The sequence below is a fragment of the Plantibacter lichenum genome (assembly GCF_050587525.1).
Lineage (GTDB): Bacteria > Actinomycetota > Actinomycetes > Actinomycetales > Microbacteriaceae > Plantibacter.
The window spans coordinates 1-81123 of the sequence record NZ_JBOBFT010000018.1 but is presented as its reverse complement, the minus strand read 5'-3'; the positions used below and the strand labels follow the sequence as shown (position 1 = coordinate 81123).

77 protein-coding genes are annotated in these 81123 nt (G+C 67.6%); 31 read left to right on the top strand and 46 right to left on the bottom strand.

Features of this window, described 5'->3' with window-relative positions; all coding sequences use genetic code 11:
* Positions 1–50: 50 nt before the first annotated feature.
* From ACQ3HB_RS19385 to ACQ3HB_RS19365, 5 genes are all read right to left on the bottom strand, one after another.
* Positions 51–809: a response regulator gene (locus ACQ3HB_RS19385; RefSeq protein ID WP_430922383.1), complete on the bottom strand. Its 759-nt coding sequence runs from the start codon at positions 807–809 to the stop codon at positions 51–53.
* Positions 810–885: 76 nt separating this feature from the next.
* Positions 886–1950 carry a hypothetical protein gene (locus tag ACQ3HB_RS19380; protein ID WP_430922381.1) on the bottom strand — a complete coding sequence of 355 codons (1065 nt, stop codon included), beginning with the start codon at positions 1948–1950 and terminating at the stop codon, positions 886–888.
* The gene (locus tag ACQ3HB_RS19375; RefSeq protein WP_430922379.1) at positions 1947–2579 is read right to left on the bottom strand and encodes an ATP-binding cassette domain-containing protein; all 633 of its coding nucleotides are present in this window, start codon (positions 2577–2579) and stop codon (positions 1947–1949) included. Before ACQ3HB_RS19375 ends, ACQ3HB_RS19380 begins: the two co-directional genes overlap by 4 nt.
* Positions 2580–2610: 31 nt before the next feature.
* Positions 2611–3582 carry a peptidoglycan-binding protein gene (locus ACQ3HB_RS19370; RefSeq protein ID WP_430922377.1) on the bottom strand — a complete coding sequence of 324 codons (972 nt, stop codon included), beginning with the start codon at positions 3580–3582 and terminating at the stop codon, positions 2611–2613.
* Between the two features lie 59 nt (positions 3583–3641).
* Entirely contained in the window at positions 3642–4289 is a 648-nt protein-coding gene (locus ACQ3HB_RS19365) for a hypothetical protein (protein WP_430922375.1), read from the bottom strand.
* Between the two features lie 152 nt (positions 4290–4441).
* Here ACQ3HB_RS19365 and ACQ3HB_RS19360 point away from each other — a divergent pair, with 152 nt between their 5' ends.
* Together ACQ3HB_RS19360 and ACQ3HB_RS19355 are read left to right on the top strand one after the other, a co-directional pair.
* Positions 4442–5101 (top strand): response regulator transcription factor, encoded by a 660-nt coding sequence (locus ACQ3HB_RS19360; RefSeq protein ID WP_430922373.1) that lies wholly within the window; start codon positions 4442–4444, stop codon positions 5099–5101.
* Positions 5098–6333: a sensor histidine kinase gene (locus ACQ3HB_RS19355; protein WP_430922371.1), complete on the top strand. Its 1236-nt coding sequence runs from the start codon at positions 5098–5100 to the stop codon at positions 6331–6333. Before ACQ3HB_RS19360 ends, ACQ3HB_RS19355 begins: the two co-directional genes overlap by 4 nt.
* A 419-nt stretch (positions 6334–6752) precedes the next feature.
* Here ACQ3HB_RS19355 and ACQ3HB_RS19350 read toward each other — a convergent pair whose 3' ends face one another.
* Positions 6753–7391: a riboflavin kinase gene (locus ACQ3HB_RS19350; protein WP_430922369.1), complete on the bottom strand. Its 639-nt coding sequence runs from the start codon at positions 7389–7391 to the stop codon at positions 6753–6755.
* A complete protein-coding gene (locus ACQ3HB_RS19345) occupies positions 7388–7894 on the bottom strand; it encodes a flavin reductase family protein (protein ID WP_430922367.1) in 507 nt (168 codons plus the stop codon). The genes ACQ3HB_RS19350 and ACQ3HB_RS19345 overlap by 4 nt, the downstream gene beginning before the upstream one ends.
* Before the next feature lie 158 nt (positions 7895–8052).
* Here ACQ3HB_RS19345 and ACQ3HB_RS19340 point away from each other — a divergent pair, with 158 nt between their 5' ends.
* Positions 8053–8700, top strand: coding sequence for a PadR family transcriptional regulator (locus ACQ3HB_RS19340; RefSeq protein WP_430922366.1), 648 nt, complete (start codon positions 8053–8055; stop codon positions 8698–8700).
* A gap of 225 nt (positions 8701–8925) precedes the next feature.
* Here the strand turns inward: ACQ3HB_RS19340 and ACQ3HB_RS19335 are convergent, their stop codons facing one another.
* From ACQ3HB_RS19335 to ACQ3HB_RS19320, 4 genes are all read right to left on the bottom strand, one after another.
* Positions 8926–10290 carry an NtaA/DmoA family FMN-dependent monooxygenase gene (locus ACQ3HB_RS19335; RefSeq protein WP_430922364.1) on the bottom strand — a complete coding sequence of 455 codons (1365 nt, stop codon included), beginning with the start codon at positions 10288–10290 and terminating at the stop codon, positions 8926–8928.
* Between the two features lie 101 nt (positions 10291–10391).
* Entirely contained in the window at positions 10392–11282 is an 891-nt protein-coding gene (locus tag ACQ3HB_RS19330; protein WP_430922362.1) for an ABC transporter permease, read from the bottom strand.
* The gene (locus ACQ3HB_RS19325) at positions 11275–12129 is read right to left on the bottom strand and encodes an ABC transporter ATP-binding protein (protein WP_430922360.1); all 855 of its coding nucleotides are present in this window, start codon (positions 12127–12129) and stop codon (positions 11275–11277) included. The genes ACQ3HB_RS19330 and ACQ3HB_RS19325 overlap by 8 nt, the downstream gene beginning before the upstream one ends.
* On the bottom strand, positions 12126–13241 hold the full coding sequence (locus tag ACQ3HB_RS19320; RefSeq protein ID WP_430922358.1) for an ABC transporter substrate-binding protein: 1116 nt from the start codon (positions 13239–13241) through the stop codon (positions 12126–12128). Before ACQ3HB_RS19320 ends, ACQ3HB_RS19325 begins: the two co-directional genes overlap by 4 nt.
* A 234-nt stretch (positions 13242–13475) precedes the next feature.
* Between ACQ3HB_RS19320 and ACQ3HB_RS19315 the strand changes: the two genes are divergently transcribed.
* Positions 13476–14153, top strand: a complete 678-nt coding sequence (locus ACQ3HB_RS19315) for a GAP family protein (protein ID WP_430922356.1) — start codon at positions 13476–13478, stop codon at positions 14151–14153.
* A 130-nt stretch (positions 14154–14283) separates the two neighbouring features.
* Here the strand turns inward: ACQ3HB_RS19315 and ACQ3HB_RS19310 are convergent, their stop codons facing one another.
* From ACQ3HB_RS19310 to ACQ3HB_RS19270, 9 genes are all read right to left on the bottom strand, one after another.
* Positions 14284–14655, bottom strand: a complete 372-nt coding sequence (locus ACQ3HB_RS19310) for a PH domain-containing protein (RefSeq protein WP_430922354.1) — start codon at positions 14653–14655, stop codon at positions 14284–14286.
* Positions 14656–14752: 97 nt separating this feature from the next.
* A complete protein-coding gene (locus ACQ3HB_RS19305) occupies positions 14753–15031 on the bottom strand; it encodes a hypothetical protein (RefSeq protein ID WP_430922352.1) in 279 nt (92 codons plus the stop codon).
* Between the two features lie 4 nt (positions 15032–15035).
* Positions 15036–15485, bottom strand: coding sequence for a VOC family protein (locus ACQ3HB_RS19300; RefSeq protein ID WP_430922350.1), 450 nt, complete (start codon positions 15483–15485; stop codon positions 15036–15038).
* 232 nt (positions 15486–15717) lie between these two features.
* A complete protein-coding gene (locus ACQ3HB_RS19295) occupies positions 15718–16962 on the bottom strand; it encodes an acyl-CoA dehydrogenase family protein (RefSeq protein ID WP_430922348.1) in 1245 nt (414 codons plus the stop codon).
* A 103-nt stretch (positions 16963–17065) separates the two neighbouring features.
* The gene (locus ACQ3HB_RS19290; protein ID WP_430922346.1) at positions 17066–17398 is read right to left on the bottom strand and encodes a putative quinol monooxygenase; all 333 of its coding nucleotides are present in this window, start codon (positions 17396–17398) and stop codon (positions 17066–17068) included.
* Positions 17395–18348 carry an ABC transporter permease gene (locus tag ACQ3HB_RS19285; protein ID WP_430922344.1) on the bottom strand — a complete coding sequence of 318 codons (954 nt, stop codon included), beginning with the start codon at positions 18346–18348 and terminating at the stop codon, positions 17395–17397. The genes ACQ3HB_RS19290 and ACQ3HB_RS19285 overlap by 4 nt, the downstream gene beginning before the upstream one ends.
* Positions 18348–19502, bottom strand: a complete 1155-nt coding sequence (locus ACQ3HB_RS19280) for an ABC transporter permease (protein ID WP_430922342.1) — start codon at positions 19500–19502, stop codon at positions 18348–18350. The genes ACQ3HB_RS19285 and ACQ3HB_RS19280 overlap by 1 nt, the downstream gene beginning before the upstream one ends.
* The gene (locus ACQ3HB_RS19275) at positions 19499–21055 is read right to left on the bottom strand and encodes an ABC transporter ATP-binding protein (RefSeq protein WP_430922340.1); all 1557 of its coding nucleotides are present in this window, start codon (positions 21053–21055) and stop codon (positions 19499–19501) included. Before ACQ3HB_RS19275 ends, ACQ3HB_RS19280 begins: the two co-directional genes overlap by 4 nt.
* Positions 21052–22098, bottom strand: coding sequence for a BMP family ABC transporter substrate-binding protein (locus tag ACQ3HB_RS19270; RefSeq protein WP_430922338.1), 1047 nt, complete (start codon positions 22096–22098; stop codon positions 21052–21054). The genes ACQ3HB_RS19275 and ACQ3HB_RS19270 overlap by 4 nt, the downstream gene beginning before the upstream one ends.
* A gap of 344 nt (positions 22099–22442) precedes the next feature.
* On the opposite strand from ACQ3HB_RS19270, the gene ACQ3HB_RS19265 reads away from it, so the two are divergent.
* From ACQ3HB_RS19265 to ACQ3HB_RS19255, 3 genes are all read left to right on the top strand, one after another.
* The gene (locus tag ACQ3HB_RS19265; RefSeq protein ID WP_430922336.1) at positions 22443–23870 is read left to right on the top strand and encodes an NtaA/DmoA family FMN-dependent monooxygenase; all 1428 of its coding nucleotides are present in this window, start codon (positions 22443–22445) and stop codon (positions 23868–23870) included.
* Complete coding sequence (locus ACQ3HB_RS19260; protein ID WP_430922334.1) at positions 23863–25245, top strand: acyl-CoA dehydrogenase family protein; 1383 nt, start codon at positions 23863–23865, stop codon at positions 25243–25245. Before ACQ3HB_RS19265 ends, ACQ3HB_RS19260 begins: the two co-directional genes overlap by 8 nt.
* Before the next feature lie 79 nt (positions 25246–25324).
* Positions 25325–26203 (top strand): aldo/keto reductase, encoded by an 879-nt coding sequence (locus ACQ3HB_RS19255; RefSeq protein ID WP_430922333.1) that lies wholly within the window; start codon positions 25325–25327, stop codon positions 26201–26203.
* Positions 26204–26761: 558 nt separating this feature from the next.
* Here ACQ3HB_RS19255 and ACQ3HB_RS19250 read toward each other — a convergent pair.
* Entirely contained in the window at positions 26762–27334 is a 573-nt protein-coding gene (locus tag ACQ3HB_RS19250; RefSeq protein ID WP_430922332.1) for a TetR/AcrR family transcriptional regulator, read from the bottom strand.
* Between the two features lie 114 nt (positions 27335–27448).
* Here ACQ3HB_RS19250 and ACQ3HB_RS19245 point away from each other — a divergent pair, with 114 nt between their 5' ends.
* Entirely contained in the window at positions 27449–28999 is a 1551-nt protein-coding gene (locus ACQ3HB_RS19245; RefSeq protein ID WP_430922330.1) for an MFS transporter, read from the top strand.
* A gap of 94 nt (positions 29000–29093) precedes the next feature.
* Here the strand turns inward: ACQ3HB_RS19245 and ACQ3HB_RS19240 are convergent, their stop codons facing one another.
* Complete coding sequence (locus ACQ3HB_RS19240; protein WP_430922328.1) at positions 29094–29819, bottom strand: helix-turn-helix transcriptional regulator; 726 nt, start codon at positions 29817–29819, stop codon at positions 29094–29096.
* 179 nt (positions 29820–29998) lie between these two features.
* Between ACQ3HB_RS19240 and ACQ3HB_RS19235 the strand changes: the two genes are divergently transcribed.
* The 5 genes from ACQ3HB_RS19235 to ACQ3HB_RS19215 are packed head-to-tail and all read left to right on the top strand — an operon-like array spanning position 29999 to position 34269.
* Positions 29999–30964: an ABC transporter substrate-binding protein gene (locus ACQ3HB_RS19235; protein ID WP_430922326.1), complete on the top strand. Its 966-nt coding sequence runs from the start codon at positions 29999–30001 to the stop codon at positions 30962–30964.
* Entirely contained in the window at positions 30961–31935 is a 975-nt protein-coding gene (locus ACQ3HB_RS19230; protein WP_430922324.1) for an amino acid ABC transporter permease, read from the top strand. The genes ACQ3HB_RS19235 and ACQ3HB_RS19230 overlap by 4 nt, the downstream gene beginning before the upstream one ends.
* The gene (locus ACQ3HB_RS19225) at positions 31932–32741 is read left to right on the top strand and encodes an amino acid ABC transporter ATP-binding protein (RefSeq protein ID WP_430922323.1); all 810 of its coding nucleotides are present in this window, start codon (positions 31932–31934) and stop codon (positions 32739–32741) included. Before ACQ3HB_RS19230 ends, ACQ3HB_RS19225 begins: the two co-directional genes overlap by 4 nt.
* Entirely contained in the window at positions 32738–33871 is a 1134-nt protein-coding gene (locus tag ACQ3HB_RS19220) for an aminotransferase class V-fold PLP-dependent enzyme (protein ID WP_430922321.1), read from the top strand. The genes ACQ3HB_RS19225 and ACQ3HB_RS19220 overlap by 4 nt, the downstream gene beginning before the upstream one ends.
* On the top strand, positions 33868–34269 hold the full coding sequence (locus ACQ3HB_RS19215; RefSeq protein ID WP_430922320.1) for a Rid family detoxifying hydrolase: 402 nt from the start codon (positions 33868–33870) through the stop codon (positions 34267–34269). Before ACQ3HB_RS19220 ends, ACQ3HB_RS19215 begins: the two co-directional genes overlap by 4 nt.
* Positions 34270–34718: 449 nt before the next feature.
* On the opposite strand, the gene ACQ3HB_RS19210 is transcribed toward ACQ3HB_RS19215, so the two are convergent.
* Both ACQ3HB_RS19210 and ACQ3HB_RS19205 read right to left on the bottom strand, forming a co-directional pair.
* Positions 34719–35390 (bottom strand): YdeI/OmpD-associated family protein, encoded by a 672-nt coding sequence (locus ACQ3HB_RS19210; protein ID WP_430922318.1) that lies wholly within the window; start codon positions 35388–35390, stop codon positions 34719–34721.
* 170 nt (positions 35391–35560) lie between these two features.
* On the bottom strand, positions 35561–36460 hold the full coding sequence (locus ACQ3HB_RS19205; protein ID WP_430922317.1) for an SDR family oxidoreductase: 900 nt from the start codon (positions 36458–36460) through the stop codon (positions 35561–35563).
* Between the two features lie 89 nt (positions 36461–36549).
* Here ACQ3HB_RS19205 and ACQ3HB_RS19200 point away from each other — a divergent pair, with 89 nt between their 5' ends.
* A complete protein-coding gene (locus tag ACQ3HB_RS19200; protein WP_430922315.1) occupies positions 36550–37140 on the top strand; it encodes a TetR family transcriptional regulator in 591 nt (196 codons plus the stop codon).
* An 88-nt stretch (positions 37141–37228) separates the two neighbouring features.
* Here ACQ3HB_RS19200 and ACQ3HB_RS19195 read toward each other — a convergent pair whose 3' ends face one another.
* Complete coding sequence (locus tag ACQ3HB_RS19195; RefSeq protein ID WP_430922313.1) at positions 37229–37846, bottom strand: NAD(P)H-dependent oxidoreductase; 618 nt, start codon at positions 37844–37846, stop codon at positions 37229–37231.
* A gap of 79 nt (positions 37847–37925) precedes the next feature.
* Here ACQ3HB_RS19195 and ACQ3HB_RS19190 point away from each other — a divergent pair, with 79 nt between their 5' ends.
* From ACQ3HB_RS19190 to ACQ3HB_RS19180, 3 genes are read left to right on the top strand one after another with little or no spacing between them, the layout of a single operon-like run.
* Complete coding sequence (locus tag ACQ3HB_RS19190) at positions 37926–38525, top strand: TetR/AcrR family transcriptional regulator (RefSeq protein WP_430922311.1); 600 nt, start codon at positions 37926–37928, stop codon at positions 38523–38525.
* Positions 38526–38533: 8 nt separating this feature from the next.
* Positions 38534–39211: a transmembrane-type terpene cyclase gene (locus ACQ3HB_RS19185; RefSeq protein ID WP_430922309.1), complete on the top strand. Its 678-nt coding sequence runs from the start codon at positions 38534–38536 to the stop codon at positions 39209–39211.
* 21 nt (positions 39212–39232) lie between these two features.
* Positions 39233–40312 carry a lipocalin-like domain-containing protein gene (locus ACQ3HB_RS19180; protein ID WP_430922307.1) on the top strand — a complete coding sequence of 360 codons (1080 nt, stop codon included), beginning with the start codon at positions 39233–39235 and terminating at the stop codon, positions 40310–40312.
* A gap of 42 nt (positions 40313–40354) precedes the next feature.
* Here the strand turns inward: ACQ3HB_RS19180 and ACQ3HB_RS19175 are convergent, their stop codons facing one another.
* Positions 40355–41251 carry an NADP-dependent oxidoreductase gene (locus ACQ3HB_RS19175; RefSeq protein ID WP_430922306.1) on the bottom strand — a complete coding sequence of 299 codons (897 nt, stop codon included), beginning with the start codon at positions 41249–41251 and terminating at the stop codon, positions 40355–40357.
* A gap of 174 nt (positions 41252–41425) precedes the next feature.
* Positions 41426–41770 (bottom strand): DoxX family protein, encoded by a 345-nt coding sequence (locus ACQ3HB_RS19170; protein ID WP_430922304.1) that lies wholly within the window; start codon positions 41768–41770, stop codon positions 41426–41428.
* 107 nt (positions 41771–41877) lie between these two features.
* Here ACQ3HB_RS19170 and ACQ3HB_RS19165 point away from each other — a divergent pair, with 107 nt between their 5' ends.
* On the top strand, positions 41878–42369 hold the full coding sequence (locus tag ACQ3HB_RS19165; protein WP_430922303.1) for a winged helix-turn-helix transcriptional regulator: 492 nt from the start codon (positions 41878–41880) through the stop codon (positions 42367–42369).
* Between the two features lie 85 nt (positions 42370–42454).
* Here ACQ3HB_RS19165 and ACQ3HB_RS19160 read toward each other — a convergent pair whose 3' ends face one another.
* From ACQ3HB_RS19160 to ACQ3HB_RS19105, 12 genes are all read right to left on the bottom strand, one after another.
* Positions 42455–43408, bottom strand: a complete 954-nt coding sequence (locus tag ACQ3HB_RS19160; RefSeq protein ID WP_430922301.1) for an N-acetylglucosamine kinase — start codon at positions 43406–43408, stop codon at positions 42455–42457.
* A gap of 36 nt (positions 43409–43444) precedes the next feature.
* Positions 43445–44422: a DUF4432 family protein gene (locus tag ACQ3HB_RS19155; protein ID WP_430922300.1), complete on the bottom strand. Its 978-nt coding sequence runs from the start codon at positions 44420–44422 to the stop codon at positions 43445–43447.
* A 2-nt stretch (positions 44423–44424) separates the two neighbouring features.
* Positions 44425–45993 (bottom strand): beta-N-acetylhexosaminidase, encoded by a 1569-nt coding sequence (locus ACQ3HB_RS19150; RefSeq protein ID WP_430922298.1) that lies wholly within the window; start codon positions 45991–45993, stop codon positions 44425–44427.
* Positions 45990–46778: a creatininase family protein gene (locus ACQ3HB_RS19145; RefSeq protein ID WP_430922296.1), complete on the bottom strand. Its 789-nt coding sequence runs from the start codon at positions 46776–46778 to the stop codon at positions 45990–45992. The genes ACQ3HB_RS19150 and ACQ3HB_RS19145 overlap by 4 nt, the downstream gene beginning before the upstream one ends.
* Positions 46775–48796 (bottom strand): hypothetical protein, encoded by a 2022-nt coding sequence (locus tag ACQ3HB_RS19140; RefSeq protein WP_430922294.1) that lies wholly within the window; start codon positions 48794–48796, stop codon positions 46775–46777. Before ACQ3HB_RS19140 ends, ACQ3HB_RS19145 begins: the two co-directional genes overlap by 4 nt.
* Entirely contained in the window at positions 48793–49710 is a 918-nt protein-coding gene (locus ACQ3HB_RS19135; RefSeq protein WP_430922293.1) for a carbohydrate ABC transporter permease, read from the bottom strand. Before ACQ3HB_RS19135 ends, ACQ3HB_RS19140 begins: the two co-directional genes overlap by 4 nt.
* Positions 49707–50693 (bottom strand): carbohydrate ABC transporter permease, encoded by a 987-nt coding sequence (locus ACQ3HB_RS19130; RefSeq protein WP_430922292.1) that lies wholly within the window; start codon positions 50691–50693, stop codon positions 49707–49709. The genes ACQ3HB_RS19135 and ACQ3HB_RS19130 overlap by 4 nt, the downstream gene beginning before the upstream one ends.
* Positions 50690–51952 (bottom strand): ABC transporter substrate-binding protein, encoded by a 1263-nt coding sequence (locus ACQ3HB_RS19125; protein WP_430922290.1) that lies wholly within the window; start codon positions 51950–51952, stop codon positions 50690–50692. The genes ACQ3HB_RS19130 and ACQ3HB_RS19125 overlap by 4 nt, the downstream gene beginning before the upstream one ends.
* Positions 51953–52147: 195 nt before the next feature.
* Entirely contained in the window at positions 52148–52888 is a 741-nt protein-coding gene (locus tag ACQ3HB_RS19120) for an NAD-dependent epimerase/dehydratase family protein (protein ID WP_430922289.1), read from the bottom strand.
* 23 nt (positions 52889–52911) lie between these two features.
* The gene (locus ACQ3HB_RS19115) at positions 52912–54171 is read right to left on the bottom strand and encodes an enolase C-terminal domain-like protein (RefSeq protein ID WP_430922287.1); all 1260 of its coding nucleotides are present in this window, start codon (positions 54169–54171) and stop codon (positions 52912–52914) included.
* Positions 54172–54221: 50 nt separating this feature from the next.
* Positions 54222–57266: a FlgD immunoglobulin-like domain containing protein gene (locus ACQ3HB_RS19110; protein ID WP_430922285.1), complete on the bottom strand. Its 3045-nt coding sequence runs from the start codon at positions 57264–57266 to the stop codon at positions 54222–54224.
* 93 nt (positions 57267–57359) lie between these two features.
* Entirely contained in the window at positions 57360–58400 is a 1041-nt protein-coding gene (locus tag ACQ3HB_RS19105; protein WP_430922283.1) for a zinc-dependent alcohol dehydrogenase, read from the bottom strand.
* A 205-nt stretch (positions 58401–58605) separates the two neighbouring features.
* Here ACQ3HB_RS19105 and ACQ3HB_RS19100 point away from each other — a divergent pair, with 205 nt between their 5' ends.
* Genes ACQ3HB_RS19100 through ACQ3HB_RS19090 form a run of 3 tightly spaced genes read left to right on the top strand, consistent with a single transcriptional unit; the run spans position 58606 to position 61384 of the window.
* Positions 58606–59751, top strand: a complete 1146-nt coding sequence (locus ACQ3HB_RS19100; protein ID WP_430922281.1) for an amidohydrolase/deacetylase family metallohydrolase — start codon at positions 58606–58608, stop codon at positions 59749–59751.
* Between the two features lie 14 nt (positions 59752–59765).
* Positions 59766–61016 carry an aminotransferase class V-fold PLP-dependent enzyme gene (locus ACQ3HB_RS19095; RefSeq protein ID WP_430922279.1) on the top strand — a complete coding sequence of 417 codons (1251 nt, stop codon included), beginning with the start codon at positions 59766–59768 and terminating at the stop codon, positions 61014–61016.
* A complete protein-coding gene (locus tag ACQ3HB_RS19090; RefSeq protein ID WP_430922278.1) occupies positions 61013–61384 on the top strand; it encodes a RidA family protein in 372 nt (123 codons plus the stop codon). Before ACQ3HB_RS19095 ends, ACQ3HB_RS19090 begins: the two co-directional genes overlap by 4 nt.
* A 52-nt stretch (positions 61385–61436) precedes the next feature.
* Here ACQ3HB_RS19090 and ACQ3HB_RS19085 read toward each other — a convergent pair whose 3' ends face one another.
* Complete coding sequence (locus tag ACQ3HB_RS19085) at positions 61437–62243, bottom strand: IclR family transcriptional regulator (protein ID WP_430922276.1); 807 nt, start codon at positions 62241–62243, stop codon at positions 61437–61439.
* A gap of 76 nt (positions 62244–62319) precedes the next feature.
* Complete coding sequence (locus ACQ3HB_RS19080; RefSeq protein WP_430922275.1) at positions 62320–63111, bottom strand: MBL fold metallo-hydrolase; 792 nt, start codon at positions 63109–63111, stop codon at positions 62320–62322.
* A gap of 196 nt (positions 63112–63307) precedes the next feature.
* On the opposite strand from ACQ3HB_RS19080, the gene ACQ3HB_RS19075 reads away from it, so the two are divergent.
* From ACQ3HB_RS19075 to ACQ3HB_RS19065, 3 genes are all read left to right on the top strand, one after another.
* Positions 63308–64480 (top strand): GDSL-type esterase/lipase family protein, encoded by a 1173-nt coding sequence (locus tag ACQ3HB_RS19075; RefSeq protein ID WP_430922273.1) that lies wholly within the window; start codon positions 63308–63310, stop codon positions 64478–64480.
* Positions 64481–64561: 81 nt separating this feature from the next.
* Complete coding sequence (locus tag ACQ3HB_RS19070) at positions 64562–65626, top strand: Gfo/Idh/MocA family protein (RefSeq protein WP_430922271.1); 1065 nt, start codon at positions 64562–64564, stop codon at positions 65624–65626.
* 82 nt (positions 65627–65708) lie between these two features.
* Positions 65709–66602 (top strand): phosphotriesterase family protein, encoded by an 894-nt coding sequence (locus ACQ3HB_RS19065; RefSeq protein WP_430922269.1) that lies wholly within the window; start codon positions 65709–65711, stop codon positions 66600–66602.
* Between the two features lie 68 nt (positions 66603–66670).
* Here the strand turns inward: ACQ3HB_RS19065 and ACQ3HB_RS19060 are convergent, their stop codons facing one another.
* Entirely contained in the window at positions 66671–68227 is a 1557-nt protein-coding gene (locus tag ACQ3HB_RS19060; protein WP_430922267.1) for an Ig-like domain-containing protein, read from the bottom strand.
* A gap of 235 nt (positions 68228–68462) precedes the next feature.
* Between ACQ3HB_RS19060 and ACQ3HB_RS19055 the strand changes: the two genes are divergently transcribed.
* The 4 genes from ACQ3HB_RS19055 to ACQ3HB_RS19040 all read left to right on the top strand — a co-directional run bounded on the left by ACQ3HB_RS19055 (position 68463) and on the right by ACQ3HB_RS19040 (position 73178).
* Complete coding sequence (locus ACQ3HB_RS19055; RefSeq protein WP_430922265.1) at positions 68463–69737, top strand: mandelate racemase/muconate lactonizing enzyme family protein; 1275 nt, start codon at positions 68463–68465, stop codon at positions 69735–69737.
* On the top strand, positions 69734–71452 hold the full coding sequence (locus ACQ3HB_RS19050; RefSeq protein WP_430922264.1) for an IlvD/Edd family dehydratase: 1719 nt from the start codon (positions 69734–69736) through the stop codon (positions 71450–71452). Before ACQ3HB_RS19055 ends, ACQ3HB_RS19050 begins: the two co-directional genes overlap by 4 nt.
* A gap of 45 nt (positions 71453–71497) precedes the next feature.
* On the top strand, positions 71498–72520 hold the full coding sequence (locus ACQ3HB_RS19045) for a zinc-dependent alcohol dehydrogenase (protein WP_430922262.1): 1023 nt from the start codon (positions 71498–71500) through the stop codon (positions 72518–72520).
* A 124-nt stretch (positions 72521–72644) separates the two neighbouring features.
* Positions 72645–73178: a helix-turn-helix domain-containing protein gene (locus tag ACQ3HB_RS19040; RefSeq protein ID WP_430922260.1), complete on the top strand. Its 534-nt coding sequence runs from the start codon at positions 72645–72647 to the stop codon at positions 73176–73178.
* Positions 73179–73218: 40 nt separating this feature from the next.
* On the opposite strand, the gene ACQ3HB_RS19035 is transcribed toward ACQ3HB_RS19040, so the two are convergent.
* Positions 73219–73725 (bottom strand): MarR family winged helix-turn-helix transcriptional regulator, encoded by a 507-nt coding sequence (locus ACQ3HB_RS19035; RefSeq protein WP_430922258.1) that lies wholly within the window; start codon positions 73723–73725, stop codon positions 73219–73221.
* Between the two features lie 75 nt (positions 73726–73800).
* On the opposite strand from ACQ3HB_RS19035, the gene ACQ3HB_RS19030 reads away from it, so the two are divergent.
* Together ACQ3HB_RS19030 and ACQ3HB_RS19025 are read left to right on the top strand one after the other, a co-directional pair.
* Positions 73801–75453 carry an MFS transporter gene (locus tag ACQ3HB_RS19030; RefSeq protein WP_430922256.1) on the top strand — a complete coding sequence of 551 codons (1653 nt, stop codon included), beginning with the start codon at positions 73801–73803 and terminating at the stop codon, positions 75451–75453.
* Positions 75454–75694: 241 nt separating this feature from the next.
* On the top strand, positions 75695–77293 hold the full coding sequence (locus ACQ3HB_RS19025; protein ID WP_430922254.1) for a DUF4832 domain-containing protein: 1599 nt from the start codon (positions 75695–75697) through the stop codon (positions 77291–77293).
* A gap of 52 nt (positions 77294–77345) precedes the next feature.
* Here the strand turns inward: ACQ3HB_RS19025 and ACQ3HB_RS19020 are convergent, their stop codons facing one another.
* Entirely contained in the window at positions 77346–78056 is a 711-nt protein-coding gene (locus ACQ3HB_RS19020) for an IclR family transcriptional regulator (protein ID WP_430922253.1), read from the bottom strand.
* 14 nt (positions 78057–78070) lie between these two features.
* Entirely contained in the window at positions 78071–79255 is a 1185-nt protein-coding gene (locus ACQ3HB_RS19015) for an adenosylhomocysteinase (protein WP_430922252.1), read from the bottom strand.
* A 100-nt stretch (positions 79256–79355) separates the two neighbouring features.
* On the opposite strand from ACQ3HB_RS19015, the gene ACQ3HB_RS19010 reads away from it, so the two are divergent.
* Positions 79356–80837 carry a Gfo/Idh/MocA family oxidoreductase gene (locus tag ACQ3HB_RS19010; RefSeq protein WP_430922251.1) on the top strand — a complete coding sequence of 494 codons (1482 nt, stop codon included), beginning with the start codon at positions 79356–79358 and terminating at the stop codon, positions 80835–80837.
* A gap of 8 nt (positions 80838–80845) precedes the next feature.
* Here ACQ3HB_RS19010 and ACQ3HB_RS19005 read toward each other — a convergent pair.
* Positions 80846–81123 (bottom strand): putative immunity protein (locus tag ACQ3HB_RS19005; protein WP_430922249.1); only part of this gene is annotated, 278 nt, incomplete at its 5' end.

Below are 81123 nucleotides of genomic sequence, written 5' to 3'. Positions count from 1 at the left end.
CGCGTGCGGCCCGCTCGGCGCGCTCGGCGCGCTCGGTGCGCTGGGTGCGCTCATCCCGCCCGTCCCGCCGAGCCCCGTCCGGCGTGCTCGGTCGACGGGGTCACGCCGAACACGCTCATGTAGATCGCCGCCGCCACGACTCTCGGCGTCGTAGCGGTATCGCTCGCGATCCCGAGCGACGCGAAGATCCGTCCGACGGACTTCTCGACCGCCCGGAGGGAGATCGACCGGCGGTTCGCGATCTCCGCGTTGGACCAGCCGGCGGCGATGTCGCCCAGAACGTCGAGCTGGTGGGCGGTCAGCGCAGCGATGCGCGGGTCCGCCCCGCCGCTCCGTTCCTGTTCGAGGCCGCCCGTCAGGCGCCCGTGCAGCGCACCCTCAACGGCGTCGACCAGTTCCGCCGCCGTATCGAGGGAGGCCTTGTTGAGGTAGACGGCGCCGTCGGGCAGCCCGCGTGCGCCCTGACCGCCGACGGTCCCTCCCGCACCGGACCCCGCACCCAAGCCCTGGCCCGCATCAGCACCAGCCGGGAAGACCCCGCCGGGGAAGTTGCTCAGCACGACGATCGCGACGTCCGGGCCGTCGGCATGGACCAGGTGGGCGAGTTCGATGCCGTTCGGCCTCACGCCGAGATCGATGTCGGTGATGAGGACGTCGGGGTCGAACGACGCGAAGGCCGCGAGCGCCTCAGGCGACGTCCCGACGGCGCGAACGGTGAATCCCGCGTGCTCGAGCGTGTCCGTGACGAGCGCGCGCATGAGCGGATGGTCCTCGACCACGAGCGCTCTGCGCTTCCACCCTTCCGGCACGCCTCAACAGTACTGGTCGATATGGATTGGACATGTGGCGCACGGCCCCACAAATCCATCCGCGTCCGTCCGCACATCACGTCCGCGTTCTGAAGTAGCGGAACAAGTGCCGTTCTCGACTGGATGACGCACCGATCACCGCCCCGAGCATCGCGCTCGAGATCGCGCTGAGGAGGCCGGGCCAGGCCACCGATACCACTTCCCATCGAATGTCGAGTGGGAGGCGATGCGTCGCCAGGACGAGCATCCCACACCCGATCGCACCACCGAGCACCGCCCAGGCACAGGTCTCCAACGAACTAGCGAGCAGTTGCGCACCTCGCTGTTGTCGCGCGTGCAAGGCCGCCGCGTACTCGAGGCGCCGCCGACGCGTCGATAGCCAACCGAGTACGCCGCCGACGATGACACAGACCATCGGCGCGAATCGAGTGAGTCTGGCTGCGAACCGTACTTCCCCGTCGAAGGTCGTCCCCAATCGATTGTTCACTTGACCGATGGTGTGCGCGGTCGTCGAGTCGACCGTGAGTGCGGTTGAGCGCAGCAGAACATCCGTCGAGTCGGAGGACGGCCACGCCTGCGCCCAACACTCGTCGAAGTCCTGATCGTTCGCTACCGGAGTGAGAATTGCCCCACCCAGCCTGCTGTCACGGCCGTCGTCAGGGAACGCGAACACGGCCGCGATGACGAGTTCGTCACCATCGGTCTGAAGCACATCACCCGGCTCGACTCGTAAGATCGACGCCAACTCTTCGGACACCCATGCCCCTGCCTCCCTCCCTGCGCCGCCGAGCACCTGAAGCAGCCCCGGAGAAACGGCGAACACCGGAACCGCCATTCCCGGCACAGCTGGAAACGTCATCGCGTCGGCTGCGGCGACGGCCCCGGCGGCTCCGATCGTGCCATGGCCGGGAAGACCATCACAGGCGCCGCCGTCGACGGCACCCTCCGCTTGCAGGACCCTGATCGAGGCTCCGCTCGCGACGAATGCGGTCGCCTCATCGTGCAGTACACCGATCGTGATGCCGTCTGCTGCGACCAAGGTTCCAGCGGACAGGCCGAGTGCGAGCGCGAACGAAGCGGCGTGCGTCGTCCCGCTGAAAAGGTTCCGCCACGATTCACTGACGATCTCAGGCAGCCTCATTCGACCCTCCGCACCTGAGCGGGCCCCGTGCGCGCCTGGAACCCAGCAAGCTCGATGACGTCCGTGCACGCGTCTCTGGTCCCCGAGTCGTGCGTGGCCACGAAGACGATGGCTCCGCTCTCCGCCACTGCGCCGAGCGTCGCGTTGACACCGATGGCGGTCAGCCGATCGAGCTGGGCGGTGGGTTCGTCGACGAGGAGCAGATCCGGAGCGGATGCGACAGCGCGAGCGAGCATGAGCCGCTGCGCCTCACCACCGGACAACGCGCGGAACGGTTTCGACCCCAATTCGCTGAGGCCGAATTCAGCGAGGAGATCAATCGCTCTCCGCTCCGCCTCCCGTCGACGAAACCGTCGCGCGAGGAACGGGAACACGACATGGTCCCGGGCGGTCCGACCAGGCACGCCATGAGGGTTCTGGAACACCCAGCTCACCGAACGGATGCCGGCCCGGACGATCGAACCGGATGACGGTTGTTCCCAGCCGGCGAGGATCGAGAGCAACGTCGACTTGCCGCTTCCGGAGGGACCGCACACGGCGACGACGGCCCCCGGCCCGTGCTCGAACCCGATATCGGTGAACACGGGCCGTCCGTCGGCGAACCCGTGGCCGAGGCCCTCTGCTCTCACCGACGGCTTCCGCGGCGCGTCGCCGCCACCGTCAGCAGCTGCGCGCGGTGATACCCGTACCAATCCGCACCTCCTTCGGCACCGGCGTGCCCGTCGGCACCTGCACGACGGCCGCCCCCAGGCTCGACCCGATCACCTCGACGGGCAGCCCGACGTCGGTCACCTGGATACAACCGCGACCTGCGACGACCGCGAAGACGGCGGAGACGGGCACCCTCATTGCTTCTCGCGGCTCGGCCAGGACGAACACGGCGCCTGCGGTTCCAGTCGGGTCTCCGAGGGCGAGTGCCCTGGCTTCGGGAGTCGCGCTCACCGCGGCCAACACCTCAGGAGCGGCGACCGACAGCGACTCGTCGACCACTCCCTCGATTCCGAAGACGGTCAGGACCCGTTGACCGCTCACCGGGGAGACGGGCATCGCGTCCAGTTCGATGCGCTCTAACGTCCCCGCTGCGACGGCGAAGACCGTTCCAGGTGTTACGGCATCGCCGAGCCCGACCGAGCACGAGGAAACGGTGATGCTCGGCGCAGCGAGCCAGACGAAGCCGGCAGCCTCGAAACGTCCTGTCGGGTCCTCCACACCAATGCGTTCCTGCACAGCTTCAATCGCCGAGGCGGTGGCCCGTCCGAAGGAACCATCGGCTGCCACATCGAAGCCAAGCCGCTGCAGCTCGAGCTGAACGGCGACGACGTCGCGACCCTCATCGCCGCGTCCGAGGTCGCGATACAGCGGCAGGGTGGAGTGGAACGCAAGCACGGGCACGTCGTCCACTCGTCCGATCGACGCTCCAGAGGTGAGCTCCGCCCCTACGACGCATGCGGTCTCCGTCAGGGTGCCGCCACGGCCGAGCACCACTCGCCGGTCTGCCCCTCGCACGAGTTGCACCTGCACGGAACGCGCGTCGTCGAATCGGATGGGCACCGCCGGCGCGCTCGTCGTCTCCGGCGCCGAACTGAGTGATTCGGGCCGCTCCGTCGAGCCGAGCAGACTTACCGCACCCATGGATGCGATCGTCAGCGTGAGCACACACACCGCTCCGAGAGCGATCCCTCCGCGCGACATCAGCGCTCGAGCTTGATGGCGTACCCGGCACCTGAGAAGCAGGTCTGCGCAGCATCTGACGACGGATCGAACGATGCACCGGCGAACGCCTGGTCCAAATCCACCCTGAAGTCGTCCGCGGCGTATCCGGTGTCGACGAGTCCGGCCTTCACGAGACAGCGCGCCACCACCTCCTCTGGTTCAGCGAGGAGGTCCGGGTTGCCTTGCTGCACCACGAACAGCGATTCGATCGGGGCGAGCTCGTCCGAGCACTCCGATCCGACCCGCATGTACTTCTTCACCGCGTCTTCACCGCTCAGTTTCGGCGGAGTGATCTGTACCACACCGTTCGCCTGCTGTTCGAAGGTCTCCTGGTAGCCCGCGTCCTCCATGCACTGGCGGTACAACCGGTGCGCCTCGTCGTAATCCGCCTGCTCGATTGCCCCCGACCCGATGGCTCGTTCCAGCACAGCTATGACGAAGGTGTTGGTCTGCGTTTCCAATTTCTGTTCGAACATCTCGACCAGGCTGCCCGCGAGACGCTCGCCCGACGTGTTCAGATCGGCCGAACCGCTCGTTTGCTGACAGCCGGTCAGCACCAGCACGCCGGACGCCGCCAGCGCACCGGCCAACATCGCCAGCCCTCTTCTCTTCGCGGTCTTCCCCATTGCAGATCTCCGTTCGCTCGCATCGTCGTCGACTTCCAGGTCTAGTCGGAGCACGGTCAACCCACGGTTAATGTGTTCCTTACCGAGACCTCACCCCTCTTGGACGAGACTGGGGCCGACTGCGACCTCCGCCGGATGGAAGGGAACGAGGCATGCGAATACTCGTCGTTGAAGATGATCGAGACCTCGCCGAGACGCTCCGGGAAGCGCTTCGGGCGGAAGGGATGACCGTGGACGTCGCGCTCGACGGCGCCGCCGCGCTTGAACGACTCGGCGAGATCGACATCGACGTGCTCGTCCTCGACCGTGACTTGCCTCGGGTGTCGGGAGATGTCGTCTGTCGAACCCTTCGGTCACTCAACGACGACACACGCGTCCTGATGCTCACCGCCGCGGCAGGAGTGTCGGACCGAGTCGACGGGCTCGACCTGGGGGCGGACGACTACCTCGCAAAACCGTCCGCGTTCGTCGAGCTCGTGGCACGCATTCGGGCCCTGGGACGACGTGCGCGTCCCCGGGTAGGTCCCATCCTCGTCCATGGACCGTTGCGCTTGGATACCGTCAGACGCAGAGCTTTCATTCACGAGCAGGCGATTCGGCTTTCTCCGAAGGAGCTCGAAGTCCTTGAGGCGCTTCTCCGAGCCGACGGGCGTGCGCTCAGTTCCGAGCAACTCCTCGACATCGCTTGGGAGACGCCGGACACCATCAGCCGTGGCGTCGTGAAAGTGCTGATGCACTCGCTGAGGCGCAAGCTCGCGCTCGACCTCATCGAACACGATGCAGGCCACGGCTACCGCATGGTCGACCAATGACGTCCAGCGATTCCGCAGCGCACTCGAGCCGCCCGTTTCGGAGCCCGCTCGCACGCAGACTCGCACTCAGCTCGGTCGCAGTCTTCGCTTCGGCCGCCACCATCCTTCTCATCCTGGAGTACGCGATTCTCCAACACGTCGTCGCGGTCTCCGTCGATGTGACGCGGGGGAGGTCAGACCTGCCCGCGACGATCAACGGGACCACTGCGGTCTTCGCGGTCGCAGAAGAACTCCTCAAGACCGTCATGATCTCGTCAGTGGTGATCGCCGCGATCCTCGTCGCGCTGGCGGGAATCATCACCTGGCGCATCGCGAGTCGCTCACTCAGGCGGGTGGCAGAAGTCACCGAGTTGACTCGACGAATCACCACGGCGAACCTCGATGAGCGTCTCGGTCTCCTCGGGCCGTCGGACGAGATCGGAGAGCTCGCCGACACGATCGATGACATGCTCACACGCTTGGCCGAATCGTTCGAGCGGCAGGACCGCTTCGTGGCGAACGCGTCGCACGAGCTCCGGACCCCGCTGACAGTCATGCGAGCTTCCCTGGAGGCCACACTGTTGCATGACACTGTTCCCGACGCTACTCGCATCTCGATCGAACGTGCTCTGGATGCGGCCGGTACGTCGGCCGCGCTGCTCACTTCTTTACTGCAACTCGCTCGGGCTCGCGGCATCACTGCGGACCACACCGCAGAGGTAGATCTCGAGCACCTTCTCACGGTCGTCATCGAGCTCGCCTCAGAGGCGGCCGAGGCAATGAGCGTCGAGATCTCGGTGGACTCCGCGCCAGCCGTCATCGTCGGAGATCCCGTGCTCGTCGTGCAGGCTCTGTTCAATCTGGTCGACAACGCGATTCGATACAACATGGCAGGTGGGACGGTGTCCATCGCCGCATTCGACGTCGAAAGCGCTGGAGCTAGAGATGGCGGTCCCAGGATCGAAGTCAGGAACAGCGGTCGCGTCATCGCTCCGGATGTCGCCACCCGTCTGCGGGAACCATTCAATCGCGGCCACGAAACGAGGCACGCCAACGACGAGACCGGATTCGGTCTCGGGCTGTCTATCGTCGACACCATCATGCAGCAGCACGGTGGCGCGCTGTCGCTCGACGCATTGCCCGCTGGGGGGCTCTGCGCCGTTCTCGCCTTCCCACCTGCAGTCCACTCGAACCGCGGCATCCGCGACGACCTCCAACCGGTGGGGAATCCGTCGCGGATGCCGGGCCGCTAGCTCGTCATGCGCCCTAACGGAACTCGTACCAAGCTGTACCGCCAGCCAGTCCGCAACTTGCCCAGGCATTCGTGGATACATTGCCCCACGACGAGAGGAAGCTGGCACAGCCGTGTTGAGCGTACGACCTTCCTTCGGTTCCGCCTGACGTCCACGTCCAGGCTTCCGCCCGGACGGACGATATCTCGATCTTGCCGCTGCCTCCCGCGAACGCCGGGGCGGAAGACCCCACCGCCCCGCCGAGAGCGAGCGCTCCCGCCACCAACGCGGTCGACACTCGAGTTGCATGCCTCGTTGAACGCATCATTGACTTCACTTTCCCTTCGGGATGTAGGACGTCGACGGCGGGTGCCGCCGGATGCCCGTGCACCACATCTCATATTATTTATAATGAGGTGGGTACCCGACTGAATCAACGACTAAGCATCAGGAGCACTAGGCCCCCATGCCCCACAGGACCGATCCGAGCGACGTCCCTCCTGTGGAACGTTGGCCGCCTGACCAGATGAGCCGAGGTCAGGCTGGCCGAGGCCACTGGCACTCGCCAGGAGCCGGCGCGAGTCGTCGACGTCCGCCGCCGTCTGGTGGATGAGGGCGTCGAGCGTCTCGAAGCGCACCATGGCGCGGAGATAGCCGACGACCCAGACGGAGACCGTCCGACCGTAGAGGTCGGCGCTCAGGTCGTGGACGTAGGCCTCGACCCGCCGGTCGGGCACATCATCGAAGGTGGGGTTGTTACCGATGCTGACCGTCGCACCGAAGAGGTCGGCGCCGTCGCCTGCAGCATCGGTCCCAGCCGCTGCCGCTGCATCCACCGCACCCGCACGCTTCGCACCCGCATCCACGGCAGGCGCGAAGCGGACGACGCACGCGTACACGCCGTCGGCCGGGACCGGGTTCCCGACCGCGACGTCGATGTTGGCGGTCGGGAACCCGAGGAGCCGGCCGCGTCGATCACCGCCCACGATCACACCGCCGAAGTGCGCGGGGCCATGCTGCGGCGATCCCACAGCCGGGGCGACGTCGGAGCGGGAGGCGATGACGCGGCCGGAGCTCATTTGTCGGTCAGCAACCCACGGAACTGGCTCTGGTGGAAGACGAGCGGGGTGACGTCCGGGAAGAGGTCCGACTGCAGCACTTCCAGCACCACGATCTCGTGGTCTCCGCCGTCGTAGGACGCCCGCACCTCGCACTCGAGCCAGAGCGCGGCGCCGTCCATGAGCACCGCCCCACCCTCGGTCGCGTGCCAGTCCTCGTCCTCGAAGCGGTCGAGGTTGCGGGAGGCGAGCTTCCGACAGAGCACTTCGTGGTGCGAACCGAGGATGCTCATGCCCAGCCGCGTCCGCCCGGCGAGGATCGGCCAGGTGTTGGACGTCCGCGCGACGCAGACCGCGACGAGCGGCGGATCGAGCGAGACCGAGGTGAACGAGTTCACGGCGATGCCGACGGGCGCGTCATCGACGAGGGCGCAGACCGCGACCACGCCCGTTGGGAACAGGGAGAATGCTCGGCGCAGCGCCAGTTGCGGTGGCGCATCCCCCAGGTTTGTCTGACCGGACATCACGTGACTCCTTCTTCATCCTGCATCGTCATTGATCGGGACGGCTGACTCGACCAACTTAGTCAACTTTGATCATGCGACTATGTTATTCAACTTTGGTTATACAAACAAGCTCGGAATGTGCGGATCGGGGCGATCGCCTGCTTTAGGCTGGGGCCATGTCGACCACCACTCGCCTCGTCGTCCTCGGTGCCGTGCACCAGTTCCAGCCGGTCCACGGCTACTTCCTCCGACGCGAGCTCATGACCTGGCACGTCGACGAGTGGGCGAACATCCAGCCCGGCTCCATCTACAACGCGCTGCGGTCCCTCGAGAAGGACGGCTACGTGGAGGAGAGCGGCACGGAATCCGCCGGGAAACGGCCTGAGCGGACGACGTACCGCCTCACGACGGAGGGGGAGGTCGAATTCTTCCGCCTTCTCCGACACACGCTCTGGAACGTCGAGACCTTCGACACGAAACCCGTGATGGTCCTGACGTCGTTCATGTACGCGCTCAGCCGCAAGGAGGTCATCGCCGCCCTCGAACACCGGGTGACGGAGATCGACTCGCGTATCCTCAGCAACACGTACCAGATCGACGACGTCGCCCGGTCGACCTCCACTCCCCCGTACGTCCGCGAGATCTTCGAGCTGTCGATCGCTCGCCTCCGCGGTGAACAGCAGTGGGCGCGGGAACTGTGCGAGCGGATCCGAACCGGCGAGTACGTCTTCGCGGGCGAGCCGCCCCTCGTTCGGAACAGCGCCGGAGCGGATGCCGCAGAGGCGACCGACTCCGCGGCATCGGTCGACGCGCCCGGCGCCTGAGCAGCCGCCCTGGCGCCAAACATCCGGAGCCGCCGCGCCGGTCCGCCCCCTCCCGGGCACCCGACCAGTCGGGAAACGACGACGGCCGGCGCCGCGGTGACCCGTCACCACGATGCCGGCCGACGCTGCACCCATGAGCCCGGACCCGTTGCCGAGAGGCCCGGAACCGTTGCCGATCAGCTCGGGACCCGAACCGTTGCCTTCAGCGCGGGACCCGAGCCCGACTCATCGCGCCAGCGAGGGCACCCGGTACCGGAATCCGGCGCCCGGGTGGTCGTCCCGCAGGACTGGCGTCTCCGTGCCGAGCAGTCGCTCACGCAGCGTCGGCGCCTCGTACTCGGACGCCGCCACGCCGCGCTTCCGGAGGATCGGCAGCACCTGCTCGACGAAGTCGATCGTCGACCCCGGCTGGATCACCGGCGTGAGCAGGAAGCCGTCGAGGTCCGCCCCTTCGGCGAGCGCGCAGATCTCGTCCGCGATCTCCTCAGGCGTCCCGACGACGGGTGTGCTGCGGACACCGTGCGCGTGCCAGTCCTTCAGCACGTCGCCAACGGTCTGATCGCCGAAGCGGGCGATCTGCGTCTGCGACATCTCCGTGTGGAGCTCCGACATCTTCGTGTTCGGGTCGTAGGAGGAGAGGTCGAGGCCCGTGAACCACGCGTAGGAGGCGACGGCGACCTCGGGCGTCTGCGCGTCCAGGATCTCCTGGTACTTCCGCTGCGCCTCATCGCGAGTCGCGCCGACGACGCACGAGAACGCCGCCATGATCTTCACCGAATCGGCGGCGCGACCGACGGCCACGGCCTCCGCACGGATGCCGCGGACATGCTCCGCGAGCTTCGCCACCGACGAACCGCCGAGGAAGATGCACTCGCCATGGCGGCCGCCGAACTCCTTGCCGCGAGCCGAGGAACCGGCCTGGAAGAGCACGGGCGTGCCCTGCGGCGAATACGAGGTGTTGCCGTAGCCGTGCGACCGGAAGTACGGACCGTCGTGATCGATGCGGTGCACCTTCGCCGGATCCGCGTACCGTCCCGCCTTGTCACGTTCGAGCGCATCGGGCTCCCACGCGCCCTCCCACAGCTTGTAGACCACCTCCATGAAGTCGTCCGCCATGTCATACCGCTCGTCATGGGCGACCATCGGCACCCCGAACGCCTCAGACGCCGTCTCCGCAGTGCCGGTCGTCACGACGTTCCAGCCGATCCGCCCCTGCGAGAGGTGGTCGAGCGTCGCGATGCGGCGTGCGAACGAGTACGGCTGCTCGAGGAGCGTCGAGCCGGTCAGGACGAGACCGAGGTGATCGGTCGTCGGGATGAGCGATGCGGCGACCGTCGCGGGATCGAGACGCGGCAGATCCAGACCCTCGATCGAGCAGATGTCCGGACGTGTGCCGTTCACATCGGCCCAGCCCCACGCATCGGCGAGGAACATGAAGTCGAGGCTCGCGTCCTCGCAGATCTCAGCGACGTTCTTCCAGTACCCGAGCGTGTCGAACAGGTGCCTCTGGTTCTCCGGATGGCGCCAGGTGGCGGTGCCGGAGTCGTTGGTCTGGGCGTTCTCGAACAGACCGAACCGGAGCTGTTTCATGGTGGTGCCTTTCTTGCAGAGGTGTACTGCCCCACCGCGCGGGACGCCGTGATGGGACCGATGAGCTGCTGGACGTCGAGGGGCCGAAGCCGGTCGACGAGTCAGCGGCTCACCACGGTGTCCTCGCTCCACCACAGGACCCGCTTGCGAACGAGCGCGAGGATGGAGACGAGGATCACACCGAGGAGGCAGAGCAGGGCGATGCTGGCCCAGGTGACGGGCAGGTTCGCCTGCGCTGCGGAGATCGTGACGAGGGAGCCGAGACCGGCCTGCTGACCGGCCGCGACGAACTCCGCCACGGCGGCTCCGACGATCGCGAGCGGGAGGGCGATGCGGAGACCCGCGAACACGAACGGCATGCAGCCGGGGAAGCGGAGGTCGCGGAAGATCTCCCATCGGCTCGCGTGGAGCGTTCGCATGACGTCGAGCGCTCGCACGTCCACATCGCGGAGACCCGCGAGCGAGTTGACGAGCATCGGGAAGAACACGACGAGACCCGTGACGATGTACTTCGGCATCATCCCGAACCCGAACGCGACCACGAGGGCCGGTGCGATCGCGACGACCGGCGTCACCATCACCACGACGATGAGTGGCATGACGGCGCGTTCCATGATCTGGAACTCGGCCATCACGACCGCCAGGAGGAACCCGGCGAGGATACCGGCGCTCGCCCCGACCACGACCTCCTGCGCCGTGACGAGGAGGTTCGACCAGTACATCGCCGGCTCGCCGACGAGGCTCCCCCAGATCGCGTCGAGCGTCGGGATCACATACGGGTTGGTGATGGCGAGCACCTGCCAGAGCACACCGACGATGACGAAGGTGATGGCCGGCGGGCCCCAGGAACGCCACTGCGTCCACTTCGTGAGGCGGGACGCTCCGGCGGTCGCTGTGCTCCTGCGGGGATCGCCCGGCTGCACGCCGTCGACCGCAGTCGCGAGGCTCGTCGTCGCCGACAGGCGGGTCTCGATCGTTCTGACATCAGACATGCTTGGGCTCCATGACGCTTCGGAGGGAGGAACGGACGGCGCCCTCGAGATCGCGGAACGCATCGGTCGCGTAGACGTCGGCGTCACGGGGACGGGGCAGATCGACGTCGATGATCTCGGCGATGCGGCCGGGGTGCGCCGCCATCACGATGATCCGGTCGGAGAGCATGATCGCCTCCGGCACCGAGTGGGTGACGAAGAGGACGGCCTTCCGGTTCGACTGCCAGAACTCGAGCAGGCCGAGGCGCTGCTGGTCGCGGTTCATCTCGTCGAGCGCGGAGAACGGCTCGTCCATGAGCAGGACGCTCGGGTCGAAGACGAACGCCCGGGCGATCGCGGCTCGCTGCTGCATGCCGCCCGAAAGCTGCGACGGGTACTTGTCGAGCGCGTGACCGAGGCCGAACGACGCGAGGATCTCCTTCGGGTCGCGAAGCGAACGACCGGCGTTCGCCTTGCGGTTGACGGTGATCGGGAGGGTCACGTTGTCGAGCACCGTCCGCCACGGCAGGAGCGCCGGGGACTGCGGGACGAGACCGATCATCTTGTGCTTCGTCGCCGCCTTGACCGTCTTGCCGTCGACCGTGACGGTGCCGGAATCGACGTCGTTGAGACCGGCGATCGCTTTCAGGAGCGTCGACTTGCCGCAACCGCTCGGACCGATGACGGAGACGAACTCCCCCATCTTGATGTCGAGCGACACGTCGTCGAGCACGAGGGTCCTCGCGCCTTCCGGGCCGAAGCTCTTCGACACGTTCGTGACCTGCACGCCGCCGTGGACCGCTTGCGCGTCACCCTGGCGGGGCCGTCTGCCGGCGCCGGGTGCGCGATCGAGGATGTCCCGGCTCACTTGCTCGGCCAGATCAACGTGTCGCCGTCGTACAGATCGGCGACGAGATCGACGTCCATCATGTCCTTCAGCGGCGGCAGCTCCTTGACGCCCCCGAAGCGCTTCACGAGCTCGTACTCGGCCTCCCACTCGGCGATCGTCTGCACGCCGGGCTTGCCGACGGCATCGCCCTCGACCCAGCCGGACTCGACCTTCCAGGTGCGCTCCTGCTGATCCTTGGGGAACGCGGAACCCTGGTTGTTGGCCTCGGCGAGCTTGCTGATCATGTCGATGCACTCCGCATCGTTGTCCAGGCAGTACTGCAGCGCCTTGAGACTGGCGCGCATGAAATCGGAGACGACCTCGCGGTTGTCCTTCAGGAACTTCGAGTTCACCTCCATGACGTTGTACGTGCCCTGGATGTCGAGGTCCTGCGGGAGGAACTGGTTGAACGGCAGGTTCAACGACTTGAGCTTCTCGGGCTGGTTCGAGGCGTAGCCGACGATGGCGTCGACCTGGCCGCGTGTGACGACCGTCGGGTCGTAGTTGGTCATCTTGATGAGCTCGACCTTGGACACGTCGACGCCTGCTGCGTCGAGCATCGCGAGGGCGATCGGGGTCATGTTGATGAAGTAGCCGAGCTTCTTGCCCTCGAGGTCCTTGAGGGACGTGATGTTCTCGTTCGTGAAGATCGAGAACGGTGACACGTCGCCGTACGTGGCGATCGCGGTCAGGTTGTGGCTGTTGGCCGCCGCGAGCATCACGTCGGACGCGGAGCCGAGGGCGGTGAACTGCCCCTGCCCCGAGGAGACGAGCTGCTGACCGTTGGCGCCGGACGCGTTGATCTCGACGTCGAGGCACAGGTCGTTGAAGTAGCCGAGCTCCTTGGCGAGGAACACGTCCATCTGGCCGGCGCTGGCCGAGTAGCCGTAGCCGGAGATGTACGTGATGGGCCCGACGGCCTGGTTGCGATCGCACGCAGCCTGGTCGATGATGCCGCCGGCGTTCGCGGCGGCGGAGCCCGGCGTCGATGCCGGGCTTCCCGCGCACGCGCTTGCGGTCAGGGCGATGGCGATCAGTCCGGCGATGGAGAGGCTCCGGCGTCGCGCCCTGGGTACACGAAGAATAGTCACTTGGATGCAAATCCCTTCTGTGGCCGTATCCGTCATTGGATGGCTTCCACAAAGTAACATATTCAAGATTGACTGAGCAAACTTTTTTATGTTGGTTTTGCATGCCTGTCGCTGATGGACTTCCAGGGATCAGCGCGAGTGGTTGTTGGCGTGCTCGTTCGAGTGGGCGTGGGGGGGGTCGCACCGGCGCCCGCGCGATTCCGGCGACGGCTGCGATCGCGGTAGTGTCTGGGAATGTACGACGTCATCGGCAGCCTCCTCCCGCTCGGCCTGGCGATCTCCTTCAGTCCGTTCCCGATGATCGCGATCGTGCTCCTCCTGCTCACGCCACGCCCTCGCGCGAACGGCGCAGCCTTCCTCACCGGATGGCTCCTCGCAATCCTCGTCGCGACCATCGCGTTCACGGCCGTCGCGAAACTCGTCGAACAACCTGATCCGAGCGACCCGAACGCGGTCGCCGGCGTGCTGCGACTCCTGCTGGGCCTCTCGCTCCTCGTCCTCGCGGTGCGGAAGTTCATCGGCGGACCGAAACAGGACGCCGAAGGGGCCCCTGTCCTGCCCGGCTGGATCTCGATGATGACGAGCTCGACGCCAGGGCGCAGCTTCACGACCGGACTCCTCCTCGCGGGCGCGAACCCGAAGAACCTCGCCTTCACGGCCGCCGCAGCGCTGAGCATCGGCACGGGCGGGCTGGACGCATCGGGCGTCGTCTGGACGATCGTGCTCTACGTGATCGTCGCCGCTATCACGATCATCCTTCCGCTCCTCGGTCACCTCGCGTTCTCTGCGCGGCTGATGGGCCCGCTCGAAGCGATGGAGCGCTGGCTGCTCGCCAATCACACGACGGTCATGGCGATGCTGCTCGTCGTGTTCGGCGTCGTCCTCATCGGCAACGGCGTCGCGAGCTTCTAGGCACGCCGAGTCGTCAGCGCGGCGCAAGGAGAACCGCCCGAGACGAGGACCGCGCTGCGGATTCGGTCCCCCTGTCGAGCTGTTCCCCTCCTGCCGTGCCGGCGATGCGGGATGCGTAGCCGGATGCGCACTAGTGCGACTGCAGGACCGCCCAAGCGATCAGACTGTCGAGGCGACGCACATCGGCACCCTTCGCGAGCTTGACCTTGATGTGACCGGCGCGCGTCCAGAGCTCGATCTCAGAGTTCCAGTCGAGCTTCCCCGCGTTCTCCGATGACCACATGTTGATGGAGCTGTACGGCAGCGAGTAGATCTCGACCTTCTTGCCGGAGATGCCTTGTGCATCCCGGACGATCAGCCGCTTCGTCGTGAACACCGCGGAGTCGCGGAAGGTCTTGAAGGCGGCGACCGCCTGCTCCCCCTGCACGAGCAGTGGTGTCACATCCTCTGGGATGGGGATTTCGTTCTGCAGTGTCCAAGCCATGATCGGCGCGCTTTCCATCCCAGCATCCTGACACACGGAACGATTGAAATCGGGCATTCGCACGACTTCGCCGAACGCGCGCGTCGGACCGGCCGCCACGCGGCATCCATCGCCATCACACGGCGCCGTGCGAATCCGATGCCGGCCCCCTTCCCGAGCGGACGAGGCGATAGCCGCCCGCAGTGAGCGAACGGACCAGGTGATCGGTGCACCAGGCGGGCCACGCGTCATCGCGGACCCCGCCCAGCTCGTTCTCCTCGGAGACGCCGTGCGCTGCCGCCGCTTCGTTCACGAGCTCGAGGATGACCGCACGCGTGGCCTCGTCAGTCAGAGGTCGTCGCCATGCTCCGTCCCCCTCCCGCCCCGCCACGTCCGGCGTCGGCGCCAGGCCCATCGGCTCACCGCCCCGGAGCTCGTGTGACGACCTCCTGCAGGATCCAACCGTTGCCGTCGGGATCCTCGAAGGAGGCGAAGGAGGCGTAGTCGGCGCGCTCGGGGTGCGGGCCGGGGACGCGATTGGCGGATCCTGCGTGATGGAAGACGCCATCGGCATCGTGCCAGACGTCGCTGATGTCGACGCCGCGCGCAGCCAGCTCCTCGCGCGCGGCCACGATGTCGGAGACGATGAGGTGCAGACCCTGGGTTGAGCCCGGCGCCGCAGCCGAGACGCCGTCGCCGAAGATGATGGACGCCTCGGATCCGGGAGGCGTGAGCTGGACGACGCGGAACGAGTCGCCCGCCGGGAAGTCGGCGTCGAGTCGGAACCCGATGCGTTCGTAGAACGCTTTCGCGCGATCGACGTCCGAGACGGGGATGACGAGGACTTCGAGCTTGAGGGTCAGGTTCATGGTGGTGCGCTCCTTCTGCGTGTCATGACCGGACATCGTCACCGGTCGAACAAGTGACGACTCTGCCAGACCGCGCGTCACCAGTCAAGCCGGTGACGCAAACCTCCGTGCGCACAACCGCCGAGGTGAGGCTTCCGGTAGTTTCTGGCGCTCAGGAAGAACCGGAAGCCTCACCTCGGCGGAAGGGGCGGGGCGGGGAGGGAGGGGAGGGAGGGAGGGAGGGAGGGGCGGGTCAGGTGTAGAGGGAGACGGGCTGGAAGGCACCGGTCAGGTGATGGGCACCGACCTCGAGCTTCTTGAAATCGACCGGATCGTGCAGGGAGTGCGTCCGCACGTTCCGCCAGAACAGGTCGAGACCGACGGCAGTCGTCGCAGAACTCGAACCGGTCACTTCGAAGATGCGGTTCGCGACCTCGACACCGACCTCGGTCGACACGACCTTGACCTTCGCGACCTCGATCGCGACGACACCGCGATCCTCCGCCGTCACCGCGAACCCACGGGAGACGGCCGAGGCGAACTGGCGACCGACACGATCGGCGAGCGCCTCGACAGCAGCGATGCGAGACGCGAACTCACCGACGACCCGCTGCACGAACGGGTCGTCGCGGTACAGCTCCGCACTGCTCAGGAACCACGCGTTCCGACGGGCTCTGGTCAACTCGACGCCCTTCGCGAGAGCGCCTTCCGCGACACCGAGGTAGAGGTTGCTGAACGCGAGTTGGATGCCGGGCGTGATGAGGTCGGAGAAGCTGCTCCCACCGATCGCGCCGAGCACGTCCTCGGGAGCGACCGCGACATCAACGAACCGGACGGTTCCGCTCGCGGACAACCGCTGGCCGAGCGCATCCCAGTCACCGAGGAACTCGACACCCGCGGCATCGTGATCGACGACGAATGAGAGGATCTGCCCGTCACGGTCGCCACCGCGCACGAGCGCGTTCACGAGGATGACATCGCCGGCCGATGCACCGGTCGAGAAGCGCTTCGTCCCGTTCAGTCGGTACCCGGCGCCGTCCGGCACGAGCTCGTGCGACGGATCGACAGGGTTGACCGAGTCGCCCCACACCAAGCGGCCCTCGATCGTTCGCCGATACCAGGCCTCCTGCCCCTCGAACGGGACGGCGAAGCCGATCGCAGCCACATTGAAGTAGTGGTAGGCGAGGACCTGGGCGATCGACGCGTCGACCCTGGACAGGACACGGATCGCGAGGAACGCGCTCTCCCAGTGTCCGCCGCCTCCCCCGAACTCCGCCGGGTCGAGCAGGCTCACGAGGCCGGAATCGCGCAGCAGCTCGAGCTCCGCCGTCGGGTCGAGGTTGGCGCGGTCCCGTTCGAGGACGTCGACGGCGAGCGCCTCGGCGACCCGCTCAGCGACCGCGCCCCAGTGCGCCAACTCCTCCTCGCTCGCATTGCCCTGCCAGTGGCTGGCCCTGGTCGGCGATGCGGTGCTGGGATCTGAAGTGGTCTCGGTCATGTCGGTGGTCCTTTCGGCGGTGTGGAACAGTGCGGCGATGGGCGGGATGAAGCACGTGATGTGGGGAAGCGACGACGACATGGCGCCGCGGAGAACGCCCGTCTCAGACGAGCCCGAGCTCGCCGCCGAGAGGGACGGGCGTGAGTCGAACGATCTCGCGATCGACGGCCAGCAGTCCTTCGATCTCGCGGTTGAGCGCGTGCACCGACGGCGCATCCCCGTGGGCCCTCCAGTGCGCGAGGGACTCCCACTTGCCGATCTGGACGAGCTGCCCGCCATCGGTCGCGTGGAGGGCGAGCAGCAGGCAGCCCGGTTCGGCATGTGTCGCGATCGTCACCCGTTCGAGCGCGGCGAGCACCCGGTCGTACGCCTCCGGGAGGGGTGTGAATCGGGCGATCGCGACGAGGTGCACGGGGGCATCGGGGATGCCGGTCATGCGCTGATCCGCTCACGCCGACGCCGAGGCCGACCGACGACCGGTGCACCGCCGGAGCCGTCCGTCGCGTCCCGCCTGCGCCCGACCCGGCTGAGGACGATCACGATGAGCGTGATCGCGTACGGCGCGGCATCGGTCAGCTGTTGCGGGGCGCCGGCACCCTGGAGATGGAAGCCGATCGCCTCAGCCGCTCCGAAGCCGAGGCAGGCCAGTGGCAGCCAGAGGGGCCGGCTGGACACGAGGATGACGGCCGCGACCGCGATCCAGCCGCGCCCGGCGGACATGTTCTCGCCGAACATCGTGACGTTCCCGAGCGACAGTTGGGCCCCGGCGATCCCGCACAGCGCCCCGCCGACGAGCACAACGATCGTCCGGTACCGACGCACGTTCACGCCGAGGCTCGACGCCGCCTCCGGGTGCAGGCCGACCCCGCGCACGCGCAGCCCCACGGGTGTGTAGAGCAGCCACAGGCCGACGGCGACGATGAGGACGAGCGACAGCGGAACGAGGATCGTCTGCGAGCCGAGGACCTCGCCGAGCACCGGCACGCCTTTCAGCCCGGACAGTTTCGGCAGCCCCTGCAGTCCGGTGGGCGCGAACGTCCCGGCCGCGTTGAACCACGCACCGAGCAGGAAGCTCGTCAACCCGAGTGCGAGGAGATTCGTCCCGATCGCGATGATGATGGGGTCCGCACGCAGCCAGGCGGCGCCGATCGCGAGGATTCCGGAGAACACGGCGGTCGTCACGATCGCGGCGAGGACGCCGATCCACGGGTTCCCGCTGAGGTGGCTCGCGACGACCGCGGCGAACGCGCCCCACAGCATCTGTCCTTCGAGCGCGATGTTGAACACTCCGGCCTGAGCACTGAGCGCACCGGCGAGTGCCGCGTACATGATGGGCGTTGCCGCCAGGAGGACGGCGGCGACGAAGCTCCAGGTGAGGTTCTGCATCAGCTCTCCCTTCGTCCGGCCTGGACGCGCGCAATGACGGTCCGCAGCGCGAGCACGATGATGACGACGCCCTGGATGACCTCGGACAGCTGCCCCGGGATGCCGGCGTCGCGCTGCATCGCCGGCCCGCCGACCTGGAGGATCGTGAACAGGGCTACCGTGACCGGCAGGAGCGCGGGTCGTCCGCCGGCGAGGAATGCGGCGGCCATCCCGGCGGTCGTGTAGCCAGGGCTGATGAGGGCGCCGTCGATGAAGCGGTACGGCGGGGACAGCACGATGACGGCGCCGACGAGTCCTGCCGCGGCTCCTGCGAAGGCCATCGATCCGAGCGTGAGCCGCCCCGCTCGCAGGCCGCCGTACGCGGCGAAGGTGCGGTTGACCCCTGCCACTCGGAGTTCGAATCCGACCGACGTCCTCGTGTCGACGAGCCAGAAGACGACGAGCGCGGCGATGAGGATCAGCAGTCCGACGTTCGTGTACCGGAGATCGCCGAGCGGGAGCAGCTGGGCGCCGGCAGGCACGGCCGGCGTCTGCGCGACCGGTGAACCGGGATCGGCCAACGGGTAGCGGACGAGGAACGAGGCGATCGCGACGCCGACGGGCGCGAGCATGAGCGTCGAGATGATGACGGGCACGCCGAATCGCGTCGCGAGCGGTGCCGCGATGGCGGAGAACAGGGCGCCGATGACGATCGCGGCGAGGAGGGCCGCGACGACCGCGAGCGGCCCGGGCAGCCCCGGTTGGCCGGCGACGACGGCGGCGACGATTCCGCCGAGCGCCAGTTGGCCGTTCCCGCCCAGGTTGAACTCCCCCATGCGCAGCGGGATCGCGGCGGCGAGCGCCATGCCGAGGATGTAGCCCCAGGTGGAGATCGTGTAGTCGAGGTTGCCCGGGTCGAGGGCGCCCGTGAGGATCGCGGAGTAGGCGGTGATCGGGCTGTAGCCGGCCGCAGCGATGATCCCGGCACCGATGAGGAGGGCGAGGACGACGGCCGCGACGGGCACGGTCGACGGATGCCTCGCCACGCGGGCGAGGAGGCTCTGGCGCGGCTTGGCTGGAATGGGCGGACGCGGATCCGAGCCGGCGCCGCCACCTGGAGCTGCCGCTTCGATGCCTGTCTCCGGTCGTGCCGCGCGCCCGACGTCGGCGCTCACAACGCGACCCCCGACATCGCGGCGCCGAGTCGTTCGTTGCTCGCCTCATCGCGGTCGAGGACGGCGACGATCCGACCGTCGAGCATCACGGCGATACGATCGGCGAGCGCTTGCAGTTCGGAGATCTCGTGGGAGACGAGCAGCACGGCGTGCTCCTTCGAGCGGTAGGCGAGGAGGCGCTGGTGGATCGCCTCGATGGCACCGACGTCCACCCCCTGGGTGGGTTGTTCGGCGATGAGGAGCGGCGCGTTGTGGGTCAGCTCCCTGGCGAGGACGACCTTCTGGGCGTTGCCCCCGGACAGCGATCCGGCCGGGGCGGAGGTCGTCGAGGTGCGCACGTCGTAGGCGGCCGCGAGTTCGTTCGACCAGGCCCGGACGGCGCGGGGTGACAACCAACCGCGGCGGAGGCCGGATCGGGCGCCGAGCGGCGGCGTCCGGTGGTGCCCGAGCGACAGGTTCTCGGCGATCGTCATGGTCACCGCGAGCCCTTCTCCCCGGCGGTCCTCCGGGATGACCGCGAGTCCGAGGGCACGACGCTGGAAGACCGGCAGGGCCTCGACCTCCGTCCCGAGCAGTCGGATGCTCCCGGACGTGATCCGCTGCGTGCCGAGGATCGCGGCGACGAGTTCGTGCTGGCCGTTGCCGGACACTCCGGCGATGCCGAGGATCTCACCGCCGCGGATCTGCAGCGATACGTCGCGCACACGATCGGTCCGGCCGTCGCCGACGACGAGGTCGTCGACCTGCAGGATCACATCGCCGAGCTCGGCTGAGCCGGTGTTGCGCACCTCGAGGACCTCGCGGCCCGTCATGGCGTGCACGAGTTCCGTCGCCGTCGTGTCCGCGGTGCGGAACCGCCCGGTCACCCGTCCGCCGCGGAGCACGGTGACGGCGTCGGAGATCGCGAGGACCTCCTGGATCTTGTGGGTGACGAGCAGGACGGTCGTCCCCTCGTCGACCGCGCGGCGGATGACCGCGAAGAGCGCGCTGACCTCGTTGGGCGTGAGGACGGCCGTCGGTTCGTCGAGGATGAGGATGCGGGCGTCCCGATGCAGCGCTTTGAGGATCTCCACCCGCTGCCTGACACCGGCGGACAGCGAATCCACGCGGGCGTCCGGATCGATGTCGAGGCCGAAGCGAGCGGCGAGCTCGCGGACCCGGCGGGCGGCGGCTCGGCGATCGATGAGCCCGAACCGTCGCGGCTCGGCCCCGAAGACGACGTTCTCGGCGACCGTGAACTCGTCGACCAGGCGGAAGTGCTGGTGCACCATCCCGAGTCCGACGGCGATGGCGCCCGCCGCATCGGAGAACTCGACGTCGGCGCCCTCGACGCGGATCCCGCCGGAGTCCGGCCGGGTCAGCCCGAAGAGGATCGACATGAGCGTCGACTTGCCGGCGCCGTTCTCGCCCATGACCGCGTGCACGGTGCCCGCCGGCACCACGAGGTCGATGCCGTCGTTCGCGACGACGGCACCGTACCTCTTGGTGATCCCGGAGAGCGCGACTGCCTCCCGTGCGTGAGCACGCGGGGCCACGGTCTCCGGAGCGGTCATCCGGCTGCCAGCGGGTCCGGCACGACGATCTTGCCGGAGACGATCTCGTCCCTGATCTCCTTGACCTTCGCGATCACGTCCGGGTGATCGGCGATGAGGCACTTGGAGGTCGCGACGTCGGGTTCGAGCGCCGAGACGCTCACCCCGCCCTCGGCGAGGCCGTAGACCTTGGCACCGCCGGTCTTGCCGGCGAAGATCTGCTCGACGGCGTCGACGATGCCGACGTCCACCCGCTTGAGGTTGTTGTCGATGACCGTACCCGGCGCATCGGGGCACTGGTTCGTCGTGACGCCGAACGCCCCGATGCTGTTCTCCTTGGCCGCTTCGAACGTGCCGCCGTTCCCGCCGGACGAAGCCGCCTGGATGAGGTCGACACCGTTGCCGGCGAGGATCTGGGCCTGCGCCTTGGAACGGACGACGTCACCGAAGGGATTGTCGCCGCCGACGTACTGGGCGCTCGTCTCGACCGCCGGGTTGACGCTCTTGGCGCCAGCGAAGTACGGGTCGATCCACCGGTGGATGAACGGGGAGTCGACCGCGCCGACGACGCCGATCTTGTTCGTCTTCGTGAGGAGTCCTGCTTCGACGCCGACGAGGTAGGCGGCTTCGTACTCCTTGAAGACGACGCTCGTCAGGTTCGGCAGCTCGACGGAGGCGGCCTGGTCGACGAGGAGGAACTGCTGCTTCGCGTCCGCCTTCGCCGCCGCTTCGAACTGCTCCTGCACCGAGTAGCTCACGCCGATGATGAGGTCGGGCTTCGTCCGGACAGCCGCATCGATGTTCTGCTGGATGAGCTGGGGGTCGTTGTTCGACTCGTAGACCTTGACGGAGGCGCCGGACTTCTTGCCGGCCTCCTTCGCGCCGTCCGCGGCGAGCGCGATGAAGTTGTCGCCCGCGACGGTCGTGGGGACGATGATGATGATCGACTTGGCATCGGAGCCTGCTGCACCGCTGTCGCCTGCCGGAGTTGCACAAGCGGCCAAGCCCAAGGAGAGGCTCAGTACAGAAGCGCCGACGACAAGCCTGCGAAGAGATGCGGACATGTGTTCCTTTCGGCGCGTCGAGGCGCGCCAATGTCAGTGCTCGGGGGATCGGGTCATGGCGGCGGAGGGGTGATGCCGCGATGTGGTTGGGGAACCGCGGCAACCATAACCACGTCCCGGAAATCGCCGCTGACGCCGTCGACATCTGCCGTAACGATGCTCTCGGGCGCGTCGAGCAGGGATGCTCGGCCGGGTCCCGTCGGCTCGTCGGGCGCGCATCGGCCCTCGTATGCTGTCAGCGCCCGTCAGGGCACAGCCGATCTCAGCACCGCCCGTCCGGGCGGAGCCGATCTCGGTACCGCCCGTCCGGGCACGCAGCGGGGGCAGCACAGAAAGCGAGCACAGTGACTCGGCAGATCCACCTCAACGGGTTCGAGATGAACACCGTCAGCCACATCAGTCACGGACTGTGGACCCATCCGGAGAACGAACGGGAGCGCTACCTCGACATCGAGTACTGGCTGGAGACCGCCAGACTCCTCGAACGCGGACTGTTCGATGCGATCTTCCTCGCCGACGTCCTCGGCACGTCGAACGTGTACGGCGGGAGCCGCGACGCCGCCGTGGAACGCGGCATCCAGATCCCGAACAACGACCCGTTCCTCGTCATCCCGGCGATGCTCGCGGTCACCGAGCACCTCGGCATGGCGGTGACGGTCTCGACCACGTACGAGCAGCCGTACGCGAACGCCCGCCGGCTCTCGACCCTCGACCACCTGAGCAAGGGCCGTCTGGCCTGGAACGTCGTCACCGGGTACCTCCCTGACGCCGCACTGAACGCCGGAGCCGCCGAGCGCGGTGCGAGCGCCGACCGCTACGGCATCGCCGACGAGTTCCTCGACGTCTCCTACCAGTTGTGGGAGGGCTCCTGGGAGGACGACGCCGTGGTGCGCGACCGCGAGCGCCGTGTCTACGCCGAGCCGTCCAAGGTGCACGAGGTGCGCCACGACGGCACGTACTTCCAGGTGGCCGGACCGCACCTGTCCGAGCCGAGCCGCCAACGCACGCCCGTCATCTTCCAGGCGGGCACGTCCGCGGCGGGCAAGGACTTCGCGGCGAGGCACGCCGAAGCCGTGTTCGTCGCATCGCAGACCGAACGGGACGTCGCCGACTATGTGAGCGATCTCCGCGGACGCGCCGAGGCGGCGGGACGAGGGCGCGACGCCCATCGCGTGTTCCTGCAGGTGAATCTCATCATCGGCGAGTCCGAGGAGGACGCCGCGCGGAAGAAGGCCGATCTGCTCTCGCACCGGGACGTCGTCGGGTATCTCGTGCACCACTCCGGGATCGCGGGTGTGGACCTGTCGGCCGCCGCCGCGGGGACCATCGACCTCGAGAACGTCGCCGGGCACTCCCAGGGCTACCTCGCCCAGATCACCGACCGCGGACGGCTCCACGCATCCCAGGTGCTCGACGTGCTCTCCGACCCGGAACAGGACGAGTTCCTCATCGTCGGCACGGCCGCCCAGGTCGCGGACCGGTTGCAGGAGATCCAGGAGCACACGGACGTCGACGGCTTCAACGTCGTGCAGTACGTCTCCCCAGGCAGTTTCCGCGACGTCGTCGAGCTGCTCGTGCCCGAGCTGCAGGCGCGCGGCGCCTACCGGACCGCGTACGAACCGGGCGAGACGCTGCGCGAGCGCTTGTTCCCGGGCGGCGGCCCACGACTGCCGGAGACGCACCCTGCGGCGGCGCATCGGCGGATCACGACCACAGCGGTCGAAGCCGTTGAAGCAGCCGACGCCGGAGCGGCCGGAGCAGCCGATGTCTGAGCCGACCCGCCTCGAATCCGCGCTCGACCGCCTGCGCCCCGTGTTCGCGCGCATCGCCGGGGACGCGGTCGGGCGCGAGCAACGGCACGAGCTCCCCCACGAGGCCGTGCGCCTCCTCGTCGACGCGGGATTCGCATCGCTCAGGCTCCCCGTCGCGGACGGCGGCGCCGGGCTCACGATCGAGGAGTTCGCGACCGTCCTCATCGAACTGGGAGCGGCCGATGCGAACCTCCCGCAGATCTTCCGCGGGCACATCGCGTTCGTCGAGGACCAGCTCGTGGCGGAGCCCTCGCCCGCGCGCAGCATCTGGCTCGAACGCTTCGCCACCGGCGAGACCGTCGGGAACGCGTGGAGCGAGGTCGGGTCCACGGCCCTCTGGTCGTCTCAGACGCAGCTCGTGCGGACCGAGGCCGGCTGGGTGCTCTCCGGCCGCAAGTTCTACACGACCGGCAGCATCTACGCCGACTGGATCGACGTCATCGCCCACAACGCCACCGACGGGACCGAGGTCTCGGTGCTCGTCCGGGCGACGACTGAGGGGATCACGATCTCCGACGACTGGGACGGTTTCGGCCAACAGCTGACCGCCACCGGCAGCATCGTCTTCGAGGACGTCGCCGTCGACGAGACCGAGATCCGCCTCCTCGACGCCCGCTTCCCGTACCAGACCTCGCTCTTCCAGCTCGTCCTGCTCACCGTGCTCGCGGGGATCGCGACAGCCGTCGAACGCGATGCGGGAGCCCACATCCGCGCGCGCAAACGGGTGTACAGCCACGGCAACTCCCCGGTCACGAGCGAAGACCCGCAGATCCTCGCGGTCGCCGGCGAGATCGCATCGACCGCGTTCGTCACCGAGGCGACCGTACTGGCCGTCGCCGCGCGGGTGCAGGCCGCGCACCTCGCAGCACTCGAGGGCCTGACGCACGACCAGAGCGGGCTCTACACGGCCGCGGAGATCGCATCGGCCGCCGCGCAGGTCTCGCTGTCGACCCTCGTGCCGGCAGCGGCCACCCAGCTCTTCGACACGCTCGGCGCGTCCGCCGTCAGCCGATCGCAGGGCCTCGACCGGCACTGGCGGAACGCGCGGACCGTCATCTCGCACAACCCCTGGATCTACAAGGCCCGCACGGTGGGCGACTGGTCCGTCAACGGGACGCCGCCGCCGTTCAGCTGGACGGTCGGTCGCGCGGTGCAGGATGGGCAGGCTGCGCAAGCCGGGCAGGCTTCGCAAGCCGCGCAGGCTGCGCAAGCCGGGCAGGCTTCGCAAGCCGCGCAGGCTTCGCAAGCCGGGCAGGCTTCGCAAGCGAACCTGGCAGCGCAGACGGAGCAGGCCGCATCCGCAGTCCACGCCCCGGATCCAACCAGAACCGCGTAACCTTTCGTCACATTCCACCGGACACGAACATCGTCGGATCGAACCGGAGACGTCATCCGGCCCAGGAGGAGAACTGATCATGACCGCATTCCCCACACGCACGCTCAACACCGGAGCCGAGATCCCCGCGATCGGCCTGGGCGTCTGGCAGCTCTCCGAGGAGGAGGCGCGGTCCACCGTCCGCTTCGCCCTCGGAACCGCCGGATATCCGATGATCGATACGGCGGCCGGCTACGAGAACGAACGCGGTGTCGGCCGTGGCATCGCCGAATCCGGTCGGGCGCGCGACGACGTCTTCATCGTGACGAAGCTCAACAACCCCGATCACGGGTACGACCGTGCTCTGCGGGCGATCGATCAGAGCCTCGAGAACCTGCAGTTGGACGCCGTGGACCTGTTCCTCATCCACTGGCCGCTCCTCGACGACGACCGTCTGCTCGACACCTGGCGCGCGTTCGAACGCATCCAGGCTGACGGGCGCGCGAAGGCGATCGGCGTGAGCAACTTCGAGGAGCGGCACCTGCGACTGCTCGCCGATGCCGGGCTGACGACTCCCGCAGTCGATCAGGTGGAATTGCATCCCGGGTTCCCGCAGACGTCGCTCCGTCGGGCGGCGTCCGAGGCCGGCATCGTCGTGACCTCGTGGAGCCCGCTCGGCGGGACGAGCGGTTCGGGCTGGGGGCCGCGCAGCAAACCGAACACGGTGCTGACCGACCCCGTGATCGGTGCGATCGCGAAAGCCCACGGCAAGTCGCCCGCCCAGGTCGTCATCCGGTGGCACCTGCAGAACGGGCTCGTCGTCATCCCCAAGTCCACCTCCGAAGCTCGCATCGCCGAGAACATCGACGTGTTCGACTTCGAGCTGAGCGATGTCGAACTCGCGTCGATCTCGGCGCTCACGGAGCCCGGTCGCATCGGTGCGGATCCCAACACCGCCAACTTCGGTGCCCCCGCCTGACGTCTGTCTGCCGCCTGCCTGCCGCCTATCTGACCCCTGCCTCCCTCCCCTCGCCCGCCCAGGCCGCTCGTCGGTGCGCAGATGCTGTTCCCTCGTGCGCCAGACGACACCTGGCCACCGATGAGCGCTTGAGGTGGGGCTAGGCGTAGGGGACGAAGACCAAGGCGCCCGAGTCATCGATCAGGATGATGCCCACGCCGACGAGGCGGCCCCGAGGTCCCGCGATCGGGGTGCGGGATCGGATAGTGGGGGCCGGGAGCATGAGGGAGCTGCTGCTGCGTCGGCTGCGAAACCGGCTGGTACGGTTCCGGTTTCACCGGACTCTGCTGCGGCCCATCGGGCGCCGGTCCGCCCGGGCTGCTCCAGCCCGTCGTGTCGTCCGACATCGTCCACCCGTTCCCGCGAAGCACGCGCTGCTCACGCGCACAGGAATGGTGCGATCCGATTCGCCCAGCGATGCGGGCGCATGCTTCCGCGGACCGCGGCGCACAGATCCGAGACGAGTGGGTCGGTGGCCCGAATTCGTCACCGTTCGGCCCTGTGACGCCCTGCGGCGGTTCACGCAGGAGGTGCGACACCGTTCCGCAGGGCTTCGAAGAACCGTTCGAAGCGGACCCGATGGTCCATGAGCACGTCGGCGGACGACTCTCCCGCGATGAGGCGCCCGGCACTCTCGGTCAATACGCTGCCGTAGCCGGCGATGAAGAACGCCGCGAACAGCGTCGCGTCGCCGTCGAATGAGGCATCGCGGTCGAGTTCGTCCGCGAGGGTCCGCTGGAGGTCGGCGGCGATCTCACGTGCCCGTGCGACGAGGGCCGGCGATGCCGCGACGGTGCGGAAGAAGGGGACCGAGCGCTCGTCGGCCCCGGAGAGAGGCTGCCGCTCGTCCAAGAGGCGGAAGGTCAGCTCCCGCAACGATGCCAGTGGGTCGATACCGGAGGGTCGATCGCGGACGGCCGCGCGCAGGAACTCCTCCGCATCGACGGAGCGGTCGAGATAGAGGTCCTCCTTCCGCGGGAAGTGGTTGAAGACCGTGACACTCGAGACGCCGGCTTCGCGCGCCACGTCCGCGACGGTGACGGCGTCGAACCCACGCTCGAGGAACATCTTCGCTGCCACCGAAGCGATCATCGCACGTGTCTGCGGACCGCCTCGCGCTGCCGTTCTGGGCATCCGATCTCACTTTCTTGTGTGCATAAAGCTACATTACTTGCGTGACTACATTTAGTGACTTAACCTAATGCTATGATCACCATTCAGCCCAGCGAGCCTCGTGACCCGACCACGAGCGACCCGTCCATCACCCCGGCCCCGCACGGCCCCCAGCCCCCGCATTCCCTGCGTGAGGCCTGGATCGCCCTGGCCGGCTTGTCCGCCGTGTTCCTGTTCGAGATGCTCGACAACTCGATCCTCAACGTCGCCCTCCCCACGATCGGTCGCGAACTGCAGGCCTCCACCACCGGTCTGCAATGGGTGACGGGCGCCTACTCGGTCGTCTTCGGCGGCTTGATGCTGGCGTTCGGCGCGCTCGCGGACCGATTCGGGCGCAGGCGGATCATGCTCATCGGGCTCGTACTCCTCGCCGTCGCGAGTCTCGCCACCGCATTCGTCACGACATCGGAGCAGCTCATCGCTGTCCGAGTCGCGATGGGCGTCGCAGCAGCGATGACGACCCCGGGGTCGATGTCGCTCGCCTTCCGCCTCTTCGCCGACGACGGCCTTCGCGTCAGGGCGATCACGCTCATCTCGACGGCCGGGCTCGTCGGGCTGGCGATCGGCCCGACCATCGGCGGCCTCGTACTCGCGGTCGCTCCATGGCAGGTCCTCCTCCTCGTGAACGTCCCGATCGCCGTGCTCGCCTTCATCGGCATCCGGTTCGGCGTCGCGAAGGACGTCGCCGAGGAACTGCATCGCGATCCCGTGGACGTCGGCGGCGCGATCCTCGGCACGGCGACCATCGTTGCCGCCCTCGTCGCACCGACCCTCTTCGTGCACGATGGCGTCGGATCCTGGGCCCCGTGGACGGCGACCGCGATCGCCGTCCTGGCGGCCGTCCTCTTCGTCGTCCGCGAGCGCACCGCGCGCCATCCGCTCCTCGACCTCTCCCTCATCGCCCGTCCGCTCGTGTCCAGCGGCCTGGCCTTCAAGGCCGCAACAGGCCTCGCCACGGCGGGCCTCGGCTACCTCGTGACCCTGCAACTGCAGCTCGCCTGGGGGTGGCCGCCGGCACTCGCGGCGCTCGGGATGCTGCCGCAGGTCATCGTCCTCCTCGCTGGCGGGGTCTTCGTCAGCCCCTTCGTGCAGCGTGTCGGCTTCGAGCGGGCGGCCTGGATCAGCGCTGCGACGGTCGTCGCCGGCCTCGCCGTCTACGCAACGCTCGGTGGATTCGGCTACGGCTGGGTCGCGCTCTCCCTCGTACTCGTCGCCGCCGGGATGCGTGTCGTCGGCGTCGTCGCCGGCACCAACGTGCTGCGCGGCCTGCCCGAGAATCGGACGTCGATCGGCTCGGCGCTCGTCGACACATCCACAGAGGTCGCGTCAGCCATCGGCATCGCCGTCACCGGCACGATCCTCGCGGCCCTCTTCACGGGCAGCATCACGGCATCGGCATGGACGGCCCAGCAGGCGGCGGAGTTCCACGACACCGTGACGATCGCGGGCCTCACGCTCACGGCGCTTGCGGCGGCCCTGGTCGGCTGGGGCTTCGCCCGCGCGTCCGGGACCATCCCCTCCTCCCCCGCATCCCCTGCCTCCCCCGCCGCCGACGCGCCAGCCACCGCCGACGCGCCGAGGTGAGGCTTCCGGTCGTTTCTGGGCGCCGAAAACGACCGGAAGCCTCACCTCGGCAGGAGGGCCGGGCGGGCAGGGGCAAGGGCAGGCAGGGGCAGGCTCAGTCGGCCCGACGCACCTGCTTGACGTAGCGGTAGACCGTCGGCTCCGACACGTGCAGCGCCTCAGCGACCTGGGTCACAGCCCCCTTGAGGAGGAAGACGCCGGCCCGCTCGAGCTCGCGCACGGCCGAGATCTTCTCATCCGGTGTCATGCGCTGCGGCTCGACGCCTTGGACGGAGACGATGCGCGCGATGCCGTCGAGCGCCAGCTCGTCGACGTTCGTACTGAGTCGCTCCGTCACGCCGGAGGATGCGCGTGAGCCGTCGACATCGATTCCCTGCTGACCCTTCACGATGCCGGTGGTCTCGGTGATCGCTTCGAGCAGGTCGCGTGCGCGGGTGAGCGGTTCGTCGTCGATGTTCAGGCAGAGCATGCCCGTGACGGCGCCGTCGTCGTCGCGGATGAAGTAGGTCGAGGAGCGGAACGTGCCGCCGGTCCGCGATTCCGCGAGGTAGTTGGCGAGGAAGTCACGGTCGTCGTGTTCGTGGTTCTGGAGGACTTTGAGGACGAGGTCCGTGGCCGGCCCCCCGACCGCCCGGCCGCTTACGTGCCCGTTGGTGAGGGCGACGATCGAGCGACTGAGATCGCTCGTGTCGTGCAGGACGATCTCCGTCCGCGGGCCGAGGATCTCGGCGAGGAAGTCCATCATCGGCAGGTACGGGGCGAACTCCGGACGCAGCACGCGACTCTCGTCGACGACCGTCGTTGCGGGGGCTCTCGTCATGGCCGCTCCTGTTGTTCGTGTGGATTCCGATGCTACCGAGGGACGAGCGGATGCCCTCCAACATGGCGTCCACATTACCGCCGTGTAACAGATTCCTCGCATTGTGATAATTTTCTCTCATCACGCTAAGGAATCGACTAGATTCCGATGACCGACGAAGTTCACCGAAAGGCGCCACCATGACCCGCACCCGATCCCGCTCCGCGCTCTGGACCACCGCCACCGCCGGCGTTGCCCTCGCACTGACCCTCACCGCCTGCGGTGGACCGACCGTCTCCCAGCCCGGCGACGCATCGACCGGCTCCGCATCCTCCTCCACCGTCCCCGACACGAGCGCACTGCTCGAAGCGGTCACGAAGGACGACGCACTCGCCGCGAAGGTCCCCGCAGCCATCGCTTCCTCCGGCAAGCTCACCGTCGGCTCCTTCGTCCAGTCCGCCCCGAACAACTTCTACGCGGCAGACGGCTCAACCGTGATCGGCTCCGACCACGACCTCATCACCGCCATCGCGAAGAAGCTGGGCCTCGACGCCGACTACCAGAACCAGGACTTCGGTTCGCTCATCACGAGCCTCCAGTCCGGCCGCGTCGACGTCACGATCGCCGCGATGAACGACACCGCCGAGCGTCAGGCCGCCATCGACTTCGTCGACTACCTCACCTCCGGGATCACGATCATGGTGAAGAAGGGCAACCCGGAGAAGATCACCGGACCGGACACGCTCTGCGGCCACAAGATCGCCGTCGTGACCGGCACGAGCCAGCAGGCGTTCGCCGAGTCGACGAGCACCACGTGCACGACCGACGGCAAGAAGCCGCTCGAGATCACCGTGACCGACAGCGACAGCCAGAACCAGACGCAGCTCCGAACCGGCCGCATCGACGCGATCGTCAACGACCTCCCGAGCGCCGTCTACATCTCGAAGACCACGCAGGACGGCAAGGCGTTCGAGGTCGTCCCTGGCGACGTCATCGACGGCGCACCGTACGGCATCGGCGTCAACAAGAGCGCCCCTGAACTGCGCGACGCGATCGCCGCGGCCCTCGACTCCCTCATCGCGGACGGCACCTACGCATCCATCCTCAAGGCCTGGGGCATCACCTCCGGCAGCGTCGACGCGGCAACCGTCAACGGGGGCAAGTGAGCGTGACCTCCCCCACCCCCACCACCGCTGACGGAAGCGCTCGCGCCTCCTCGGCGACCCGCACCCTGCTGCCCCAGGTGCGCCTGAAGCACTGGGGGCGGTGGGTCAGCGCGGTCGTCATCGTGCTGCTCCTCGCCGCCCTCGTCTACGGCGCCGCGCAAGGCGACATCTCGTACCAGGACATCCCCTACTACGTGATCTCGCCGATCATCCTGCAGGGACTCGTCGGCACGATCGTGCTCGCGGTCGTCGCGCAGGTGAGCGCCGTCATCATCGGCGTCGTGATCGCACTCATGCGCATCTCGAAGAACCCCGTGGCGCAGGCGTTCGCAGCCGGCTACACCTGGCTGTTCCGCGGCCTGCCCGTGCTCCTGCAGATCCTCCTCTGGTACAACCTCGCGTTGATCTTCCCCCGCCTGGAGATCGGCATCCCCTTCACCGACATCTCGTTCATCGATGTCAGCACAAACGATGTCATGACGACCTTCGTCGCCGCCTTCCTCGGTCTGGCGCTCAACGAGAGCGCCTACATGGCGGAGATCGTGCGCGCCGGTCTGAAGAGCGTCGACCGCGGGCAGATCGAGGCCGCTCAGTCGATCGGTGAGACGCCCATGCAACGGATGAGCCGTATCGTCCTCCCCCAGGCGATGCGCGTCATCATCCCGCCGACCGGCAACGACTTCATCAACATGCTCAAGGGCACGGCGATGGCGTCGGTCATCGGCTACCTCGAACTGATCAAGGCCGCGAACAACATCTCCTCCTTCAACCTGCAGGTGATGGAGACGCTCATCGCGGCGGCGATCTGGTACATGGTCATCGTGAGCGTCGCGAGCGTTGGCCAGTACTACCTGGAGCGCAGTTTCGACCGGCAGGACCGTCGCCCGGGCGGGCCACCGAACGCGCGCGCCCTCCGTCGCAAGATCGCAGCGGACCTCGGCCGCGCACCTCTCATCAGGAGCACCCCATGACCATCTCGGACACATCAACGCGTTCGGCGTCCGCCGGGCAGGCGGCTCCCGTCCTGGAAGCCATCGGCATCGGCAAGTCGTACGGGAGCCACGAAGTGCTGCGCGACGTGTCGTTGACCGTCCGAAGCGGCGAGGTCGTCTGCATCATCGGTCCCTCCGGTGCGGGCAAGTCGACGTTCCTGCGCACCCTCAACCGGCTCGAAGAGCCAGACACCGGCGAGGTGTGGGTGGGCGGCGAGCCGATGGGCTTCGAGCAGCGCGGCGGCAAGCTGTACGAGCTGAGCGAACGGAAGCTGTCCGCCCAGCGCGCGAAGACCGGCATGGTCTTCCAGCACTTCAATCTCTTCCCGCACCTCACGGTCCTCGGGAACATCATGGAGGGGCCGGTGCAGGTGCAGCGGCGTCCAGCCAAGCAGGTGCGCGCCGAAGCCGTGGAGATCCTGGAGCGGGTGGGACTCGGCGACAAGGTCGACGCCTACCCAGGCCAGCTGTCCGGCGGGCAGCGGCAGCGGGTGGCGATCGCTCGGGCGGTTGCGATGAAGCCGTTGTTCCTGCTGTTCGACGAGCCGACGTCCGCGCTCGACCCAGAGCTCGTCGGCGAAGTCCTCCGGGTGATGGGCGACCTGGCGCGCGACGGGATGACGATGCTCGTCGTCACCCACGAGATCGCGTTCGCTCGCGAGGTCGCCGACCGCGTGGTCTTCATGGCCGATGCGGGGATCGTCGAGGAGGGTCCCGTCGAGCAGGTGCTCGGGTCGCCCCGCGAGGCACGCACGAAGCAGTTCCTGCAGCGGGTGCTCTCGTGAGCGGGGGCCACGACGCACACGCCGACGCGTATCTCGGCTCGTTCAGCGAACCGGTCGGCTACCTCAACTTCGGCAGCTACGGTCCTCCGTCGAAGCCCGTCGTCGAGACGATCTCGCGACTCGCGGCTTCGGCCGGCGAGGGCGTTCCGTCCTCGGGGCTGCACGCGGAGGACGAACGCGCGCTCGCCGCGGTCAGTCGGCTCACCGGGTTCGACCGAAGTGCGGTCGCGTTGACGTCGAGCACGTCGATGGGACTCCTGCAGTTCGCGTTCGGCGTGCCCGGCGGCGAGGTGCTCGTGAGCGCCGCCGAGTTCCCCTCGAACCTGTACCCCTGGTGGCGGGCGGAGGAGGCCGGCATCCTCACGGTTCGCACGCTCCCCCCGGCCGGCGGGAACGCGCTCGCGCCGGTGACGCCGGAACGCGTGGCCGATGCCCTCACCCCGGACACCGTCGCCGTCTCCGTCAGCGCCGTCGACTTCCGGACGGGATTCCGCGCCGATCTGGCCGGCATCCGTTCCGTGATCGGCGATCGCCTGCTCATCGTGGACGGGATCCAGGGATTCGGCGTCGTCGCCACCGACTGGACCGTTGCGGACGCGCTCGTCGTCGGCGGCCAGAAGTGGCTGCGGGCGGGCTGGGGAACGGGCTTCACGGCCCTCTCCGCTCGGGCGCTCGACCGTCTCCGGCCGCTCGTCAGCAGTTGGACGGCCGTCGAAGGGCCGAGTCGCTACGACGGCGTGCCGCACGAGCTCCTGCCCGGTGCGCAACGCTTCTCGGTCACGAACGGTTCGCCGTTCGCATCCGGCGCGCTCGCCACCGCGCTCACGCAGCTCGAGACCGTCGGCGTCTCCGCTGTTCAGAGCCGCATCGAGTCCTCGGCGTCCGCGTTCATCGATCGTCTGCAGGCCGCCGGAGTTCCCGTGCTGTCGCCGACCGCGCCGGAACAGCGCGCGGGCATCGTCGTCGCGGGACTCCCCGACGGCGACGCGGCCTCCGTCCACCAGACGCTCGAGGCGGTCGGCGTGACGGCGACCCTGCACGGTCCCGACCGCATCCGGTTCAGCGTCCACGCCACCACCACACCTGCCGCGCTCGACGCGGCCATCGCCGTTCTGGGAGGAACCTCATGACCCGCTCGACCATCGACATCAGCTCCGTCCACACCGATGACGCGCCCGCCGCGATCGGTGCGTACTCGCAGGCCGTCCGCGCCGGCGACCTCGTGTTCGTGTCCGGACAACTGCCCATCGACCCGGCCACGGGCGTCTTCGCCGGACCCGGCGTGCGCGAGGAGGCGGCTCAGTCGCTCCGCAACGGCGCCGCGATCCTCACCGCTGCCGGATCGGACATCACGCGCGTGGTGAAGACCACGGTGCTGCTGACCGACATCAACGACTTCGCGGTCGTCAACGAGGCCTACGGCGAGGTCTTCTCCGGTGGCGTGCTCCCGGCGCGTGCCGCGTACCAGGTCGCCGCGCTGCCGAAGGGTGCTCGGGTCGAGATCGAGTTCGTCGCCGCCCTCGCCTGACGTACCTGGTCCCCGAGCCTGTCGAAGGGCACCGTTCTCGATCCCTCCGCCAGCCACTCCGGTCCCTGAGCCTGTCGAAGGGCACCGTTCTCGATCCCTGAGCCAACCGCTCCTGTCCCTGGGCCAACCACTCCGGACCCTGGGCCAATCACTCCGGTCCCTGAGCCTGTCGAAGGGCACCGTTCTCGATCCCTCCGCCGGCCACTCCTGTCCCTGGGCCAACCGCTCCGGTCCCTGAGCCTGTCGAAGGGCCACACTCCCAGACACCGCCCTCGTCACACACCGACCCCATCGACCACAACTCCTTCGATTCCGACATCACCGATCGGCGCTGCCCCGGAATTCCGGGGAAGTTGGGCCGCACCGTGGTCGAATCGAAGGAGTTATGGTCGATCGAGGCACTTCGACAGGCTCAGTGACCGACAGCTGGGCCGCGACCGGAGGCCGACTCAGCCGGCGTCGCGGACGGCCTTCGCAGCCTCGGCCGCACGCTCCGCCCACTTCGGCACCTCGCCGTAGCGCTGGAACGGGACGAGCACGCCTGCGGCGCTGTCCTCGATGAGTTGCACGAGTCGTCTCTCCCGTGTCGCCTCCTGCTTCGCGGTCAACACCCAGTGGACGACCTGTCTGCGGTACGTCGGCGTCGCGAGATCCCAGAACGCGGTCGCGGCAGCATTGGCTGCCAGACGTGCCGCGCTCTCCGGCGGCAGTTCCTGCGCTTCGGTCTCATGCGAGTAGATCCCGGAGCGATCCGTCTTCCGTCGTTCGTACGCCGCGATGCCCGCGGGGAGCATCCGTCCAGCTGCGGTGAGCTGTTCGACGAGGTTGATGTTGACCGTCGACCAGGTGCTCGACGACTTCCGTGGCGTCCAACGCTGGCGGGCGGAGTCCTCGTCGATGCGCTGCTTCACGGAGTCGATCCAGCCGAAGCACAGCGCTTCCGGGACCGCTTGTTCCCAGGTGAGCCCCTGATCCGGCACGTGCTTGCGGTAGAGCCCCATCCACAGTTCCGTCGCCGTCTCGTGATTGGCCTCGAGCCATTGCCGGAACTCTTGCGGACCGCTGAAGAAGATCGCGGGCCGTTCCTCCGTGCCTCCGGGCGTGCCGATCTGCCTGCTCATGCCCCGATGATCGCACACCCCTCCGACGCTGTCCCCGCTCCCTTGCCGCCCTCTCCTCTGCTTCCCCGCCGAGGTGAGGCTTCCGGTCGTTTCGGGCGTCCGAAAACGACCGGAAGCCTCACCTCGGCGGGTGGTGCGCGCGAGTGGTGCGCACGGAGGGGCAAGGAGCGTCAGAGGGCTGAGTAGGCGCCGCTCGCGATGTCGGCGAAGAGCGTCGGCCCCGTCGGCGTCCAGTCGAGGAGGGTGCGCGTCGCGATGGCCGTGGCCGGGAGGTTGAGACCGAAGAACCGACCGACCGGACCGAACTGCTGAGCGGCGGCCTCCTGCGGGATCGAGGCCACGGGAAGCGAGAACGCAGCCCCGATCGCCTCAGCGATGGCACGGGTCGAGACACCCTCCTCGGCGACCGCGTGGAGACGCGATCCGGCGGGGGCGCGCTCGACCGCCAGACGGATCAGTCGCGCGGCATCGCTCGCATGGACGGCCGCCCAGACGTTCTCGCCGTCACCGATGTACGCGGATGTCCCGTCCTGCTCCGCCGCACGGACGATGCCGGGGATGAACCCGCGCCGATCCCCGAGACCGTGGACGCTCGGCGCCAGTCGTACCACGGACGCACGCACGTCGCGGTCGGCGTACTCGAGGGTGAGGTTCTCGCTCCCGCCCCGCATGGAGTCGAGGCCGACGGCGGGCGAGACGTCCGCTTCGGTCGCCGGTCGACCCTGGATGATGCCGGCGAGCGCCGACGCCACGACGAACGCCCGCCCGGAGCCGGCGAGCGCGTCTCCGAGCGTCTGGACGGCGGTTCGTTCGGCCAGGTTGGTCGCCGCGGGGTTCGCCCAGTCGTGCTTGTTGGCGAGGTGGACGACGGCATCGGCGTCGGCCGCCCCGCGCCGGAGGCTGTCGAGGTCGTCGAGGTCGCCGCGCAAGGCCGTCGCACCCTTCGCGGATACTGCGTCGGCCGACTCGGCGGAACGGACCAGCCCGGTGACGGTGTACCCGGCGGCGATGAACTCGTCGACCGCCGTCGATCCGACCCAGCCGCTCGCTCCCGTGATGAAGACGTGCATGATGTTTCCTTCCGTCCGGCGCCGCCGGATAATGTCAGCTTCTGACAATATAGGTGAATGTCAGAGCCTGACACAAGTAGGATCGAGACATGTCCAGGCCACCGACCGACGCACGCGAACGATTGAAACGCGCCGCCCTCACCCAGTTCGCCGCGCGGGGATTCGATGGCACGACCGTCGCGGACATCGCAGCCGAAGCCGGCCTCACCGAGCGGACCTTCTACCGCTATTTCGCCGACAAGCGAGAGGCCCTGTTCACCCCGCAGAGCGAGTTCAACGCGCTGTTCCTCGCGGACTTCGCGACGTCGTCCGACTCCCCGGATGCGACTGGCCGGGATCCGCGGACCGCCGTCGAACGCGCCATCCTCGCAGCGACCGTCGCGTTCCCGAATGAACGCCGCGAACAGTCTCGGGCACGCCAGCGAGTCCTCGAGGCGGAAGTGCGCTTCCAGGAGCGGGAGTTGCTGAAACTCGCCACGCTCACGTCGGCACTCGCCGCAGCACTCGTCGAGCGTGACATCGAACCCCTCATCGCCCGCCTCGCCGCAGAACGCGGCGCAGCCGTCTTCCGTGTCGCATTCGACGTCTGGGTGGATCGTGACGATGCGACGACCTTCACGGACACCGCACGAACCGTCTTCGCCGATTTCGACCGCCTGAGCGGGTCACGCGACGCATAGCGAACAGCACCGCCGACCGGTTGCATCATCCGTGTCACACCGACATCGAACCCCGCGCCCTGCAGCGCTCGATCGCCGCTCGAAACCCTCACATTCCGGCGAAGCGATCCTCGACGCCCTGCAGAATGCGCTGCCGTTCGTGCAACGTTCTCGATGACGGGTTGGTGAAGTTCAGCCAGCGGAGTCGCCTCACGCCGATCTTCCGGAATGTTCCGCGGAAGAGGATCTTCGTGATCGGGTTCCCGAACAGCCATCGGTAGATCAGGTCCGGGGTCGTCATGACGGTCATCAGCGTCACCCCCTGCAGGTTCTTCACACCGTTGACGAACGGCCGGCCGGGTTTCGACTCCGAGTAGACGATCCCTTTCGTCATGACCTTGTCGAGGAAGCCTTTGGTGCTCGCCGGCATCGCCTCCCACCAGATGGGGAAGACGAAGACGAGGTGATCCGCGAGCTTGAGCCTGGACTGGTAGTCCGCGGCCTGGTCGTCGACGACGGATTTCTGGCGCCACGCCGCGAGGTCGATCTCGTGCATCACGGGATCGAAGCGATCACGGTGCAGATCGATGAGGTCGACGTCGTGGCCCGCTCGTTCGAGTCCTCGGCGTGCCGCCGCGGCGATGGCTGCGGAGAAGCTGCGGCGGTGCGGGATGTTCTCGGACGCCTCGGCGCCGTAGGGGTGGTCGAAGACCATGAGTACTCTCATGCGGTTCCTGTTCACAAGCGGTTCAGTAGCGGACGCTGCAACATTACGGTACATTTGTACCGGAAGTTAGGAGTTCGCAGTGAACACGAAGCCGGATGGACGTCTCGAACGGGGCCGCGCACGCCGAGAGCTCCTCCTCGATGCGGCGGTCGCCGTCATCGCGACGAACGGCTCCGGGCTCCTCACCCACCGTGCGGTCGCCGCGGAAGCGGGCGTTTCACTGGCCTCCGTCACCTATCACTTCTCCGGCATCGCCGAACTGCGGCAGGCGAGCTTCGATCATGCGGGTTCGCGCATCGGCCTCGCCTTCCGCGCGCTCGTGGAAGCGCATCGCGACGAGCCGCACCGCCTGCCGGAACTCACCGGCGGGCACGCGAGGACACTCGTCGGCCAGAGCCGCCAGGACACCCTCGCCGTCTACGAGATGATCCTCGCGTCGAGCCACGACGAGTCGCTCCGCCCGGTCATCCGGGAGCTCGACGGGCACCTGGCCGACCTCCTGACCGGGTACGTCGGCGGACGTGAGACCGGACTCGTGGTCGCCTCCGCCATCCAAGGCCTCATCCTCAGCCACCTCGCCAGGGGCGATTCCGCCGACGCCGACGCCGACTCCGACGCCACCGCCCTCGCGCACGCCATCGCCGATCTCGTCCACCGCTTCGCCGCACCAACCCTCTAGGAGCCATCGTGCAACTCTTGCTCACCGCCCTCAGCGGCCTCGCCTGGACGATCGTCTACATCGAGGCCATCCGTCTCGGCTTCCGCCACAAGACCTACGCGATGCCCGTCGCCGCGCTCGGCCTCAACATCGCCTGGGAGTGGACCTACGCCGTGCACGACCTCGTGTACGACCCGCAGATCCAGGCGTACGTGAACCTCGTCTGGGCGCTCGCCGACGTCGTGATCCTCTTCACCTTCTTCCGATTCGGGCGTCGCGAGTTCCCGAAGCTGGTCTCCAAGCCGCTCTTCATCGGATGGGGCGTCGCGATCGTCGCGAGCTCGTTCGTCATCCAGTGGCTGTTCATCGCCGAGTTCGGCATGGAGGGCATGAAGGCCGCGCAGTACAGCGCATTCCTGCAGAACCTGCTCATGTCGGGTCTGTTCATCGCGATGTTCGTCGCTCGCCGGGGTGCACGCGGTCAGAGCCTCGTGATCGCGGTCGCGAAGTGGATCGGCACGCTCGCGCCGACGATCCTGTTCGGCTTCATCAACGGCTCACTCTTCGTGATCGGGATCGGCCTGCTCTGCAGCGTCTTCGATCTCGCCTACATCGGGCTGCTCCTCTGGGCGAAACGTCGCCCTGAGCGGTTCGACCCCGCGGCTGCGATCGCCGCACCGATCGGCGACCAGCCACGACTCGGCTGACCGTCACAGAAAGGAACGACCATGTCGAACCAACCACTCGCCGTCACCGCCGGCACACCCGCCGATTACCAGCGCCTCGGCCTCGCGCCGGATCACATCGGGGCATGGGAGGACGGCGCCCGGACCGACAACCGGAAGGGCACCTACGAGTGGTGGTACTTCGATGCGCACCTGGAAGACGGGGCGAAGCTGGTCGTGGTGTTCATGAACAAGGACCTCACCTCCCCGAACCACCCCCTCGACCCGATCATCCGCGTGAACCTCGATCTCGCCGACGGCCGCAGTTTCACGAAGATCGTCCATTTCGATCCAGATCAGTGGTCAGCCTCGACCGATGGTGCGGACGTGCGCATCGGCGACAACCGGTTCTCGGGCGACCTGCACACGTATCGCATCACGGCGAACGTGGAAGGCCTCGCCGTCGATGTCACGCTCACCGGCACCGTTCCCTCCTGGCGACCGGAAACCGGATACATGCTGTTCGGCGAGGATCGCGCGAAGGAGTTCTCCTGGCTGCCGTCGGTCCCGCAGGGGCGGGTGGAGGCCACGTACTCGATCGACGGCGAGTCGCACACGACGAGCGGTGTCGGCTACCACGACCACAACTGGGGCAACGTCGGCCTCATGGACATCGTCCACGACTGGTACTGGGCGCGCGGCGAAGCGGGGCCGTACACGGTCATCGCGTCGTACATCACCGCCCATGAGCGCTACGGCTACGAGGCCATCCCGATCTTCATGCTCGCGAAGGACGGCGTGATCATCGCCGACGACTCGCACGAGGTCACCTTCGCGACCGATGGCGTGTACACGGATGAGCACACGGGCAAGCCCGTCGCACGCGTGACGAGCTACACCTACGACGACGGCACGGATCGCTACGTCGTGAGCTTCACGCGGGAGCGGGATCTGGCCAGGGACCGCATGATCGACGGCGTCACGGGCCTCAAGCGCCTCGCGGCAAAAGCGGTCCGATTCGACGGCGCGTACCTTCGGTTCACGGGTCCGTGCAGCGTGCAGCACTTCCGTGGGGACGCGCTCGTCGACGAGTACAGCCAGCCGGCCATCTGGGAGCTGATGTACTTCGGGCACGCCCGCTGAGGATCGCGATGCGTTCCGGGGCCACGTGGCCGACGAGGTCGTTCAGAGGACGACGGCGATCTTCCCCTGCACATGACGCGACCGTTGACGCTCGATGGCCGCGCCGTACTGCTCCAGCGGGAAGGTGGCCGCGACGGGCACGCTGATCCTTCCGTCGCCGACGAGCCGCACGAGTTCCTCCAGCGCTCCGACACGCGCATCGGAGCCGTTGATCGGCCGTACGCCGGCCGGCGGGTCGTCGGCTTCGATGGTCACGACCCGGTCGGCGCCGAGCTCGAGCGCGGCGAGCGCCGTATCGATGCCGAAGAGGTCCGCGGCGGCCGTGACGCCGTTCGGGGACACTGCCCTGACGCGGTCGGCGAGGCCTGCCCCGTACTCGACCGGTTCCGCTCCGAGCGAGCGGAGATACGGGGCGGATGCGGCCGAGCCGGTTCCGAGGACCCGCGCGCCCGTCGCCACCGCACGTTGCGTCACGATCGTGCCGACGCCGCCCCCGGCGGCGCCGATGAGGACGACGTCCGACCGGTCGAGGGCGAGCGCGTCGATCACAGCACTCGCCGTTCGACCCGCGATGTCGATGACTCCGGCGACCAGGTCGGGGGTCTCCGCCGGGGTGCGGTGCAGGTGCCGGTCATCCGCAGCGACGACGGCGAAGTCCGCCAGCGCAGAGCCGCGGAGACCCCCGAACACCCGTTCTCCGACCGACCATCCGCTGACGTCGCGCCCGACCGCATCGATGATTCCCGCGAAGTCGTTGCCGAACCCTGACGGGAGCACCACTCCGAACGCGCCGGCCAGTTCCTCCGAAGCGAGGATCTGCCAGTCGACGGGGTTGAGCCCCGCAACGGTGATCCTGATCCGGATCTCCCCGTCGCCCGGCTCCGGGATCACGCCCCGCTCGAGGCGGAGCACCTCCACGCCGCCGAAGGAATCATGCACCAGGAATCTGTTCACCATGCACCTCGCAACCACGACGGAGCGGCGGGTCTTCCTCCGCGTCGAAGTGTGACGCACTCCGGATGTCACCGTCTCCCGGTCGCGCAACACGGCCGCGCAGCGTCGGCGCATCGCTCCGACGAGGGCTCACCGCTCCGCACGTCAGAACGCGAACGGTCAGAACCGCGCACAGGCGACCACGATCGTGAGGATCAGGAACACCGCCGGTACTGCGAGGGAAGCGAACTCCTTGCGCCGCACGTGGACGGCGAGTGCACCGACCATCACGATGGCGAGGCCCGTGGCAGCGAGCGGGGTGAGGAACGGGGCGATGCCGGTGAGCCCCGGCAGGATGAGGCCGATGGCCCCGAGGACCTCAGCGGTTCCGAGCAAGCGGATGAGCCACGGCGCTGTTCCGTAGGTGGTGCGAATCTTGCCGCCGGACATCACGATTTTCATCGATCCGATCGCGACGAAGCCGACGGCGAGCAGGATCTGGACGACCCAGAGGACGATGTTCATACGGAATCCATTTCATTAGTTACGGTTAGTGTGTAACTGATCATGAGTGACTTTCAGATCGGTTACAAAAGGCACACGCGTGTGCGCAAGGCGCAGGAAGGTGCACCATGACCCAGCCGATCGCTCTCGAAGGCTCCGCCCGAGCGACCACCGACGATCCTGACGTCGTCGACCATCCATCCGATGCGGAGACCGCCGTCTCAGACTACGAACACGCGTGCGACCTCGCAGGGCGCGGTGAAGAGATCCGAAGCATCCTGAGTCATGTGGGAGACAAGTGGGCACTCCTGGTCGTCGGCGCCCTCGACGCCGGTACCCGCTTGCGGTTCGGTGAGCTGCAGCGCCACACCCCCGGCATTTCGCAACGGATGCTCACGGTCACCCTCCGGCGCCTCGAGCGCGACGGCCTCGTGATCCGCACAGCACACGCCGAAGTGCCGCCTCGCGTCGAGTACGAGCTCACCCCCACCGGCTCGACGTTGATCGGGCCGGCTGTCGCTCTCGCGCGGTGGGCGATGAGCAGCTACGACTCCGTGATCGAGAGCCGCGAGCAGTTCGATGCGTCCGCTCAGAGGAAACGGAAGCCGCGAGGCAGCTGAGGAGTTCCCCGGAGCTCCGACGTCGCCCCACCCGGCTCCCGCCGCCGCCCGACGAATATGGGCGGAAGGCAGGCAGTCCGGCCGATCAGGCCTCGGCGAGATTCGGTGAGCGCAACGACCGCGTCACGTGACCCCCGAACGTGATCGTCTCATCGATCGCGATGAGACGCGCGCCGTCGAGAGCATCCCCGAGCGGGCGGACACGATCCACACCGACCGACCGCATCGCGGTCGTGAGTCTTGCGGAGAAGAATGGATGCTCTGTCAGGCCTCCGACCACGCACGCGGATCCAGTGCCGGCCGCCTTCGCGCTCGTCGCGAGGCGTCGACAGGCACGATCCACGACCGAGACGGCGACCGCGTCCCCCTGCTCGGCTCTGGCAATGACGGTGGGTGCGAACATGCCCAGCCGGCGCGCGGGCGATCCGCCTCGACCGACCCACATCGGAAGGGCGGCGGTGCCGCCCGCGACCGCTGCCGCGTCCTGCGCCAATGCCGTCGCCGGCCCGCGCCCGTCCACCGCGCGAAGCGCAGCTTCGAGTCCCTGCTGACCAATCCACCGCCCGCTCCCCTCATCGCCGAGCCACGGCCCCCATCCGTCGATCTGTCGCACGACGCCATCGGCCGCTACATCGAAGACGACTGCCCCGGTCCCCGCGATGAGCACCGTTCCCGCGCCACCTGCGAACGCACCGGCGTGGGCTGCGAGCGCATCGTTCACAACGGTGACGGGGGCCTGGAAGATCTCGGTCAATCTGCTCACCAGCTCATGCACCTCGTGCGGAGCGGCCTCGACTCCTGCGGCGCCCACGCCCACGCCGGAGAGGAGTGCAAGCACGTCATCGTCGAAGGATGCGATCGTGTCCGCGATGGCCGAGACGGACCACGCGATACCGTCTTCGTCCGCGACTCCGGGGGCCCCATCGCCGCGAGCTTCGGCGATCACTTTGAGTCGCCCGTCCACCCGGGTGGTGGCCCTGGCACGACACGAGGTCTTTCCGAGGTCGATGGCGAGGATCGTGCGTTCATCGTTCGACATGGTGTGCTTTCTGATTCGGGGTCAGCGTGAAGGGGTTCACTCGTCCGCGATGCCGGGCGAGGAGTCTACGGAGAGCGTGAGTTCGATCCACGAGGACCGTTCGCCGCCGCGAGCGAGCACCGGCGCACGTCCGTCGGTGTGTGCGTCCGCGAGACTGGGGATGTCCGACGCCTGCGGTTCGATCGCGCACGCGGTGAGCCCGTCGACGTCCGCGGACCGGGTTCCCCAGAACCAGAGGTACGGGTACGCATCGATGTCCCAGGTGAGGCGGGCGGCGATGCCGAGCCGCGGATTCCGCACTGTCGCGGCGCCGGACGCGAGGCGATCGCTGAACAGCATCGCGTCGAACGGCCCGGTGGGGAAGCGCGTGAGATCCATCGAAGTCCCGTCACTCACCGGGAATGCTCCGAGCGGGCCCCGCGTCTCAGTGCGAGCATCGCCGGACCCGCTGTCGTCCACGGACCCGTGCAGCTCTCCCCCAGGCAGTTCGAACACAGCACCCTCGAGGAACGGCAAGCCGAAGGTGACGTGCTGCCCCCACAGGTAGGGCAGCTCGTCGGCGGTGTCTGCGGCACCGTCCTGGTGGCGCGCGATCCGCTCATCGAGACGGATCCGACCCGACGAGGCTCGGACGGCGACCCGTTTCTCGATCGAGAACGGCAGGTCGCGGCTCGTCGTGCGCAATCGGATGACGACCTCGTTCCCGTCATCGGCTTCGACGTCGACCGTCCACGGCCGATGCTGCACGTCGCCGTGCCGGGTGATGGACGACCCGCCGAAGTCGCAGGCAGGTCCGGCGTTCGGGAAGAGCTCGTACCAGCCGCCGACCGCGTAGTCGCGCGAACCAGCGGGGTCCGTGTAGAGCAGTTGGGTCCCCGAGCGCACATCTTCCAGATGGAAGAGGTGGGCGCCGTGGTCGACGTTGATGCGGAGCCGGACGCAGTCGTCGACGATCTCCAGGATGCGGTCTCCATCGACCGTCGAATCCACGATGCTGAGCGGTATGCCCACCATGGTCAGCGTCGTGCCGTCGCCGGCTCGACGGTCTCCCCGGCGAACGGATGCGTGTTGACGCGGAGCAGATCGAGTCTCACGATATGGGCGGGGAGCGTGGAACGGTGGAATTCGTCGCCATCGACCGGCGAGCCCCACACGACGTCCGCGAACGCGCACGCTCGTGGGAACGCCATGTACTCGACGTGTTCCGGCGTCGACATGTACTCCGTCCACAGCTGGAACTGTGCGCCGATGACGTGGGCGCGCGCCGTCGGATCGAGCGAGACGGGCACCGGACGGTAACGGTGGACGGAGGCCACGTCGATGATCGTGCCGTGGGCGAGCGGTTCGTTCGCCGGATCGCCCTGGTAGTAGTCGAAGTACGTCTGATCGAACGGGGCCATCACGACGTCGTGTCCGAGTTCAGCCGCGGCGATGCCTCCGCTCTCGCCTCGCCAGGACATGACGGCCGCGCCCGCAGGCAAACCTCCGTCGAGGATCTCGTCCCATCCGATGGCGCGTCGGCCACGGCTGTGGACGAACTCCGTCATCCGACGCATGAACCAGCTCTGCAGTTCGTCTTCGGTCCGGAGGCCGTGTTCGCGCATCCTCGCCTGTGCGAGCTCGCTCGAGCGCCACTCGTCCTTCGGCACCTCGTCGGCGCCCAGGTGGACGAATTCGGACGGGAAGACGTCGAACACCTCGTCGAGCACGTCCCGGCAGAAGTCGAGTGTCCGATCGGCGACGGACAGGATGTGCGGTGACACTCCCCAGCCGGTGCCGACACCGATCTCGATGCCGTTGCCGAGCGATGGATACGCAGCGATGGCGGCTTGCGAGTGGCCGGGCATCTCGATTTCGGGGACGACCTCGATGCCGAGTCGTCTGGCATGTTCGATGACGCCGGTCATGTCCGCGCGCGTGTAGAACCCTCCGTGTGGGATGCCGTCGTGCGGCCCGTCGTCCTGCCAGGGCGGCACGTGCACGCCGACGACGGTCCCCGGACGCCAGGCGCCGATCTCGGTGAGCAGCGGATACGCGGTCACCTCGAATCGCCAGCCTTGATCGTCGGTGAGGTGGAGGTGCAGGCGGTTCAGCTTGTGCAGCGCGAGCAGATCGATGAACCGGTGCACGAACTCAATCGGCATCATGTGCCTCACGACGTCGAGGTGGGCCCCGCGCCACCGGTGTTCCGGGTGGTCGTCGATGTGCACCGCAGGAGCGTTCCACTCGACACCGTTGACCGGTTCACGCGAGAAGACCTCCGGAGGCAGCAGCTGACGGAACGTCTGGACGGCGCGCAAGGCACCGAGCCGGTCTGAGGCCACGATCCGGACCCGGTCGTGCCGCACCGTCAGCTCGTACGCTTCCGGCCCGGTCCCGGCGACGGGTCCCTGATGGAACTCGATGTCGCCGCGTCGGCTCGCGTGCAGCGGGAGTCCTGTGGCCGGGCGGAGGAGCTCCGCGAGCACTTCGGCCGCTTCCGCCAGTTGCGGTGCGGCCGATATCGTCGTCCCGGCGTGGAGGACGAACGGCCCGTCCGGGAGTTCCGCGACCGAGCGCGGCGTGGGCACGAGTGCGAACGTCATGATCGGACCTCGTTCCGCGTGAGCGGGCTGCTCTGCGTGTCTGCCGTGAACTGATCGACGAAGCGCAGGGTGCGTTCGAGGAACCGGTCGACGAGCTCCGTCCCGATCTCCACACGCGCCCTGCGCGGATCGCCCAAGGTCCCGTTGGAGGTCCAGAGCGAGAACGGTTGGGGCAGATCGACTCGCGGGGCCGGCGAATCCGTCGAACCGTCGAGCGGCAACAGCTCCGCAGGTCCTTCGATCGCCTCCGTGCGGACGAGCGACGGATCCAGTTCGAGTGCGAGCGAGGTCTCGATCTCACAGGCGTGGTGATACCGGTGGCCCGCCTCGAAATGCGCCGGAGTCAGGTCGCCGACGGTCTGACCCCACATGACGTGCGCGACCTCACAACCGAGGTCCCGGCCGATCTCCCGCGCGGCGAGCCTGGTCGCATCGGTGTTCCCGCCGTGTCCGTTGATGACGAGGACCTTCGTGATGCCGTTGGCGACGAGGGATTCGCAGAGGTCGCGGAGGAACGCCATGAGGGTTGCAGGGCGAAGGGTCAGGGTGCCGGGGTAGCCGAGGTGGTGCTCCGACAGCCCGTACGGCATGGGCGGGCACAGGACGGACCGCTCGCCGAGGGCGGCGTCGACCCTGGCGGCGAGTTCGGTGGCGATGGCGATGTCGGTCCGCAACTCCAGGTGCGGACCATGCTGCTCGGTCGCTCCGATCGGGACGATGGCGACCACGGCCGACTGGAGGAGCGTTCCTGCTTCGACGGTGGTCAGGCCGGACAACTCGGTCACGGGAGTTCCTCACTGGGCGTGGACGGGCGGGTGGATGCGGTGGATGTGACGGCGGCGCCCGTGAGACGGAGCGCGGAGACGCCCTTCGGCGGAACGCGGACGACGACGGCTCCGTCGACGAACCTGACCGCCAGAGATGCGGAACCGGAGAGCAGTTCCGCACCGGTGACCGGCTCGGCGGGTCGGAACGTCCCGTCACGGAAGACGTGGTCCGAATTGTGCAGCAGGACACGCGTCGTCGTCGGAGACTCACGAGACACCATCAGTTGGACCGAGGAGCTCGCTCCCGGGGCCGTGAACGGCCCGCCTTCGCCCAGTGCCGGGGCGCGGAGCACGGCGGCGACGCGCTCGACGAGGTCGGCCGGAGGGAGGTTCATGGCGAGCTCGAACAGCCACGAGTCCTGCGCCTCCGGTTCGCCGTCGTCGATGCGCCTCCCCGCCGCTTCCTCCCGCCACACGTCGACCATCCCGCCGGACTCGCGGCGGACGACCGACCACGAACCATCGAAGCCGCCGTCGGTATCGAGAGTCGGCCCGAACGTCACGAATTCGTCGTGCGACGCGGCGACGTCGTCGAGCAGGTCGCTCGGGTACACGTCGGGCCGGAGGACCAGAACTGCCCCCGGGACGAGTCGGTGGTCTCCGATCGGGGCGATCGCGGAGATGATCGCGCCTGCCCGGAGCAGGGCGGCGAGGAGCGTGTGGGTGTGCGCCACACGGTTCCGTCGGAATGAGGCGAGTTCCTTCCTGAGCGCGGCCGGGTCGTAGAGCAGGGTGAAGCCTGCTCCGGCGCCCGCGGACGGGGACGTCCCGCTTTCACAACTGCGGCGGAGCACATCGAGCCTGTTCCAGCTCGCGGCATCGAGTCCGTCGGCCAGGCAGAACAGCGCCGCGTCGAGGCAGGGCGCCGTCGTCGCGCCACCGGGGCGCTGCGCGCGGACGGAGGTGAGCGTGCGGATGTCCCGCTCGAGCATCGCCGGCGCGGTGTGGACGACATCCCACTGTTCGAAGGTGTCGTGGACGGCGACGAGGCCGGACAGCGGCAGCTCGGGCACGTGCGCCCGAATGAGCAGCACGGTGGCCAGCTGGCCGTGGATCGGCGGCAGCGTGGGTTCCTCCAGCAGTTCGACCGCAGAGGAGGAGGTCTCGAGCACCATCCGGTCGATGCCGATGCGGGCGAGCGCCGCGTAGTCGACGCCGTAGCGGTACAGCGCTTCGAAGGGATCACGGGTCCAGGCGTTGTTCAGCATCGTCTTCGCCCCCACGGCGTGCAGACGGTCGACCACCGCGGACCAGAAGTCGGTCCAGCGCGCCGCGATGAACTCGATCCACTCGAGTCGCGCCTCGGCCCAGATCCAGGCGGACCTGTCGGCGGTCGGCCCGGCCGGAACCGTGCATGCCGTCGCGTCCTCGAACTGGTGGATGAGGTCGTCGGAGAAATCGGCGCGCCACACCGGCAGGCGCGGGCTCGTGTATCCATCGGCGCCGTGCAGGCCGTCGAATCCGTAGTAGTCGAAGACGGCGACGAGCCCGTCCGCGAACACGTCCTGATAGAACCGTCCGTCTGCGAGCCGTTTCAGCGGGTTCAGCAGCCCGGGAACGGGCTCGCCCGAGCTGTCGGTGACCGTCATCTCCGGGTGCGCCAGGTTCCACGCGCTATGCCGGACCTCGCCGTCGAGCGGGTACTGGTGCAGGTCGAACACGGCGAAGTAGACGGCGATGCCGGACACCTGCAGTGCGGTGACGAGCTGACGCAGCCGAGCGCGAGTCCAGTCCTGCCGGGGACCCCGAACACTGTCGGGGCGCGCGGCGTACGATGTGCACTCCGTCGGGATCAGACCATCGTCGTCAGTGCCGTGGGCGTGCACGAACTCGGCGCTGAAGAGGAGCAACGACAGGATCGTCGGCCGATCCCCCATGTCTGCCAACACCTGCTCCACGCCCAGGTCGTCTCGCGTGACGTCGAATGCGATCAGCTCGATCCACACATGCTTCGCCGGCCCGGTCAAGCGCGTCACTTGAGCCCCGTCACGACGACGCCCTGCATGAACCACTTCTGGGCGACCGCGAACAGGACGATGCAGGGAAGCATCGAGAACAGTGTCGCCGCCATCATGAGCGGGAAGTTCTGGCTCTGCGCGCCGACGAAGTTGCTGATGCCGAGCGAGAGCGGGAACTTGTCCTGCGATTGCAGGAAGATGAGGGGTCCGAGATAGTCGTTCCAGTACTGGAGGAACGCGAACAGGCCGACGATCATGAGCGCCGGCTTCGACAGCGGCAGGATGATCGTGAACAGGATGCGGATCGACCCCGCGCCGTCGAGGCGAGCCGCCTCATCGAGTTCCAAGGGGATGTTCATGAAGAACTGCCGGAGCAGGAACGTGTTGAACGGCGCCGCGAAGAACGCAGGCACGAGGATCGGCAGGTAGGTGTCGATCCAGCCGATGTTGCTGAAGATGATGTACGACGGAACGACCGTCACCCAGATCGGCACCATCATCGTGCTCAGCATGAGGATGAAGAGCGGTTCACGGCCCCGGAAACGGAACCGGGCGAAGCCGTAGGCGGCGAACGCGCTGCTGATGATGCTCCCCGCGACGCCGACGACGGTCAGGAAGATCGTGTTGAGCGTGTAGGTGAGGAACGGCGCCTCCGTGAAGATGTCCGCGAAGTTCGCCCAGTCGACCGGGTTCGGGAACCATTTGATCGGGTACTGGTACACCTGGTCTGGCGTCTTCAGGCTCGTGCTCAGCATCCAGAAGAACGGCACCATATACATGATGCAGCCCACGGCCAGCACCGCGTAGGTGATGAGCATGATCATGCGGCGGCGAGCGGATCGGGTCTGTCCGGGTCGCGGTGTCGGTTCGACCGGCTGAGGACGGCCTGGCACAACCGACTTCGGGGGCAGCGGGCGGGTGGTGACGGTCATCGGTTCTTCCCTCGGTCGGCGGCGTAGAAGACCCATTTGCCTGAGGTCCCGTAGAAGATGGCCGTGATGATCAGGATGATGGCGAACAGGATCATCGAGAGGGCGCAGGCGTAGCCGAGTCGGAGGTCCTTGAAGGCGGTGTCGTAGATGTAGAGCGAGAAGAAGTACGAACCGTAGTCCGGGCCGCCCTTCGTCATGACGAACGCCTGGGTGAAGATCTGGAACGTGCCGATGAGACCGAGGATCAGCTGGAGCAGGATCACCGGCGACATCATGGGCAGGGTGACGGCCCGGAAGGTCGCCCACCAGCCGGCTCCGTCGAGGCCGGCGGCTTCGTAGAGCTCCGTGGGAATGCCCTGCAGACCGCCCAGGTAGATGATGATCGACGAGCCGACCGCCCACAACTGCATGATGACAATGGCCGGGATCACCCAGGTCTGACTGGTGAGCCACGGGATGGGTTCGACCCCGACGAGGGCGAGAGCGCCGTTGATGACACCGAAGTCGCGGTGGAAGACGAAGCCCCACAGGACGGTCACGGCGACGCCAGAGAGGACCGACGGCAGATAGTAGATGGTACGGAAGACGCCCATGCCGACGAACTTCTGATTCATGAGCATCGCTATGCCGAGCCCCAGGACGAGGCTGAGCGGCAGGTACAGGGCGACGAAGATGAAGGTCACCTTGAGCGACTGCCAGAAGAGCGGGTCGTCGGTGAAGATCTTCACGTAGTTGTCGAGGCCGATCCAGAGGGGTGCGCCGCCGCCCGACCAGTCGGTGAAGGACAGATAGATCGCGATGCCGATGGGGATCGCGGAGAACAGGAGGAAGCCGATGAGCCACGGCTGGATCCAGAGGAATCCGGCCCTGGCCTCACGCCTGGCGTGCGGGCTCGGCTTCTTCCTGCCGGGGCGGGCGGGTCCCGCCGCCACCTGCGGAGACCTGGCTGCGCTCTCGACGAGTGGCGACAGGACCGTGCTCACCGGTTGGTCTCTTCCTGGATCTTGGCGAGGGTGTCCTTGGCGTCTCCCGCGTTGCCGTTCATCAGCGTCGCGACGCGGTTGCCGTAGGCGATCTCGTACTTCGCCCACAGGGGCGGGTAGGAGATCCTCGCGGCGTCGTCACCGATCTCCGGGAACAGGGTCTCGGTCTTCGGATCCGTCGATCGGGTCGTGAGCGGCACTCCGACCATGTACGGGATGGTCGCCTGGACGTCGGCCGAGGCGAGGTACTCGAGGAACTTCCACGTCTCGTCCGCGTTCTTCGCGTCCCGGCTGAGTCCCCAACCGCCGCCGGCCGTGGCGATCTCCCGGTTGCCCGTCGTCCCCTTCGGCAATGGCACGATCTCCCATTCGAAGCGGTCGGCGATGGCCTCCTTCGCGCCGCCCGCGTACCAGGACCCGTTCATGAACATGCCGACGAGGCCGCCTGCGAACGGGTCGACTCCGGTCGGGAGTCCGTCGGAGCTCGGAACGGCTCCTGCGGTGATCGCACGGTTGATCTGTTCGAAGGTGGCGATGTTCGCGTCGTTGTCCAGGATCGATTTGGTACCGTCCTCGCTGAAGACTTCTCCACCGTTCGCTTTCATCACACCGCGCATACCCCACGAACTGCCGTTGACGAAACCGCCCCAGCGTGTCTGCTTGCCGCCTTCCTTCACCGTGAAGGCCTCGGCGAGCGTGTAGAACTCCTCCCACGTCCATGAGCCGTCCGGGATCGGGATGCCGAGCGAGTCGAACATGGTCTTGTTGATGTAGATGCCGTAGGCGGAGAGGCCTTCGGGAAGGCCGTAGAGCTTGCCGTCCACCGCAAACTGTTCCTCGACCGCAGGGTAGAAGTCCTTGCGGTCCACGAGGTCGCCGGTCTTGATGAACGGGTCGAGCGGCTGGAGCCACCCCTGCTTGGCGTGGGCGGAGAGTTCGAGGGTCCGGACGTAGTAGATGTCCGGCAGCGTCTTCGCGAGCGCCTGCGTCTTGACCCTCGTGTTGTACTGCTCGCCGTCGGCGATGTTGAGCAGGTTGATCTTGGCGCCCGGCGTGAGCGACTGGTAGGCCTTGATGACGTCGCGGAGCTGCTTCTCCCAGTCCGCCGAGTCGTTTGCGAGCAGTGAGATGGTGCCTGTGCCGGCCCCGCCACCGGTGGAGCAGGCGGCGAGCGCCAGCAGCGCAGCGGTGGAGACCGCTCCGCTCAGAAAGGTGCGACGGGTTGCTTCGTGCGTGAACAGACCTGATGATTTCGCCATGGGGCTCTCCTCGTGTTTCGCCAATGAATGTGATGAGACTGTTCCCGCTCGTGCTGCTGCGGGAGGGCGTTGCGCGTGCTCGAACTATCGGTGCGGTGGGAAGCTGGGGGGGGTACCTGCTTCTCGGTTCTAGTTCACATATTCGAACTAGAGGTCGGCTACCTGGACCGATCGTATCGACCGGGGTAACCGGTGTCAATGATCCGAATCCCCCTTCGCGACCGAGGCCGGGGGATGTCTCCGCGAGCGCGGCGACCACCCGAGCAGCCGCTGCGTGCGCGACCAGTCGAGATGTCGCCGCTCGTGGTCCCCTGTGACCGTGAGGGTCGTGAATCCGGGGATCGGGGTTGCGATGGCCGCAAGGAACGCGGCCGCCGTGTCGCTCGCGGAGGTCATGACGTCCGCGTGCTTGTCGTCGAGAGCGTCCCGCCATTCCGCGTCGGACAGCGGCAGGACCAAGCGGAGGACGGTGACGTCGAGCCCGTGCTCGACGCATGCGGCGGCGCACAGCTCCTCGCCGAGGCGTTTCGACAGCCCGTACGCGTCGAACGCATCGGGGACCGTCTCGTCCTCGGCTTCGAGGAACCGCTCGAATACGGACATCGAGCCCGCGACGAGCACCCGGGGAACGCCTGAGCGAGCCGATGCCTGCACCGCGTTGTAGAGTCCGGTGACATTCACATCGAACTGGCTGCGAGCCCACACCGGGGTCCCCCAGCCCTCCTTCGTCCCCATCGCCATGTACAGGACGAGGTCCATGTCCTTCGACACCTCAGCCAAGCGGTCCTGGTCGAGGACGTCGATCAGGACCGTCGCGACCCCGTCGGGAACCGGGCCGCCCACCCGATCCGCGACGGTGACCGAATGCATCTCGGCCAGGGCCGGCACGATGAGCCGACCCAGATGCCCGGCCCCTCCGATCACCAGGATTCGCATGGGCAGTCCTCTCTCGCGCGGCGTCACAGCCACACCGGGTGTTGCATCGCGTTCCGATGCATGGCGTCGAATTCAAGACTGTGGTCGTCCTCGCGGATCGACAACGATGCGCCGGAACCCTGCACCGGCATCGTCGCGTTCACCGTGCTGTCGTCCCAGAGCTGAGCGGCACTCACATACTGCCTGGCACTCCCGTCGCCGAGAGCGAAGGTGAGCAGCCGTCGGAGGGGCGGAGGCGCCGTGCCCCTCGGCACGCGGAGCCGTTCCAGGAGGTCCTCATCGACCGCGATGCCGAGGCCGGGGGCATCCGGCACGCGCACGTGCCCGTCCGCGATCTCGAGCGAATCCACGAGCAGATCCTCGCGGTAGATGTTCATCGCCGTGACCGCGGGCAGGCGAGCGGCAGGAACGACGGAACCGAGATGCGCGACCCAAGCGGTGGTGATCCCCGTTCCGCAGAGCTGGAGGAACACCTCCTTGTGGAAGGCCTGCGCTGCATCGGCCTGACCGAAGACCGTCGCGGGCTCGGGGCCGCTCACGACGAATCCGTCGAGCGTGTCCGCAGAGAGCCATCCCGGAACCAGGTGCGGGTCGTAGTGCTCGACGAGGGGCGTCGAGATCGCAGCACGCAGCCGGGCCTGACCCGCCGTGTCGGTCCGATCGATCGGACTCTCGAAGAGCCCGATCTTCTCCTGCTGCTGCAGCCGCGCGAGCACCGGCAACGCGCGCCCGGCGCTCACGAGCATCGAGTTCCAGTCGAGATCGATCCGGTAGTCCTCCGGCGTCACCGCCGCGACCGCGTCGACCTGCTCGTGGATGTCGAACCATGGCCGGGCTTTGATCTTGTGCGAACGGTACCCGGCGGCGACAGCGTCGGCAGCCTGACTGGCGAGGAGTCCCGCCGGCATCTTGGTGTTCCACCAGGAGATCGGACAGCGGTCCCGGACGACCGGACGGGCGAAGAGCCGATTGACGGGCACACCCATCGATTGGCCGAGGACGTCGTACAACGCCATCCTCAGACTCACGCCGACGCCCGGCGAGGCGAGCACCTCGAGGGGTGTCCTCCCGACGGCGAACGCGGCGAGCTCGTCCTCGACGGTCTCGCCCGTGTAGTAGACGAGGGTCTCCCCGAATCCGACGACGTGGGGACTGTCGGTACGCACGCGCACCACTTCGAGGTACTCCCACCCGTGATTGTTCAGCCTCGTCCAGGACTCGATGGAGGGCAGGAACGGGCTCCTCACGAAGATCGATTCCACGTCGGTGATGATCGGTTGCATCGATATCCTCCTCAGCGATTCGAGCGGATCCTGCCGTGTGGTCGCCGGCGTCACGGCGTCTTCACGAATGTAAAGCGGTCGAGGTAGATCGTGGCGTAGTCGGTCGCGTCCCCGGTCGAAGCGAGGTACACGAACTCGGTCGCCGTCTGCGACGGAGTGAAGGTCCCCACTTTCACGGTCCGCCACAGCTGGTTCTCCAGCTGCGACCCGTTCACGGTCACTGCGGTCGTCACGGGCGCACCCGCCGTCCCGTCGTACACACCGATGGTGAACGCATCCGACGTCGGGCGGGACATCGTCGGGTAGTCGTTCGCGTCGTAGAGCACGTCTTTCGCGAACCGAACCTTGACCGTGGCGTAGAGGTCGTATGAGACGCCGGGTTCGAGCTGCTGCGCGTCCCAATCCCAGCTCAGATTCCAGCCGGTCCCGCCGCTCTGAACCGTCTCAACGCCGGTCGACCCGTCAGAAGCGCTCGTGTCGACATTCGCCTTGGTCGCGTCGTTGTGCAGGGTGAACGCACCGTCCTGGCCCACCAGTTCCGGCACGGTCGTCGACTTCGCGAGCTTGAGGATCCGTCCCTCACCGGGAGTGAACGGCAGATCCGTGACGACGATGTCCGAGCCGCTCGTCACGAAGGGGATCGCTGCGCCAGATGCGACGTCCGTGATTCCGCTGGTGACCGATCCGAGCGCGTCCCGGTCGATGGTGATGGTCACGTTCGCGTCGGCGGCGACGTCGTGGTTGACCACGACGAGGTAGGTGTCGCCCGTGGCATTGTCCACGTGCGTCGTGACGTCCGCGTTCGGGTAGGCTCCGGAACCTCCTCCACCGCCGGTCGCCGTTGCGGCGTTCGCGACTCTCGTGAGGTTCTGGATGACCGGCTTCAGCGCCGCGAGCTCCGTGAACATCTGCTTGACGATGTCGTAGCGTGCGGTGTGGTTCCCGTCGATGTCGATCATGCCGTTCCACGCATTCGTCGCCTGGTACATGAAGTAGTGGAATCCCTTCGAGCCGTGTCCGATCGCTTCGTAGGTCATCGCGCGGATCTCGGCGTCGCTCGGATCGCGGTACCAACCGGGCTGTCCGAACGCCTGGAGGATCGTCCACAACGGTGCGGAACTCGTGACGTCCTTCTTGGTCTGCAGGTGGAGGAAGTCGAGGAGTACCTCGTAGTCGAGACCCGGATAGCCGATGTCGGTGAAATCGCCGGCCGCGCGCCCCCAGAGCGCACCGTACGGGTCCGATGTCATCGCCTGCAGACCGATCGAGGAGAAGTACTTGTCAGCGCTGTGCACACCGCTCAGATCGACCATGACGGCGTGTTCCGGGTCGGCCGTCTCGACGAGCTTCTTCAGCTTGCCGACGGTCTCGCGCAGCTGGTCGTTGCCGTGCGGCGGCTCGTCGTAGAGGAGGTAGCCGGCGAAGGCGCTCTTCGACTTCAGCTGGTCGACGATGGCGTGCACGCGAGCCTGCATCGCGAACTCGTCGCTGTTGACCGGATCGCTGTAGATGACGTCCCACCAACGCGGGTTCACCACGACGGACAGACCGTGCTCCGCCGCCTTGTCGAGGATCGCACCCGTCACAGCAGGACGCGTCACGTCGAAGTTGCTGATGATGACGTCGTTCGCCCCTGCTGCTGCGAGGTCGGCGAACGTCGTGTCCGCGTAGCTCGCGGCATCGGCCACGTTCTTCGGGATGCGCGCCCCCTCGTACCAGACGCCCAACGGGAACTGAGCCTCCGGGTGCAGGTTCGGCGCTTCTGCCAGCGTCACGCCGTCCTTCGCCCGGATGCTTGCGGCGTGCACGGTCGAGCCGTACTGCACACGCGCCTCGTACACGTCGTTCGCCGCCGGCGCGCCGGCCGCGTCCAGGCCGTCCCAGAAGACCGACCCCTCGCCCGTCACCGAACCGGCGTCGAGGAGCGTCCTGACCACGGCGCCCGCAGAGTTCCGGATCGTCACGGTCACGGTCTGCGTGCCGGGGACGCTGAATGTCACGGTCGTCGAGTCGTTGACGCCAGGCGAGGTGGTCGGTGAGATCTGGTAGGGGTACGCCGTGGCGCTCTGCGGCAGCGCCTCCGAAACGGTCGCCCTGGTGAGCGTCACCTTGTCGATCAGTACCGCCGGGAACTGGGCGGCGTTGTCGACCCGCGAGAAGAAGATACGGTTCACGTGCGTGGGATCGAACGTCACGGGGGCGGTGAAGGTGACGGGCCAGACGAAGTCGTACTTCGCGTTCTCGTCGTCGCGAGGGCTCGCGTAGGTGTGGGGCGGCAGGAGATGGACGCCGGCGGTCGCGTCGTAGACGCCGACCCCGAACGTCTCGCCTATGGACCCGAGGAAGTCGGTGCGTTCCATCTTGACGGTCGCGCTGATCGTGTACGGTACACCGGCCTCGATCTTCGAGCCGTCGACATCGGCCTGGACGTCCCAGCTGAGGCCCGGACCGTTCACGAGCCGGGCCGCACTCCCGTCGACGGCCGTCTCCTCATGCACGATCGACGCGCCGTTGTACCGGATGAACGACGAGTCCTCGATGTCGTACGGCTGGTACGGACGGAATGAGAACGAGTCGACGGCGATCGTGGAGACCTGTGCCGCGTTGTCGACGTTGGCGATGTAGACGCCGAGCGTGTTCGCTGACGCCGTCGGGACGAACGTGCCGATGCGGTAGTCCGCCCACACGCCGTTCGAGGTCTGCGAGGCCTGCACTGAGCGGTCCGGCAGGACGAACTGGCCGGCCGTGAGGTCGTACACGCCCATGCTGAACGCGCGTCCGCTCGGTGACGTCGTGGTATGCGCGACCTTCACCCGCGCGAAGACCTCGTAGGCCTGATCGGACACGAGGGAGCTGAAGTCGGCGTTCCGGAACTGGATGTTCCAACCGAGCCCGGTGTTGGCGACCACCGCGGCCGAGCCGTCGGACGCCGAGGAGTCGGCAGTCGCGACGGCTCCGTTCTGCAGGGTGAACGCCGAGTCCTGCATCTCCGTGCCGGCAGCGGCGGCGGGCTCCACGTCCGCGGAGAACGGCACGCTCACCGCCCCGAGGACGAGCGCCACGATGGCTGCCGTGGACAACCAAGGTCGTTTCATATCGATTTCCTTCGTCGGATCGAGTGGAGCGATGGAGGTGCAGGACACGTGCGGCGGCGTTGGAGTGCGGTGCGCTGGAGAGGTCTGGAGCCGTCAGCCTCCGAGGCGGACGAGGATCTTGGAGGCGGTGCTCGAGCCGTCCGCGAGGTCGGCGAACGCGCGCGGCGCGGCATGCAATGAGACGGACCCGTCGATGAGCGGCTCGAGCGAGGAGGCGTTGTCTGCAACCCATGCGGCCGTGCTGCGGAACTGCTCGGCGGTGTAGCAGAAGCTCCCGATGACGGTGCGCTCCTCGGTACTGATGCGGTACGCGTCGAGTTCCACGGCGGGCGCTCCCATCCCGACGAGCACAACGGTCGCGCCCGGCGCCGAGACGGCGAGAGCCTGACCGAGGGTGCTGCTGAGCGCGACGGCGTCGATCACAACGTCCGGTCGACGTCCGAGCGTCGCCTCCACCGCGGCCGCGAGGTCCTGTTCTGCCGGGTTCACGACGGCGAAGCCGAGTCTCATGACGAGCGCGGCGCGGGACGGGGAGATCTCCGAGACGACGACTCGTCCTCCCAATCGCCTCGCTCCGAGGGCCGCAGCTTGTCCGATGGGGCCGCCGCCGATGACGAGTACGGCGCTGCCCGCGGTCACGTCTCCTCGGGAGGCGGCTCTGAATCCGACGGAGAGTGGCTCGACGAGCGCACCGAGGTCGACGGGCATTTCCTTCGGCAGCACGACCACGTTTCGGGACGGCACCACGATCTGCTCGGCGAAGGCTGCGACGATGAGCGGGTCCACACCGATGACCCGGCGGTTGGGGCAGAGTTCGTCCGCGGGGTCGAGGCACGCAGGGCATGTCCCGCAGCCGATGACGGGATCGATCGTGACGATGTCGCCGACGCTCGGCGGGCTGACCACGTCGGCGCCGATCCGCGAGACACGGCCGACGGTCTCGTGCCCCATCACCTGTCCGGGGACCCGGCGTCCGTTCTCCCCCGTGTACCCGTGGAGGTCGGAGCCGCAGATGCCGGTGGCGATGACATCGATGAGCACTTCACCGGTGCCGGGCGCCGGATCGGGCCGATCCTCCACTGCCAACTGGTTCGGGCCGTGGTACACGAGTACTTTCACTGGAGCTCTTTTCATGCATGTGAACTTGTATCCATCTTTATGAACGAACGTCAGCATAGCCACGTGGTTCCAGAAATGTGAAGCGTTTCAGCCAAACTCTTTTCACGAAAAGTTCAGATAGCCGAATCTGTATTCATGTATACGGAATTCTGCTAGCCTATCCAGCACTCATGGCAACGCGGTGGAGGACACTGCGGCCCACCCCTGGAAACGGAGCCACATGCCCGCCGCCTCCCCACCCGCGATCATCATGGGCGGGTCGGTCTTCGATTCGCGCTCCCGTTCGTTCAGCGCCTCTCCGGTCCGGCTCGAAGACGGCGTCATCGCGGGAACCGACGCGCCTGATACCGGCGCCGATGTGATCGACGCAACCGGTCTCATCGTCACGGCCGGGCTCGTGGACCTGCACACGCACGTCTTCGTCGGCCAGGACGCCGGAGTCGAACCGGACGCGCTCGGAGCCCGCACGGGCGTCACGACGATGGTCGATGCGGGGAGCTCCGGAGCACACCTGTTCGAGGCGTTCACCAAGACCACACTGGAACCGTCCGAGACCCGCATCGTCGCCTTCCTCAACATCTCGACGATCGGCATCACGAGCTTCAGGCTCCGCGGAGAGCTGCGCACGATCGAGTACTGCGATCCACAGGCCGCCGTAGCGATGGCCGAAGCACACCGCGACACGATCGTCGGCATCAAGGTCAGGGCCTCCGCGGACGTCGGCGCCGAGAACGCCGTCGAAGCGCTCGGCCGCGCGCGCTCCGCCGCCGACAGCACGGGGCTCCCTCTCATGGTCCACCTCGGGCCCGCTCCCGCGACAGTCGACCAGATCCTCGACAGGCTCGAACCGGGGGACGTGCTGACCCACTGCTTCACGGGGTTCACCGGCAATCAGGTCGTGGACGCCGCGCCGAGAGCCTCGGTCCGACGGGCATACGAGCGGGGCGTCCTGTTCGACGTCGGACACGGCGGCACCGGATTCGACGCGACGGTCGCCCGCACGATGATCGACGCCGGCCTCCCGCCGCACACGATCAGCTCCGACGTGCACGCGCACTCGATCGCCACACTTCCGGGCGGCCTGCCGTCGACCATGTCGAAGCTCCTCGCACTCGGCCTCCCCCTCGCGTACGTCATCGACGCGGCCACGGCACGACCCGCCGCGGCAGTCCGTCTCGGGCGGCTCGGCGTCGGCACGCTCGACGTCGGCACGAGGGCGGATGTCGCCGCGTTCCGTCTCGTCGAGCGCGAGACGAGCTTCACCGACGGCCACGGCCACACCTTCACCGGGACGCAAGAGCTCGAACCGGTGTTCACCATCCGGAACGGACGACGGGTCTTCGGTCTGTCGGACGAACAGAACTGACAGGAGCGTCTTCCATGGGACTGTACGAAGCGCTCGGTGTCCGCCCCGTGATCAACGGTGTCGGACCGGCGACGAGGCTGGGCGGCCTGCCCGTGTCCGACGCCGTCTGGGCGGCGATGCGGGAATCGATGCAGGTGAGCGTGCGCATCAGCGTGCTGCAGGCGGCAGCCGGCCGACGGCTGGCCGAGCTCCTGGGCGTTCCGGCCTGCTACGTCACCTCGGGCGCGGCATCCGCCCTCACCCTCGCGACGGCCGTCGCCATCACGGGTCGAGACGTCGCGAAGATCGACGCGCTTCCGAACACGGCCGGCATGGTGAACCGCGTCGTCGTCCAGCGCGCACAGCGAGACCCGTATGATCACGCGCTCACGGCTGCAGGCGCCGAACTCGTCGAGATCGGTTTCCCCCACACGACCCACAGGAACGAATTGGAGCGGGTCCTCGACGAGCGCACCGCGGCCGTCCTGGTTCGCCCCGGCGCTCCGGGGAACCTCCTGAGCCTGCGCACGATCAGCGAGATCGCCCATGCCCACGGCGTCCCAGTGATCGTCGACGGCGCACTCCGCGTCCCGCCGATCGACCGCTTGCACCAGTTCTTCGCCGATGGAGCCGACCTCGTCGCGGTGAGTGGAGGCAAGAAGTTCCGTGCGCCGCAGGCGACCGGCATCCTCTGCGGCCGGCCGGATCTCATCGACGCCGTTCCGCTGCATCAACAGGACATGGACGAGCGGGAGGAGACCTGGCTCTCCGGCGCTCAGGCGACCAGCGACGACCCGTGGGCCGACACCTCACCTCCGCGCCACGGCATCGGGCGGTCGATGAAGGTCGGACGGGAGCAGATCGTCGGACTCGTGACCGCGGTGGACCGGCACATCAACGCCCCCGGCGTCGACGACCGGATCGGTTTGGCGGAGCTCGACGAGCTGCACGACCGGCTGACCCGTGCTGGACACACCGTCGACCGAGGCGTCGAGGAGTCGCTCGACGTGCCCACCCTCCACATCGACCTGTCCCGCACGGGCGTGGACCTCGATGACGTGATCCGCGCGCTCGCGACGGGCGACCCCGCGGTCGCCGTCGGTGAAGACCTCGTGTGGCGCGGGGTCCTGGTCGTCAATCCGCTCGCCCTCCTCGCCGGAGACGCCGAGCGATTCACCGTGGCCCTCGGCGCCGCGCTCGAGCGGGCAGGCGTCGCCCCGCCGACCTCAGCTTCCGCGGCTCACCAGCCCGGAGCATCGCCCCCCACCGAAAGGCACCCCGTATGACACGCGTCCCAGGATCCTCGACCGCCGTTCCGCCTCCCGCTGGACCGTACTCGCAGAGCGCACGCATCGGCTCTTTCGTCGCGAGCTCCGGCCAGGCCGGTTTCGCTGCGGACGGTTCACTTCCGGACGACGTGCGCGAGCAGACGTCTCTGGCACTCGCCCACGTCCGCGACGCCCTGGCTGCGTCCGGTGCCGGACTGGAGCACGTCCTGCACACCCGTGTCTACCTGACCGACCCATCGCAGTTCGCGATCATGAACGAGGTCTACACGGAGTTCTTCCGCGCACCGTACCCCGCTCGGACGACCGTGTACGTCACCCTGCCGCCGGGGATGCTCGTCGAGATCGACGCACTCGCCGTCGTCTGAGCGCCGGGTCGCTGCGGCCGGGCCCACGCTGGGACCGCAGCGACGCCGATGCTCAGAGCGAGCGGGTGAGCCCGGCCGACGCCGATCGGAGCGCCAAGAGCACTTCCTCTCGGAGCGCGTCCTTGTCGAGGACCCGCGGTGAAGGGATCGAGCAGCTGATCGCCGCAACGACGCCCCCCGTTGAGTTGAACACGGGGACGGCTACGCAGTAGAGCCCCTCGGTGTACTCGCCGCTGTCCTCGGAGTAGCCGAGGCGGCGGGCGTCCGTCAGTACCTGCAGGAGCTCCGGCATCGTTCCGATCGTGTGCTCGGTGTACTTCTGGAGACGGATTCCGGTGAACCGCCGGATGACCTCGTCTTCGGGCAGTGCTGCGAGGAGCACCTTCCCGAGCCCCGTCGTGTATGCCGGCAGCCGCTTGCCAACTTCGGAGACCAGCCGGAGTGGTTGATCGGAGTCCTCTTTGGCGATGTAGACGTTCTCGATGCCGTCGAGCACGGCCATCTGGATCGTCTCGTTCAGCTGGTCGCGCGCTTCGCGCAGGAAGGTCTTGCCCGCCGAGGCGAGGTGGTCGGGCAGCAGGAACCCGCGACCCACCTGCCAGGCGCGGACACCGATGCGGTAGACCTTCAGATCCGGATCGAGGTCGAGGTACCCGCGGCTCGTCATCACCTGGAGCAGACCGTGGAGGCTGCTCTTGGGAAGGTTGAGAGCATCACGGATCGTGCCGAAGCTCTGACCGCCCTCGTGCTGGGAGATGAGGTCGAGGAGGTCCATCACCCGTTCGGCCGATTTGATGGATCCGCTCGTCGCAGCGGCGGAAGCGCCGGCGCTCTCGGTCGTGGTCTCGGTTAGTGACACGGTGGCCCTCCCAATTCGACCCGTCCAGTGGAGCTGGACGGGTGACTGACTCGCACGCGCATGCTGTCGGGGTCCGTCACCGGTCCCCTCCCCTCAGCACGTCGACTATATTCTGCATCGTTCCATGCAGTCCTGGTTCGTGGATCGGGATGACGACGTCGTAGTCGTCGCGATACCGCTCGATGACGCGCCGGCAGGTGGCGATGTCTTCGGCGATGCCGATGGGTCGGCCCTGCCTGATGTTCTCCATGGTGAACGCGGTCTCCAAGATCGCGACCGTGCCGTGCACGGTTTCGATGACGACGCCTGCCGAGCCCGGGTGGTGTCCGCCGGTGACGTCGAACGTCACACCTGGCACGACATCCGCCCGATCGTCCACGAGGTGCAAGCGGCCTTCGACTCCGAACGTCCGGAGGGAGGACCATGCGTCTGCGGTGAAGTAGAACTCCGGCGCCGGATGGCCCGGCGCGCCGTCGAGGAACTCCAGCACACCCGGCCGTGCGACGTACACCTGAGCCCGAGGGAGCATCTCGGCGCTCAGTCCTCCGGTCGCATACGTGACCGTCTGGGTGATGAGAGCGAAGTCGATGTCGTCCGGAACGACCCCGAATGCCTCGTAGGCGTCGACGAGGGTCTTCGGGTCTCGGAAGACCGCATCGGGATGCACGGAACGGTTCGCACGATCGAGTCCGGCGAGATCGTCCGGGCCGAGTGGCAGTCCCGTGTCGACGATGCCGATCGAGTCGTCGGAGCGGAGCAGCCACACGGAGAAGTCGAGTGGCACCAGGTCCGTGCTGTTGTCGGCGAACAGCACTTCCCATCTGGGTGCGGGAAGCGTGCCGACGCGGAACACCTCGATGTCGAACACGGATCCCCCGGAACGGTGACAGGTCCGGCGAGCGGACGATGGATGAGATGAGCGTCGACGGGCTACCGGTGTTTCCTGAACGACGGTCACATATCTGAACAAACTCTACACGAGATGCCTCACCCAAGTGCCTCTGTCCACTAATGTGAACGCGAGTTCAGCAAGCTTTCATCTCCGACCCTCGAGGACGAGCCCCATGATCATCACCGACTGTGAACCACTGCTCGTCGGCGCCGCCGCCGTGTTCCGTGACGACGAATCCATCACCCCGATCCGGTTGCCCCTCTGGACCCGCGCGCACTATTCGAATCGAACGATGGAGATGGTCGCCCTCTGCCCCATGGGTGTGCGTCTCCGATTCACCACCGAGGCGCGGCGACTGACCCTTCACTCCAGAGTGGAGCAGAACACCTCGTGGCAACAGCCGGAACCGACTCGCGCGGCGATCTGGCTCGCGACGACGGGCGACGGGCCGTCTCGACAGGAACTCGCACGGGTCGTCACACTCGCCCCGGACGTGCTCGTCGACGAGGCGGACGGCAGCCGCACCCTGCATCCCCGAGATGGAGGACCGCAGACCTTCGACCTCCAGGACATCGGGACGTCGGGCCCCAGAACCGTCGAGCTCTGGCTCCCGCACAACGCGCGAGTCGATCTCGAATCGCTCGAGAGCGACGCGCCGGTCACGCAGGCGGCCCCGCCATCGGGGCCGCGATGGCTCCACTACGGCAGCTCGATCAGCCAATGCGTCGAAGCCGACGACCCCCTCAGCTCCTGGCCGATGCAAGCGGCGGCCGAACTCGGCGCGGACCTCATCTCGGTCGCGCTGTCGGGCAACGCGATGCTCGACCCGTTCGTGGCGAGGTCGATAGCGGATATCCCGGCCGACGTGATCACACTGAAGCTCGGCATCAACATCGTGAACGCCGCAGCCATGACCGCGAGGACATTCGGCCCGGCCATCCACGGCTTCCTCGACACGGTGCGGCAAGGCCATCCGCACACGCCCATCGTCGTCTTCACAGCCATCGCGTGCCCGATGCACGAGGAGACGCCCGGTCCGACCGTCTGGGGGGCGGGGCGCCTCCACGGGACGACGAGCACACCACCGCGTGAAGACGAACTGACCCTCGAAGACACCCGACGGATCGTGCGCTCGGTCGTCGCGACTCGCGAGCAGTCGGACCCGCGACTGTTCCTCGCAGAGGGAACCGAACTCCTCGGCCAGGACGACGCCGACCGCCTCTACGACGACCTCCACCCCGATCAGGCCGGATTCGATCTCATGGCGGGCCGCCTCGTCGCACTCGTGCGCTCGCGCGAAGACCTCGCGCGAGCGTTCGGGCAGGAGTTCCGTCGAAGCACTTGACGCGTCGACCGCGACCCAGGAGGATTCATACTTGAACATGCGATCAGTCATGTGAACGAGCTGGACTGTCCTGGAGGTCTTGTGTCCCGTCTGCGCGTCGGCATCATCGGTGCCGGCTCCTGGTCCGCCGCCGTGCACCTCCCCGAGCTCCGCCGACACGACGTCGACGTCGCCATCGTCTCCAGTCGGGAACAGACGACCGCGGAACGCATCGGAGCCCTGTTCGACGTCCCCCGGACGACGACGAGGTGGGAGGACGTCCCGGACGCATATCTCGACGCGATCATCGTGAGCAGTCCGCCTTCGGCCCACCGTGAGCAGGTCGTCGCCGCACTGCGGTCCGGGGCCCACGTCCTGAGCGAGAAGCCCATGTCCGTCGCGCCCAAGGATGCGACGGCAATGCTCCGCACCTCCGAGGAGACCGGACGAGGCCTCCTCGTCGGTTTCGGCTGGCCGTTCTCAGCTCTGTTCACCCGTGCGAAAGCAGTCATCGACAGCGGCGCGATCGGCGCGATCGAACACGTCGAGATGCGACTGCACGCCAACATCCGCGAGCTGCTGACCGGCACGGCCGAACTGGAGTGGCAGCGGAAGGGCGTCACGAGCGAGCCCTCCACGTACCGCGACCCGGCGAACGCCGGCGGCGGGGCGATCACCACGACGCTCAGCCACGCCCTCGGCATGCTGAGCTGGTTGACGGGAGACGCGATCGCCCGCGTCGCGGCCACCGCCAGCCCGTCCGGAAAACCCATCGACCTCCACGGCGCGATCGCCGGGTCCCTCACCGGCGGCGCATCCGTGTCACTGTCCTACGCGAGCACTTCGTCCTCCTCCCCCGGCGTCGGCTGGCAGGTGGCGCTCATCGGCTCCGCCGGTGAACTGCTCATCGACTTCGCGGAAGGAACCCTTCGACTGCAGGGGGCGAAGAGCGAGACCATTCGGCTCACGACGGAACAGGCGGCGAACCGACCGGGGGCGCCCACCTCCGCCCTCCTCGATCTCGCTCGGACCGGAGTGGTCCCGGCGGCCTGCAGCGGACGGCTCGGCGCTCTCACGGTGTACACGACCGACGCGATCGCGACGAGCTTCCGAACCGGCCAGGTGATCAGCGTCGACCGGCGACGCCTGCCCGCGCACGGCTGGTAACGAGTTCCGCCCGCACCTGGAAGCCCCAACGAGAGGATTCATCATCGACGCTCCCTCATCCGTCACGACCGTCGCTGGCGCCGTGCCCGCAGATCGACTCGGCATCACCCACAGTCACGAGCACATCCTGTGGGACTACTTCGACCTCATCATGAGCTACGACGTCATCTTCGACGACGAGCTTGTGGCGACTGACGAAGTCGGCCTGTTCGCAGCCGCGGGAGGCGGCACCCTGGTCGATTGCACGACCACCGGTTTGGGCCCGCGTCCGGAGGCGCTTCGACGCATCTCCGAACGAACGGGCGTGAACATCGTGCTCGGTTGCGGCTGGTATCGGGAGAAGGTCTACCACCGCGAGGTCTTCGAGCGCACCTCCTCCGAGCTCGGGAACATCCTCATCCGTCATCTGACGGAGGGATTCGACGGCACTGACGTCCGCGCGGGGTTCATCGGCGAGATCGGCACGGAGCGCGGCAGTATCAGCCCGGCAGAGGAACGGGTCTTCCGGGCAGCAGCGAAGGCGAGTCTCGCGACCGGCGCGGCCATCCTCACCCACACCACCCATTTCGGGGAACTCGCCTTGGAGCAGATCGATCTCCTCGAAGAGTCCGGCGTCCAGCCGGATCGGATCGTCGTCAGCCACCTCGGTGACCGGGAGGACGCCGCTCACCTCCTCCGCATCGCCGACCGGGGCGTGTACCTCAGCATCGACAACATCGGCTACGAGAACGACGGGTACCCGTCGGACGATGTGCGTCTGCGCAATATCAGCACGCTCATCAAGCACGGCCACGCCGACCGAATCGTCCTCGGCACCGACATCGCCACACGATCGGCGCTCGCCACCTACGGCGGTCGCGGGTACGCCTGGTTGATCGAGGACTTCATCCCCAAAATGCGCGCTGCGGGCATCTCCGACGCGCACATCGAGGCAGCGACCACGTCGAACATCGCGAGCGCTCTCAGCCGCTCGTGAAACTCCGCACCTGAGGGGTCGACCGCGTACCGGATGACGGGTGGCGAGGCGCCACCCGTCATCCGTCGTCAACCCGCGATGACCGTCAGGAGATTCGACGTCACGTGCGTCGTGTCGGCCCGGAACGCGCGGGCCACGAAGGTGTGCGCGCCCTCACTCACGCTCACCGCTGCGCGGTACGGCGCGTACATGGACGTCTCGATCTCACGGCCGTTGTCGTAGAACGTGTACGCGTGCACGTCGTCGGCGGCGCCGAGTGACGCCGTCAGGACGACGACATCCCCGGCCTGCACCACGCTTCCGTGCGCGGGCCCGCTCAACGAGAGCTGAGGAGACAGGACGGCGACCGGCTTCGTCGACATGTCGAGGAAGCCCGAGTAGCGGCAGAGGTCGAACCCGAGGCCGTCGCCTGCGTTAAACTTCGCCTTCGCGTTCACCATGCCGTCATACGCGCCGGCGTAGGGGGCAGTCGGGTTCCACCACGTCATCGCTTCGCTGTACACCCACACGTACCGGTCGCTCTTCAACATCGCGTGGTAGACGTTGTGCTCGTACCATCGCTGCACATCGGTGGCGGTGAGGGACGAGTAGTAGGGATATTTGCTCGCGATCCCTGCCCTCGCATGGCCGAGGACGTTGTCCACGTAGACCGTCGATCCCATCTCGATCCGACCGAACGCGTCCTGTTCCGCCGTCGGCATGAGGTACCATCCGCCCTCCTGATACTGACGGCTTCGGAAGAACTGCGTCGTCTCGTCGAGGTAGTAGTCGTCCTCGCTCCCGTCCACGATCGTCACGGACTCGCCGATCGTCGACAGCATCCCGGCGATGAACGCGGGGAATGTCGCGTAGGGCGAATCGTACTCGTGCCCCTCGTAGTTCTCGGACTGGTACCGGAGCATCACACCGAGGAAGTAGCAGAGCACGACCACGTCCGGTTTTGCCGTTTGCAGCGCCGTCATGAACTGCGCGCCGCGAAGGCGGACCTGATCCTTGACCTGCTGGAAGGTCTTCCCCGGGAACTGACTGGTGGAGTAGAGCCAGGTGTGCGCTCCGTAGTCCTCCGGGTCGAGAGCGATCCCCTTGGCCCCGGATGCCGCAAGGGCCTGCCCCAGCAACGCGATCTTCGCCGCTGTGTTGTTCCAGATCGCGTCGTCGAACCAGTCGACGCCGCCCGCCGCCTGCGCATAGGCGTACGCGTAGATGAAATTGTCGGTGAAGGAGCCCCACTCGATGTCCTGAAGGACGTCGAGCTTCATGTCCGCCAGCGTGAGCACCTGCTGCGGCCCGAAGACGTCGAAGGCCTGGACGTACTTCGTACCGGGATTCTCCATGAGGTTGAAGACCACCCCATCGAATTGCGTGGCCTGCATCGCCGCTATGTTGTCTCGCACGAACACCGCGCCGGGCATGTCCCAGCCGGCTTCGATGAGTTTGCGTCGCCCGGAGTTCCTGGGGGCGCGATGCACTGCGCGCGCGCCTGCCGCGGCGGCATGGGGTGCGGCGCTCCGGAAGCCGGCCGCCGAAGCGGCGGCGTTCGCCGCAGTGCTGCCGAGGCCGGCTGCGGCCGTGGCGATGGTCAGACCGCTCGCCCCGAGGAAGGCGCGTCGTCCGAGTCCTGTCATGTTCGTCGTTCCAATCAGGTGAGAAAGCACTGTAGGTTCACAAATATGAATGCGTGTTCGTTCAAGATGCGCCCAGCGTGGCCGCGCGCGACGCACTTGTCAAGACTTTCCTGCGATGCGGGAGATCGTGATTGACCACCCCGGGTTACCCTGACATGATCAGGTCATGGATAGGAACCAAAGTTCATATGGACGTCTCGCAGCCCCGCGTGTCACCCAGGTTGAACGCTTCCGCGTGCGCGTCCCCTTCGCTCCGGCCGTCGCACAGTGGAACAGTCTCAACAACGCTCAGTGGGAACTGCTCGAAATCGTTCGCGTCCGAACCGAGGACTCCGACATCGTCGGATTCGGCGAAGCGCTCGCCTGTTATCCCGAGTTCTGCACGACCGAGACGGCATCGCAGAGCGTGCTGGGGAGCGCCCCGATCGACCACGCCGCCGACGACCGCCTCGGGCTGACACTGCAGATGGCGCTCTACGACGCTGCAGCGAAGTCCTTCGGCGTCCCGCTCCACCGGTTGTTCGGGAGACCGCAGGTCCGCGACAGGACACCACTGGCCTGGTGGACGACGAAGATGCCCCCGGAGCTGCTGGCGGAGGAGGCATCACGCGCCGTCGAGGCGGGATACCTCGCACAGAAGATCAAAGCACGCCCCTGGTTCGACGTCCGCGAGCAACTCGATGCGATCGAACGGGTCACCCCGCCCGAGTACCGCGTCGACATCGACTGGAACTCGATGCTCCTCGACGCCGCACACGCGATCCCCGTCCTGCAGGAACTCGCCCACCGCCCCCAGATCGGCCTCTTCGAGAGCCCCATCCGCCGTTCGGACTCGGCAGGACACCTCCGCCTCCACAACACGGTCTCCACGATGCTCGTCGAACACTTCGACCCCACCCTGTTCCCCGTCTGGATGCGCGACGACTCGATGGACGGATTCGTTGTCAGTCCGCCCGGCGTCACCAGCATGCTCAATCGCGCCGATGCGGCCGCAGCCCTGCACAAGGACGTCTTCCTCCAGGTCTGCGGAACCGGCATCACCACCGCGTTCACTGCTGCGCTCAACGCGGTGCTCCCCTCCGCGAGGCTTCCTGCCGTGACGGTCATGAACACCTACTCGGACGACCTCATCGTCGAGCCGTTGACCATCTCTGGCGGCCACATCGAAGTACCCGGCGGCCCGGGACTCGGCATCGACGTGGACGAGGACGCCCTCGAGCGGTACCGGGTGCCGGACGATTTCGTCGTCCCCGTTCCGCGTCGACTCCTCACCTTCGACTACGGCGATGGGCGGAGGAAGGACTATGTGAGCGCGCAGCAACTGTGGGACGACTGCACCGAACTCACGACCATGCCGGTGCAACCGCCGGGAGCCTCACTGACGGTCTCGGACGACGACGGATCAGCGTCCTTCGCCCACCGGCACCGACGCTGCACGATCCGCCCGGAATGGGCCGATGAGGTTCGGCCACCGGTCACTTCCCTGCCCGCACGCCTGACCGCGTCATGACGCGTTTGCGCAGCGCCGAGTGGTACGAGGGCACATCGCGGAACGCGTACATCCACCGTGCATGGATGCGACGAGGTGTGCCGGACGACGCCGTCGACTCCTCGAAGCCGCAGATCGCCATCGCGAACACGGCCTCCGATCTGACGCCGTGCAACATGCACCTCGACGAGGTGGCGGACAGCGTCAAGCACGGCGTGTGGGCAGCGGGCGGCGTGCCGTACAACCTCCCCGTGGTCTCGCTCGGCGAAACTCAGGTCAAACCGACGGCGATGCTGTGGCGAAACATGGCCGCCATGGCGATGGAGGAGATGTTCCGCGCCAACCCCGTCGACGGTCTCGTGCTGCTCGGAGGCTGCGACAAGACGATTCCGGCGCTCCTCATGGCCGCGGCTTCCGTCGACATCCCCGCCATCGTCGTCCCCGGAGGCCCCATGCTCACCGGGCACTTCCAGGGGCGACCGCTCGGCTGCGGCACCGACGTCTGGAGACTGAGCGAGGAGGCGCGCGCCGGCACGATCAGCAGCGCCGAGTTCATCCGATCCGAGCAGTCGATGATCCGGAGCAAGGGGCACTGCAACACGATGGGAACGGCCTCGACGATGGCGATCGTCGCAGAAGCGCTCGGAATGAGCATCCCCGGCTTCGCCGGTACGCCCGCGCCCGACGCCGGACTGCTGGTCCTCTCGCATGAGACGGGTCGACTCATCGTCGACATGGTCGCAGAGGACCGACGCCCCAGCGACATCATGACGAAGAAGTCCTTCCTGAACGCGATCATCGCGGTGGCCGCGTTCGGCGGATCCACGAACGCCGTCGTCCACCTGCTCGCGATAGCGGGCCGCCTCGGCATCAACCTCACACTGGACGACTTCGACGAGGCGGGCGCCGATGTGCCGCTCCTCGCGAACCTGCAGCCGTCCGGCGCTTTCCTGATGGACGACCTCCACCGCGCGGGCGGGGTCCTCGCACTGCTGTCGCGGGTCCAGGACCTCCTGCATCCCGAGCCGATCACCGTCACCGGGTTTCCGCTCGTGCAGCATCTCCCAGGGCACGCGGTCTTCGACGACACCGTGATCCGTCCGCGCGACGCACCACTCATGGCGGACGCCGGCATCGCGGTGCTGCGTGGCAATCTGGCTCCGCGGGGCGCGATCATCAAGCCGTCCGCGGCATCGCCCACGCTGCTGCATCATGTCGGCCCAGCCCTGGTGTTCGACAGCGTCGAGGACATGCGCGCTCGAATCGACGACCCGGATCTCGACGTCACGGCCGACTCCGTCCTCGTGCTCCGCGGCTGTGGACCGCGCGGCTATCCCGGGATGCCGGAGGTCGGCAACATGCCGTTGCCCCGGAAGCTGCTGGAGGCCGGGGTTCGGGACATGGTCCGCATCAGCGACGCGCGCATGAGCGGCACGGCGTACGGCACCGTCATCCTGCACGTCGCTCCCGAAGCCGCGGCAGGAGGACCGCTCGCTCTCGTCCGCACCGGCGATACCATCCGACTCGACGTCACCGCACGCACGCTCGACCTCGACGTCACCGAGAGCGAGCTGCGGGTACGCGCTCAGAGCAGCGCGAGCGACGGCGCCTACGCATCGCCGACGAGAGGTTGGACGAAGCTCTACGTCGATCATGTGATGCAGGCCGACACGGGCGCCGACCTCGACTTCCTCGTCGGCGCGAGCGGAGACGAGGTGAGCCGTGAATCGCACTGACCCCGCTTCGATGCGGTCGTCGGCTTCCTGTGAGACGGCCCCGTGATGCGCGCGCTCGTCATCACCTCCGCTCGGCATGCCGAAGTGCAAGAGGTCCCGTGGCCTGTGCCGTCGGCCGGGCAACTCCTCGTCGATGTCGAACGTGTGGGGATCTGCGGTACCGATGTGGAGCTCTTCTCCGGCGAGATGGCCTACATCCAGCAGGGTCGCACCAGCTTCCCGCTCCGACCGGGCCACGAATGGACGGGGCGCGTCACCGCGGTCGGCCGGGCGGAGGACGAGATCTGGATCGGTCGCCGAGTCATCGGCGACACCATGCTCGGATGCGGTCGGTGCGAGTACTGCGAGTCAGGCCGCCACCACGTCTGCCCCCGTCGATGCGAGGTGGGAGTCCTGGACGGATGGGCTGGCGCGCTCGCCGAGCAGGTGCTCATCCCGACGCGCTTCGCCCACCGGATCCCGGACTCCATGACGCTCTCCGCCGCGGCACTCGTCGAGCCGGGTGGGAACTCGTGGCGCTCTGTCCGCGCGGCGGCCGTCAGTCCCGGCTCGACACTCCTCGTGATCGGCTCCGGAACGATCGGACTGCTCGCTGCGCAGTTCGCGCTCGCGGCGGGCGCGGACGTCCATGTCGCCGGCGCACGGCCGGAGTCACTCGACCTGGCCCGCGCGCTCGGCGTCCGGCACACCTGGATGATCGACGAGCTCGTCTCCGGACGGGAGGAGCGGTTCGACGCCGTTATCGAAGCGACGAGCGACCGGTCCATGCCGGCGCTCGCCGTGCAGCTCACGAAGCCCACGGGCCGGGTCGTGTACGTCGGCCTGGCCGCCGCGCCGAGCCCGATCGACACGCGCACGATCGCTCTGCAGGACATCACCGCGGTCGGCGTCCTGTCGGCATCCCCCGGGCTCGCAGCCACGATCGACAGTTTCGCGTCAGGCGCCGTCGTCCCCGACCCGATCGTCAGCGAGGTGATCGGCCTGGAGGACGTTCCGAGTCGACTCGCCGGTCTCCGCGGTGTCCTTGCCGGTCCCGGTCCAAAAGTGCACGTCAACCCGAGGATCTGAACTGCACGGGACGGCGAGACTCGTTGGTCGACAGCCGATGGCGGTACCGTGGCGGGTACGTGACGGCCCATTGGCGGCGCCGTGACGTGGTGCTGACGTCAGGGGTGGAGCGAGCATGAGATCCATGAACACAACACGAATCGTCGAAATCCGACAGACCATGGGCTGGACGCAGGAACGACTCGCGAACGAGAGCGGGGTCGGCCTCCGGACCGTGCAGCGGCTCGAAGCGGGTCACGACGCGAGCCTGGAGACCCTCTCACTCGTCGCCGATGCATTGCGAGTCCCCGTCCGCGACCTCTTCTCGGTCATCGAGGACGCGTCGCTCAGCGATCGCGTCGACTCCCTGTTGAACCGCACGGCGGAGCAGCAGGCCGCACGAGATCGGATCACCGACGCCTGGCGATGGCTGTACATCGGCATCGGCGTGATCGCCACACTGCTCAGCTTCACCTTCGGCTACGGGATCGTCCTGTTCCTCGGCTACTGGGTCGGCGGGTACATGATCCTCGTCGCGATCCGCCGGATCCATCTCGAGCCGCGCCTCGACGAACGATTCCCGCTCTCCCGCAGGAAGCCGCCGCGTCGCGAACGCCGTCGGGAGCAGGCGTCCGTCGTCAATGAACCATCCAGCGCCTCCGCCGGCGAAACGCTCTGACGGACGCGACGCGGATCTCGGGCTCACAGAAGGAGCTCGGTCAGCGCTCGTCCTCGCGACCGGCCTCTGCGACGTAGGCCTCCATGGTGTCGCGGAGCGTGTCGAGCAATTCCGCGAAGTCGTCGAGGAACTCGGGCGGATACGCCGCCATGACCCTGCCGATCTTCTCGCCGAGCGGATCGAAGAAGCCGTCGGCGGTCGTCTGGATGCCGGCCGTCGAGTGCAGCGTCACGATGCGGCGGTCGGTGTGGACGCGACTCCGTGTCACGTGCCCGGCCGCCTCGAGACGGTTGAGCAGGGTCGACGTGGCTCCGAAGGTCAGGCCGATGAGGTCGCTCAACTTGGCCGGTGACAGCGGCGTTCCGCGCTCCTCCGCCGCGAGGATCTCGATCATCGCGGTTGCATCGGTCGAGTGCAGTCCTTCACGAGCGGCGAACTCGCGCGCGAGCTGCGAGTAGGTCGCACCGTACCCACGGAGGGCCTCGTTGACGCGGTCCCGCCGAGCGACGGAGGCGACGGCGCCGTCTGACTCCGTGTGCTCGTCCATGAGCGCCACATTATCACGCCACGAAGTTATTCCATGCTAAAGTCATTCCACAATCAAACTAGTTAGGAATGCATGATGCGTGTTTCCGAAGGAGCCCGGCGCTGGATCGGGCTGATAGCCGTCGCGCTGGGCGTGGCGCTGATCGTCGTCGACACGACGATCGTGAACGTGATCACCCCGTCCGTGATCGATGACCTGGGCATCGACTCCAGCCAGGCGCAGTGGATCCAGGAGTCGTACGCCATCGTGTTCGCGGCCCTGCTGCTCGTGGTCGGTCGTGTGGCCGACCTGCGCGGATCGAAGACGGTGTTCGTGTGGGGCGTCGTCGCCTTCGGCGTGACCAGCCTGCTCGCCGGCCTCGCCCCGAACGGTGAGATCCTGATCCTCGCCCGCTTCCTGCAGGGCGTCGGCGCGGCAGCGATCCTCCCGACCTCGCTCGCGCTGCTGAACCACACGTTCACCGGTCCCGCGCGCGGCAAGGCGTTCGCGGTCTGGGGTTCCACGATCGGCGCGGCGACGGCTCTCGGCCCCGTCCTCGGCGGCTGGCTGTCCGAGCACGCGTCGTGGCGGTGGGCGTTCGGGATCAACATCCCGCTCACGATCGTCATCCTGATCATCGCAGCACTGTTCCTCACCCAGCCGGCCCGTTCGAAGGGCCGCGTCGACCTCGTGAGCGCCGCGCTCTCCATCGCCGGCCTCGGGCTCCTCGCGTTCGGGCTCGTCGAGGGCCGCGTGTACGGGTGGGTCACGAGCGAGAAGCCGTTCGACCTGTTCGGCACGAGTTGGGACTCCGGACTCTCCCCCGCATTCGTCGCACTCCTGCTCGCCGTGATCCTGCTCGCGATCTTCGTCTGGCGCCAGGTCGTCGTGAGCCGTGGCACGAGCAGGCACCAGCCGCTCATGAACACGAAGCTGTTCTCCATCGCCTCGTTCCGGAACGGCAACATCGCGACGCTCATCATCGGGCTCGGTGAGTTCGGCATCATCGCCGTCCTGCCGCTGTGGCTGCAGTTCACCCTGGACTACTCGCCGCTGCAGGCCGGCCTGGCACTGGTCCCGATCGCTATCGGCAGCTTCGTCGCGAGCGGTGCGAGCTTCCCCCTCTCCGGAACGCTCAGCGCGCTGGCACTCGTACGGATCGGGCTCGTCCTCGAGGTCGTCGGTCTGGCCGGTCTCGGCCTCGTCGCCGCAGTCACCGACGCCGACTGGTTGCTGATCTCCGTGGTGCTGTTCTTCTACGGCATCGGGGTCGGATTCGCGACGGCCCAGGTGACCAACGTCGTCCTCGCCGACGTGCCGTCGGACGAGGGCGGTCAGAGCTCCGGCATCCAGAGCACGTTCCGGCAGCTCGGTTCCGCCCTCGGCATCGCCGCGCTGACGACGGTGTTCTTCTCCTCGCTGAGCAGCACGCTGCACGGCAAGCTCGTGGACGCCGGGCTCTCCGCGACCGATGCGAAGGGGTTCAGCGATGCCGTCACGGACAGCGCAGGCGCAGCCATCGGCCCCATCGCGGACAGTCCGGGACTCGCCTTCGTCGCGGATGCCGCGCGTGAGGCGATGACGCAGGCGGTCGCGCTCGGCTCGTATCTAGCAGCCGGGTTCCTCCTGATCGGTGTCGTCGCGACGTTCCTCATCCCGAGCCGGAGGCCGGTGGCCCGGGACGCCACGCACGACACGACCGCAGAGGACTCGGAATCCTCGAGCCAGACGTCGTCACCCACCGTCTGAGAGATGACCTCATCGGTCGCCGCGAACGTGGTGGCCGATGAGGTCGGCATCCGATCGGAACCCACATCGCTCGCACCGCGGGCGTTGCACCACACCCGATCGCTCACCCTCGTTGCGTGGTTCGCGCAGCCGCACTGCACGAATCGCCACCGTCGCGGGCGCCGCTCGCCATACTCATCCGAACAGCTTGCGTTTCCGCCCCACAGGGGCGCGAAACCCCTGAAGGAGTGGAGAGGTTCGGATGGAACGACGACGTGGTCTGGTCATCAGCGCACTGGTTGCCGGGGCGGTGATCATCGCTGCAGGCGGGGCACTGCCCGCCGTGGCCGCGCCCCCGCAGGCGAGCGCGGCGCCCGAGCCGGCCGTGGTGGCCTACGAAGCGAGCGACGCGATCATCGCCAACCCGGAACGCGGCTTCGACCACACGAACAACACGCACTTCTTCCCCGACGGGACCGAGGGCGGCCCGGGCTACACGCCGCTCGACGTCGCCACCCTCTCCTCGTACCGCGACGAGGGCATCACCGAGCTCGTCCGCGTCTTCTACATGGAACGCTTCGTCGCGGAGCCGACGCTCGATCCCGCCTGGCTCGCGCTCGTCCAGGCCGACTTCGATGCCGCACGCGAAGCCGGCATCTCGATCATCCCCCGCTTCGCGTACCTCGCGGGCGGCGAGTGGCCGTACGAACCGCCCTACGGCGATGCGCCCCTCGACATCGTGCTCGCCCACATCGAACAGCTCGCGCCGATCTTCCAGAACAACGCGGACGTCATCTCCGTCGTTCAGGCCGGGTTCGTCGGACTCTGGGGCGAGGGCTACTACACGGATCACTTCGTGGCGGACCCGGCCAATCCGGGCGTCGTCACCGAGGCCGACTGGGCGAAGCGTCGCGCGGTCGTCGACGCGCTCCTGCGGGCGGTGCCGGCCGATCGATCCATCCAGTTGCGCACGATGAACATGAAGCAGAACATCCTCGGCGTACCGACGGGCTCAGCGGGAGCGATCACCGGGGCGGAAGCGCACGACGGCAGCGCCATCTCGCGCATCGGCCACCACAACGACTGCTTCCTCGCCGCCCCCGACGACTGGGGCACCTACCTGTCCGACCCCATCGAGCTCGATCAGGAGTATCTCGCCGCGGAGAGCGACTTCGTGCCGGTCGGCGGTGAGACCTGCAACGTGAACCCGCCCCGCTCCGAGTGGGAGACGGCGTCGGCGGAGATGGAGCGGTACAACTTCAGCTACCTCAACTGGGACTACCTGCAGGCCGTCCTGCAGTCGTGGGGTCAGGAGAACCTCGACACGACCGCCAAGCGCCTCGGCTACCGCTTCGTGATGACGGAGAGCTCGATCGCCGACGGCGCACTGTCGCTGACCATTCGCAACGACGGCTGGGCCGCCCCGTACAACAGCCGCCCCGCCTCCCTCGTGCTGACGAACGCCGACCGAACCGTCCGTGTGCCCTTCGACGCCGATGCGCGCGACTGGGCAGCCGGCGAGACGGTGACGGTCACGGCGTCGCTGGCCGATGTGCCGTCGGGCGAGTACGACGCCGCACTGTCGCTCCCCGCGACGCACGACTCGGTCGCGGCGAACCCCTTGTTCGCCGTGCAGACCGCGAACATCGGCACGTGGGATCCGGTGACCGGACTCAACGGCCTGCAGCGTCGGGTCACCATCGCTGACGGCATCGTGACGGCTCAGCCGACCACGAACTCGGCAGCCCGGTTGCCGGACACCGGCACCGCGGTCGGCCCAGCCGCCCTGCTCGGCGGAGCGATCGTCCTGACGGGCGGGCTCGCACTGGTGCTCAGACGCCGACGCGCCGCGCAGATCTAGCCGGCGAGGGTCGCGACCCCGAACACCTCGGCCCCAGCGGCCCTCGGCGGACTCAGACGCCGAGGGCCGCCTGGATCTCCTGCGCGGCATCGACCGCCCGCTGCCGGACGAGGTCGACGCCGGACGGGCTGTAGCTCGTCGCGATGTACGGCACGGTGAGCGCTGCGATGGCCGCCCGTCCCTGCGAGCGGAGGATCGGCACCACCACGTCCGTGATGCCCGGCTGCACGGAATCCGGCCGCACGAGGGCGCCCTCCGTCCGGATGCGCTCGGCGAGCTCGTCGTCCACTCCGTCGTAGCGGTGCTCGGAGAAGGCGGCGAGCACCATCCCGGTGGCCGTCTCCGCGATGCCGAACGAGGCGCCGACCCGCACGCGCCAGCCGAAGTCGGCGGGGCTCTCCACCTGCGCGACCACTCGCACCCGATCGTCGTCGAGCGTGCCGAGGTTGCAGGACTGCTGCAGGTCGACGGCCAGCTCGCGCATGACCGGGGAGGCGACGGTCAGCAACGAGCGGAGCGGCTCCTGCCGATGCGCGAGATCGAACATCCGCATGGACAGCTGGTAGAAGCCGGACTGCTTGTCCCTCGAGAGGTACCCGCGCTTCTCGAGCCGCATGAGCGGCCGGAAGAGCTGACCGGGAGAACGCCCGACGGCGGTGGCGATCTCCAGCTGACTCATCGGCGCCGTGGCGTCGGCGAGGAGCTCGATGATGTCGAGCGCTTTGTCGATCGCTGGAGCGGAGTACTCGGGAGAGTCGGACATTCAGGCCTCATTCGTTACGACGATGCGTGCAGCGTCGCCATGATACGGCGTGCGATCACCCGGTCGATGTCATCGGGTACCGTCTGCGCGCCCGATCGCAGCGTGGCCGCATCGCTCGCGACGCGTTCGAGCGAGAGGGTCTGCAGCATGAAGCCGATGTCCATCGACTCGATCGAGTTGCCCTTGGGCGCCGTGCCGGCGAGGTTGAACATGCGCCCGTCGGCGATGAGGACGACGTGCCTGCCGCTCGGCAGCTCGATTCGCTCCAGGGCGTCGACGACCTCCGTCGCACCGGTCTGGTGCGCACGGATCGCTGGGACGTCGATCTCCCAGGGGAAGTGGCCGATGTTGCCGATGATCGCGCCGTCCGCCATCCGTTCGACGATGTCGTACCCGAGCACGTTCGGCCGTCCGGTCGCAGTGATGAAGACGTCGCCCCATTCGGCGAAGTCGTGCGCGTCACCGACCCGGAATCCGTCGAGCGTCGCCTCGAACGCCTTGATCTCGTTGGGGTCGACCACGGCGACCTTGCCGCCGAGGGACCGGAGGTACTGAGCAATGCCTCGACCGCACCAGCCGTAGCCGAACACGACGAAGCGGCGGGCTGGGATCATCACGTTCGTGATCCGCATGAAGCTCTCGACCGCGGACTGGCCGACGGCGTGCTTGTTCTCGCCGATGGCCTTCAGCAGGCTGTCGTTGATCACGATGACCGGGAATGTGACGCCATCGGCGAGCTCTCCGCGGAGGCGGTCGCCCCCGCTCGTGGTCTCCTCGGTCCCGCCGATGACGGTGTGCGCTAGGCCGCGCTCCACGAGCCCGGCGGCCAGGTCCGCGCCGTTGTCGAGCAGCATGTCCGGCTGGGCGTCGAGCACCAGGGCGACGTTCGCGGCGTGCTGCGCGAGGTCGTCCCCACGGCTGCCGTGGATCGTGATGTTCGGCAGCGTGTTGAGGTAGGCGACGACGTCGTCCTGCGTCGAGCCGTAGTTGCCCGTGCCGACGATCTCGGCGCCTCCCGCTGCGAGGGTCTCGACGAGGACCGCGGTCTTCGGCTCGACGTGGAGCGACATGCCGATGCGGTGCCCGGCGAAGGGCTGAGCATCCAGCATCTCGTCGCGGACCGCCGCGAGCATCGTCATCCGTGAGCGGATCCAGGCCACGCGGGCGCTCCCCTGGTCTGCGAGTGTCTTCGATGTCATGCTTCGAATCGTACACAGATGAATCTCGATTTCATATGCGCTCATGAACCCAACATTCATATATGCTTTCGACAGCCCGACGACCCGCTGGAGGAACACCATGACCGCACCCGCCCTCGGCTTCGTCGGAACGGGCTTCCACGCTCAGATCAACCTGCTCCCTGCCGCACGGGCCGCCGGGGTCGAACTCGTCGCGCTCGCGAGTCGTGACGCGGAGCGGTCCGCAGCCGCTCTGGCCGGGATCGGCAGCAGCGGGCGCGGCTTCGGCGGGGTCGACGACATGCTCGTCGGCACGCCCTCCCTCGACCGCGTGATCGTCTGCGCCCAGCCCGCGGACCAGCCCGCGATCGTCCGCCGACTCCTCGGCGCCGGCATCCATGTGCTCGCGGAGAAGCCGCTCGGCGGTGACGCGCAGGAGGCGCAGGACCTGGCGGACCTCGCACGAGCGAACGGGGCCGTGCTGCGGACGGCCTTCATGAAGCGTTTCGCGCCGGCCGCGATCGCCCTCCGCGAGCTCCTGGACGGCGGCGACCTCGGCGCCGTGCTCTCGTTCGACATCGCCTTCGCCGCGGAGACCTCCGCATTCGCTCCGACCCGTGCGAGCTTCATCCGCCTGGCCGCCATCCACCACATCGACCTGCTCCGCTTCCTCTTCGGCGAGGTCGAACGGGTCGACGTGGTCGCCTCCGGTACGGCCGAGACGTTCAGCATCATCGCGACGGTGCGCCTCGCGTCCGGGGCCGTCGGGACACTTCGACTGACGAACTCGGCCGGCTCGACGAGCGAGATCGACGAGGTCGCGGTCACCGCCGAACACGGCACCCTCGCGATGTCGAACACCCGCGAGATCACGATCCAGAAGGCCTCAGACGCTCCCGACTGGCAGCGGCTCAGCGAGACGACGACGCGGCTCCAGCCAGCGGTCAGCACGATGTCCGGCGCTGGCCAGGACCTCGTCCTGCGCGGCTTCGTCGGTGAGATCCGCGCGTTCGCGACCGAGGAGTTCGCGGCAGACGACGACAGCGCGGAGTCGAACGTCCGGACCATGCGGCTCGTCGACGAGATCGTGCGGCAGGCGACCGCATCGCTGCGATCCGGCGCGACGGCCCAGCCCGCCACAGCGATCCAGCCCGCCGCGTCCCGGAACCCGGCGGAGCAGAGGACGGTCATGTTCGGCCCGGCCGGTCCCATCCGCGATGCGATGAACGGCGCCATCCTCCGCGGCGAGAAGACCAGTTCGTCGAACCTGCTCGTCGCCATCGAAGCGATGCGCGACACCGTGCCGACCGCTGGCGAGACGCGCGTGCTGCTCGGTTCGAACGACGAGCCCGTCGCGCTGCTCCACTACGACCGGGTGTCGCAGCGGTTCCTCGGCGATGTCGACGAACCGCTCGCGGCCCTCGAGCACCGCACGCTCGACGATTGGCACGCCGCCCACCGGGACTTCTGGTCGACGCTCACGGACGACGTCCGCTCCCACCTCGGCGAGCCCGCCTGGACCCTATCCGATGACGAGGTCGTCGTCACGACGCAGGTCCGTGCGACCCCGTGGGTGCGGCTCGGTGAGGAGGAGTTGCTCTGACGTTCCGCTCAGCGGGCGTCGCGAAGCGCGGCCTGGATCGCCCGAATAGTCGAGCCGCGGACCCCCGAAGCGAGGAGACCGGCCCCGAGCGGGCCTGCGGCATCCTCACCGAGGAGTGGGAGCGTCACGAGCGCGACCCGGACCTCCGGCGTCACGCGCCCGAGCTGCCAGGCGATCTCGTCGGCGACCGCAGTCGAGCGCTCCGGAGCTGCGAGCCCGGCCGCTTGCGCCGCGTAGGCCGCGGCACCCAGGGCGTGCGCGCCCATGTGCGCGACCCCGGAGGCCT

Bases quoted from the DNA above. Each gene is read 5' to 3' on its own strand.
- ACQ3HB_RS19350 (WP_430922369.1), bottom strand. From the start codon at position 7,391: ATGAGCTCCGGCCGCGTCATCGCCTCCCGCTCCGACGTCGCCCCGGCT.
- ACQ3HB_RS19225 (WP_430922323.1), top strand. From the start codon at position 31,932: ATGACCATCTCGGACACATCAACGCGTTCGGCGTCCGCCGGGCAGGCG.
- ACQ3HB_RS19290 (WP_430922346.1), bottom strand. From the start codon at position 17,398: ATGACCGGCATCCCCGATGCCCCCGTGCACCTCGTCGCGATCGCCCGA.
- ACQ3HB_RS19380 (WP_430922381.1), bottom strand. From the start codon at position 1,950: ATGAGGCTGCCTGAGATCGTCAGTGAATCGTGGCGGAACCTTTTCAGC.
- ACQ3HB_RS19095 (WP_430922279.1), top strand. From the start codon at position 59,766: ATGGGACTGTACGAAGCGCTCGGTGTCCGCCCCGTGATCAACGGTGTC.
- ACQ3HB_RS19205 (WP_430922317.1), bottom strand. From the start codon at position 36,460: ATGCACGTCTTCATCACGGGAGCGAGCGGCTGGGTCGGATCGACGGCG.
- ACQ3HB_RS19195 (WP_430922313.1), bottom strand. From the start codon at position 37,846: ATGAGAGTACTCATGGTCTTCGACCACCCCTACGGCGCCGAGGCGTCC.
- ACQ3HB_RS19045 (WP_430922262.1), top strand. From the start codon at position 71,498: ATGCGCGCGCTCGTCATCACCTCCGCTCGGCATGCCGAAGTGCAAGAG.
- ACQ3HB_RS19160 (WP_430922301.1), bottom strand. From the start codon at position 43,408: ATGTCGAACGATGAACGCACGATCCTCGCCATCGACCTCGGAAAGACC.
- ACQ3HB_RS19305 (WP_430922352.1), bottom strand. From the start codon at position 15,031: ATGGGCCTGGCGCCGACGCCGGACGTGGCGGGGCGGGAGGGGGACGGA.
- ACQ3HB_RS19210 (WP_430922318.1), bottom strand. From the start codon at position 35,390: ATGAGCAGGCAGATCGGCACGCCCGGAGGCACGGAGGAACGGCCCGCG.
- ACQ3HB_RS19025 (WP_430922254.1), top strand. From the start codon at position 75,695: ATGGAACGACGACGTGGTCTGGTCATCAGCGCACTGGTTGCCGGGGCG.
- ACQ3HB_RS19340 (WP_430922366.1), top strand. From the start codon at position 8,053: ATGTCGACCACCACTCGCCTCGTCGTCCTCGGTGCCGTGCACCAGTTC.
- ACQ3HB_RS19030 (WP_430922256.1), top strand. From the start codon at position 73,801: ATGCGTGTTTCCGAAGGAGCCCGGCGCTGGATCGGGCTGATAGCCGTC.
- ACQ3HB_RS19010 (WP_430922251.1), top strand. From the start codon at position 79,356: ATGACCGCACCCGCCCTCGGCTTCGTCGGAACGGGCTTCCACGCTCAG.
- ACQ3HB_RS19075 (WP_430922273.1), top strand. From the start codon at position 63,308: ATGATCATCACCGACTGTGAACCACTGCTCGTCGGCGCCGCCGCCGTG.
- ACQ3HB_RS19155 (WP_430922300.1), bottom strand. From the start codon at position 44,422: ATGGTGGGCATACCGCTCAGCATCGTGGATTCGACGGTCGATGGAGAC.
- ACQ3HB_RS19180 (WP_430922307.1), top strand. From the start codon at position 39,233: ATGTCGAACCAACCACTCGCCGTCACCGCCGGCACACCCGCCGATTAC.
- ACQ3HB_RS19315 (WP_430922356.1), top strand. From the start codon at position 13,476: ATGTACGACGTCATCGGCAGCCTCCTCCCGCTCGGCCTGGCGATCTCC.
- ACQ3HB_RS19275 (WP_430922340.1), bottom strand. From the start codon at position 21,055: ATGACCGCTCCGGAGACCGTGGCCCCGCGTGCTCACGCACGGGAGGCA.
- ACQ3HB_RS19295 (WP_430922348.1), bottom strand. From the start codon at position 16,962: ATGACCGAGACCACTTCAGATCCCAGCACCGCATCGCCGACCAGGGCC.
- ACQ3HB_RS19120 (WP_430922289.1), bottom strand. From the start codon at position 52,888: ATGCGAATCCTGGTGATCGGAGGGGCCGGGCATCTGGGTCGGCTCATC.
- ACQ3HB_RS19170 (WP_430922304.1), bottom strand. From the start codon at position 41,770: ATGAACATCGTCCTCTGGGTCGTCCAGATCCTGCTCGCCGTCGGCTTC.
- ACQ3HB_RS19365 (WP_430922375.1), bottom strand. From the start codon at position 4,289: ATGGGGAAGACCGCGAAGAGAAGAGGGCTGGCGATGTTGGCCGGTGCG.
- ACQ3HB_RS19200 (WP_430922315.1), top strand. From the start codon at position 36,550: ATGTCCAGGCCACCGACCGACGCACGCGAACGATTGAAACGCGCCGCC.
- ACQ3HB_RS19370 (WP_430922377.1), bottom strand. From the start codon at position 3,582: ATGGGTGCGGTAAGTCTGCTCGGCTCGACGGAGCGGCCCGAATCACTC.
- ACQ3HB_RS19285 (WP_430922344.1), bottom strand. From the start codon at position 18,348: ATGCAGAACCTCACCTGGAGCTTCGTCGCCGCCGTCCTCCTGGCGGCA.
- ACQ3HB_RS19050 (WP_430922264.1), top strand. From the start codon at position 69,734: ATGACGCGTTTGCGCAGCGCCGAGTGGTACGAGGGCACATCGCGGAAC.
- ACQ3HB_RS19345 (WP_430922367.1), bottom strand. From the start codon at position 7,894: ATGTCCGGTCAGACAAACCTGGGGGATGCGCCACCGCAACTGGCGCTG.
- ACQ3HB_RS19115 (WP_430922287.1), bottom strand. From the start codon at position 54,171: ATGCAACCGATCATCACCGACGTGGAATCGATCTTCGTGAGGAGCCCG.
- ACQ3HB_RS19150 (WP_430922298.1), bottom strand. From the start codon at position 45,993: ATGACGTTCGCACTCGTGCCCACGCCGCGCTCGGTCGCGGAACTCCCG.
- ACQ3HB_RS19165 (WP_430922303.1), top strand. From the start codon at position 41,878: ATGACCCAGCCGATCGCTCTCGAAGGCTCCGCCCGAGCGACCACCGAC.
- ACQ3HB_RS19015 (WP_430922252.1), bottom strand. From the start codon at position 79,255: ATGACATCGAAGACACTCGCAGACCAGGGGAGCGCCCGCGTGGCCTGG.
- ACQ3HB_RS19135 (WP_430922293.1), bottom strand. From the start codon at position 49,710: ATGACCGTCACCACCCGCCCGCTGCCCCCGAAGTCGGTTGTGCCAGGC.
- ACQ3HB_RS19125 (WP_430922290.1), bottom strand. From the start codon at position 51,952: ATGGCGAAATCATCAGGTCTGTTCACGCACGAAGCAACCCGTCGCACC.
- ACQ3HB_RS19300 (WP_430922350.1), bottom strand. From the start codon at position 15,485: ATGAACCTGACCCTCAAGCTCGAAGTCCTCGTCATCCCCGTCTCGGAC.
- ACQ3HB_RS19090 (WP_430922278.1), top strand. From the start codon at position 61,013: ATGACACGCGTCCCAGGATCCTCGACCGCCGTTCCGCCTCCCGCTGGA.
- ACQ3HB_RS19235 (WP_430922326.1), top strand. From the start codon at position 29,999: ATGACCCGCACCCGATCCCGCTCCGCGCTCTGGACCACCGCCACCGCC.
- ACQ3HB_RS19355 (WP_430922371.1), top strand. From the start codon at position 5,098: ATGACGTCCAGCGATTCCGCAGCGCACTCGAGCCGCCCGTTTCGGAGC.
- ACQ3HB_RS19260 (WP_430922334.1), top strand. From the start codon at position 23,863: ATGTCTGAGCCGACCCGCCTCGAATCCGCGCTCGACCGCCTGCGCCCC.
- ACQ3HB_RS19250 (WP_430922332.1), bottom strand. From the start codon at position 27,334: ATGATCGCTTCGGTGGCAGCGAAGATGTTCCTCGAGCGTGGGTTCGAC.
- ACQ3HB_RS19360 (WP_430922373.1), top strand. From the start codon at position 4,442: ATGCGAATACTCGTCGTTGAAGATGATCGAGACCTCGCCGAGACGCTC.
- ACQ3HB_RS19240 (WP_430922328.1), bottom strand. From the start codon at position 29,819: ATGACGAGAGCCCCCGCAACGACGGTCGTCGACGAGAGTCGCGTGCTG.
- ACQ3HB_RS19330 (WP_430922362.1), bottom strand. From the start codon at position 11,282: ATGTCTGATGTCAGAACGATCGAGACCCGCCTGTCGGCGACGACGAGC.
- ACQ3HB_RS19255 (WP_430922333.1), top strand. From the start codon at position 25,325: ATGACCGCATTCCCCACACGCACGCTCAACACCGGAGCCGAGATCCCC.
- ACQ3HB_RS19040 (WP_430922260.1), top strand. From the start codon at position 72,645: ATGAACACAACACGAATCGTCGAAATCCGACAGACCATGGGCTGGACG.
- ACQ3HB_RS19245 (WP_430922330.1), top strand. From the start codon at position 27,449: ATGATCACCATTCAGCCCAGCGAGCCTCGTGACCCGACCACGAGCGAC.
- ACQ3HB_RS19270 (WP_430922338.1), bottom strand. From the start codon at position 22,098: ATGTCCGCATCTCTTCGCAGGCTTGTCGTCGGCGCTTCTGTACTGAGC.
- ACQ3HB_RS19100 (WP_430922281.1), top strand. From the start codon at position 58,606: ATGCCCGCCGCCTCCCCACCCGCGATCATCATGGGCGGGTCGGTCTTC.
- ACQ3HB_RS19060 (WP_430922267.1), bottom strand. From the start codon at position 68,227: ATGACAGGACTCGGACGACGCGCCTTCCTCGGGGCGAGCGGTCTGACC.
- ACQ3HB_RS19035 (WP_430922258.1), bottom strand. From the start codon at position 73,725: ATGGACGAGCACACGGAGTCAGACGGCGCCGTCGCCTCCGTCGCTCGG.
- ACQ3HB_RS19105 (WP_430922283.1), bottom strand. From the start codon at position 58,400: ATGAAAAGAGCTCCAGTGAAAGTACTCGTGTACCACGGCCCGAACCAG.
- ACQ3HB_RS19110 (WP_430922285.1), bottom strand. From the start codon at position 57,266: ATGAAACGACCTTGGTTGTCCACGGCAGCCATCGTGGCGCTCGTCCTC.
- ACQ3HB_RS19310 (WP_430922354.1), bottom strand. From the start codon at position 14,655: ATGGAAAGCGCGCCGATCATGGCTTGGACACTGCAGAACGAAATCCCC.
- ACQ3HB_RS19215 (WP_430922320.1), top strand. From the start codon at position 33,868: ATGACCCGCTCGACCATCGACATCAGCTCCGTCCACACCGATGACGCG.
- ACQ3HB_RS19020 (WP_430922253.1), bottom strand. From the start codon at position 78,056: ATGTCCGACTCTCCCGAGTACTCCGCTCCAGCGATCGACAAAGCGCTC.
- ACQ3HB_RS19335 (WP_430922364.1), bottom strand. From the start codon at position 10,290: ATGAAACAGCTCCGGTTCGGTCTGTTCGAGAACGCCCAGACCAACGAC.